General features: G+C 45.9%; 88 protein-coding genes (1 of these 88 running past the window's edge). 60 read left to right on the top strand and 28 right to left on the bottom strand.

Annotated features, from left to right (window positions below):
* Positions 1-653: 653 nt before the first annotated feature.
* Together HGH91_RS24230 and HGH91_RS24225 are read left to right on the top strand one after the other, a co-directional pair.
* On the top strand, positions 654-3,938 hold the full coding sequence (locus tag HGH91_RS24230) for a SusC/RagA family TonB-linked outer membrane protein (protein ID WP_168741452.1): 3,285 nt from the start codon (positions 654-656) through the stop codon (positions 3,936-3,938).
* A gap of 35 nt (positions 3,939-3,973) precedes the next feature.
* Positions 3,974-5,554, top strand: coding sequence for a SusD/RagB family nutrient-binding outer membrane lipoprotein (locus HGH91_RS24225; protein WP_168741450.1), 1,581 nt, complete (start codon positions 3,974-3,976; stop codon positions 5,552-5,554).
* An 83-nt stretch (positions 5,555-5,637) separates the two neighbouring features.
* Here the strand turns inward: HGH91_RS24225 and mutS are convergent, their stop codons facing one another.
* Positions 5,638-8,247: a DNA mismatch repair protein MutS gene (gene mutS / locus HGH91_RS24220; RefSeq protein ID WP_168741448.1), complete on the bottom strand. Its 2,610-nt coding sequence runs from the start codon at positions 8,245-8,247 to the stop codon at positions 5,638-5,640.
* Between the two features lie 46 nt (positions 8,248-8,293).
* Here mutS and HGH91_RS24215 point away from each other — a divergent pair, with 46 nt between their 5' ends.
* The 8 genes from HGH91_RS24215 to HGH91_RS24180 all read left to right on the top strand — a co-directional run bounded on the left by HGH91_RS24215 (position 8,294) and on the right by HGH91_RS24180 (position 14,270).
* Entirely contained in the window at positions 8,294-8,833 is a 540-nt protein-coding gene (locus HGH91_RS24215) for an RNA methyltransferase (protein ID WP_168741446.1), read from the top strand.
* Between the two features lie 82 nt (positions 8,834-8,915).
* Positions 8,916-9,782 carry a UbiA-like polyprenyltransferase gene (locus HGH91_RS24210; protein ID WP_168741497.1) on the top strand — a complete coding sequence of 289 codons (867 nt, stop codon included), beginning with the start codon at positions 8,916-8,918 and terminating at the stop codon, positions 9,780-9,782.
* 25 nt (positions 9,783-9,807) lie between these two features.
* Positions 9,808-10,221, top strand: a complete 414-nt coding sequence (ruvX, locus tag HGH91_RS24205; RefSeq protein WP_168741444.1) for a Holliday junction resolvase RuvX — start codon at positions 9,808-9,810, stop codon at positions 10,219-10,221.
* Positions 10,222-10,305: 84 nt separating this feature from the next.
* Positions 10,306-10,884 (top strand): peptide deformylase, encoded by a 579-nt coding sequence (def, locus tag HGH91_RS24200; RefSeq protein ID WP_168741442.1) that lies wholly within the window; start codon positions 10,306-10,308, stop codon positions 10,882-10,884.
* 71 nt (positions 10,885-10,955) lie between these two features.
* Complete coding sequence (locus tag HGH91_RS24195; protein ID WP_145672089.1) at positions 10,956-11,507, top strand: RNA polymerase sigma factor; 552 nt, start codon at positions 10,956-10,958, stop codon at positions 11,505-11,507.
* A gap of 66 nt (positions 11,508-11,573) precedes the next feature.
* Entirely contained in the window at positions 11,574-12,419 is an 846-nt protein-coding gene (locus HGH91_RS24190) for an anti-sigma factor domain-containing protein (protein WP_168741440.1), read from the top strand.
* A 180-nt stretch (positions 12,420-12,599) separates the two neighbouring features.
* Positions 12,600-13,166, top strand: a complete 567-nt coding sequence (locus HGH91_RS24185; RefSeq protein WP_168741438.1) for an anti-sigma factor — start codon at positions 12,600-12,602, stop codon at positions 13,164-13,166.
* A gap of 150 nt (positions 13,167-13,316) precedes the next feature.
* Entirely contained in the window at positions 13,317-14,270 is a 954-nt protein-coding gene (locus HGH91_RS24180) for a hypothetical protein (RefSeq protein ID WP_168741437.1), read from the top strand.
* Here HGH91_RS24180 and HGH91_RS24175 read toward each other — a convergent pair whose 3' ends face one another.
* Positions 14,271-15,947 carry a gliding motility-associated C-terminal domain-containing protein gene (locus HGH91_RS24175; protein WP_168741435.1) on the bottom strand — a complete coding sequence of 559 codons (1,677 nt, stop codon included), beginning with the start codon at positions 15,945-15,947 and terminating at the stop codon, positions 14,271-14,273.
* A gap of 133 nt (positions 15,948-16,080) precedes the next feature.
* Positions 16,081-17,154: an RluA family pseudouridine synthase gene (locus HGH91_RS24170; RefSeq protein WP_168741433.1), complete on the bottom strand. Its 1,074-nt coding sequence runs from the start codon at positions 17,152-17,154 to the stop codon at positions 16,081-16,083.
* Positions 17,155-17,272: 118 nt separating this feature from the next.
* On the opposite strand from HGH91_RS24170, the gene lipB reads away from it, so the two are divergent.
* The 3 genes from lipB (at position 17,273) to HGH91_RS24155 (ending at position 20,101) form a co-directional block, all read left to right on the top strand.
* Positions 17,273-17,977, top strand: coding sequence for a lipoyl(octanoyl) transferase LipB (gene lipB, locus HGH91_RS24165; RefSeq protein WP_168741432.1), 705 nt, complete (start codon positions 17,273-17,275; stop codon positions 17,975-17,977).
* A gap of 293 nt (positions 17,978-18,270) precedes the next feature.
* Positions 18,271-19,290 (top strand): type IV toxin-antitoxin system AbiEi family antitoxin, encoded by a 1,020-nt coding sequence (locus tag HGH91_RS24160; RefSeq protein WP_168741430.1) that lies wholly within the window; start codon positions 18,271-18,273, stop codon positions 19,288-19,290.
* Complete coding sequence (locus HGH91_RS24155) at positions 19,271-20,101, top strand: nucleotidyl transferase AbiEii/AbiGii toxin family protein (protein ID WP_168741428.1); 831 nt, start codon at positions 19,271-19,273, stop codon at positions 20,099-20,101. Before HGH91_RS24160 ends, HGH91_RS24155 begins: the two co-directional genes overlap by 20 nt.
* A gap of 108 nt (positions 20,102-20,209) precedes the next feature.
* Here HGH91_RS24155 and HGH91_RS24150 read toward each other — a convergent pair whose 3' ends face one another.
* The 3 genes from HGH91_RS24150 to HGH91_RS24140 all read right to left on the bottom strand — a co-directional run bounded on the left by HGH91_RS24150 (position 20,210) and on the right by HGH91_RS24140 (position 23,243).
* Complete coding sequence (locus HGH91_RS24150) at positions 20,210-20,941, bottom strand: hypothetical protein (RefSeq protein ID WP_211092403.1); 732 nt, start codon at positions 20,939-20,941, stop codon at positions 20,210-20,212.
* A gap of 65 nt (positions 20,942-21,006) precedes the next feature.
* On the bottom strand, positions 21,007-21,900 hold the full coding sequence (locus HGH91_RS24145; protein WP_168741424.1) for a 1-aminocyclopropane-1-carboxylate deaminase/D-cysteine desulfhydrase: 894 nt from the start codon (positions 21,898-21,900) through the stop codon (positions 21,007-21,009).
* Between the two features lie 2 nt (positions 21,901-21,902).
* Positions 21,903-23,243 carry an alpha-L-fucosidase gene (locus tag HGH91_RS24140; RefSeq protein ID WP_168741422.1) on the bottom strand — a complete coding sequence of 447 codons (1,341 nt, stop codon included), beginning with the start codon at positions 23,241-23,243 and terminating at the stop codon, positions 21,903-21,905.
* A 130-nt stretch (positions 23,244-23,373) separates the two neighbouring features.
* On the opposite strand from HGH91_RS24140, the gene HGH91_RS24135 reads away from it, so the two are divergent.
* From HGH91_RS24135 to ilvA, 8 genes are all read left to right on the top strand, one after another.
* On the top strand, positions 23,374-24,276 hold the full coding sequence (locus HGH91_RS24135) for a sugar phosphate nucleotidyltransferase (RefSeq protein WP_168741420.1): 903 nt from the start codon (positions 23,374-23,376) through the stop codon (positions 24,274-24,276).
* On the top strand, positions 24,267-25,364 hold the full coding sequence (locus HGH91_RS24130) for a phosphotransferase enzyme family protein (RefSeq protein ID WP_168741418.1): 1,098 nt from the start codon (positions 24,267-24,269) through the stop codon (positions 25,362-25,364). The genes HGH91_RS24135 and HGH91_RS24130 overlap by 10 nt, the downstream gene beginning before the upstream one ends.
* Before the next feature lie 506 nt (positions 25,365-25,870).
* Complete coding sequence (locus tag HGH91_RS24125) at positions 25,871-26,773, top strand: branched-chain amino acid transaminase (RefSeq protein ID WP_168741416.1); 903 nt, start codon at positions 25,871-25,873, stop codon at positions 26,771-26,773.
* Positions 26,774-27,109: 336 nt separating this feature from the next.
* On the top strand, positions 27,110-28,789 hold the full coding sequence (gene ilvD, locus HGH91_RS24120; RefSeq protein WP_168741414.1) for a dihydroxy-acid dehydratase: 1,680 nt from the start codon (positions 27,110-27,112) through the stop codon (positions 28,787-28,789).
* Positions 28,755-30,503, top strand: coding sequence for a biosynthetic-type acetolactate synthase large subunit (gene ilvB / locus HGH91_RS24115; protein WP_317166853.1), 1,749 nt, complete (start codon positions 28,755-28,757; stop codon positions 30,501-30,503). The genes ilvD and ilvB overlap by 35 nt, the downstream gene beginning before the upstream one ends.
* Before the next feature lie 48 nt (positions 30,504-30,551).
* Positions 30,552-31,091: an acetolactate synthase small subunit gene (ilvN, locus tag HGH91_RS24110; protein WP_168741412.1), complete on the top strand. Its 540-nt coding sequence runs from the start codon at positions 30,552-30,554 to the stop codon at positions 31,089-31,091.
* Between the two features lie 99 nt (positions 31,092-31,190).
* Entirely contained in the window at positions 31,191-32,237 is a 1,047-nt protein-coding gene (ilvC, locus tag HGH91_RS24105; protein WP_168741410.1) for a ketol-acid reductoisomerase, read from the top strand.
* Positions 32,238-32,401: 164 nt separating this feature from the next.
* A complete protein-coding gene (gene ilvA / locus HGH91_RS24100; RefSeq protein ID WP_168741408.1) occupies positions 32,402-33,658 on the top strand; it encodes a threonine ammonia-lyase IlvA in 1,257 nt (418 codons plus the stop codon).
* Positions 33,659-33,770: 112 nt separating this feature from the next.
* Here ilvA and HGH91_RS24095 read toward each other — a convergent pair whose 3' ends face one another.
* Positions 33,771-34,820, bottom strand: a complete 1,050-nt coding sequence (locus HGH91_RS24095; RefSeq protein ID WP_168741406.1) for an NAD(P)-dependent alcohol dehydrogenase — start codon at positions 34,818-34,820, stop codon at positions 33,771-33,773.
* Positions 34,821-34,953: 133 nt separating this feature from the next.
* Here HGH91_RS24095 and HGH91_RS24090 point away from each other — a divergent pair, with 133 nt between their 5' ends.
* The 7 genes from HGH91_RS24090 (at position 34,954) to HGH91_RS24060 (ending at position 43,647) form a co-directional block, all read left to right on the top strand.
* Positions 34,954-35,754: an SDR family NAD(P)-dependent oxidoreductase gene (locus HGH91_RS24090; protein WP_168741404.1), complete on the top strand. Its 801-nt coding sequence runs from the start codon at positions 34,954-34,956 to the stop codon at positions 35,752-35,754.
* A gap of 9 nt (positions 35,755-35,763) precedes the next feature.
* Complete coding sequence (locus tag HGH91_RS24085) at positions 35,764-36,906, top strand: NAD(P)/FAD-dependent oxidoreductase (RefSeq protein WP_168741403.1); 1,143 nt, start codon at positions 35,764-35,766, stop codon at positions 36,904-36,906.
* Positions 36,907-37,128: 222 nt separating this feature from the next.
* Positions 37,129-38,814 carry a sodium/sugar symporter gene (locus tag HGH91_RS24080; protein ID WP_168741401.1) on the top strand — a complete coding sequence of 562 codons (1,686 nt, stop codon included), beginning with the start codon at positions 37,129-37,131 and terminating at the stop codon, positions 38,812-38,814.
* Between the two features lie 84 nt (positions 38,815-38,898).
* On the top strand, positions 38,899-40,377 hold the full coding sequence (locus HGH91_RS24075; protein WP_168741399.1) for a xylulokinase: 1,479 nt from the start codon (positions 38,899-38,901) through the stop codon (positions 40,375-40,377).
* A 43-nt stretch (positions 40,378-40,420) separates the two neighbouring features.
* Positions 40,421-41,749 (top strand): xylose isomerase, encoded by a 1,329-nt coding sequence (gene xylA, locus HGH91_RS24070; protein WP_168741397.1) that lies wholly within the window; start codon positions 40,421-40,423, stop codon positions 41,747-41,749.
* Positions 41,750-41,799: 50 nt separating this feature from the next.
* Positions 41,800-42,753, top strand: coding sequence for an aldose 1-epimerase (locus HGH91_RS24065; RefSeq protein ID WP_168741395.1), 954 nt, complete (start codon positions 41,800-41,802; stop codon positions 42,751-42,753).
* A gap of 171 nt (positions 42,754-42,924) precedes the next feature.
* Entirely contained in the window at positions 42,925-43,647 is a 723-nt protein-coding gene (locus HGH91_RS24060; RefSeq protein ID WP_168741393.1) for a carboxypeptidase-like regulatory domain-containing protein, read from the top strand.
* A gap of 108 nt (positions 43,648-43,755) precedes the next feature.
* On the opposite strand, the gene HGH91_RS24055 is transcribed toward HGH91_RS24060, so the two are convergent.
* On the bottom strand, positions 43,756-44,850 hold the full coding sequence (locus HGH91_RS24055) for a serine protease (RefSeq protein ID WP_168741391.1): 1,095 nt from the start codon (positions 44,848-44,850) through the stop codon (positions 43,756-43,758).
* A 13-nt stretch (positions 44,851-44,863) separates the two neighbouring features.
* A complete protein-coding gene (locus HGH91_RS24050) occupies positions 44,864-45,439 on the bottom strand; it encodes an RNA polymerase sigma factor (protein ID WP_168741389.1) in 576 nt (191 codons plus the stop codon).
* A gap of 130 nt (positions 45,440-45,569) precedes the next feature.
* Between HGH91_RS24050 and HGH91_RS24045 the strand changes: the two genes are divergently transcribed.
* The 8 genes from HGH91_RS24045 to HGH91_RS24010 all read left to right on the top strand — a co-directional run bounded on the left by HGH91_RS24045 (position 45,570) and on the right by HGH91_RS24010 (position 53,837).
* Positions 45,570-45,806 (top strand): hypothetical protein, encoded by a 237-nt coding sequence (locus tag HGH91_RS24045; RefSeq protein ID WP_145672035.1) that lies wholly within the window; start codon positions 45,570-45,572, stop codon positions 45,804-45,806.
* 561 nt (positions 45,807-46,367) lie between these two features.
* On the top strand, positions 46,368-47,192 hold the full coding sequence (locus HGH91_RS24040; RefSeq protein WP_168741387.1) for a prephenate dehydratase: 825 nt from the start codon (positions 46,368-46,370) through the stop codon (positions 47,190-47,192).
* Positions 47,193-47,200: 8 nt separating this feature from the next.
* Positions 47,201-48,364 (top strand): pyridoxal phosphate-dependent aminotransferase, encoded by a 1,164-nt coding sequence (locus HGH91_RS24035; protein ID WP_168741385.1) that lies wholly within the window; start codon positions 47,201-47,203, stop codon positions 48,362-48,364.
* Positions 48,361-49,203: a prephenate dehydrogenase gene (locus HGH91_RS24030; RefSeq protein WP_168741384.1), complete on the top strand. Its 843-nt coding sequence runs from the start codon at positions 48,361-48,363 to the stop codon at positions 49,201-49,203. Before HGH91_RS24035 ends, HGH91_RS24030 begins: the two co-directional genes overlap by 4 nt.
* Before the next feature lie 33 nt (positions 49,204-49,236).
* The gene (locus HGH91_RS24025) at positions 49,237-50,340 is read left to right on the top strand and encodes a chorismate mutase (protein ID WP_247651830.1); all 1,104 of its coding nucleotides are present in this window, start codon (positions 49,237-49,239) and stop codon (positions 50,338-50,340) included.
* A gap of 90 nt (positions 50,341-50,430) precedes the next feature.
* Positions 50,431-51,456: a 3-dehydroquinate synthase gene (gene aroB, locus HGH91_RS24020; RefSeq protein WP_168741382.1), complete on the top strand. Its 1,026-nt coding sequence runs from the start codon at positions 50,431-50,433 to the stop codon at positions 51,454-51,456.
* A gap of 40 nt (positions 51,457-51,496) precedes the next feature.
* Entirely contained in the window at positions 51,497-52,759 is a 1,263-nt protein-coding gene (gene aroA / locus HGH91_RS24015; RefSeq protein WP_168741380.1) for a 3-phosphoshikimate 1-carboxyvinyltransferase, read from the top strand.
* Between the two features lie 70 nt (positions 52,760-52,829).
* The gene (locus tag HGH91_RS24010; protein ID WP_168741378.1) at positions 52,830-53,837 is read left to right on the top strand and encodes a chorismate synthase; all 1,008 of its coding nucleotides are present in this window, start codon (positions 52,830-52,832) and stop codon (positions 53,835-53,837) included.
* 45 nt (positions 53,838-53,882) lie between these two features.
* Here the strand turns inward: HGH91_RS24010 and HGH91_RS24005 are convergent, their stop codons facing one another.
* The 5 genes from HGH91_RS24005 to HGH91_RS23985 form a co-directional block, all read right to left on the bottom strand.
* Complete coding sequence (locus HGH91_RS24005) at positions 53,883-54,602, bottom strand: FKBP-type peptidyl-prolyl cis-trans isomerase (protein WP_168741376.1); 720 nt, start codon at positions 54,600-54,602, stop codon at positions 53,883-53,885.
* Positions 54,603-54,837: 235 nt separating this feature from the next.
* Positions 54,838-56,730 carry a CocE/NonD family hydrolase gene (locus HGH91_RS24000; RefSeq protein WP_168741374.1) on the bottom strand — a complete coding sequence of 631 codons (1,893 nt, stop codon included), beginning with the start codon at positions 56,728-56,730 and terminating at the stop codon, positions 54,838-54,840.
* Between the two features lie 77 nt (positions 56,731-56,807).
* Positions 56,808-57,158, bottom strand: a complete 351-nt coding sequence (locus tag HGH91_RS23995) for an MmcQ/YjbR family DNA-binding protein (protein WP_168741372.1) — start codon at positions 57,156-57,158, stop codon at positions 56,808-56,810.
* Between the two features lie 154 nt (positions 57,159-57,312).
* The gene (locus tag HGH91_RS23990; protein WP_168741371.1) at positions 57,313-57,807 is read right to left on the bottom strand and encodes a hypothetical protein; all 495 of its coding nucleotides are present in this window, start codon (positions 57,805-57,807) and stop codon (positions 57,313-57,315) included.
* Positions 57,808-58,304: 497 nt separating this feature from the next.
* Positions 58,305-58,817, bottom strand: a complete 513-nt coding sequence (locus HGH91_RS23985; RefSeq protein WP_168741370.1) for a hypothetical protein — start codon at positions 58,815-58,817, stop codon at positions 58,305-58,307.
* Between the two features lie 313 nt (positions 58,818-59,130).
* On the opposite strand from HGH91_RS23985, the gene HGH91_RS23980 reads away from it, so the two are divergent.
* Positions 59,131-60,384, top strand: coding sequence for an ectonucleotide pyrophosphatase/phosphodiesterase (locus tag HGH91_RS23980; protein WP_168741368.1), 1,254 nt, complete (start codon positions 59,131-59,133; stop codon positions 60,382-60,384).
* A gap of 74 nt (positions 60,385-60,458) precedes the next feature.
* On the opposite strand, the gene gcvP is transcribed toward HGH91_RS23980, so the two are convergent.
* Positions 60,459-63,326: an aminomethyl-transferring glycine dehydrogenase gene (gene gcvP / locus HGH91_RS23975; RefSeq protein ID WP_168741366.1), complete on the bottom strand. Its 2,868-nt coding sequence runs from the start codon at positions 63,324-63,326 to the stop codon at positions 60,459-60,461.
* A gap of 164 nt (positions 63,327-63,490) precedes the next feature.
* Here gcvP and HGH91_RS23970 point away from each other — a divergent pair, with 164 nt between their 5' ends.
* Positions 63,491-63,985, top strand: coding sequence for a YkgJ family cysteine cluster protein (locus tag HGH91_RS23970; protein ID WP_168741364.1), 495 nt, complete (start codon positions 63,491-63,493; stop codon positions 63,983-63,985).
* Between the two features lie 36 nt (positions 63,986-64,021).
* Here the strand turns inward: HGH91_RS23970 and HGH91_RS23965 are convergent, their stop codons facing one another.
* Positions 64,022-65,269, bottom strand: coding sequence for an MFS transporter (locus HGH91_RS23965; RefSeq protein ID WP_168741491.1), 1,248 nt, complete (start codon positions 65,267-65,269; stop codon positions 64,022-64,024).
* Positions 65,270-65,360: 91 nt separating this feature from the next.
* On the opposite strand from HGH91_RS23965, the gene HGH91_RS23960 reads away from it, so the two are divergent.
* Both HGH91_RS23960 and HGH91_RS23955 read left to right on the top strand, forming a co-directional pair.
* Complete coding sequence (locus HGH91_RS23960) at positions 65,361-66,590, top strand: PQQ-dependent sugar dehydrogenase (RefSeq protein ID WP_211092400.1); 1,230 nt, start codon at positions 65,361-65,363, stop codon at positions 66,588-66,590.
* 208 nt (positions 66,591-66,798) lie between these two features.
* Complete coding sequence (locus tag HGH91_RS23955) at positions 66,799-68,919, top strand: carboxy terminal-processing peptidase (protein ID WP_168741362.1); 2,121 nt, start codon at positions 66,799-66,801, stop codon at positions 68,917-68,919.
* A 163-nt stretch (positions 68,920-69,082) separates the two neighbouring features.
* On the opposite strand, the gene HGH91_RS23950 is transcribed toward HGH91_RS23955, so the two are convergent.
* Positions 69,083-70,690 (bottom strand): S41 family peptidase, encoded by a 1,608-nt coding sequence (locus HGH91_RS23950; RefSeq protein WP_247651829.1) that lies wholly within the window; start codon positions 70,688-70,690, stop codon positions 69,083-69,085.
* A gap of 215 nt (positions 70,691-70,905) precedes the next feature.
* On the opposite strand from HGH91_RS23950, the gene HGH91_RS23945 reads away from it, so the two are divergent.
* The 8 genes from HGH91_RS23945 (at position 70,906) to HGH91_RS23910 (ending at position 80,632) form a co-directional block, all read left to right on the top strand.
* Positions 70,906-71,754 carry a BadF/BadG/BcrA/BcrD ATPase family protein gene (locus HGH91_RS23945; RefSeq protein WP_168741360.1) on the top strand — a complete coding sequence of 283 codons (849 nt, stop codon included), beginning with the start codon at positions 70,906-70,908 and terminating at the stop codon, positions 71,752-71,754.
* 19 nt (positions 71,755-71,773) lie between these two features.
* Positions 71,774-72,592 carry an N-acetylmuramic acid 6-phosphate etherase gene (gene murQ / locus HGH91_RS23940; RefSeq protein ID WP_168741358.1) on the top strand — a complete coding sequence of 273 codons (819 nt, stop codon included), beginning with the start codon at positions 71,774-71,776 and terminating at the stop codon, positions 72,590-72,592.
* Between the two features lie 22 nt (positions 72,593-72,614).
* The gene (locus HGH91_RS23935) at positions 72,615-73,178 is read left to right on the top strand and encodes a hypothetical protein (RefSeq protein ID WP_168741357.1); all 564 of its coding nucleotides are present in this window, start codon (positions 72,615-72,617) and stop codon (positions 73,176-73,178) included.
* Between the two features lie 187 nt (positions 73,179-73,365).
* Positions 73,366-74,049, top strand: coding sequence for a succinate dehydrogenase cytochrome b subunit (locus tag HGH91_RS23930; RefSeq protein ID WP_168741356.1), 684 nt, complete (start codon positions 73,366-73,368; stop codon positions 74,047-74,049).
* A 19-nt stretch (positions 74,050-74,068) separates the two neighbouring features.
* Entirely contained in the window at positions 74,069-76,042 is a 1,974-nt protein-coding gene (locus tag HGH91_RS23925) for a fumarate reductase/succinate dehydrogenase flavoprotein subunit (protein ID WP_168741354.1), read from the top strand.
* A gap of 63 nt (positions 76,043-76,105) precedes the next feature.
* Positions 76,106-76,870, top strand: coding sequence for a succinate dehydrogenase/fumarate reductase iron-sulfur subunit (locus HGH91_RS23920; protein WP_168741352.1), 765 nt, complete (start codon positions 76,106-76,108; stop codon positions 76,868-76,870).
* Positions 76,871-77,060: 190 nt separating this feature from the next.
* The gene (locus tag HGH91_RS23915; protein ID WP_168741350.1) at positions 77,061-78,446 is read left to right on the top strand and encodes a Gfo/Idh/MocA family protein; all 1,386 of its coding nucleotides are present in this window, start codon (positions 77,061-77,063) and stop codon (positions 78,444-78,446) included.
* Between the two features lie 137 nt (positions 78,447-78,583).
* The gene (locus tag HGH91_RS23910; protein ID WP_247651828.1) at positions 78,584-80,632 is read left to right on the top strand and encodes a S9 family peptidase; all 2,049 of its coding nucleotides are present in this window, start codon (positions 78,584-78,586) and stop codon (positions 80,630-80,632) included.
* A 52-nt stretch (positions 80,633-80,684) separates the two neighbouring features.
* On the opposite strand, the gene murI is transcribed toward HGH91_RS23910, so the two are convergent.
* Positions 80,685-81,500 carry a glutamate racemase gene (gene murI, locus HGH91_RS23905; protein WP_168741346.1) on the bottom strand — a complete coding sequence of 272 codons (816 nt, stop codon included), beginning with the start codon at positions 81,498-81,500 and terminating at the stop codon, positions 80,685-80,687.
* Between the two features lie 2 nt (positions 81,501-81,502).
* Entirely contained in the window at positions 81,503-82,165 is a 663-nt protein-coding gene (locus HGH91_RS23900) for a carbonic anhydrase (RefSeq protein WP_168741344.1), read from the bottom strand.
* Between the two features lie 274 nt (positions 82,166-82,439).
* On the opposite strand from HGH91_RS23900, the gene HGH91_RS23895 reads away from it, so the two are divergent.
* Positions 82,440-84,083 (top strand): ABC-F family ATP-binding cassette domain-containing protein, encoded by a 1,644-nt coding sequence (locus HGH91_RS23895; protein WP_168741342.1) that lies wholly within the window; start codon positions 82,440-82,442, stop codon positions 84,081-84,083.
* Positions 84,084-84,166: 83 nt separating this feature from the next.
* On the opposite strand, the gene HGH91_RS23890 is transcribed toward HGH91_RS23895, so the two are convergent.
* Together HGH91_RS23890 and HGH91_RS23885 are read right to left on the bottom strand one after the other, a co-directional pair.
* On the bottom strand, positions 84,167-84,562 hold the full coding sequence (locus tag HGH91_RS23890; RefSeq protein WP_168741339.1) for a response regulator: 396 nt from the start codon (positions 84,560-84,562) through the stop codon (positions 84,167-84,169).
* Between the two features lie 550 nt (positions 84,563-85,112).
* Entirely contained in the window at positions 85,113-86,075 is a 963-nt protein-coding gene (locus HGH91_RS23885; RefSeq protein ID WP_168741337.1) for a hypothetical protein, read from the bottom strand.
* A gap of 105 nt (positions 86,076-86,180) precedes the next feature.
* Here HGH91_RS23885 and HGH91_RS23880 point away from each other — a divergent pair, with 105 nt between their 5' ends.
* Genes HGH91_RS23880 through HGH91_RS23870 form a run of 3 tightly spaced genes read left to right on the top strand, consistent with a single transcriptional unit; the run spans position 86,181 to position 88,488 of the window.
* Complete coding sequence (locus HGH91_RS23880) at positions 86,181-86,906, top strand: ribonuclease H-like domain-containing protein (RefSeq protein WP_168741335.1); 726 nt, start codon at positions 86,181-86,183, stop codon at positions 86,904-86,906.
* 12 nt (positions 86,907-86,918) lie between these two features.
* Positions 86,919-87,914 (top strand): DNA polymerase III subunit delta, encoded by a 996-nt coding sequence (gene holA, locus HGH91_RS23875; RefSeq protein WP_168741333.1) that lies wholly within the window; start codon positions 86,919-86,921, stop codon positions 87,912-87,914.
* 31 nt (positions 87,915-87,945) lie between these two features.
* The gene (locus HGH91_RS23870; protein ID WP_168741331.1) at positions 87,946-88,488 is read left to right on the top strand and encodes a hypothetical protein; all 543 of its coding nucleotides are present in this window, start codon (positions 87,946-87,948) and stop codon (positions 88,486-88,488) included.
* On the opposite strand, the gene HGH91_RS23865 is transcribed toward HGH91_RS23870, so the two are convergent.
* Positions 88,485-89,417 carry a bifunctional riboflavin kinase/FAD synthetase gene (locus tag HGH91_RS23865; RefSeq protein ID WP_168741329.1) on the bottom strand — a complete coding sequence of 311 codons (933 nt, stop codon included), beginning with the start codon at positions 89,415-89,417 and terminating at the stop codon, positions 88,485-88,487. The genes HGH91_RS23870 and HGH91_RS23865 overlap by 4 nt on opposite strands.
* 137 nt (positions 89,418-89,554) lie before the next feature.
* Between HGH91_RS23865 and HGH91_RS31545 the strand changes: the two genes are divergently transcribed.
* Positions 89,555-90,733: an AIR synthase related protein gene (locus HGH91_RS31545; RefSeq protein WP_168741327.1), complete on the top strand. Its 1,179-nt coding sequence runs from the start codon at positions 89,555-89,557 to the stop codon at positions 90,731-90,733.
* 80 nt (positions 90,734-90,813) lie between these two features.
* Here the strand turns inward: HGH91_RS31545 and HGH91_RS23855 are convergent, their stop codons facing one another.
* The 3 genes from HGH91_RS23855 to HGH91_RS23845 form a co-directional block, all read right to left on the bottom strand.
* Entirely contained in the window at positions 90,814-91,269 is a 456-nt protein-coding gene (locus tag HGH91_RS23855; RefSeq protein WP_168741326.1) for a TonB family protein, read from the bottom strand.
* Positions 91,270-91,358: 89 nt separating this feature from the next.
* Positions 91,359-93,041, bottom strand: a complete 1,683-nt coding sequence (locus HGH91_RS23850) for a M56 family metallopeptidase (protein ID WP_168741325.1) — start codon at positions 93,039-93,041, stop codon at positions 91,359-91,361.
* Positions 93,038-93,409, bottom strand: a complete 372-nt coding sequence (locus HGH91_RS23845; RefSeq protein WP_145671949.1) for a BlaI/MecI/CopY family transcriptional regulator — start codon at positions 93,407-93,409, stop codon at positions 93,038-93,040. The genes HGH91_RS23850 and HGH91_RS23845 overlap by 4 nt, the downstream gene beginning before the upstream one ends.
* 165 nt (positions 93,410-93,574) lie before the next feature.
* Here HGH91_RS23845 and HGH91_RS23840 point away from each other — a divergent pair, with 165 nt between their 5' ends.
* The 3 genes from HGH91_RS23840 (at position 93,575) to HGH91_RS23830 (ending at position 97,174) form a co-directional block, all read left to right on the top strand.
* Positions 93,575-94,270, top strand: a complete 696-nt coding sequence (locus HGH91_RS23840) for a cell division ATP-binding protein FtsE (protein WP_168741323.1) — start codon at positions 93,575-93,577, stop codon at positions 94,268-94,270.
* A 148-nt stretch (positions 94,271-94,418) separates the two neighbouring features.
* The gene (rpsO, locus tag HGH91_RS23835; RefSeq protein ID WP_145671947.1) at positions 94,419-94,691 is read left to right on the top strand and encodes a 30S ribosomal protein S15; all 273 of its coding nucleotides are present in this window, start codon (positions 94,419-94,421) and stop codon (positions 94,689-94,691) included.
* Positions 94,692-94,816: 125 nt separating this feature from the next.
* Positions 94,817-97,174: a polyribonucleotide nucleotidyltransferase gene (locus HGH91_RS23830; protein WP_168741321.1), complete on the top strand. Its 2,358-nt coding sequence runs from the start codon at positions 94,817-94,819 to the stop codon at positions 97,172-97,174.
* An 86-nt stretch (positions 97,175-97,260) separates the two neighbouring features.
* Here the strand turns inward: HGH91_RS23830 and HGH91_RS23825 are convergent, their stop codons facing one another.
* Entirely contained in the window at positions 97,261-97,830 is a 570-nt protein-coding gene (locus HGH91_RS23825) for a hypothetical protein (RefSeq protein WP_168741320.1), read from the bottom strand.
* A gap of 92 nt (positions 97,831-97,922) precedes the next feature.
* On the opposite strand from HGH91_RS23825, the gene prmA reads away from it, so the two are divergent.
* The 3 genes from prmA (at position 97,923) to HGH91_RS23810 (ending at position 100,416) form a co-directional block, all read left to right on the top strand.
* Positions 97,923-98,741, top strand: a complete 819-nt coding sequence (gene prmA / locus HGH91_RS23820; RefSeq protein ID WP_262888347.1) for a 50S ribosomal protein L11 methyltransferase — start codon at positions 97,923-97,925, stop codon at positions 98,739-98,741.
* A gap of 123 nt (positions 98,742-98,864) precedes the next feature.
* A complete protein-coding gene (plsY, locus tag HGH91_RS23815; RefSeq protein ID WP_145671936.1) occupies positions 98,865-99,506 on the top strand; it encodes a glycerol-3-phosphate 1-O-acyltransferase PlsY in 642 nt (213 codons plus the stop codon).
* A gap of 106 nt (positions 99,507-99,612) precedes the next feature.
* Positions 99,613-100,416: a M48 family metallopeptidase gene (locus tag HGH91_RS23810; protein WP_168741316.1), complete on the top strand. Its 804-nt coding sequence runs from the start codon at positions 99,613-99,615 to the stop codon at positions 100,414-100,416.
* Positions 100,417-100,509: 93 nt separating this feature from the next.
* On the opposite strand, the gene HGH91_RS23805 is transcribed toward HGH91_RS23810, so the two are convergent.
* Positions 100,510-101,454: a hydrogen peroxide-inducible genes activator gene (locus HGH91_RS23805; protein ID WP_145671929.1), complete on the bottom strand. Its 945-nt coding sequence runs from the start codon at positions 101,452-101,454 to the stop codon at positions 100,510-100,512.
* Between the two features lie 107 nt (positions 101,455-101,561).
* The gene (locus HGH91_RS23800) at positions 101,562-102,890 is read right to left on the bottom strand and encodes a hypothetical protein (protein ID WP_168741314.1); all 1,329 of its coding nucleotides are present in this window, start codon (positions 102,888-102,890) and stop codon (positions 101,562-101,564) included.
* A gap of 186 nt (positions 102,891-103,076) precedes the next feature.
* Between HGH91_RS23800 and HGH91_RS23795 the strand changes: the two genes are divergently transcribed.
* Positions 103,077-103,297 carry the 5' portion of a glycosyltransferase family 2 protein gene (locus tag HGH91_RS23795; protein ID WP_145671925.1) on the top strand. It continues 517 nt past the right edge of the window, so only the first 221 of its 738 coding nucleotides appear in the window; its start codon is at positions 103,077-103,079; its stop codon lies beyond the right edge, outside the window.

Below are 103,297 nucleotides of genomic sequence, written 5' to 3'. Positions count from 1 at the left end.
ACTTCATCGATAACCTGAAGCTTAAACGCCAAGCTGTAATCAAGTCGGGTCCTTTTACTTTTGCCCGAAACTCCTGTATTCTTCATAAGTTGACATTTTAAGTGTCAACTTATTTCAGGACGATACAGAAAGCGTAAAGCATAAAGCATAAAGCTATTGTGGAGAATGATCAAAGCGATTTTTAATACTCGCTAAGATCATTCTCCACAATAGCTTTATGCTTTATGCTTTACGCTTTCTGCTCTTCTCCAGTAATGCTATTTTAATTTCAAAGAATATTATTTTCGCATTCTTAACGAGCGGTTAACGATAAATAAAAAAATTGTTAAATCTTTTTTGCACTTCTCATAATTATCCCTAAGTTTGAAATCGATTATTCTGATAGTTATGAAAAACTTGTAGTGAAATGGAAGTGTGAGAGTGGTAAGCAGGTTTTTTTTTATGGGAGGATGCTAAAACGTTTTACTACTGTTTAACTGTCAGAATTACGCTAATGCCAATGGAGTAATTCCATACAATTTTTAGGGACGGAAACTTTCAATTAACCATTAGGATTCCTGTGCAATGCAGGGACCTGGGTAGCAGGATTCTCATGCCTTTTTTGCTTATGTGTCTGATTCACTTGTTATAATTCACTAAACCAAAAGGAAGCTATGCGAAGATCACTTCTTCTCACCACGTTGCTTTTCTTATGCTGCTGTATTTCTGCATGGGCGCAGGGTAAGAAAGCTGTTACGGGTACTGTTAAAGACGTAAAAGGAACGTTTTTACCAGGAGTAACTGTTAAAGAGAAAAACGCATCCAACGGCGCTACTACCGGCCCGGATGGAAAATTTACCATTCAGGTAGCACCAGGTGCTACCCTCGTTTTTTCCTATATAGGATTTATTAACCAGGAGGTGATGGCTGATGGCCAGTCGCCATTGAACATTGTACTAAAAGAAGATAATAAGAATCTGAATGAGGTGGTGGTTACCGCCATGGGTATTAAGAGAGAAGCGAAGGCACTGGGGTATTCTGTAAGTACAGTAAGTTCAAAAGAGATAACAGAAAGCGGAAGCACCAACTTTGCCTCAGCCTTATATGGTAAAGCTGCCGGTGTGAAAATCGTATCTGCTCCAGGTGGGGCTGCCAGCGCCGTTTCCGTGCAGGTGAGAGGTGTTTCCTCCATCGGCCTGAGCACACAACCGTTATATGTGGTAGATGGTGTACCGTTGAGAAACTTTAATGACCTGACCTCCGGAAGCTTCGGTACAAGCAACGGAAGAATTGAAGGTAACGGTGCGCTCGATATCAACCCGGAAGATATCGAAACACTGACTATCCTGAAAGGCGCCAGTGCTTCTGCCCTGTATGGTTCGGAAGCAACTAACGGTGTGGTAGTAATTACTACCAAGAAAGGTGTGAAAGGCCGCGGCTTGAATGTAGATGTTAACTACACTTATAACCAGGAAAAACTGGCCTCTCAACCAGATTACCAGAATGAATATGGCCCGGGTTATGATCCGCAAACCAACATTGTAAATGGTATCGCAGATGCCTCCGGCTGGGTAAAAGATGCCGATGGCTCTATGCACCCATACTACAGAGCTTACAACCAGTTTGGTCCTAAGTTCGATGGTCGCGATGTGAAATACTGGGATGGATCTATCCGTAAGTATGAAGCACAGAAGAACAACTATAAAGACTTCTTCCAAACCGGTTACAACTCAGCTGCTAACGTCGCTATTTCCAATGCCAGCGATAAAGGAAGTTTCCGCTTTTCTTATAACCGCGTAGATTATAAGAGCATCATGCCAGGAAGCAATCTTTATAAGAATAACTTCAACTTCAACGGAACGTTAAAACTGAGCGAGAAAATAAGTGTAGACCTGGTTTCTACTTATAATAATAACTTCGTTCATAACCGTGCCAACGTAATGAGCAACATATTCGGTTCATTTGACGGATTCTTTAGCCGTTTTGATGACATGAGTACGTTCTTCAATAAATATCAGACAACCAATGGTTATAGGTACGTTACCGCCACTAATAACTCGTACGATCAGGATCAGAAAATGACTTATCGTTTCAGAGCTACCAACGTGATGGACTATCTGTGGAATAACCTGCGTAACGCCTACGATGAAAGACAAAACCGTTTCATCAACAGCGCTACACTGAATGTAGGCATCCTCGATAACCTGCGCTTCAGAGGTAGAGTAGGTGGTGACTTTACAAACGTAGCTACCTCCGACGAACAGCACAATACACAACCAGCTGCAGTAGGTTATACCGGTCAATACGATGTAACTACCCGCAACAACAATGTGTTCTACGGCGATGCGATTTTGGTGTACAGTCCTAAAATCACCAAAGATTTTGACCTCTCTGTAACAGGCGGTGTTACCGGTCGTAAACAGACTTACAAAAATCAATATACACAAACCAAAGATGGTTTGGTAGATGAAAACTGGTTTAGCCTGAACAACTCAGCCAGCCCACTCTACGCCACCTCCGCGCGCGCTGAACAGATCGATGTGGCTGCTTTTGGTATGTTGAACCTCAGCTATAAGGGCTTCCTGTTCCTCGAAGGAACTGGCCGTTATGAGTCGACTTCTACTTTACCGGTAGCGAACAACAAATATTTCTATCCTTCTGTGAATGCAGGTTTCCTGCTTTCTGAGGTAGCAAAGCTGCCAGCATTTATTGATTACGCGAAAATCAGGGCGTCTTACGGTTTAGTGGGTAACCACCCGAACCTGTATCAGTCCAATATTGCGTACAATCCATATACCGTTACCATCAGCAAAAACAACATTCCTTACCAGCAATCTAATCCATCTGGTTTCGGTAATGAACTGTTGACTTCTGAGAAAAAGAGGGAAATGGAGTTTGGCTTTGAAACACGTTTGTTCAAAAACAAAATCGGTGTAGATTTCAGTTACTATAATAACAAAATCAGTAACCAGATCCTGACACTGAGCACACCTGCTTCTTCCGGAGCTACTTCTCAGCTGGTGAATGCCGGTGACCTGAGCAACTACGGTTATGAAGCTGCTATCAATGCCACACCTATCACTACCAGGGATTTCCGCTGGACTACCCGTTTCAACTTTGCGGTCAACAGGAATAAACTGACTGCTTTGAAAGATGGCCAGACTACTTTAACTATGCCTGCATACGATGGTGGTTACCTGTTGATCCGCTCCAATGTAGGTGATCCATTAGGTAATATCTATGTTCACCCGGCTAATAAAGATGCCAATGGTAACAAAGTCGTAAATGGCGACGGTATTTATACCGCCAATACAGGTGCATATGAGTATGCAGGAAATATTATGCCTAAGGTAGTAGGTGGTTTCTCCAACTCCGTAAGCTATAAAAACTTTACGTTGGACTTTACCCTGGATTACCGCTTAGGTGGTAACCTGGTTTCCATTCCTTATTATTACCAGATCGGTGCCGGTATGTTTAACAGCACTTTGCAATACAGGGATGCCGCCAATGGTGGTCTTGCCTACGATGCAGTTGACTGGGCTTCTGGTAAACTGGTGGCTAATCCTAACGGAGCATATCATGATGGTGTGATTCTGCCAGGTGTAACCGAAGATGGTAAGAAGAACGAAAAAATAATCACCGCTGGTCAGTACTGGTCTAATATGCATGACTGGGAAACCAACGGTCTGTATGAGAATGCTGTATTTAAAAATAGCTATGTTAAACTTCGCGAAGTAACACTCTCCTACAATATGCCTAAAAACGTGGTGGAGAAACTGCACTTGCAAAACCTGCAGTTTTCATTAATCGGAAGGAACCTGTTCTACATCTGGAAAACCTTACCAAAAGGTTTAGATCCGGAAGTAGCAGTTGGATCTTCCTGGTTGAGTCAAGGTGTTGACGGTGGTACTGTCGGACCTACCAGAAGTCTCGGTGCCAGCATCCGTGCCCGTTTTTAATGGCATTTATTTGTAAACGAACTTAACAGATAATAATGAAACGTCTCTTAATAAATATCTCACTCATCGCCTTATTTGCTGGTACTTTTACCGCTTGTAAGAAGCAGATTGCAGATGATTATAATAACCCGGAGCTGAGCCAGAAGGGCTCAATGAGTAAGTTGCTGAGCGGTATGTTTATCAATAAGCGTATGCGCCCGTCTTACTGGGATTATGCTACCTTTATTTTACCTACTACCGCCGCTTATTCGCAAACCACTGCGTTACAGCCAGGGTCAAAAATGTATATTCCATCTCTGTCTTATACTGAAAATCGTTGGGTAGATTTCTATGCCGGCGCTAAAAGTGATGACAATGATCTGAACTATGTAGGCCCGGGTATTATGGCTAACTTCAGAGAAATGCAGACCACTTATGCTGCACTCACGCCTGCACAACAGGCAGATCAGCTGGTTTTCATGAACTGCGGAAAAGTATTACTCTTTGATCAGACCGCCCAGATGGTGGATCTTTGGGGTGATATTCCTTTCGGTCAGGCAGGATCACTGAATACGCCCGATCGCAACGTAAATCCGGCTGCCTTCCAAGATGCTGCAGCTATTTATGACACACTGATCACTGGCCTGGATAACCTGAATAGCTACTTCGCAGCTGCTCAGCTGAAACCTGAAATACAGGCATCACTGACAAAAGCAGATTTTGTATTAACAGGAAGCCTGGACGCCTGGAGACGCTATGCGAACTCCCTGCGTTTGCGCCTGTTAATGCGCACATCTTTCGTAAACGAAGCTAAGTCGAAAGCTGCTGTTTCGGATATGCTGAATAATCCGGCAAAATATCCGCTGATCGCCTCCAACGATGAAAATGTATTGGTGCCTATGAGCCCCAATGCATTGAAAAGTGACGTGAAGGATGCCCTCACAGGTAGCCCATATGCGCCAGCCTTTATGCTGGATACCATGATGCTGGCTAACAATGATCCCCGTACAGATGTATACTGGGATAAAGGTACCATCCATGGATGGGCAGGCTTCCCCGCCAATGGAGGAGCTTCCGATTATGAAGCGGGTGGCTATGCTACTTACGATTCTGCTACTTTCTTCTATAACTACAATATCCCTGGCGTGATCTTTACCGCATCAGAAGTAAGTTTCCTGAAAGCGGAAGCCGGTGAAAGATGGGGTTTAGGTACACCACAGGCTAGTTATGAAAGTGGTATCACTCAATCAATAGCTTTCTATTACAACATTAATAAAACAGCAGTGCTCAGTTCAGGAAGCTGGAAACCGTTGACCTCTCCTACAGATTCAACTATTAACGCGTTTCTTGGCAAACCGGCGATTGCCTATGCTGGTACACAACAACAGAAACTGGCGAAAATCTGGACACAAAAATGGATGAACTGCTTCATCCTGCAATCCGGAGAGGCTTGGGCTGAACTAAGACGTACCAGTTATCCAAAGCTTACTTTTGCGTTAGCTTCTACCTCCGGAGCCACCACGCCTCCTCAGCGCCTGTTGTATCCTTCTACAGAGCAGGTATACAACCCTGACAACTACGCTAAAGTGGCCGCGAAAGATAAAGCCGACATCAAGATTTTCTGGGACGTACGCTAATCAAGTCTCAAATCATCGTTACAATAAACAAGAACGTCCTGGAGTATTCCAGGACGTTCTTGTTTATTTACTGTTGGATCATTTTATCCAATCATATTCTTGATCTCACTCAGCTTCAGCAGCGCTTCTACCGGTGTTAACCGGTTAATGTCCACATGATCCAGCTTCTGCCGGATGTCCTGGAAAACATCGCTGTGTGCATCAAAGATGTTCAGCTGTAATTTTTGGGAAGGTGTGCTGATATGTTTCACGTTTTTCTGTAATGGTGCTTCAATATGTTTTTCTTCGAGATGAGATAACACTTCGTTGGCACGGTTTATCAGTTCCGGCGGCATACCTGCCATCCGGGCTACGTGAATACCAAAGCTATGGCGACTGCCCCCCGGCGCCAGCTTGCGCAGGAAAATTATTTTATTGCCCGATTCCATATTGGTGATATGGAAGTTCTTTACCCGGGCATGTTTATTTTCCAGCTCATTCAATTCATGATAGTGCGTGGCGAACAATGTTTTCGGGCAGCAGGCGGTCATGTCGTGCAGGTATTCCACGATGCTCCAGGCAATGGAAATACCGTCGTACGTGCTGGTACCGCGACCAATTTCATCGAGGATAACCAGGCTGCGGTCGGTGATATTGTTGATAATGCTGGCGGTTTCATTCATTTCTACCATGAAGGTGGATTCGCCACCACTCAGGTTATCTGAAGCACCTACGCGGGTAAATATTTTGTCAGTTAAGCCGATATCTGCGCTGGTGGCAGGAACAAAGCTGCCCATATGCGCCATGAGGGTAATGAGCGCAGTTTGCCGCAGCAGGGCCGATTTACCGCTCATATTGGGTCCCGTGAGGATAATGATCTGCTGCGATGCCTTGTCCAGCGTAAGGTCGTTGGATACGTACGTTTCGCCGGCAGGCAATCCTCTTTCAATAACCGGGTGCCGCCCTTCTTTGATCACCAGGTCAAAACCTTCGTTGATATTGGGACGGCGGTATTTATATTGAACAGCATTCTGCGCAAAACACAACAGGCAATCCAACCGGGCAAATACTTGTGCATCTTCCTGTACCGGCAAAATGAACGACTGCAAAGCTTGTACTAACTCATCGAACAGCCGGGTTTCCAGCGCCAGGATCTTTTCTTCTGCACCTACAATCTTTTCTTCATATTCTTTCAGCTCCGGTGTGATATAGCGCTCAGCATTGGCCAGCGTTTGTTTACGCATCCAACGTTCCGGCACTTTATTTTTATGGGTGTTGGTCACTTCCAGGTAATAGCCAAACACATTGTTGAAGGCTATTTTCAGGGAAGGGATTCCCGTGGCTTCCGATTCTTTCTGTTGTATCTGTAACAGGTAGTCTTTGCCTTTGCTGGCAATATTGCGCAGTTCATCCAGTTCAGCATTCACGCCTTCCTGGATCACACCTCCTTTATTGACCAATACCGGCGGATTCTCCATGATTTCATTGAGAATACGCTCCAGCAACGGCTTGCAGGGATCGAGCTTTTCGTGCAGCCGCAGGAGGTAGTCGCTGCTGCTGCCGGCCAGCATGGCTTGTACCGCTTCTACCTGTTGCAGGGAGCGGGCCAGCTGCATCACTTCCCGGGGATTGATTTTTTTCAGTGGTATTTTAGAGACTAATCTCTCCAGGTCGCCGGTTTGCTTCAGGTGATGTACCAGGGTTTTGGAAAAATCGGTTTCTTTTATGAGATAAGCTACCGTGTCCAGTCGCTCATTGATGGCTTTGATATCGCGCAGGGGGAATACCATCCAGCGTTTAAGCAGGCGGGCGCCCATGGGAGTGACGGTATTATCCAGCACTTTCAGCAGGGTATGCCCATTTTCTACGCTGCTGTTGAGCAACTCCAGGTTACGCACAGTGAAGCGGTCCATCCACAGGAAATCGTCCTGGCTGATCCGCTGCATACGGGTAATGTGTTGCAGGTTGGGGTGCTCCGTATCTTTCAGGTAGTGGAGCGTAGCGCCGGCTGCAATGAGTGCGGCCGCCAGTCCATCTACACCGAACCCCTTGAAGGAATGGGTCTGGAAATGTTTGAGTAATATTTCTTCGGCATAAGTGGTGGTAAATATCCACTCGTCCATCGTATAAGTATAGAACCGGCTGCCAAAGGTAGCTTTAAAGTGTTTCTGCTGTTGTTTGGCAAAAAGCACTTCTGCCGGGCGGAAACTTTGCAGGAGTTTATCTACATATTCTTCACTGCCCTCTGCTACAAAAAATTCGCCGGTAGAAATATCCAGGAAGGATACGCCGGTGGTATCGGTACCGAAATGCACGGCCGCCAGGAAGTTGTTGCTGGAATTTTCCAGCAGCTTGTCGTTGATGGCTACTCCGGGTGTTACCATTTCAGTTACACCCCGTTTTACAATGCCTTTTACGGTTTTAGGGTCTTCCAGCTGGTCGCATACTGCCACCCGGTGGCCGGCTTTCACCAGCTTATGCAGATAAGTATCTAACGAATGATGGGGAAATCCTGCCAGATCCACGTAAGACGCAGAACCATTGGCCCTTTTGGTTAACACAATGCCCAGTACCCGGGCGGCTATGACCGCATCTTCATTAAATGTTTCATAAAAGTCGCCCACACGGAACAGCAGTACGGCATCAGGGTATTTATCCTTAATAGCCTTATGTTGTTGCATGAGCGGGGTTTCTTCCGATTTACTTTTTGCCATGGCGCAAATATATAAAACTCATCCCATCCTATTATCTTTGCAGGTGATGAGAAAATTAAGCATGGATGAACTGGGCCGGAAAACGGTAGCCGAGTTCAAGGCCGCCGATAAAACGCCTATTGTACTGGTGCTGGATAATATACGCAGCATGCACAACGTAGGCTCCGTATTCCGTACCGCTGATGCTTTCCTGGTACAGGGGATCATACTTTGCGGGTACACCCCGGTGCCTCCTCACCGCGATATTAATAAAACAGCCCTGGGCGCTACCGAAACGGTAGAGTGGCAGTACTTCGATACTACCATGACGGCAGTGCAGGAGCTGAAAGCCGCAGGTTACCAGGTGATGGCAATAGAACAGGCGGTCAACAGCCATATGCTGGACCAGTTTACGCCACCCACTGATCAGCCATTGGCACTGGTTTTCGGGAACGAAGTGAGCGGGGTAGACGCAGAAGTGATGAAAGTGGTAGATGGTTGTATCGAAATCCCCCAGTTAGGTATGAAACATTCTTTGAATATTTCTGTGAGCACTGGTATCGTGGTTTGGGATATCTTTGTAAAACTGGCGACCTTCAACCGCTAGGGATAACGGGAGGGTGTAAACTATTTTTTAATAAATAGCGAATGGTATGGAACAGTACCGGCAGCTAAAACCTAAGCACTGTATGATTTCTACGGTTAACAAATATCTTTCACTGGTAAAGTTCAGTCATACCATTTTTGCCATGCCTTTTGCATTGACGGGCTTCTTCATGGCTACTACCAAGGGTGGCGGCAGTTTTAGCTGGGCTACTTTCGGGCTGGTGGTATTGTGCATGGTATTTGCCCGCAGTGCGGCCATGGCCTTCAACCGCTGGCTGGATGTGGATATCGATAAGCTCAATCCACGTACTGCAAAAAGAGAAATACCGGCTGGTATCATATCTCCCAATAATGCTTTATTTTTTATCATAGCCAATGTGGTACTGTTTATCGTTACTACCTGGTTTATCAACAGAATTTGTTTTTACCTGTCGCCGGTGGCATTGCTGGTGGTGCTGGGATACAGTTATACCAAGCGTTTTACCGCGCTTTGCCATATGGTGCTGGGCGTAGGGCTGGCATTGGCGCCTATTGGCGCTTACCTGGCGGTAACCGGTGAGTTTGCATTGTTGCCGGTGCTGGTGTCTTTCCTGGTGCTGTGTTGGGTGGCCGGCTTCGATATTATTTATTCTTTGCAGGATGAAGATTTTGATAAGTCACAACAACTGAATTCAATCCCTGCCTGGCTGGGACTTTCCGGCGCCCTGCGCTTTTCGGAGTTGCTGCACGTGGTGGCAGCTGCCTTAGTGATAACAATCGGCCTCACCGGGCATTTTCACTGGCTGTTCTGGATAGGCGCCGCAGTATTTATTGTAATGCTGGTATCCCAGCATTTGCTGGTAAAGCCCAATGACCTGAGCCGCATCAACGTGATGTTTATGACCACCAATGGTATTGCCAGTGTGGTATTTGCTGTATTTGCCATTGCAGATATGCTGATAATGGGATAATATATTCACCTCAAAAGATATTCACATGCCTCGTTTAATGGCCATTGACTATGGGAAGAAGAGAACCGGACTGGCCGTAACAGATCCGCTGCAACTGATTGCCAGTGGATTAACTACCATCCCTACCCATGAACTGATTCCTTTCCTGAAGAAATATTTTGCCGCCGAACCGGTGGAAACGATCGTAATAGGGGAGCCTAAAAACCTGGATGGAACGGCTACCGATGCCACAGCCCTGGTAGCGGAATGTATCCGGGTGATAAAGAAAAATTTCCCCGATATCCCTATCGTCAGGGTAGATGAGCGGTTTACATCAAAAATGGCCTTCCAGACAATGATCGACAGCGGGCTGAAGAAGAAAGACCGCCGGGACAAAGCCCTGGTCGATGAAATCAGCGCTACTATTATGCTCCAGGAATACCTGAGAAATAAAATATAAAATAAAGTTATTATAATGAACTGCAACACAGGAGCTACAAGCCTGAAATTGCCTATCTTTGCGGATTAAACCAAGAATTTGAACATGATTTTGCCAATAGTAGCATATGGGCACCCGGTATTAAGAAAAGTAGCGGAAGACATTACGCCCGATTATCCTGGTCTGAAGGAATTGATTGAAAATATGTGGTCTACCATGTACGGTTCCAATGGCGTAGGCATTGCAGCACCACAGGTAAATAAAGCAATACGGTTGTTTGTAGTGGATAGTGAACAGATTATTAATAACCTGGAAGAAGATGAGAAAAACGACTATCCCGGCGATAACGGTGTAAAAGGAGTATTTATCAATGCACATATAGTGGAAACCGGTGGAAAAGAATGGGCCTATAACGAAGGTTGCCTGAGCATCCCCAAAGTACGCGAAGATGTAAACCGTGCGGAAACAGTGACATTAAGCTATGTAGATGAAAACTTTACACCACATGTGAAAACATTTACGGGTGTTACCGCCAGGGTAATCCTTCACGAATACGACCACATTGACGGGGTGTTATTTATCGATCACCTGAAACCCCTGAAACGCAGAATGCTGAAAAGTAAACTGGACGATATCTCCAAAGGCAAAATCAGGGTGGATTACAAGATGACTTTCCCTAAATAGGAAATAATTTTGTAATGTAAAGAAAACCTGTTATTTTGGTATTATAAAGTATAACATCCATATCCTCAAACTTGGGAGCTACCTTAACATACACTGAAGTAGAGCTGATTCAGGGCCTTTTGGCCAGGGAGGAAAAGATATTTACCTACCTATACGACCACTATTCACCTGCTTTATACGGTGTAGCCCTCAAGGTAGTAGGCGAAGAAGCTGCCGCAGGGGATGTACTGCAGGAGGTGTTCGTAAAAATATGGCGTAACATAGATCGTTATGATCCCTCAAAAGGCCGTTTGTTCACCTGGATGCTGAACATAACACGCAATACAGCGATAGATAGTCTCCGATCCAAAAATCACAAGTTAGACCAGCGGATACAGGATGTTAACAGCGCATCACTGGTATACGAGCCACAACTGGCAGTACATTTATCTGTAGATCACCTCGGACTGAGTAAGGTGATAGAACAGTTACAAAAAGATCAGCGCATTATTATTGATATGGCTTATTTTAAGGGTCATACACAGGAAGAAATAGCCAAATCTCTTGAAATACCTTTAGGAACTGTGAAGACCCGCATGCGCAACGCTATTATCCAATTGAGAACGCTCTTAAAACAGTTGTAATACTGAAACATAGTGGATGTACAACGTTACATATCATCTGGAATTCTTGAAAGCTACGTTTTTGGCATGTTGCCAGAAGCTGAACGCAGCGAAGTAGAAGCTATCGTAGGACAATATCCTGATGTAAAAGCCGCTGTAAACTCGTTACAGCTGGACAAGGAAAGGTTTGTTCAGTTGTATGCCGTTTCACCTCCATCTGCCATTAAAGACAAGTTAACGGAAATCATCCGCCAGGAGAACACCCTGGAAGGCAATGAAAAATTACCGGAAGACTTACGTATCCCCAGCCACCAGTCTGCTGGCGAAAAAAAAAAGCCAGTAAAGGAAGCAGTAATTAAACAACTGCCGGTCGCCAGGAAAAAGGACGACCGCAAGTGGAAAATAATGACCGCAGCTATCGTGATTTTATTGTTAGGTAGTGTGCTCCTGAATTTTTTCTTCTTCCAGAAATCCACTGACTATAAAAGCCGTTACAAATCATTGATTGCGACCAAAGAAAAACTGGAAGCAGAAAAACAGCGCGAAGCCTTAACCAGCGTCCATTCTCCGGCAGCCCCGGTGATAGATCCGCTGAGCGATCCCGCTTTTAAATGGACTACCATCCAGGGTGCAGGCTTGTTTAAGGGAAAGACCGTAGCGGTGGGCTGGAATGCAGGCACACAAACAGTTTACCTCCAGGCCAGGTCGATGCCGGTGCCTCCCACTGGTAAGCAATTCCAATTGTGGGCCATCATCAATAAGAAGCTGGTGGATGAAGGCGTTTTTGAAACCGGTGCAGAAGCCGCCCAGGTATTGCAACAAATGAAACCACTGGCAGCTGCTCAAGGTTTTGCTGTAACGCTGGAAAAAGCAGGAGGTAGCCCCGAGCCCTCTATGGACCAGGTATGTATGTCGGCGAAGATTGCGATGTAAAAAATGTAAGAGAAGCCCCTGTTGTTTAGGATCGAATGAAGAAGGTGGCTAGATGTGCAGAGATAAGTGGGAATAATTCCATATCCGTCAATTTTTATTCTCTAACATCAATAATGAACCAAATCCGCAGGAGGGTGACCCTGTACCCGATCAAGACCTGCAACCACCAAAAGTATGTCCATGCAAGAAGAAACAACCAAAAGCCTATCCTGGAAATGGATTGCCGCCGCAGCTGCCATACTGCTGATCGGTAGCCTCATTCTCAACTATGTGTTCTTTAACCGGTACAGCGAATTCAAAGAGTACAAAGATAAATACGAATCTTTGCTCCTCTCCCAGAACTCCATTTTGTCAAAGAGCAATCTTTACAAAACCCGCTTAGAGCAAATGGAAGAATCGATGGACATTATCCAGGATCCTAAAGTATTGAAGGTGCCAATGCCGGGAACCAAAGCATTCCCTGAGGCATTAGCTACCGTATTCTGGAATCCGCAGAGCCAGCAGGTTTACCTGAAAGTGAACAAACTGCCGGAACCAGCCGCCGACAAACAGTACCAGCTCTGGGCTATCGTAGACGGTAAGCCGGTAGATATGGGTGTGTTCGAAATGGGCGATACTGTGAAACTCCTCCAGAAAATGAAAGTAACCGGCAAAGCACAAATGTTCGCCGTTACCCTGGAGAAAAAAGGTGGCGCCGCATCTCCAACAATGGAACAAATGTATGTGGCCGGAAAAATTCCGGGATAATCCTGGAAAGCTGAAAGCCTAAAACAAAAAAAGCAAAAAGCTATTGTAGCGAATGATCTAAGCGCGTATATCTTACCCGCCCCGGTCACTCGCTATAATAGCTTTTTGCTTTCCGCTTTCTGCTTATCGCTTTTTCCTTAAATTGCAGGCATGTCACATATTTGGAAAAGTATAGCCGGAACCGTAGCCGGCTGCCTGCTACTGTTTACACAACTCAATGCCCAGGATACAGCCCGCTATAAAGGCATGACAGTTAACCTGGACGAAGTAATTGTGGAAGCAAAACGTATAGGCTTCGACGTTAACAGCTTTATTAAAAGGGTAGAAGAAGACACTACCTTTTACCGTGCATTCAAAAATTTACATATCGTAGGATTTGATGCCGTTAACGATATCCAGATACTGGACAAAGGCGGTACCCAGGTAAAAGCCTCCCTCTTTAACCGCACCCATCAGGACATGAAAGGCAGATGCCGTACCATGCAGACGACCGACGAAAAAATAACCGGCGATTTTTATACCCGCAAAGGAAATTATAACTACTATACCGCTGAACTATATGCTAACCTGTTTTTTACCAAAGGCACCGTTTGTGTAGATGAAACCGGTGAATCGCCCGAACGCTCCAGCGGAAGCCTCGCCCGGCATAAATCACAGCTGAAACAACTCATCTTCAATCCCGGTAAGCCCGTACATGGCGTGCCCATCGTAGGACAAAAAGTAGCCATCTTCAATTATGAAGTAATGCGCTTCTACGATTTTTCTATTTCTGCCCAAAATTATGTAGATGGAACCCCCTGTTATGTATTTACAGCGAAAGCCAAACCAGACCTCAACCGTATCGACAGGGCCGATATTGTTATAGATGAACTGATCACCTGGTTTAATAAAGACAATTTTGAAATCGTGGGTCGTAAATATGCCCTGTCTTACAAAACAATGCTGTTCGACTTTAACGTGAAGATGGATGTACAGATGACGAAATACAATGGTCTGCTGATCCCTTCCCTGGTTTCTTACAGCGGAACCTGGAATGTACCCTTCAAAAAGCGTGAAACTGCCGTTTTTGCCGCAAAATTCATGAATTTTACCACTGCTCAGTAGCTAGTTCAGCAGCGTAATAGTACCGGTTTTATGCACTGGTAATCGCGTATCCGTTTCTTTGTAGTCCACAATCCATACATAGGTGGCTACGTCTGCTGTTTTCCCGTTGATCTTCCCGTTCCAGCCCACCTGGGGATCGGTGGTATAAAATATCCGTTCCCCCCAGCGGTTGTAAATGCTGATGGTATAATCGTAGATAGGACAACGGTAAAGAGGCCGGAAAAAGTCATTCCTGCCATCGCCGTTAGGTGTGAAGGCGGTAGGGAAAAATAACTGGCAGACGCAATCGTGATACGTGACTGTTACAGAATCGACTGATTTGCCACAGCTGTTATATGCTACCATGGCATATATACCCGGCCTGGTCACAGTGTACATCGGAGTGCTGGTACTGTCCTGCCACTTAAAAATGCTGCCGCCGGCACCGGTAGCGCGCAACTGGTACACTTCATTTTTACAAAGCAATGTATCCGGACCCAGGTTTACCCGCAAGGTATCGTCGAACGCTACTGAAATACTGTCGAACGACTCACAGCGGCCTATCTTGGCATGCACATAGTAAAAGCCCGGTTTGGTCACAAAATAGGTGGCCTGGTCTGATCCATCCTGCCAACGATAAACCCCATTGCCGAAATCGGCTGTCAACACCAGGAAATTTCCTTTACAAATGGTAGTATCGTTGCCCAGGTTCAGCTTCTTCAGGCGATTGTAGTTGATGAAAATAGTATCTATCACGCTACAGGTATGATTTATTTCTACCAGCGCCCATAGATTGGTGGTTTGATTAATCGTAACAGACGGCGTAGTGGCGCCGGTGCTCCATTCCCATTTGGTAGCTTCGGGGATCTTTGGTGCTATCGTAATAGATTCGCCCGGGCATAATAACGTATCGGGCCCCAGCGAAAAAGGGTAGGGGGCGCCGGTAAAGGTAATGGTTACCTGGGCCGACATCATAGCGCAACCTTTCGGAAATACATCTACATGATAAGTACCGGAAGTGGTTACAGGCTGCGTAGGCTCTGTATTACCGGTATTCCACAGGTAGGTACAGTTTTGGGCGGTGGCGTCCAGGGTAATGTTTTCACCGGTGCAAAGCACCAGGTCTTTGCCCAGGTTGATTTTAGGAATGGGCGTATAAAAAATATTTACCGAATCCGGGTTCGGACATCCGTTGATTTTTACTTTATAGGTAGCGGAAGTGTCTACAAGAATGCTGCTGCCGGTAGAGCCATCCTGCCACAGATAGGAGGCGCCGGGTATTACCGGTGCGCTGAGCGTCATGGTGGAGCCTTCACATAAGGTGATATCTTGCGGCCCCAGGTCAAAAATCACCGGTGTTACGATGGTAATAGGTTGTATGGTGGTATCAGGTATGCCCTGCCGCCATGCAATGAGCGTATCGTTGTAAGTGCCAATAGCAGTATAAATATGGAAAGCTCCACGGATATTAACAGCGGAATCTTTTGGTCCGGATGCCGGATCACCGAAATACCATTTTACGGAATCAATTCCTGCCGGGGTATTGATCTGGAAAAAGGAGGTATCATTTACGCAGGTAGAAGATACGGTAAATGGGGTTTTACCCTGTGCGGCGGTAGTTTCGGGGAGCAGGCAACAGGCAGCTAGCACAAGCACCAGGTATAAGATACGAACGGAAATGGATCTTTGGCTTCTCATGTATTGACATGGGTAATTACCGCTAAGATAATATAAAACATGTAGAATATTTTTAATAATAAAATTGGGAGAAGAAAATGATTACGCCATTTTCTTCTCCCAAATCATATTTATTCCTGAGTTATTAGTCCGCTCAGCTTTCTTCATCTTTCAGAGGCCTGGCAGAGATATATCTTTTCCATTTCTCCAGCACGCTGGTGAAGTCGGCTGGCAATGGGCTTTCGAAATGCATTTGCTGGCGGGTACGTGGGTGTATGAATCCCAGTTGTTGCGCATGCAGGGCATGGCGGGGCATAATATCGAAGCAGTTATCGATAAACTGCTTATACTTCGTATATATGGTGCCTTTTACAATACGATTGCCGCCGTAGGTTTCATCGTTGAAGAGTGAATGGCCGATATGTTGCATGTGTACACGGATCTGGTGGGTGCGGCCTGTTTCCAGCCGGCATTCTACCAGGCTTACATAATTGAAGCGTTCCAGCACCCGGTAGTGGGTAATGGCTTCTTTACCATATTCACCATCGGGATATGCATCCATGATTTTCCGTAACCGTTGGTGGCGGCCTACGTGGGCTACTACGGTTCCTTCGTCCTCTTCAAAATCGCCCCATACCAGCGCTATATATCGGCGATGTACGCTATGGTCAAAGAATTGCTTGGCCAGGTCATTCATGGCTTTCGACGATTTGGCGATGACCAGTAACCCGCTGGTATTTTTATCGATCCGATGCACCAGTCCGAAGCGTGGAATTTCTGGCTCTGTCACCTGTGTTTTATCGCCCAGGTACCACGACAAGCCGTTTACCAGGGTGCCATCACGGTTACCACAGCCGGGATGCACTACCAGGCCGGCCGGTTTATCAATCACCATCACATCTTCATCTTCGTATACTATGTTCAGTGGTAACTCTTGCGGAATAATGTCGTTGTTCTCCGGATTCCGGTTGGAAAACACTACAATCCTGTCCAGTGGCCGAATTTTGTAATTGGCTTTAACGGGTTTATCGTTTACCAATACCATCTCACCATCCAGGGCTTGTTGTACCTTGTTGCGGGTAGCGCCTTCAATGCGGTTTGTAAGGAATTTATCAATACGGAGGGGTTCCTGACCTTTGTCCACCACCATATTAATTTTCTCATATAATTCCTCACTGCCATCACCATTATCCAGCTCATCTTCCAATTCCAGCAGTTCTTCAGCCATTAATATTATTTTTTTGCAAAGGTAAAGTTTAGTTGCCAGTTTAGCAGCCCCTGGTCAAATGTTCGGGATCACGGCGAATTGGCGTACCTTTGCGCAGCGAAAAAGAACCAGTACGATCATGGAAAAAGTAAAACAACAGATTGTAGTAAAAGACCTTGGTACCATCGGTTACCGGGCTGCCTGGGACTACCAGGAGCAGCTATTGAAAGAAAATGTGCAGTTGAAATCAGCTACCCCCGCCGGACAGCCAGCGCCTACTACTCACTACCTGCTGTTTTGCGAACATCCACCGGTATATACCATCGGTAAAAGCGGGCATATAGAAAACCTGCTGATCTCCGAACAACAATTGCAGGAAGAAGGTATCGACTTCGTGCCTACCAACCGGGGCGGCGACATTACCTTCCACGGGCCAGGCCAGGTGGTAGGTTATCCCATACTGGACCTGGAACATTTTTTTACCGATATCGGCAAATACCTGCGTTGCCTGGAAGAGGTGATTATCCGTACCCTGGCAGAATACGGGGTTACCGGCGATCGCTCCAAGGGAGAAACCGGCGTATGGCTGGATCCACAGGATAAAGCCAACGCCCGTAAAATATGCGCGATGGGCGTACGTTGCAGCCGCTGGGTAACCATGCATGGCTTTGCACTCAACGTTAATACCCTCATGGATTATTTCAATAATATCATTGCCTGTGGCATCGCCGATAAACAAGTAGCTTCACTCGACAAAGAAGTAGGACATGCAGTGAGTATGGAAGAGGTGAAAGCTAAGCTGAGCAAGCATTTTGGAGAAGTGTTTGAAGCGGAGATGGTGTAGGAACGAAAGAATAAGTATAAACTAATCAGGGCCGTATTCATCGCAGGATGGATGCGGCTTTTTGTTTGTGCTCATATCGGGTGTTTTGCCGATAATTCAAAATATCGGTTATTTAGCCGATAATTATATTGTTTATATTTATTAACTATTGATTTTAAATAACTTTATGTTCACTATTTTATATTGTTTACAGATAGTGAACGTATATTAAAAAGTGAACCTGTCTTGGTAAACATAAAAATGTTCATTAAATTTGAATGTTCACTGCCCGTAAATAGGTGAAATAAATGAACATGATACAAGAAGTTAACGTAATAGAGAGCATACTTGCACGGCTAAATGAAGTTGCCGGAATAGAGGGGCGTTATAAAGCCTGTAAATCGGGTAAGAAAGAGATTGATGGTGAAATAGACTTTCGTTTCAGAAACGGTGGCTATCACGCATTTGTTGAGATCAAAAGAGAGTTTAAAGCTTACCACTTACCAGATATTATAAATTATTCGAAGAAATACAGACCCCTCATGGTTGTAGCCGAACATATTTATCCTGCTCAAAAGGAAATATTGAAAAACAATGGTATTGGCTACCTGGACGGCGCCGGAAATATTTTTTTAGAACAAGGTAACAATATACTGTGGCTGGAAGGACATAAACCAATTAATACTAAAAAACGAGTCACTAACAGAGCTTTTACAAAGACAGGGCTTAAGTTGGTTTTTTATTTTCTGATAAATGAAGAATCAATTAATCTACCCTACCGTGCCTTAGCGGAGGCGGCTGGTGTATCATTAGGTAACATTAAAAATGTGATTGAAGGGCTGAACGAAGCTGGCTTTATTCTACAAATCGGGAAAGAAAGAAAAGTTCTTCAAAATAAAAAAGCTCTTTTAGAAAGGTGGATCACAGGATACCAGGAAACATTAAGACCTTCTCTACACCTGGGTGATTTTAATTTTGCAGGTCAGGAGAAAGCTACAAATTGGAAACAACTACCGGATGCGGACATGCCAATGGTGTGGGGAGGAGAAGCGGCAGCAGAATTACTGATTGATTTTCTGAAGCCCGAACAACTCATACTGTACACCGAAAAGGAAAAATTAGCAGTGACACGTGAATGGAGGTTAATACCTCATAAAGATGGACAGTTAAGACTCTACAGAAAATTTTGGAATAGCTTAAATTGGGATAAAAAGAAATTGGCGCCACCAATACTAGTCTACGCTGATCTCATGATTACTGGGGATCCAAGGTGTATCGATGCGGGAGTTATTGTTTACAATAAATTTTTAAAGGATGAATTTGAACGGCGTTAGAGAGGAAGTACTAAAAGATTTATTTGATACATTGGAAGAGGTATTTAGAGAATTGGAAATTGATTATTATTTGATTGGCGCCGTTGCCCGTGATATATGGTATGCCAGGTATAATAAACAGTTTAGGAGAACCAAGGACGTTGATTTTGCCGTACTGGTAGGCAACGGTCAGGAGTATGATGTATTACGGGAATATATGAAACAGCACAAGGGCTTCACTTCTATAAGAGAAAATTCATTTGTACTCATCTCTCCGGATGGGATTCAGGTGGATATCTTACCCTTTAGTGAAATTTCTCATACCAATGTTACGGGGACTAGTTTTACCAATATTTCTGTGGAAGGATTTCCCGAAGTTTATAGATTCGGTCTGGAGAAAATAAATCTTAACACTGGTCACCATTTCAAAGTGGCTACTTTACCTGCTATTGTATTATTAAAGTTGATCGCTTTTGATGATCGCCCTGAGAAAAGGCTAAAAGATGCGCGGGATATTGCCAATATCCTCGCGCATTATTTTGAGCTACAAACGGATCTTATTTATGAAAAGCATGTAGATCTTTTTCGTGAAGATTTCCCCGGCTACCGGGACCTGGATGTGGCTACAATTGGAGCGATTGTAGTTGGAAGAGAGATAAAGCAGATGGTAGCAACTAATCGTCAGCTACAGGCGCGAGTGCTTTATATCTTACAAAACCATATCAAAGAAGCAGAAAACAGTATGTTCGTAAGGAATATGGTAATTGAAAGCGCAGGTAGTGTTAACGAAATGCTACAATGGCTGAACGGCATACTGATTGGTATGTCATGAAAAACAAAAAAACTGTTCCGGATAAGAGGTCCGCTGGAGCGGGACTGACCGGACTAGAAAACCGTCTGAACCAGCCTTTGTATATTCCTGTATACAAAGTTTTTCCTCCTACATCTTATAATTCAACGGAATAAACAAATTCCACTTCTCCAGCACTTTCCCATTCTCAAATATTTCAAAATTGAACCAGCCTGCGTGCAGGAAAATCGCTTTTTCCAAAATCAGGAAAGGTCCTTTTACCTCTGGTATATCAAAGAGGAAGGCTCCGTTTGGCTCGTAAAATTTTACGGCATATTTTTTCTCCGGAGCATCTGGTAATTTGATATTCACATTACCATCTGCGGTGGTATAAATATAGTTTGACGGGTGCCACTGCACTCTTTCGGGCTCTTTGTTTTCCTGCTCTTTGCCTCTGAGGCCTTTGGCGGCATCCTTGATATCGGCATATTGGAGTTTCTGGTCTGCGCGGATACTGCTATCGGATAAGGCCAGTACCGTTTTACTATACATATAATGCCCATTGGTGAATAAAATAAACAGGCGGTAATAGTTACTACCGGGCAGGGGCTTATTATCGAGGTAAGCATTCCTTGTTTGGGTAGGATAGCTGGCATACCCGATGGTATTAAAATTCAGTACGCTGTCGAGCGACCGCTGGACACCGATTTCTTTGACTTGCGTAAAGCCGGAGATCCAGTCCAGTTGTATTTTACCGGTTTTAATGGTAGCCACGAAGTTGGGCAGTACGGGCGGAACATAGGTTTGTTCCTGCGCTTTCCCTGTAAATGCCGTCAATAAAAATATTCCAATAACAAAAGTTATACGCACAATTTGCTTCATACTGATTATTCCGAGCTCTTTAAGTTGGCAAAAATACACTACCGTTCAAATATAATGAACAGTTTTTAAAAGGTTAAAACGCCGGGAGGGAGGGAAAGATTGCCTTGCAGCCCGCCGGTATGTATCAGCAATACCTGGCTGTTGTCCGGGAAATAGCCTTGCAGGGCCAATTGATGAAATGCTTTTACCAGTTTGCCTGTATAAATAATATCTGTTGGAATGCCTGTTTGAACATAAAAGCTATTGATAAAATCTATGAGTGCGGGTGTTTTCCTGGCATAACCGCCTTCGTGGAAATCGTGTAACAGGGTCCAGACCGGTCGGGGCCCGGGTTTTAGCAGGTCGTTCACCTCGCTTTCCAGGTATTGGGCGCCTTTCAGTACAGGGATCCCGATCACCTGCTGTTGCCCGGTAGCGCTGTTGATCAGTCCGGCCAGCGTGGTGCCGGTGCCTACGGCGCAAAGTATATGTGTATAGTGGGTGGTAGGGAGAATAGACAGGATTTCTTCACAACCCTTGGCGCCCAACGGGTTGTGCCCGCCTTCTGGAACCAGGTGATAATCGGGAAACAGGGAAGTATAAGTATCTAATGCGGTCCCCTTCCGGTAATCTTCCCGGCTTACAAAGATCAGCTCCATACCATTAGCAGTAGCCGTTCGCAGGGTATGGTTCCCGGAGACATGATGCTCTTCCCCGCGTATAATGCCAATGCCCGTAATACCGGCTTCTTTGCAGGCTACCGCCGTAGCTGCAATATGATTGGAGTATGCACCTCCAAAAGTGAGTATACCACTGCAGCGATCGGCCAGTGCAGCCTGTATATTATATTTTAATTTAAACCATTTGTTGCCGGATATCTCCGGGTGAAGCTGATCTAAACGCAGCATGGCTGCGGAGATATGCTCCGGCAGCCATGCGGTGTGTATAGATGTTAAGCTGATGTCGCTATAATGCAGCATAGTTATTCGTTGGTAAGGAAACCACCTTTTCCCCTGTATAGCTTCACGGCCTTGTCCAGCTTCACTTTCAGTACAGTCACGTATTTATCCTGCACCTGTTCCGGTACATCAATGTATACCAGCCCTGGTACCGGGCTCCAGGAGATCTTACCTACTACCTTATGCGACAGCGGGGTATTATTGCCCAATACGGTGATGCTTTCAATTTTATTGGACAATCCTTTCACCATGATCGGACCACTGGTTTTAGCAGCGAGGAACAGGTAAAGGGTGGTAGAATCTTTCGACAGGGTGGTAGGACCATAGAAATGCCCTTGTGGAATACCGCCAATGGTGTTGAAAATAGCCTCGCCATTGCGTTTATTCCAGGCGCCCAGTTCTTTGAGCAGGTGTACTTCTTCATCGGGGATGCTGCCGTCTGCACGGGGGCCTATGTCCAGCAGCAGGTTGCCACCATTGGCCACGGCATCCGCGAAGATGGTGATGATTTCGTAGGGTGTTTTCCAGTTGGTGTCCTGTGGCTGCCATCCCCAGTTATTGTTGATGGTCATACAAAGCTCCCACCAGTGGAAATGCGGACGGGTAACGGGGAAGTTCTGTTCGGGGGTGTCGTAGTCGCCATACCCTTGTAAACGCCCGTTGATAATGGTATTAGGATTATGATCGGTGAGCATTTTTCGCATTTTAGGGGCTTCCCACTCTTCGGCAGAATGTTCCCAATCACCGTCAAACCACCATAGGTCGGGGTTGAACTTGTTCATTACTTCCGCCATCTGGCCCTCGTAAAACCCGAGGAATTTCTTCCATCTTTCGGGCTGTGCTTTGATATCATAGCGGTTGCTGTCTTTCAAAAACTGTGGATAATCCGGGTAGCTCCAGTCGATCAGGGAGAAATAGGCCCCACATTTGATACTATCGCGCCGCAGGGCTGCAAAAAAGGGGGTAAGCACATCTCTTTTGGCTGGCGTGCTCTTAGCAACATTCAGTTTGCTGTATTTGCTGTCCCAAAGGGCCACTCCGTCGTGGTGTTTGGTGGTCATCACCGCATAGCGGGCGCCAGACTCCTTGATAAGGTCGGCCCAGGCCTGTGGATCGTAGTTACTGGCGGTAAAGCCTTTCAGCTGCCGCATGTAATCAGGATAAGAGATTTTTTTGTTGTGGAATGACCAGGATTCATCGATTCCGTTTACAGAATAGATGCCCCAGTGGATGAAAATGCCCAGTTTGGCATCAGCAAACCACTGCATTTTTTCTTTGATCTCTTCAGGATTTGTTTTTTCCTGCGCACTGGCAGCGGTAAAAAGTTGCGTGGCAAGGACTCCCAGCACTAGTAATCTCTTCATTGTTCGGTTTAATTAATCTTTAAAATACGTGTTCTACACAAAAAGAAAGTGTGAAAATAGTTTTAATGATTAAATTTAACGCCGTTATTTTAGGTAAATAGTTGTCAATTATAAAACTAATATCAGCAAAATGCAACCGACTTTATTGATTTTGGCGGCCGGAATGGCCAGTCGTTATGGCAGTTTGAAGCAAATCCAGCAATTTGGCCCCAGCGGAGAAACTATCATTGATTATTCTATTTACGACGCTATCAGCGCCGGTTTTGGAAAAATTGTGTTCATTATCCGCGAAAACTTTGCAGCAGAGTTCAAAGAAATCTTTGAACCTAAGCTGAAAGGCCGTGTAGAGGTGGATTATGTATTCCAGGAAATGGATGCATTTGTAGGTAGCCACACCATTCCTGCCGACAGGACCAAGCCATGGGGTACCGCTCATGCGATCCTTTGTGCGAAGAATGCCATCAATGAGCCATTTGCCGTAATCAACGCGGATGACTTCTATGGTACCGACTCTTTTGTGAAAATGGCGGCTTTCCTGAAAAATGACTGTAAGCCAGATGTATACAGTGTGGTAGGTTATGAACTGGGCAAAACCATCAGTGAACATGGCTCTGTATCCCGCGGCGTTTGCGAAGTGGGCGCTACGCAGAACCTCACGGCTATCAACGAAAGAACTAAAATATATAAAGACGGCGATCAAATCGTGTACGAAGACGCAGACGGTGGCAAGCACCCGCTGTCAGCCAATACACCGGTATCTATGAACTTCTGGGGATTCCATCCCAGCGTGTTCCAATTGAGCCAGGATCTATTCACCGAATTCCTGGATAAGAACATCAGCAATCCTAAGTCTGAATTCTTTATTCCGATTGTAGCTGATGAATTTATCCGTCGCGGTAAAGGCGAAGTAAAAGTATTACCTACCAGTGCAAAATGGTTTGGTGTTACTTACAAAGAGGATGCACCTGGCGTGCAGGCCAGCTTGTCCGAGCTGGTTAAGAAGGGAGAATATCCAGACAATTTATGGAAATAAAACCCAACACAAAAATCCTTCAGGCTTTCGGATTGGAGCCTGAAGGATTAAATGTCCGAAGATTTGGATCAGGACACATCAACAACACTTTTTTGCTGGAAAAAAAGCAGGACGGCAGTAAGTATGTTTTACAGAAAATCAATGTAAACGTATTTAAGGAACCAGGAGTGATCGCCGCCAACCAGAGAATGGCAGCAGATTTCCTGGCAGTTCATCATCCCGGCTATCTGTTTATTACGCCGATCCCCACGGTTAACGGGGAAGAGCTCTTTGTAATTGACAACGAATACTGGAGAATGATCCCTTTTATTGCGGATTCCGTAACGGTAGACCAGGCCGACAACCCAAAGCAGGCGTATGAAGCAGCCAAACAGTTTGGCCGCCTCGCCAGTTACCTTTCGGGAATTGACCTGAAGCCGTTTAAAGCTTCTATTCCAAACTTTCACAACCTTACCTTGCGGTACAGCGCCTTCCAGGAGGCTATCCGCACCGCTAAGGAAGACAGGAAAGCTGCAGCAGAAGAGATGATTGAAGAATTCCTCCGCTATTCTGACATCGCTGTAACGTATGAACAACTGAAAACAAATCCCGATTTCAGGGACCATCTGATGCACCACGATACCAAAATCAATAACGTATTGCTCAACAAGGATACTTATGAAGGTATTTGTGTGTGTGACCTGGATACCCTGATGCCCGGAAAAATCATCTCAGACCTCGGCGACATGGTACGTACCTATGTTTGCCCTGTTTCTGAAGAAGAAAAAGATTTCAGCCAGATCGTTATCCGCGAAGAATACTACGAGGCCCTTATGCAGGGGTATCTCGAAGAGATTGGCGGTACTTTAACCAAAGTAGAAAAAGAACAACTGTTCTTTGCCGGGAAGTTCATGATCTACATGCAGGGAATCAGATTCCTCACCGATTACCTGAACGGTGATGTATACTATCCCATTAAACATCCGACACACAACTATGAACGCGCTAAAAACCAACTGGTACTATTGCAGCGGCTCATGGAAAAAGAAGCGATACTGCAGGAAATTATCGACAAATGCCTGCTTATCAGCGTAACAAGTGAACAGTAAAATGAAATCATTTTTAGAACGTGAACAGTAAATGAAATGAAATCATTTAGATCCCGGTGCACTCCGCACCGGGATTTTTTTTGCGCTTCCCCGTGTTTTGTACACAAAATTGGTAGATTAATTTATAAGGAACTATTGAATTGTTTAGAAAATGAACAAGTATTGATCTCTTTTTTTAAATATTTTCAAAAACATCTAATGTGATTAATTTTTTACGAAATATTGGGAAGGTTATTGTTTTTTATTTTTTTCGCGAATACTTTTGTAGAAACACAGTCAATAACAAGCACCTCCATGTGGGTAAATAAAGACAATATAAAACTTAATCACATCGTACCTCAGCTCAATTGGGCTATCACGAAGGTCGTGATTATCGTCGTTGTCATTATTAGCCACCAGTTCGGAGGATAGGTAAACGTGCATATAATCACAAGATATAGAGCCTTCCTCCGCAAAGAGGAAGGCTTTTTTTTTGGACGATAGATTCCTGGTATAATTTCAATTTTATGTATAGCTATTACAACGACAACACCATTCTTTACATCAACGGGGAGTACACCAAAGCGAACACCGCTACAACTGACCTGTTTGGCCAATCGCTCCACTACGGTTACGCAGTATTTGAAGGCATCCGTGCCTACAAGACCGCTAACGGAGAAGTGAAAATTTTTAAAGCAAAAGAACACTTCGACCGCCTCCAGCGCTCTTGTGAACTGATCCACATCCCTTACAAATTTGATAACGAAGCGTTGATCGCCGCCTGTTACAAAGTACTGGAGATGAATAACATGGAAGAAGCTTACATCCGACCGCTGGTTTTCTGTCCGCCTAACATGACCCTCAAAGCAGCATCGGAATCAAATATCCTGATCTGCGCATGGGAATGGGGAGCGTACCTGGGAGAAAAACTGTTGCGCGTAATGACTTCCTCCTACGAGCGACCTAATCCTAAAGCCTTTAAGATAGAATCCAAATCCGCCGGTCTCTACGTAAACTCAATACTGGCCTCACAGGAAGCAAAGGAAAAAGGCTACGATGAAGCACTCCTCCTCGATATGAATGGTTACGTTGCAGAAGGCCCCGGTGCCAACATCTTCTTCGAAAAAGACGGCAAAATCTACACTCCTCCTGCCGGTAACATCCTCCCAGGCATCACCCGCGCCACCGTTATCGAACTTTGCCAGGAACTGAATATCCCACTGGAAGAAAAATTATTTACCATCGCTGAACTGAAAGAAGCCGAATGCGCCTTCTTCTGCGGTACCGCCGCTGAAGTAATTGGCCTCGACTCCCTCGACGGACAATCATTCGGTAAACCATGGGCACAGTCACTCGGAAAAGTACTGCAACAGGCCTACAAAGCCAGAGTACTGGAAAAATCCTTCCAGCGCGAAGCTCAACTGGCCTAAATGATATACAGCTGAAAGCTGAAAGCCGGAAGCACAAAGCTATTGAAGTGGATATCTACCATCCATTATGTATGGGGTTTTTACCAGATATCTGTAAATGGGCTTCAGCAAACATAGGTAGCTTTATGCTTTCCGCTTTCCGCTCAACGCTTTCTGCCTTGAAGGTCGTAAATCGAAAAATCCACAAACCTTTACTGTAAAGGGTTTGGACAACTGAAAGGCAGATTTGAATACCGGTAATTTGGAAATTGTTGGTTTGACTATGAGGCAACTACCGGGTAATTTGTGGTGAAGTTTTAAAATAGGGTTACTATAACTCCGGTAATAACTAAAGCAATGGAATTAAATAAATACAGCAAGACGATTACGCAGGATCCTACGCAACCAGCCGCACAGGCACAGTTGTATGGAATTGGCTTGACAGAGGAAGACTTGAAAAAAGCACAGGTGGGTATTGTTAGCATGGGCTACGATGGTAATACCTGCAACATGCACCTGAACGACCTGGCACAGGACGTGAAAAAAGGCGTCTGGGCCAATGACCTGGTGGGACTCATTTTTAATACCATTGGCGTCAGCGATGGTATGAGCAATGGTACCCCCGGTATGCGCTACTCTCTCGTAAGCCGCGATCTGATTGCTGATTCCATTGAAACTGTAGCCGGAGCGCAGTATTATGATGCCCTCATTACTGTTCCAGGCTGCGATAAAAACATGCCCGGTTCCCTGATGGCCATGGGTCGACTCAATCGCCCGTCTATCATGGTTTACGGCGGTACCATCGCCCCCGGAAAATATAAAGGCCAGGATCTTAACATCATCTCCGCTTTCGAAGCACTGGGTCAGAAAATGGCCGGTAAACTCGATGAAGGCGATTTTAAAGGCATCGTACAAAACTCCTGCCCCGGCGCCGGCGCCTGCGGAGGTATGTACACCGCTAATACCATGTCTTCTGCTATTGAAGCACTCGGTATGAGCCTGCCCTATAGCTCATCCAACCCCGCCCTGAGCAAGGAAAAAAAGGATGAATGCCTCGCCGCAGGTAAATACATCCGCCTGCTCCTGGAAAAAGATATTAAACCCAGGGACATCATGACGAAAGACGCATTTGAAAACGCGCTCACCATCATCATGGCCACTGGTGGCAGCACCAATGCCGTACTGCATTTCATCGCTATCGCAAAATCCGTAGGCGTTGATATTACCATTGATGATTTCCAGCGCATCAGCGATAAAACACCGCTGATCGCCGACCTCAAACCAAGTGGTAAATACCTCATGGAAGACCTCCACAACATCGGCGGTATTCCCCTGGTAATGAAATACCTCCTGCAAAAAGGATTCCTTCACGGTCACTGTCTCACCGTTACCGGTAAAACAATTGCCGAAAACCTGGAAAGTGTACCAGACCTGGATTTCAACGCACAGGATATCATTGTACCGCTGGAAAAACCATTGAAATCATCCGCACATATTCAAATCCTCTACGGTAACCTGGCCACCCAGGGATCTGTAGCCAAAATAACTGGTAAGGAAGGCGAACGATTTAAAGGACCTGCCCGTGTATTCGATGGCGAATTTGAATTGATTGCCGGTATTACCTCCGGTAAAGTGAAACAGGGAGATGTCGTCGTCATCCGCCACGTAGGTCCTAAAGGCGCACCAGGTATGCCGGAAATGCTCAAACCTACCAGCGCTATCATGGGCGTGGGCTTAGGTAAAAGCGTTGCCCTCATCACTGATGGCCGCTTCTCCGGTGGTACCCACGGATTCGTGGTAGGCCACATTACCCCCGAAGCTTTTGAAGGTGGTAATATAGCCCTGGTACAAGATGATGATATCATCGAAATCGATGCAAAAAAGAACTTTATCAATGTGGAACTGAGTGATGAAGAACTGGCTGCCCGCAGGGCAAAATGGGTACAACCCGCATTGAAAGTATCCAATGGAATCTTATTTAAGTACGCAAAACTTGTAAAAAATGCAACAGAAGGATGTGTTACCGATGAAGCCTGAGATAGCTGATAAGCAGTTGACTGTAAAGCCCGTTATTACTGGCTCCGAAGCAGTGATCCGCTCCCTGATAGCAGAAGGAGTCGACACTATCTTCGGTTATCCCGGCGGGGCGATCATGCCTATTTATGATGCCCTCTATGATTTCCAGGATCAGGTACACCATATTCTCGTCCGTCATGAACAAGGTGCTACACATGCTGCCCAGGGATACGCCCGCAGCTCCGGTAAGGTAGGTGTGGCTTTTGCTACTTCTGGTCCCGGCGCTACCAACCTGGTAACAGGTTTGGCAGATGCTTATATGGATAGTACGCCTATGGTATGCGTTACCGGCCAGGTAGCCGCTGCCCTGCTGGGTACAGACGCTTTCCAGGAAACAGATGTGATCGGTATCACCATGCCTATCACCAAATGGAATATACAGGTAACCCGCGCAGAGGATATTCCTGCTGCCATGGCCAAAGCATTTTATATTGCCCGTAGCGGCCGCCCAGGCCCGGTACTGGTAGATATCACCAAAAATGCACAGTTCGGGGAGTTTGAATACGAGTACAAAAAATGTGAATATATCCGCAGCTACCGCCCTATTCCTGAATTAAGTATGGAAGCAGTGGCAGATGCAGCAGCCCTGATCAACAGCGCCCAAAAACCATTCATCCTTTGTGGTCACGGAGTATTGTTATCCGGTGCAGAAAAAGCATTGATTGCACTGGCAGAAAAAGCACAGATCCCGGTAGGATCCACCTTGCTGGGCCTTTCTGCAGTACCAGTGGATCACCCGCTGTACGTAGGTATGCTGGGTATGCATGGTAACTACGGTCCTAATATGCTCACCGGCGAAGCCGATGTGGTAATTGCGGTAGGTATGCGCTTCGATGACCGGGTAACGGGCGACGTAGGTACGTATGTGCCCAACGCCAAAGTTATTCACATCGAAATTGATGCCGCTGAAATCAATAAGATCGTGAAAGCGGATGTAGCAGTGCACGCCGATGCCAAACCCGCGCTGGAAGCGCTGTTGGAACTGGTGAAACCTGCGCAGCACAGCGAATGGCTGGAAGAATTCAGGGCAGCCGATAAGAAAGAATACGAAAAAGTACAGCATAGAGAATTATATCCCGAAGCTGGTGAACTGAAAATGGCAGAGACCATCCGCCTCATCTCAGAAAAAACCAAGGGAGAAGCCGTACTGGTAACAGACGTAGGACAACACCAGATGGTAGCTTCCCGCTACTATCGGTTCAAAAATCCTAATACCAATGTTACCTCCGGTGGTATGGGTACAATGGGCTTTTCATTGCCGGCAGCCATGGGCGCCAAAATGGGTACCCCGGAAAAAGAAGTAGTGGCTATCATTGGTGATGGCTGCTTCCAGATGACCCTCCAGGAACTGGGCACTATTTACCAGTCACAGATCGGTGTGAAAATAGTGATCCTCAACAACAACTTCCTCGGAATGGTAAGACAATGGCAACAGTTGTTTTTCGACAAACGCTATTCTTCAACTGAAATGGTCAATCCCGATTTTGTACAGATTGCCAAAGGGTTCTTTATCCCCGGCAAGAAAGTAACAGCAAGGGAAGATATATCTGCCGCCATTGATGAAATGCTGGCACACAAGGGCGCTTACCTGCTCGAAGTAGTGGTGGAAAAAGAAGACAACGTATTCCCCATGGTGCCGGCCGGCGCTCCTATATCTTCCATCAGACTGGAGTAGCAGTACAGGAAGGATTCATTTTGATCATTTGTAATTCACAACAGGTATATGCAAAAAGAATATACAGTAACGGTATATACGGAAGACCGTATAGGTATCACCAACCGTATCACGATTATATTTACCCGCAGGGGCATTAATATTACCAGTTTAACCACAGCTGAAACAGAGATACCCGGTGTATATAAATTCATTATAACGGTGTTGTCTACACGTGAAAAGCTGGATAAAGTGGTAGGCCAGATAGAAAGACTCATTGAAATACACCGCGCCTTTGTACACGAGGAAGAAGAAGTCGTATACCAGGAGCTGGCTTTGTACAAAATATCTACCCGGTCGTTACACACCGGCGATATCGAAAGATTGATCCGCGAAAACAATGCGCGTATCCTCACCATTACTGCCGAGTATTTCGTGATCGAGAAAACAGGCCACCAGCAGGAGTTGATCGACTTCATTAAAAAACTGGAACCATACGGTTTGATCGAGTATTCAAAAAGCGGTCGCGTAGCCATCGTAAAATGGAGCCGCCGTTTCCATGAACACCTGAAAGAACTGCAGACACAAGAAGCAGAACACGGCCTTTAGCAGATCGCTGAAAGCTGTTAAACGATACATTATTATTCATTCAAATCACACGTCAGCTAATAGCTAACCGCTAATAGCTAAAAGCTAAAAAAACAACACATGGCAACCATCAATTTTGGAGGGGTACTCGAGCAAGTAGTAACCAGAGAAGAATTCCCTATGGAAAAAGCAAGGGAAGTGCTGAAGAACGAAGTGATTGCAGTAATTGGTTACGGCGTACAAGGTCCTGGCCAGGCACTGAACCTGAAAGACAATGGCTTCAATGTTATTGTAGGCCAACGTAAGAATTCTAAAACCTGGGATAAAGCGGTAGCTGATGGCTGGGTTCCTGGTGAAACTTTATTCGACATCGAAGAAGCAGCTCAAAAAGGTACTATCATCCAGTTCCTGCTGTCTGATGCCGGTCAGATCACCCTGTGGCCTACACTGAAACAACACCTGACTCCTGGTAAAGCACTCTACTTCTCCCACGGATTTGGTATCACCTATAAAGATCAAACCGGTATTATTCCTCCGGCTGATGTAGACGTAATCCTGGTAGCCCCTAAAGGTTCCGGTACTTCCCTGCGTCGCCTGTTCCTGGCTGGTCAGGGGCTGAACTCCAGCTTCGCTATCTTCCAGGATGCTACCGGTCGCGCTAAAGAACGCGTAGTAGCACTGGGTATCGGCGTTGGTTCCGGTTACCTGTTCGAAACAGATTTCAAAAAAGAAGTATACTCCGACCTCACCGGCGAACGCGGTTCCCTGATGGGTTGTATCCAGGGTATCTTCGCAGCACAATACGAAACCCTGCGTAAAAACGGTCACTCTCCTTCTGAAGCGTTCAACGAAACTGTAGAAGAACTGACTCAGTCTCTGATGCCACTGGTAGCAGAAAATGGTATGGACTGGATGTATGCTAACTGCTCTACTACTGCTCAACGCGGTGCGCTCGACTGGTGGAAGAAATTCAAAACAGCTACTCAGCCTGTATTTGATGAACTGTACGCCAGCGTAGCTGCAGGTAAAGAAGCTGCCCGCTCTATTGCTTCCAACAGCACGCCTGATTATCGCGAAAAACTGAACGAAGAACTGAAAGAACTGCGCGAAAGCGAAATGTGGCAGGCAGGTGCAGCAGTACGTAAGTTGCGTCCTAACAACGCTTAATTTTTTTAAAATTATAGTGACGGATGGCAAACCATTTTGGAATTTTGATTATTAGCATTCCCGCTGTTTAGTTTCCCGGAGATTTTTTTCCACGAAACTTTATAGCTGAATCGCCGATTCCCAGAATTCCGGAATGGTTTGCCATTTGTATTTAAATAGATCATATGTCTGAAGTAATGAGCAGTGTCAATTCATTGAATATCCTCGATGCAGCGGTGAAACTGAAATCAGTGGTGGCCCGCACCCCACTTACCTATAACGCCAACCTTTCCCGGCGCTACCAATGCGATGTGTATCTGAAAAGAGAGGATATGCAAATTGTACGCTCCTATAAATTACGCGGCGCTTATAACCTCATCAGCAGCCTCCCTGCTGAAATATTGGCTAAAGGCGTTACCTGCGCCAGCGCCGGCAACCATGCCCAGGGCTTCGCCTATGCCTGCAAAGCCATGAACATTAAAGGCGTGGTGTTTATGCCCGTAATTACACCAAAACAGAAAGTAAACCAGGTAAACATGTTCGGAGGCGATAATATCGAAATCCGGCTCATTGGCGATACCTTCGACGATTGCTCCGCCGAAGCCCAGGCATTTACCGCCGTTAACGATATGACTTTCATCCCGCCCTTCGACAATGCAAAAATTATTGAAGGCCAGGGCACCGTGGCCGTGGAAATATTGGAAGATCAATCCGGCATCGATTTCCTCTTTGTGCCGGTAGGCGGCGGGGGACTGGCAGCCGGACTAGGCACCTACTTCAAAACATATAGCCCTAAAACCCGCATCATCGGCGTAGAGCCGGAAGGCGCCCCTTCCATGCTCAAAGCGCTCGAACAGGGCGGCCCCGTTACCCTCAACGAAATTGAACGATTTGTAGATGGCGCCGCGGTGAAAAGGGTAGGTACACTCAACTATGAAATCTGTAAAGACGTATTGGAAAAGATGCACCTGGTGCCCGAAGGAAAGGTATGCTCTACCATCCTGCGCCTTTATAACGAAGATGCCATCGTGGTGGAACCCGCAGGCGCCTTATCCATTGCGGCACTCGACGGCTTTGCAGAAGAAATAAAAGGAAAGAAAGTAGTATGCGTAATCAGTGGCAGCAACAACGACATTGACCGCATGCAGGAAATAAAAGAACGTTCCCTGCTCTACGAAGGTTTAAAACATTACTTTATTGTACGTTTTGCACAACGCCCCGGTGCATTAAGAGAATTCGTGAATCATATTCTCGGTCCCAACGACGATATCACCCGCTTTGAATATATCCAGAAACACAACAAAGAAATAGGCCCGGCATTGGTAGGTGTTGAACTGAAGTACCGGGAAGACTACGATAAACTGATCGCCAATTTCCAGAAATATAATTTCCAGTTCACCGAGCTGAATAAAGACGACAGCTTATTTGGATATTTGGTTTAGCTTAAAGCATAAAGCGGAAAGCAAAAAGCTATTGTGGAGAATACCCAAAGCGATTTTTAAATATTCGCTAAGATCATTCTCCACAATAGCTTTTTGCTTTCCGCTTTATGCTTTAAGCTTTTAAACTGGCAATATCAATCACGAAACGGTATTTTACATCTCCCTTCAACATCCGTTCATAAGCCGTATTGATATCTTTAATGTCAATCACTTCCACATCGCTGGTAATATTATGCTCCGCACAGTAGTCCAGCATCTCCTGGGTTTCACGGATACCGCCAATCAATGAGCCGGCAATGCTCCTTCTGCCCATAATCAGGTTAAACGCCGGCACTGCTGATGGCTCCGGAGGTACGCCCAAACAGATCATCACGCCATCAAGGTTTAGCATATTGAGGTAGTTGCTGTAGTCGTGCGGCGCGGAAATGGTATTGATAATAAAATCGAATTGGTTGCGTAGTTGCTTTAGCTGTTCCTTGCTGGTGGTCAGCGCAAAATGATGCGCGCCCAGTTTTTTGGCATCCGCTTCTTTAGATGGTGAGGTACTGAGCATGGTGACTTCCGCCCCCATGGAAGCAGCCAGTTTTACGGCCATATGTCCGAGTCCTCCCAAGCCTACTACGCCAACTTTATGTCCCTTGCCTACTTTCCAGTGACGCAGGGGAGAATAGGTGGTAATACCGGCACAGAGCAACGGAGCCACACCTGATAGTGGTAACTTATCAGATATTTTCAGGGTATATTGTTCATCGGTAACAATGTGCGTAGAATAACCACCATAGGTAAGCGTTTTCCGGTCCATCTCATATCCATTGTAAGTACTGGCGCCGCCGGTAGCACAATACTGCTCTTCTCCGGCCTTGCACGGTGCACATTCGCGGCAGGAATCTACAAAACATCCGATCCCCGCCAGATCGCCTACTTTAAAACGGGTAACATGATCTCCTATTTTGGTCACACGCCCTACTATTTCATGACCTGGCACCATCGGGTAGATGGAGTTGCCCCATTCGTTACGCACCTGGTGTATATCAGAATGACATACGCCACAATATAAAATTTCAATCTGTACGTCATGAGGACCTGGTTCCCGGCGTTCAAAATTCCATGGCCCCAGCGGGGAAGTGGCATCCTGCACTGCATATGCTTTTGTTGCAATCATGGTGTATGTGTTTAGGCACCGAATCTACGCGTAATTTGTGAACAAAAAATGACGGCCTCAGAAGTAGGGCCATTTACTTTTTTCGATAACTTATATCCGGATAGCGTAAAAGTCCGTTTTAAATCATATTGTTATGGAACTTAATCTGAAAGGAAAAGTGGCCATCGTTACCGGTGGCAGCAAAGGCATTGGTAAAGGCATTGCCGCCGTTCTGCTGGCGGAAGGCGCCACCGTGGTCATTACGGCCCGCAACGCGGATGAACTGGAAGATACCGCCGCCATGTTCCGCCTGCAAGGCCATGATGTGCTGGCCGTAGTAGCAGATATGGCAAAAGAAGCCGACCTGGAGCAACTGGTTACCAGCACTGTTCAACGTTTGGGACATATAGATATCCTCGTCAACAATGCCGGTGGAATAGATGCCTTCGGCCCACTGGATACCATCAGCATGGCGCAATGGCGAAATATCTTCGACATTAACTTCTTCGGACTGGTAGCACTCACCCAGTTGGTTATTCCTCATATGAAGAAGCAGGGAGGTGGCCGCATTATTAATATCTCCTCGGAAAACGGGGAACAACCCGATCCCAACATGGGGCATTACAATGCTACCAAAGCGGCCCTGAATAATTATTCCAAAACACTTTCCATGAACTATGGAAAGGACAATATCCTGGTGAATACCGTATCTCCGGCATTTATCAAAACCCCGCTGGTAGATGATATGCTGGCTGCGCGGGCAAAGGAAAAAGGTATTTCGGAAGAAGAGGCTGCCAGGGACTTCCTCAAAGAAAATCGCCCGTACCAGGTACTCGGAAGGCCTGGTCTTCCCGAAGAAACCGGCGCCATGGTCGCTTTCCTGGCGTCGGACCAGGCATCATTTATTACCGGTGGGGTATTCAGGGTGGATGGTGGCGCTGTTGGATCTGTTTAAATAAATATTATGCTCAGTTATTGGGAAAAGCAAAGCCTCCTGCAATACGACTACATCATTGTAGGCAGTGGAATTGTAGGCCTCTCTACCGCCATTAGCCTGAAGGAAAGAGCCCCGCAAAGCCGCATCATGGTGCTGGAACGAGAAGTGCTGCCTACTGGCGCCAGTACAAAAAATGCGGGCTTCGCCTGTCTCGGCAGTCTCACAGAAATACTGGCCGACCTGCAAACCATGCCGGTAGAAGCAGTGCTGAACCTGGTCAACCTACGCTATGCGGGCCTGCGCCTCCTGCGCCAACGCCTGGGCGATAAGGCGATCAATTATCAGGAAAACGGAAGTTTTGAACTAATTGGCCCCCGCCAGGAATGGGCTCTGGAACAATTGAACGAGGTAAACCACATGCTAGGCAGCCTTTTCAATAACCAACGGGCCTTTGAACGGGCTAACGATCAACTGGGCCCTTTTGGCTTCGAACGCAAATATGTGAAAGCCCTGGTACGTAATAATTTTGAAGGGGAGCTGCATACCGGCAAAATGATGCGCGCCCTGATCGACACCGCCATCGCAGCAGGTATCGAAATTAAAACCGGTTGCACGGTTACCCATATCGATGATTTTCATGCAGGAGTCAACGTGGTGGTACCTCATCATACGCTGAAGGAAGATATTATTTTCTCCGCCCGTAAAGTGCTGGTATGTACCAACGCCTTTACAAAAAAGCTGCTGCCGGAAGAGGAAATTACGCCCGGCAGGGGACAGGTGCTGATCACGGAGCCGGTAAAAGACCTGCCCTTTAAAGGCATTTTCCATTTTGAAGAAGGCTACTACTATTTCCGGGAACTGGACGGCCGCGTGCTCCTGGGAGGTGGCCGTCAGCTGGATTTTGCTGGTGAAACGTCTACCGATTTTCATTTCAACGACCGTATACAGCATGAACTGGAAGTATTGTTACGAACTACCATTCTCCCTGGCAGGGAAGTGGCTATTGCCGACCGGTGGACTGGCATCATGGCCTTTGGCAGTACCCGGCAACCTATCGTAAAGGCACACACGAAAAATGTGATCATCGGCGTACGCATGGGAGGTATGGGAGTGGCCATTGGATCTATCATCGGCGATAGGCTGGCAATCATGGCTTTAGAGGAAGCATAGTACTTCCGGCGGCACTTTTTGTGTACGTAAGGGGTATCAATTGTTTCTTTTTTAGAAAGAAACTAGGAGAAGAAATTAAAATGTATAGTTTTAATGCCAGAAAAACCGCGACGGCTGTCGCGGTTTTATTTTTCATTGTTAAAAAAAGCATGAGTAAGCGTATTTTTTACATTTATTATGTATATTGATCCGCTAAATTTTTTATAACCACGTTTGAACGTTATGCAAACAAAATCCTTACACATCTTTGACTACCTGGTATTCCTGGTGTATTTCGTAATAGTGGCCGGTTATGGTTACTACATCTATCGCAAGAAAAAGAAGGCTACCACGGATTCGAAAGACTTTTTCCTGGCCGAAGGTTCACTGACCTGGTGGGCTATTGGTGCGTCCCTGATTGCTTCCAACATTTCCGCGGAACAATTTATCGGGATGTCCGGAAACGGTTTTAATATCGGGTTGGCTATTTCTACCTATGAATGGATGGCAGCAGCCACATTGATTGTTGTAGCGGTATTTTTCCTGCCTATTTACCTGAAGAATAAGATTTATACCATGCCCCAGTTTCTGGAACGCAGGTATAATCAAACGGTAAGTACCATTATGGCGGTGTTTTGGTTATTGCTGTATGTAGTAGTAAACCTCACGTCCATCCTTTACCTGGGAGCCCTGGCGGTATCTACTATTTCAGGTATCAACTTCTACGTGTGTATGGTGGCACTGGCCTTCTTCGCCATTCTCATTACCCTGGGAGGTATGAAGGTAATTGGCTACACCGATGTTATCCAGGTATTCTTCCTGATATTGGGCGGTTTGGCTACTACCTACCTGGCCCTGCAACTGGTGTCTGCGCACTTTGGTACCACCGGTGTGCTGAAAGGCTTCTCCCTGATGACACAACATGCCAGCGAGCATTTCCACATGATCCTGCATAAAGAGAATCCTAAATACCTCGACCTGCCTGGTTTGAGTGTACTGATTGGCGGTATGTGGATCGTAAACCTGAACTATTGGGGTTGTAACCAATATATTACGCAACGCGCCCTGGGCGCCGATTTGAAGACAGCCCGCAGCGGCTTGCTCTTTGCCGGCTTCCTCAAACTCCTGATGCCTGTTATCGTGGTATTACCCGGTATTGCGGCGTATGTGCTGTATTCCCAGAACCATGGCGACTTTGCGCAGTCTATGATGAAAGATGGCTCCCTGAATGCAGATAACGCTTACCCCGTGTTGCTCAACCTCCTGCCGGTAGGACTGAAAGGGCTGGCATTTGCGGCATTAACAGCAGCGGTAGTAGCTTCCCTGGCAGGTAAAGCCAATAGTATTTCTACCATTTTCTCCCTGGATATCTATAAGAAGATATATAACAAAGACGCAGATGAAAAGAAGGTTGTAGGCGTAGGACGTATGGTGGTAATTATTACCATGATTATCGCGATCGTTATCTCCAACTTCCTGGGTATCGACAAGAAGGGTGGCTTCCAGTTTATCCAGGAGTATACCGGCTTCGTATCTCCGGGCGTATTTGCCATGTTTGCCCTGGGTTTCTTCTGGAAACGGACTACTTCCAACGCAGCTATGTTTGCTATGATCGGTGGCTTACTGCTTTCCTTCATCCTCAAATTCCTGCCGGCATGGGTAAACCTGGAGCCACTGCACCAGATTGGTTTTGCAGCCCTGAACCCGGACAGCGGCTTGTGGGAAATGGCCTTCATCGATCGTATGGGACTGGTATTTGTGGTGTGTGTAGCAGGCATGATCATTATTACCCTGACTGATAAATCCAGCGTCAATAATCCAAAAGGACTGGCGATCGACAGCAGCATGTTCAAACCCAACATGGGATTCACTGTGGGCGCATTGCTGATTGTGGGAATATTAATAGCATTGTATACTGTTTTCTGGTAAGAATATTTTATTTTGTTACCCGGATATTTCATAGCGGCCTGCTGTTGCCATGAAATATCCGGTCTTATTGCTAATCTTCACGTTATGTACTTTATAGGATATGATATTGGGTCATCCTCTATCAAGGCAGCTTTATTGAATGCCGATACGGGTATTTGTGTAGCCTCTGCTACCTGCCCTGAAAAAGAAATGGCCATAGATGTGCCGCATCCCAGCTGGGCCGAGCAAGACCCGGAAAGCTGGTGGCAGGAAATCATCCGGGCAACAGGTTTGTTGCTGAGTCGCTTTGCCGTAGATCCGGCACAGATCAAGGGTATTGGCATCGCCTACCAGATGCATGGACTGGTATGTGTGGATAAAAACCAGCAGGTGTTAAGACCCGCTATCATCTGGTGCGACAGCCGCGCCGTTGACATTGGTAATACCGCCTTTAAAAACATGGGCGAAACCTATTGCCTTTCTCACTTGCTCAATTCCCCCGGTAACTTCACCGCTTCTAAACTGCGTTGGATACAGGAAAACGAACCTCACCTTTACGAACGTATTCATAAAGTAATGCTGCCCGGCGACTTCATTGCCATGAAACTCACCGGCGAAGCCGCTACTACGATATCCGGTTTATCAGAAGGTACTTTCTGGGACTTTACCGAAAACAGGGTTGATGCTGCATTGCTGAAATATTACAATATCGATGAGCAGCTGTTATCTGCTATTGTACCTACTTTCGGCGTACAGGGACAGCTGACTGCCGCCGCCGCCGCCACACTGGGCCTCGCTCCCGGTACCCCGGTCACTTATCGCGCCGGCGACCAACCTAATAACGCTTTTTCCCTGAATGTACTGCAACCCGGAGAAGCTGCTACCACCGCGGGTACTTCTGGTGTGGTATACGCTGTACACGATAAAAACAGTTTTGATAAAAAGAGCCGTGTCAACACATTTGTACACGTCAATAACGATCCTGCTCATACCAGGAATGGCGTGCTCATGTGCCTCAATGGTACCGGCATTGCCAACAGCTGGCTCAAAAACCTGGTAGGAGATATTACCTATCCTGAAATGAACCAGCTCGCCGCCCAGGCGCCTATAGGCGCCGCCGGCTTACAGGTGTTTCCTTTCGGCAACGGGGCAGAGCGTATACTGGAAAACAAGAGTATAGGCGCCACCGTTAGCCATCTGAACTTCAACCGCCACCAACGCGCGCATTTGATGCGGGCCGTGCAGGAAGGCATTGTATTCGGACTCAACTACGGTATGGACATCATGGCGGAAATGGACCTGAATATCCACCGCGTAAGGGCCGGACATGCCAACATGTTCCTCAGTCCCCTCTTCCGGGAAGCCTTTGCCAACACCGCCAATGTAGTAATAGAATTATATAATACAGACGGCGCCGCCGGGGCCGCCCGTGGAGCTGCTATCGGCGCCGGGTATGTAAATGCTGCCGATGCCTTCCGTGGTATGGAATGCCTTTCTGTAATAGAACCAAATGCTGCCCTTCAAACCCAATACCGCGATGTATACGGCGATTGGCTAAATGGACTTCGTACTTTACTGCAATAAACGGAAACATATAAGTACATGCATTTTAAAAACCACATTAGTTATGAGTATTACATTAGGAAACACGGAGTACTTTAAAGGGATTGGTAAAATAAAATTTGAAGGACCACAGTCAGACAATCCGCTGGCTTATAAGTGGTACGATGAAAACCGCCTTATTGCCGGTAAATCCATGAAGGAACTGTTTCGTTTTGCAGTATCCTACTGGCATACCTTCTGCGGCACTGGTGGAGATCCTTTTGGCCCCGGTACCAAACATTTCCCCTGGCTTACCGCTACCGATGCCAACCAGAGCGCCAAAGATAAAATGGACGCCGCTTTTGAATTCATCACCAAAATGGGACTGCCATATTATTGCTTCCATGATATAGACCTGGTGGATGAAGGCGCTAACATAGCAGAATATGAAAGCCGTATACAGCAGATTGTTGCCTACGCCAAACAAAAACAACAAGCCAGCGGCGTAAAGCTGTTATGGGGTACTGCCAATGTTTTCAGCAATCCCCGCTACATGAACGGTGCTGCCACTAACCCCGATTTCGCCGTACTGGCCTATGCCGGCACCCAGGTGAAAAATTCCCTGGATGCTACTATTGCACTGGGTGGTGAAAACTATGTATTCTGGGGTGGTCGCGAAGGATATATGACCCTGCTGAATACCGACATGAAACGGGAACAAGAACACCTGGGTCGCTTCCTGGGCATGGCCCGCGACTACGCACGGGCACAGGGCTTTAAAGGCACCTTTTTCATTGAGCCTAAACCCTGCGAACCAACCAAGCACCAGTACGACTACGATGCCGCTACAGTGATAGGTTTCCTCCGCCAATACGGACTCGATAAAGATTTTAAACTGAACCTGGAAGTAAACCACGCTACCCTGGCAGGTCATACCTTCCAGCACGAATTACAGGTGGCCGCTAATGCAGGTATGCTGGGCAGCATTGATGCCAACCGCGGCGATGCACAGAACGGCTGGGATACCGACCAGTTCCCCACTAATCTCAACGATCTCATTGAAAGTATGCTGGTGATCCTGGAAGCAGGCGGATTTGCAGGTGGTGGCGTAAACTTCGATGCCAAAACCCGTCGCAACTCCACCGACCTGGAAGATATCTTCCACGCACATATAGGTGGTATCGATACATTTGCCCGCGCAGCCATTGTAGCGGAAAAAGTACTGAATGCCACGCCTTATAAGCAATTCCGCCACGACCGCTATGCATCTTTCAACAGCGGTAAAGGCCAGGAATTCGAGGCCGGTAAGTTAACCCTGGAAGACCTTCGCAATTTTGCTGTAGCAAACGGAGAACCTAAACAAATCAGCGGTAAACAGGAGTGGCTGGAAAACCTGATCAATGCAAGCATCTAATCTTCTCCATAAAATTTTACTATTTTGTCCGGAACTCAAAATATTGAACAATGAAATTTGGCATCCATTCCTTTCAAGAGGCAGGATTTGATATCATAGCGCTCCAGGATCATATTACCGGAACGCAGGTAGAGATAATTCCTTCCTGCGGTGCACTGTTGCACGCGTTTAAGGTGAAGCACTCCCAGGGCACACTCAACCTGATAGATAGTTATAAAGATGTTGCTGACCTGGAGGCAAATCTGCGTACCAGTTTTAAAAGCGTGAAATTAAGCCCTTACGCTTGCCGCATGAAAGATGCCGAATATACCTGGGAAGGCCAATCTTACAGCATCCAGAAAACACTGGCGCCCGGGAATGCGATCCACGGCTTGTTGTACGATGCGCCTTTTACCATTACTGCGCAGGTTACCGACGATCAACATGCAGCGGTTACCCTCACCCATCATTTTAAACAAACAGATGATGCAGGATATCCATTTGCATATGATTGCATCGCTAAATATACTTTGCGTGCCAACAATGAGTTGCAGGTAACAACTACTATTGTGAATAAAAACGGGCACACCATTCCTGTTGTCGATGGGTGGCATCCCTACTTTAGCACCGGTACGCATGTAGATGAACTGGAACTGACTTTCGCTTCCAAAGAAATCGTGGAATTCAATGATAAACTGCTGCCTACCGGGAAGCTGTTACCTTATACTGAATTCGCACAGGGTAAGTTGCTGAAAGGAGTGGAACTGGATAATTCCTTTGTGCTGGATAATGGCCAATCCCAGCCGCTGGCTACTATCCGCGATCCAAAGAAAAACATCCGCATCGCTTTTTACCCGGGCAATAGTTACCCGATTTTACAGATCTATATTCCGCCTCACCGCACCAGTATTGCGGTGGAAAACCTCAGCGGTGCACCCGATGCCTTTAATAATGGCCTGGGACTGGTTCAGCTGGCTGCCGGCGAAAGTAAAGTCTTTGATACGCGTATACAAGTGTCACTATAACAAGTATCATCAAAAATATTCGAATCCTTCTGTTAACAGGCAGAAGGATTTTTCTTTTTTAACACGGCCGCATTTCGTTTAATTTGTACTTTCATAAAGGATATGAACAATGTCTATAGAGATATGTTTGTAAGAGAGGAGAGGGTTCAGCAGTCAAATTATTATACTTATATGAAGGTTCTATTACGCGCCATAGCGCTAGGCGGTATACTCAGCATGGCATTTGCTCCACTGGTACAGGCACAGGTAACTGTTACCGGGATGATTTCAGACAGTAATAAACTGGTGTTGCCTTATGCTACGATCAGCAATATCAGTTCAGGAAAACGTTCCTTGTCTGATCAGGGCGGTTTCTATAAGATATCCGCTTCCCGCAATGATCGCCTGGTATTCACTTTTGTGGGCTATAAACCCGATACCCTGATTGTGGGCCAGTCTTCCGGTACGCAAACCACCAATATTATCATGGAACCTGCAGGAAAGTTCCTGAAAGGCGTAGAGGTAACCTCTCAATACACCCCTTACCAGCGCGATTCTATGGAAAGACGCCAGCAATACGGTTATATACTGGATGTACCCGATCAGCCGCTGGCTGGTGGCAGTACCCCGGTAGGGGCAGGTATTGTAGTAAGTCCCATTACCCGTTTTTCCAAGAAGGAAAAGCAAAAACGGCAGTTTAAAAAGAATTACGAAGAGATGGAGAAACAAAAATTCATCGATTCCCGTTTCACACCGTTATTGGTTAACAAGGTAACCGGGCTGACAGGCGATTCTTTACATTTATTTATGAGAGATAATTACCCGGATTATGGTACCATGAGGGCACTCGCCAACAACGATCTGCTTTACTGGATCACAGATAAGTACAAAGCCTGGGTGAAGCAGGGACACTGATAAAATTCAAAATACGTATAAAAGCCACTGAGGCGAATGAACAATGCGGGAGTTATCCGCTAAGTTCATTCGCCTCAATAGCTTTATGCCGAATACTAATTAATTCGCTCAGTTATACACCTTTACCATGTATACAAAGTCTTCCAGCTTTTTGATCTGGTCAACCCTGTTCATGCCGTCCAGGTGGCTTTTATGATTCCACTCCTTACGGGGTTGTTTGTCTTTAGGCATTTCATCGAGCAGGTGTTTCAGGTGGGCCGATTTTACAGCAAAGGCAATACCGTCTGAAGTAGTTTGCTTGCCGGTAACGATACCCACTACGTCTCCCTTACTGTCGAGCAGCGGAGCGCCGCTGTTGCCCGGATTTACCGGGATAGACACCTGGTAGGCGGTAGTATCTCCGTTAAAACCTGTTTTAGCACTGATATACCCTTTGCCATATACAATTTCATCCCTTGGGAAGCCCATGGTAAATACCTCTTCCCCGATTTTTACGCTTTGTGGTTTCAAAGCATAGGGGAGTGGCTGGCTTTTAAAAGTGGAATCTGCAATTTTCAGTATGGCCAGATCACTGGAAATATCTTCAAATATGCTGACTGCTTTAAACGCTTCACCCTTGGTATTTTGTACATATACAGAGTCGGCGCCGGCAACTACGTGGTAGTTGGTAACAATATAGCCGTTGCCGGATACGGCAAAGCCGGTGCCTCCGTAGGTGCCTGGGTTTAACGGTGCTTTACTCTTGCTGTTGATATCATTGATGAGTGCATTCTGGGAACGTTGAATGTTATTCAACACCCGTCTTACATCTTCATATTGTGCGGTAGACTTGTTCCGGGTTACATTTTGTATCACGGCAATGGTCGACAGGGATGTAACGAGGGCAATACAGGCGGCAGCGGCCAGGTTGGTAATGGTTCTGCGGCGTATAGACAGTCGTTTGGCGGCCTGGTTGCTTTCCTGGGCTTGTTGGCGCAGGGCAGGCATATCCAGCTGTTGGTGGATCCGGTTCAGTTTAGCTTGTAACTGTTGCCGTTGTCCATAGTTACCCAAATGCAGGAGAAATAATTGGTGTTCTTCTACCTGTTTGTTAATCAGGGGATTAGTACGGCGTAATTCTTCGAAAGCAGTTTTTTCCTGTTCGCTCATTTCCCCTTCCAGGTAACGCTCAATGTCACGTAATAAACTCATTTCCTCTTTCATGGCTGCTTTCTACTTATAATGATGTGTTGTACTGATCAAAAAATAACTTCTTCAAACGCATGAGGCATTTGTACTTCTGATTTTTGGCATTTTCGGCGTTGGTATATCCAAACTTCTCCGCTATTTCCTGCATTGATCTTTTATGCAGGTAATAATCTTCCAGGATTGCCTGGCAGGGCTGACCAATATTACTCATGGCCCCTTCCATAATCCGGAATTCCTGATCCCTGGCCTGATGCGCTTCCAGTTCTTCCGTGGCAGGAATCACTTCCTCCAGTTCGGGCGATAAGCTGTATAATCCGTAGGTACGTTGTACTTTTTTTAACCAGAGATGGCGACAAACCGAATAAAGAAAGGTTTTAAGCCGGCTGCTTAACGTAAAGTCATTGTTTTGCACCTTTTCATATAAGACTATAATGGCTTCCTGGAAAATATCCTTGGCATCATCTTCGGAGCCGTTGTGTTGCAGGATCATTCTTAATACCACCGGAAAATTCTCAGAATAGATGATTTCCAATGACTTATCCTCACCTTTTGCCAGTCCCAGCAATAATTCCCTGTCTCTTGTTATGTCTTGATGTTGCTTCACTCTTAATACAGTTATTAGGCATTTGGTAACCCAAAGTACCGAAAAAAAATATTTTTAAAAGTTGGGTTACCTTTTAGGTGACCCTGGTATAAAGGTTAAATCATTCAAAAACAACTTAAATAATTGTATCATGAAGAACGTAATTAAAATCGGTTTCTTAGCTCTGTCTTTCGGTATCTTCGCTGTAGCTTGCGGTGGTGGTGCTAAAACTGAAAACGCTACTGACTCAACTGCAACTGCTGCAGGTAACACTATCGATTCTGCTGCTAAAGCTGCTACTAACGTAGTTGATTCTGCTGCTAAAGCTGCTACTGCTGTTGTTGATTCTGCTGCTAAGAAAGTAGATTCAGTTGCTGCTCACAAATAATTAAACCTTTAGGTTTTAATAAATGACCGTCCCGGCTTAGCCAGGACGGTTTTTTTGTGTCCGCTTGACTACGAAAATATGTTTTTTTGAAAGTTATTCAATAAATGGTCTTTATTATTGAAAAAAGTATATTTTTTGATATTACCCCTTGGATAATTAAAATCGTGCCGTATTTTTGTTCTACACTCATAGAGAATAACAATTCAGATGAAACTACAAGCGACTTTCGGTTTTTATGGCTTTTATTATTTCTGGCACCAGAAGTAGGAAGGTCGTTTGTATAAAAATAAAAGATACTACAAGAGGCCTTCCGGTAAACGGGAGGCCTTTTTTAATCGCATTAACACACAGACAGTATAGTATATGTTATCAACTTCAAACAATAACTTTTTTTATTACTTCTCTTACTTCTTTTATGCGAAGAAGCAGGGGACTCGTTTGCAATAACATACTTACTCATAAAAAGTACAGCGCAAAGGGTCCCACGGATGGGGCCCTTTCTGTTTTAAATAGCTAGTTGCTACAGCAACTATAAATAAATCAAAAATCAATCACATACAGATGAAAATTGCCATACAGGGATTTGAAGGATGTTTTCACCAGGTTGCCGCCCAGGGATATTTCGGTAAGCAGATAGAGATCGAATGCTGTGCGTCCTTTGCTGAGCTGGTGAAGAAAACAAAACAACAGCCCGATGTAGATGCAGGTATCATGGCCATCGAAAATTCTATCGCCGGCAGTATCCTCCCTAACTACAGTCTCATCAAAAACTCCGGTCTGCACATCATCGGTGAAACTTACCTGCAGATCAACCAGCACCTGATGGTATTACCCGGTCAGACGATGGAAGATCTCCGGGAAGTACATTCCCATCCCATGGCCTTATTACAGTGTATGGATTTCCTGGAAAAATACCCGCATATCAAGCTGGTAGAAACAGAAGATACGGCCCTCAGCGCCAAACATGTACGCCAGAAAAAGCTGAAAAGCACCGCCGCTATTGCTGGTAAACTGGCCGCAGAAATCTTCGAACTCGACATCATCGCGCCTAATATCCATACCAATAAAAATAACTATACCCGCTTCCTCGCGGTATCACGTACACCGGTTGCCACAGCGGAAGATGCCAATAAAGCTTCGGTATATTTTCAAACCAGCCACGATCGCGGTAGCCTTGCCAAGGTATTAACACAAATCGCCGTTGCCGGTATTAACCTGTCTAAACTGCAGTCTTTCCCTATCCCTGCCAAAGAATGGAACTATTATTTCCACGCAGATATGGAATTCGACAATGCCGCACATTTCGAAAAAGCATTGGAGAAAATTGCGCCGCTGACAGAACACCTGAAAGTATTGGGCATTTACAAAAAAGGAAAAACACATTAATCAGTTTTATGCAGATACAGGTTGCTAAAAGATTACAAGGCACAGAAGAATACTACTTCTCCAAAAAGCTCAGGGAAATTGAGGAAATGAACCAAACAGGTACCAGGGTAATAAATCTCGGTATCGGTAGCCCGGATCTGCCTCCTCATCCTGCAGTGGTGGCTGCATTAAACGAAAATGCTGCTTTGCCTAATACGCATAACTACCAGGGGTACAAAGGTATTCCGGCACTCCGCAAGGCCATGGCCGACTGGTACCAGCAATACTACCAGGTAGCACTGAACCCGGATACGGAAGTATTGCCGCTGATAGGTTCTAAGGAAGGTATTATGCACATTTGCATGACCTACCTGCAGGAAGGTGATGAAGCATTGATCCCTAACCCGGGCTACCCTACTTACCGTTCTGCTGTAAGCCTGAGTGGTGCTACCGTAGTGGATTACGACCTGGTGGCAGAAAATAGCTGGTTACCGGACCTGGATGCCCTGGAGCAAACAGACCTGAGCCGTGTAAAACTGATGTGGGTAAACTATCCGCATATGCCTACCGGCGCTAAATTTAACCGGGAGTTTGCCGCTAAACTGATCGCATTTGCCAAACGTCACCAGATCCTGATCTGCCACGACAATCCCTATAGCTTTATCCTGAATGAGCAACCAGAAAGCCTGTTGCAGTTTGAAGGAGCTAAAGACGTAGTGCTGGAATTGAACTCGCTCAGTAAATCATCCAACATGGCAGGCTGGCGTATAGGCATGCTCGTTGGAAAGGCTGAATGGATTGCACAGGTATTGCGCTTTAAAAGTAATATGGACTCCGGCATGTTCCAGCCTATGCAGATGGCCGCAGTGAAGGCTTTGCAGTTGGGGAAAGACTGGTACGATAACCTGAACAGCATTTACCGCGCCCGCAGGGAAAAAGTATTTGCATTGCTGGAGCTGCTGCATTGCACCTTCGATAAAAACCAGGTAGGAATGTTTGTATGGGCAAAAATTCCGGCTACTATCGATAACGGCTATACGCTTACCGATGAAATATTGCAAAAGGCCCGTGTATTTATTACACCAGGCGGTATATTCGGCAGTAATGGCAACGGCTATATCCGGGTGAGCCTGTGCCAGGAGGAAAAAGTTTTCCAGGAAGCGATAGATCGCATCAAAACAAACGTAAAATGATCGCAACAATAATAGGAACCGGTTTAATAGGTGGGTCGCTCGCCATCACGCTGAAAGAAAAAGGCGTGGCAGAGCGGATCATCGGGGTAGATCAGAATGCAGCGCATTTGCAAAAAGCGCTGGATCTGAATATCATCGATGAAAAAGCGACCCTGGATGAAGCCATGCTTCGTTCCGACCTCGTGATACTGGCTATCCCGGTAGATGCCGTGCTGAAAGCACTGCCAGGGATTATGGATAAAGTACGTCCCAACCAGGTAGTTATGGACGTAGGTTCTACTAAAGAAAAAATACTGCAACTCGTTGCCGGTCATCCAAACAGAGGTCGCTTCGTGGCGGCTCACCCGATGGCCGGCACCGAGTATTCCGGCCCTGATGCTGCTGTGCGCAACTTGTTCGTACATAAAACCATGGTGTTGTGCGATGTGAAAAACAGCGATGAAGATGCCCTGGAACTCGTGGAAAATATGGTAGATCAGCTGCAGATGCGCACCGTATATATGAATGGAGAAGAGCATGACCTGCACACCGCATATGTATCTCACATTTCCCACATCACATCTTTCGCACTGGCATTGACGGTGTTGAAAAAAGAAAAAGAATCGGGCCGCATTTTCGAGCTGGCCAGTGGTGGTTTCGAATCTACCGTGCGCCTGGCCAAAAGCTCTCCCGATATGTGGGTGCCTATTTTCAAGCACAACCGCAACAATGTACTCGATGTACTGGATGAGCATATCAGCCAGTTACAACAGATGAAATCGTTGCTGGAAGAAGAAGACTACGACGCGTTTTATAAATTGATTCAAAAATCCAATAAAATCAGGAAGATCCTGAAATAACTAAATTCTGATAATCTACTTAACTTCAATACTATGGTACAGACAATGGAACAAATATTATCCAAAACCAAATTCTCTGATCCGTCTTCCGATAAAAAGCCGCTGATCATTTCCGGACCCTGCAGTGCAGAAACCGAAGAGCAGGTATTAGCCACCGCGTTGGCCCTGCAAAAAACAGGTAAAGTAGACGTATTACGCGCCGGTATCTGGAAACCACGCACCCGTCCCGGTTCTTTCGAAGGTATCGGCACCAAGGGGCTGGCATGGCTGCAGAAAGCCCGTGAGCTGACCGGTTTACCTTTAGCGGTAGAAGTAGCTACTGCCAAACAGGTAGAAGACGCGCTGCACTTTGGCGTGGATATTTTGTGGGTAGGCGCACGTACTACCGTAAACCCATTCTCTGTACAGGAAGTAGCGGATGCCCTGAGAGGTGTGGATACTACTGTATTGATTAAGAATCCTATCAATCCGGATCTCGAACTGTGGATTGGTGCAGTTGAAAGAATCCAGAAAGCGGGTATCTCTAAAGTAGGTTTAATCCACCGCGGATTCTCCAGCTACGGTAATACACAATACCGTAATGCACCAATGTGGCACCTGGCTATTGAGCTGAAACGCCGCATGCCTGAGCTGCCTATGATCTGTGATCCTTCCCATATCTCCGGCCGCCGCGATATCCTGCAGGAAGTGTCCCAGGAAGCGATCGACCTGGATTACGATGGTCTGATGCTGGAAACACACGTAGATCCTGATAACGCATGGAGCGATGCCAAACAACAGGTAACCCCTGAAAAACTGGCTGAACTCCTGGACGGTATTACCTGGAGAAGAGAACACTCTGATAAGAAAGATTTCAACTCCGCCCTGGAAAAACTGCGCGCGCAGATCAACCAGGTAGATGATGAAATCATGCTGTTATTAGGTAATCGTATGAAGATTGCAGAAAAGATCGGTATGTACAAAAAGGAAAATAACATTACCATCCTGCAAACAAACCGCTGGAATGAAATCCTGGACCGCAATATCGCGAAAGGTGAAAAGTTGGGCCTGACCAAGGAATTCATCCTGAAATATTTCGATGCTGTGCACCTGGAGTCCATCAACCGCCAGAACAAGGTGATGAACGAAGAAAAATAGCTATACAGCTGTTAGCCTCTTGCTACCGGCCTTTACCACCGGTAGCCGGAGGCGCAGCCATTTTCCTGAATGCTAAAAGCAAATTGCTCCATGCAAAAACAAACCCACCAGTTTCAACAACAGGAAACTACCTACTTCTTAGGCGGAAGCCTGTTGCAACTGGGCAACCACGTAGACCCGAACAGGGCAGTACTGGTCATAGATGAAAATGTGGAACGACATCACGGTCATCATCTCCATAACTGGAAAAAAATCGTGGTACCGGCAGGCGAAGAAGTGAAGAACATAGCCACAGTAGAAAGGATCATCGACGGACTCACTGCATACGAAGCCGACCGCAAAACTACGCTGGTAGGCATCGGTGGCGGTATGATCACAGACGTGGCCGGATTTGCAGCCAGCATTTATATGCGGGGCATTCCCTTTGGCTTTGTACCGACTACTTTACTGGCCCAGGTAGATGCGTCTATTGGCGGTAAAAACGGGGTGAGCCACGGTAAACATAAAAATCTGCTGGGTATTATCCGTCAACCGGCTTTTATCCTGTTCGATTATACGTTGCCGCTAACCATGCCTGCAGAAGAATGGCATAACGGTTTTGCTGAAATCATCAAATATGCCTGTATCATGGATGCAGCCCTGTTTGATTATCTCGAAAATAATAAAGATAAAGCACTGGCACGTGATGTAGCCGTACTGGAGTACCTGGTGGAAAAATCAGTGGCTGCAAAAACAAAGGTGGTACTGGAAGATGAGCTGGAAAACGGTCCCCGTCGCTGGCTGAACTTCGGTCATACCCTTGGACATGCAGTGGAAAAACTGGAACATATTGGACATGGCAAAGCAGTAGCTATTGGCATGGTGGCAGCCACCCGTTTTTCTGAAAAACTGATGAACCTGCCCGCAGATCAGACGACACGCCTGATCCGGTTAATCAACGACTACCAATTGCCTGTTGCATTTACGTCAGATAAAGAAGCGGTATTTGATATTTTCAAACTGGACAAAAAGCGGGAGAAAGACGTGATACATTTTGTATTACTGGAAGAGATAGGAAAGGCGACTACGATGCCAATACCCATTGCAGAACTGAAACAGTTACTGCAGGAGTTGTAAAAAATTTTCTAATTCATTTAAAGGCGGACGAAATATACATATGCAAGTTACTGTATCACCAGCTATCATTAAAGGCACCGTTACGGCCAATCCCTCCAAGAGCGCTATGCAACGCGCAGTAGCTGCGGCTTTGCTGGCTAAAGGGACCTCTATCATCCGTAACCCGGGCCTGAGCAATGACTGCCTGGCAGCCCTGGAAGTAGCCGAAAATCTGGGCGCTAAAATTAAAAGAGAGCACGATTATTTTGAAATCACCAGCAACGGCGTACAACCGTTTTATGATGAAATCAATTGCGGCGAATCAGGGTTAGGTATCCGTATGTTTACCCCCATCGCAGCGCTTTCTTCCCTGGCTATCACCATTGAAGGACATGGCAGTTTAACCACCCGCCCGATGAACTTCTTCGAAGAAGTGTTGCCGCAGCTGGACGTAAAATGCAGTACCCGGGAAGGTAAATTACCCCTGCATATACAAGGTCCACTGCAACCTAAAGATATTACCATCGATGGTTCCCTGAGCTCCCAGTTCCTGACCGGCTTGCTCATGGCCTATGGAGCAGCGGCAGAAAATGCCACCATCACTGTAAAAGACCTGAAAAGTAAACCATACATTGCGTTAACCCTGCAACTGATGGCACATTTTGGTGTAAAGGTGGAAGAAAAGAATTTTGAAACATTCCATTTTGGAAAGAAGCAAGCCTATAACCCTTGCGACTATACAGTGGAAGGCGACTGGAGCGGCGCCGCATTCCTGCTGGTAGCAGCGGCGGTAGCTGGTAAGGCAGAAGTGCAGCACCTTAACGTAGCCTCTGCGCAGTCTGACAAAGCTATCCTGGAAGCACTGGAAAAAGCAGGCGCTCACATCATGTCTGGCGTATTTACCGTAAATATTGAAAAAGGTGGCCTCAAGGCTTTTGAAATAGATGCCACTGATTGCCCGGATCTGTTCCCTCCTTTAGTAGCGCTGGCAGCTAACTGTAACGGCATTACGAAAATAAAGGGAGTAAGCCGCCTGGCACATAAAGAAAGTGACCGTGGTATAACATTGCAGGAAGAGTTTGGCAAGATGGGCATCCAGATCGACCTGCAGGGCGATATCATGCTCGTACATGGTGGCACTGGTATTAAAGGCGCTACGGTACATTCCCACAATGATCACCGTATTGCCATGGCTTGCGCTGTTGCTGCCCTTACGGCAGATGGACCGGTAGTCATTGAAAATGCAGAAGCGATCAATAAATCTTACCCGGAATTTTATGATCACCTTGCATTATTAGGCGGTGAAGTAGCTATCCTGGCGTAATTTAGCAGCAGGCACCCTGTTTTGACAGCTCAAAGCAGGATGCAGTTTTTTCACTTTAAATCATCAGCGTGTGAACAGTTTTGGCAGATTATTCAGGGTCAACGTTTTTGGAGAATCGCATGGCGCCAGCGTAGGCGTAAATATAGATGGGATACCAGCAGGTATACCTTTGAAGCAGGAGGACTTTTTAGCCGACCTGGAACGCCGTAAAGGAGGATCCAGGGGAACCACTCCCCGTAAAGAGGAAGATCTTCCCTTTATCAAATCCGGTGTATTTAACGATCATACTACTGGCGCCCCGGTAACGATACTTTTTGAAAATAACAATACACGTAGCGCAGATTATGAAAAGCTGCGTGAATTTCCCCGCCCCGGCCATGCCGACTTTGTAGCCACCGAAAAATTCGGCGGCTTCGAAGATTACCGTGGCGGTGGGCATTTCAGTGGCCGCCTTACCTTAAACCTGGTAGCGGCAGGTGTGATTGCCAAGAAAATTTTAGGCAGCAATATCCAGGTAAATGCCACCATTACAGAAGTAGGGGGATATGCCAATGCGGAAGAGGGATTGGAAGCTGCTATTGCCGCTAAAGATTCAGTAGGTGGTATCGTGGAATGTGTGGTAGATGGACTGCCTATCGGTTTGGGAGAGCCTTTCTTTGACTCGTTGGAATCAGCCCTCGCGCATGCAGTGTTTGCAATCCCGGCAATTAAAGGCATTGAATTCGGCGCAGGCTTCGCTGCCGCAAAGATGAAAGGCCTGGAACATAACGATGCTATCCTTGATAAAACCGGTAAAACAGCTACCAACCATGCCGGTGGTGTAGTAGGAGGAATTTCTAATGGTAATCCACTGGTGTTCAGGATTGCGGTTAAACCTACCTCCAGCACACCCAAGGAACAACAGACACTGAATATAAAAAGTGGAGAAGTGGAAACATTCAGCGTAAAAGGTCGCCATGATCTTTGTATCGCGCTCCGCGTACCCGTTGTACTGGAAGCGGTGACCGCCATGGTGCTGGCAGATTTTATACTGCTGGAACAGCGCAGGCCCCGCGTATGGCCAGCTACAGGCTTTTAAATATAAATATCCGGCTTTCTGTACCCAGAAAGCCGGATATTATTACTATTGTTCGATCGCGAGCAATTCTACATCAAAAACCAATGCCGCTCCCGGGCCAATTTTAGGACCAGCGCCACGGTCGCCGTACGCCAGCTCAGAAGGAATAAACAGGCGCCATTTGGAACCTACCGGCATTAATTGCAGTGCTTCTGTCCAACCCTTGATCACGCCGCTCACAGGGAAAGAAATAGGTTGACCTCTCTCTACAGAACTATCGAATACAGTACCATCAATTAAAGTACCATGATAATGTGTTTTTACTTTATCATTGATGGTAGGTTTAGGACCATTACCTTCTTTCAGGATCTGGTACTGTAAGCCATCAGGAAGCGTTACCACACCCGGTTTCACTTTATTTTCCGCCAGGAATTTCAGTCCTGCTTCGCGGTTTTTGCTTGCTTTCTCAGCTTTCAGCTGTTGCAGATAGTTACTAATGCTCATATCTATTTGATCTTTTGGCAGTAATGATGTTTGATTTTTCAGGGCCCCCTGTATGGCTTGTGCCAATATAGCGGTATTGATATTCTCCAATCCCTGTGCTTTCAGGTTTTCGGCGATACTGACACCTATACCATAGCTCACGGTATCCAGGCGCGTTTTCAATACCGGCGCTTTAATGGCTGCAGGTTTGGCCACAGGTTTCTTTGGTGTAGGTTTGGTTTGACTGAAACCTTGAACAGACAAGCATCCCAGCGCACCTATAAACAGGTATTTTTTGTACATAAATGAATAATTATCGAAATAATAAGTAAAATAAGGGTTTTTAAGAAAGTGCAAGTTAATATTTTACCCGATACGCTGGGGTGGCCAGAACATTTAGGGTTAAGTGGTTTGTGTTCCTGGTGCAAAAGATATGTCTGTATGAGGCCGGTATACCTGGAAAGAGCGAGAGGAAACGGGGGAGAAGGTCTTTTAGCATGCTACGGTAGATAACAGCAGCATGCTAAAAGATCTATTATTATTTTACTACAGGAAGCATCACGTTGGATGGATGCTGTGCATCGTGGTAGATGCGGATCGTAGCTTTTTTAAAGTCTTTGTCAGTGGCTTTATAGATATCCATGAACTGTTGCGGGTTGCGGTCGGCCAGCGGGAACCAGCTGCTTTGCACCTGTATCATAATGCGGTGTCCCTTCTGGAAAGTATGGGCTACATCCGGCATGGTGAACTTAACAGTGGTAGGCTGATCGGGAACAAATGCTTCTGGCGATTCATAGCTGTTGCGGAATTTGCCTCTCATGATATCGCCCCGTACCAGCATCTGGTAACCGCCCATAGGGTAAGTAGCGGAAGGTACCCGGCGATGCTCGGTGGCTTCATTTTCTTCATATTTAAAATCGTCCGGGAATACATCAATCACTTTTACCACGAAGTCGGCGTCCGTTGTGCTGGTGCTGGCAATCAGGTCGGCCACCACCGGGCCTGCCAGTGTAAGATCCTGGTCCAGTACTTCGCTTTCAAAAACGGCTACATCGGGTCTGCGGGCAGCAAAGCGCTGATCATCGGTCATGTAGTTGATAGTCCGGTTAAAATGCACATCTTCGGTATAAGGTACTGGTTTAGCCGGATCACTCACGTATTCGCTGAAGCTATTGCTGGCAAATGGTTTGCTGAAAGAGAGCTTGCCATTTTCCTGTAAATAAACAGGCGCTTCCTGCATAGCTGCCGGAGGCCATTTAGGCAGCTGCTTCCAGTTGTTTTCGCCGGTGAAGAACACAGTAGCTTCTGCAATAGCGGGGGCTTGTCCTTTACCTTTCAGGTAGTAGTTAAAGAAAGGAATCTCGATATTATTAGCGTAGTATTCAGATGTATTGCTGCCAAAACGAACATTACCCAGGTGGGTACCATCGTTGGATGCCCATTGTCCGTGATACCAGGGACCCATCACGATACGGTTGTTGGTATTCGGATTTCTCTCTTCTATTGTTTTGTAAGTATTCCAGGCGCCAAAGCAATCTTCTGCATCAAACAGGCCCCCTACCTCCAGCATAGCGGGTTTTACATTTTGGAGGAAGTTACGCACGTTGCGGTCTTTCCACCAGCTGTCGTAAGTAGGGTGGGCATACATTTCATTCCAGAAAGGAACGCTGTCACCAATAATTTTGGAGAAATTGGGTAGTGCGCCGGTTTCGAGATAGTACTTATAGTTGTCGTGTGTATAATAGCTGATGCCTGCGGGACCTTCTGTGGTAGGCTTCGGATGCGGATGGTCGAAAACCGTGTAAAAAGAGAAGGCATCCGTGAGCATGAAGGCGCCGTTGTGGTGAAAGTCATCGCCTATAAACCAGTCGGTCACAGGCGCCTGCGGGCTCACCGCTTTCAGTGCCGGATGTCCACTCAATGCCGCCATGGTAGAATAAAAGCCTGGATAGGAAATTCCAAAAACGCCCACGTTGCCATTGTTGCCGGTAACATTCTTTACCAGCCAGTCGATGGTGTCATAGGTATCGCTGGCTTCATCGATATCTTTCTTCCCTTTTTTAGCGGGATTAAAAGGGCGGATGTTCACAAATTTCCCTTCACTCATCCAGGTACCTCTCACATCCTGGACCACCATGATATAGCCTTCTTTCAGGTATTCTTTATAGTGATTTTTGTATAAAGGACGAAAGGCATTTTCCCCATAAGGTGCGCAGGAGTAGGGCGTACGCGTCATTAAGATCGGGTGCTTTTCAGATTGATCCTTAGGTACGTAAATGGAGGTGAATAATTTTACTCCATCGCGCATAGTGATGTACACTTCTTTCTTGGTGTAATGTTCGTACATCCAGAGGGAGTCCTGGTTAACGGCTTTACACGCAACCGGTAACAGGAACATTACGGCGCAGGCCAGCAGCAGCCATTTTCTCATAAACAGTAATTTTGGATTTAGATGGTGGCTAATGTAGTAAAAAAAACGGGGACAGCCCCCGTCTATGTGGGGAATGGTTATTGCCCCAGCTTCTCCCGGTCTTTTTTCGGCAAGCTGGCCACTACCAGGTTATACGAGTTTTTGATCCACTCCAGCAGCAGTTTGTTGGGGATGCCGGAATGTACATCTACTGTGTTCCAGTGTTTTTTATTCATGTGATAACCAGGAATCACGCCTTCATATCGCTCCCGTAATTCAATGGCTTCTTCGGGATCGCATTTCAGGTTAACAGATCCGAAGTCCTCGATATTAGCGAGGGCAAATACTTTTCCTTTTACTTTATACACAAGGGTTTCCTCTCCGAAGGGAAATTCTTCTGTTACGCCGGGAAGGGCCAGGCAATATTCCTGAAATTGTGCCAGGTTCATAATGGATGCAGTTTACAGATTTTTGTATGCAGATGTTTGCATACAAAAATCTGTAAAATTTGGGAGATCTGGGAAGGTCCGTCATAAACAAAAGCCCTGATTCTTTGATAGCGAAGAATCAGGGCTTTTGTTTATGATATGATTACGGGGTCTGTTATTGCACTTTAGTATACGTAAAGACGGTACTTGATCGTACAGAGTCTCTGGTTGAAGGTTTATATTTCACAATTTGCTCTTCCAGCAAGTGGGTAGTAGTGTTGTATTTATTTTCAAAGAGTATTCCAGTGATATAAGAAGGGTCTCCTCCGGAGAGGTAGTTGATTGTTATTTTATTGATATTATGTTTGCTGGGTAACATTAAAAAGGTGGCGCGTTCTGAAAGTTCGCTAATGTATGGGTTATTCAGAAATAGCCAATAGAAAGGATTAGGCATGGAGTCATATTCGAAAGTTGCTTCCGACTTGGAAAAAATATTTTTCCCGCCGGCAAACGTTGTAGTAATCCGCTTCACCAGGTCACCATTTTGATAGATATACTCAATGTAAATGATGGGACGACTCCAAGAAATTGGCAGCCCCGCATTATTGTACTCATAATGGGCGGTATCGTCAATCGTTGGGCCATACGAAACCCAGCGGGTATAGCGCATTGCATTTTGGCCAACCCATACAATAGAGTCATAAGAAAGTGGTGTGATGTTATCCCCACGAAATCCGCTGTTGTAGATAATTCTACCCTTCTCATCATAATGTGTATGTGAGATTCGTAGAGCCCTTTTTCGTTGCCCATTCCGACAGATGCCAGTTGGTACTTGTCGTTATAGTTAAAGGTCATACTGAGAATATATGGCGAGTTGGATGTGAAAGTCGCGGTCTTTATCAGGTAGCCGTCATTTGGAACTTCTGGTTTAACGGTATTGTCTTTTTTTCGACAGCTGATCATGGCCAACAGCGATACAATTGCCAAACATTTTAAGGCACCATTTTTTTTAAATACAAACATAGGTCTACTTTGCAAAAGTATTATTTGGGATATAAAAGTCAGTCTTATACAAGATACAGGGATAGGCAGAGATTAACAAAAAATAAAATAGTCCTGTACGTTAGTATACCAACGCACAGGACCCGGCACGTGAAAAACGATCAATTATTTCTTATTAATGCTGATGATAACACGGGAATATCTTGCATAAGTAATTTCTACTTCCTGGCCGGCACGATAACCTTCCAATGCGCCACGCATCCAGTAAAACAAACGTTTTTTCTTATTCTCCAGCAGGATCATAATATTGGTTTGTGTGTCATTGTTTTCCAGGTAAACAGCTTCCATAGGCGCCTGCACGATACCTTTCTGTAATGCGGTAAGATCTTTTTTAATAGCCCAGTAACGAATATCTGTCACTTTGATCAGGGCAAATATCAATGCTATTACAAAACTCAGCAACCATATCCAGAACCAGAAATTCTTAAACGACAGTAGCGAGTCGTCTGCATCGCCCAGTTTGTTATGTGTGTATAGATAGATTTGAGGAATGATAGCCGCTACCATTAATAAACCAAAACCAATTAAAGCAAACTTGGTTAACTGTTGCTTGTTCTTTTTCAGCGCATCCTGTAATAAAAAATGTTCCTCTGTGGTGATAAAGGTATAGTCAGACATAGTTTTGAAATGGTTTTTCAGTTGGCTAATATATAGATAAACAATTAATTAATATAATTTATATATATAAATTTTTATTCAGTGATTATGATTTTGCTTGATTATTGCTATTTTGTGATAAATTGTGTTAAAATATTATTATATATGAGAGAAATGGAAACCAATAGATGTTAGGACCGCTGCAAGCCTGTTAACGTATATATAATTTCTCCATGTCATTATGAGTGAAAATAGTTTTCTAATTTGCGATCCATCTGACCCATCATTTGTTATACCTCCCCAGCTTAAACCTGTTAATAATAAAACGACAATAGTGAAAAGGATTTTTTTATTCGCCGCCGCCCTGTTGCTGATCAACATAGGCAGCCAGGCGCAGGATACCACCCAGTTAACGGTACCGGAACGGAAAAACAGCGCTACGCAACAAACCCGGCCTTATGTTATCATGATATCTATTGACGGATTTCGCTATGACTACGCTGAAAAATATAACGCTACGCAACTGCTGCAGCTCTCCGGCAATGGAGTACGGGCTACTGCCATGCAGCCCTCTTTTCCTTCTCTCACTTTCCCTAATCACTATTCCCTCGTCACCGGCCTGTATCCGGCACATCACGGACTGGTAGATAATCTTTTCTACGACCGTAAAAGAGATGCTATCTATAAAGTAGGCAACCGCGATGCGGTAGAAGATGGCACCTGGTATAATGGCATCCCATTGTGGGTGCTGGCAGAAAAACAACAAATGCTTAGCGCCAGCTACTTCTGGGTAGGATCGGAAGGCGCCATACAAAATGTTAGGCCCACCTACTATTTCAAATACCAGGAAAAAACAGGTATCGACCAACGTATTCAAACAGTAGTGAACTGGCTGCAACTGCCCGAAGAACAACGCCCCCACCTCATTACCTTCTACTTCCCCGAAGTAGATCATATGGGCCATAAATACGGTCCCGATTCCGACAGCACCCGCAACGCGGTGCAGTTTGTAGACGCCGCCATCGGCAAAATGGTGGCCGCCGTGAATCAACTTCATCTTCCGGTCAACTTTATCGTGGTATCCGATCACGGCATGCTGGAAGTAGATACGGTGCATACCATCAGCATACCCGATGCCCCACAATTGGAGCCATTAAAGAAAATGCCGGGCAATGAAAAGGTCATGTATTACGGGAAGAACGAAGCCGAAATAAAAGCAGCATATGATTATCTGAAGAAAAATGAAAACCATTATACGGCGTATCTGAAGCAGGAAACACCCGCCAGGTGGCACTATGGACAAGAAGATATCTACAACCGTATTGGCGACATCGTGCTGGTAGCGGAAGCGAATTATGTATTTGGTGAGCCAGGCAAAATGCAACATCCCGGACATCACGGGTATGATAATAATCTCACCAACATGAATGCCATATTCATGGCCTGGGGACCCGCCTTCAAGAACAATACCCGCATCGCTACTTTCGAAAACGTACAGGTGTACCCGTTAGTCGCCCGGATCCTGGGCCTGGAGATTACCCAGCCTATCGATGGAAAGCTGGAGGTACTGGAACCTATTCTAAAGTAACAGGAAAGTATACACATAAAAAGGGCGAATCACCATGATTCGCCCTTTTTATATATGTTTAATGGCCGCAGCGCTTAGATGCTCACTGCTTCTTCTGCATAAGCACTGGCAGGTTCGCAGGTGCATATCAGGTTTCTGTCGCCGAAGGTGTTGTTGATACGGCTTACAGATGGCCAGAATTTATTGGCTTTTACATAGTCCAGCGGGAAGGCTGCCTGTTGACGGCTGTATGGACGTGTCCACTCATCGGCAGTGATCAGGAGCTGTGTATGTGGCGCATTTTTCAATACGTTGTTTTGTTTATCCACACTACCGTTTTCTACGGCACGAATTTCTTCGCGGATAGATAACAGCGCATCACAGAAACGATCCAGTTCACCTTTATCTTCACTTTCGGTAGGCTCAATCATAATAGTGCCCGGAACCGGGAAGCTCATGGTAGGAGCGTGGAAACCATAGTCCATCAAACGTTTGGCTACGTCTTCTGCTTCTATGCCGGCGGAGGCTTTAAACGGACGGAGGTCTACGATAAACTCGTGCGCACAGGTACCGTTAACGCCTGTATACAGGATATCATAAGCTTTTTCCAGTCTTGCCTTCATATAGTTGGCATTCAGGATAGCATATTCAGACGCTTGTTTAACACCGTTGGATCCGAGCATACGAATGTAGGCGTAAGAAATCAACAGGATGCTGGCAGAACCAAATGGTGCAGCAGATACCGCGTTGGATTTTTGACCATCGTTCAGGCTAACGTGACCAGGCAGGAACGGAGTCAGGTGTTTGGCCACACAGATTGGACCCATGCCAGGCCCACCACCACCGTGAGGTATAGCAAATGTTTTGTGCAGGTTCAGGTGACATACGTCCGCACCAATCAGGCCGGGAGCAGTTAAACCTACCTGCGCATTCATATTGGCGCCATCCATGTATACTTGTCCGCCATGTTCGTGGATGGTAGCACAGATATCTTTTACGCTTTCTTCATATACACCGTAAGTAGAGGGGTAAGTGATCATGATACCCGCCAGGTCTTTGCTGTAAGTAGCTGCTTTCGCTTTCAGGTCTTCTACATCGATATAACCGTTTTCCAGCGCTTTTACAATCACTACCTTGAATCCTGCCATTACCGCAGATGCAGGGTTGGTACCGTGTGCACTGATAGGGATCAGCATCACATTGCGGTGTCCCTGGCCAATGCTTTGTTGGTATGCACGGATCACCAGCAAACCAGCATACTCGCCTTGCGCACCACTATTAGGTTGCAGGCTGCAGGCATCAAAGCCGGTAATCTTGCTCAGGTATTCACCCAGTTCGGTAGCCATCTGTAAATAACCACCTACCTGGTTTTTAGGCGCAAATGGGTGCATTTTGCTCCAGTGTGCCCAGCTTAAAGGAATCATCTCTGTAGCTGCATTCAGTTTCATGGTGCAGGAACCGAGCGATATCATGGAAGTATTCAGGGAAAGATCTTTATTTTCCAGCATTTTCAGGTAGCGCATCATCAATGACTCGCTATGATAGCTGTTAAATACAGGGTGCGTGAGGTAAGCAGAAGTACGTTGTAAGTCGGCTTGAATACCAATGGCGCCTGTTGTTATTTCAGCAGCATCTGTTTTTCCTGCGCCAAACAAGTGCAGGATATCGTTTACATCTGCAATGGTGGCTGTTTCATCCAGGGAGATACCTACGCTGCCGTTAGCAAAATAACGGAAGTTAATACCAGCCGCTTCTGCGGCAGATTTCACATCTGCGTTTTCCACTACAATGGTATCAAAGAAGTTGTCAGCAGCCAGTTTCAGTCCTTTCGCTTTCAGTTTCTGCGCCAATATATTGGTGAGCAGGGAAATGCGGGTAGCAATATTTTTCAGTCCTGCCGGGCCATGGTATACGGCGTACATAGCAGCCATATTAGCCAGTAATGCCTGGGCAGTACAGATATTGGAAGTAGCTTTTTCACGTTTAATATGCTGTTCACGGGTTTGCAGTGCCATACGCAGTGCGCGGTTGCCCTGTGCATCGATGCTCACACCAATGATACGGCCGGGAATGGAACGTTTAAACTCGTCTTTCACGGCAAAGAAAGCAGCGTGCGGCCCCCCAAAACCCAATGGAACGCCAAAACGTTGAGCAGAACCAAAGGCGGCATCAGCACCCATTTCGCCCGGAGAGGCGAGCAGGGTCAGTGCCAGCAGGTCGGTAGCTACACCAACAAAAGCGCCGGTAGTGTGTACACGCTCAATAAACGCACGGTAATCGGCAGTAGCGCCTACGTTATCAGGATACTGCACTAATGCGCCGAAATAAGTAGCGTCAAATTCGGCTGTTTTATAATCGCCTACTACCACTTCAATTTGCAGTGGTGTAGCGCGGGTATAAATTACATCCAGTGTTTGAGGATATACGTTGTTATCTACAAAAAACTTAGGTCTGGTAACATGATCATGATCTTTGTTCAACGCATTGAAGAACATGGTCATTGCTTCAGCCGCTGCAGTGGCTTCATCCAGCAGGGAGGCGTTGGCAATTGGCAGACCGGTCAGGTCAGCTACCATCGTCTGGTAATTTAGTAAGCTCTCCAGGCGGCCTTGAGAAATTTCTGCCTGGTAAGGAGTATACTGGGTATACCATCCTGGATTTTCAAATACATTACGCAGGATAACACTCGGGGTAATGGTATCAAAGTAACCCTGGCCAATATAGTTGCGATATACCTTGTTCTTCAGCGAAACTTCTTTCAGGTGACGGAGGTAATCACTCTCACTCATTGCAGCAGGAATCGCCAGCGGCTGTTGCATACGGATGGCGCCCGGAACGGTTTTGCTGATCAGCTGGTCCAGGTTGGAGGCCCCAATGGTTTCCAGCATCTGGTTGGTCTCCTCTTCATTCGGCCCTATGTGACGGTGCACGAATTCATTTTGTTGAATATCAAAAAGATTCATGATGTAAGCAGGTAATTTGAAATAGAATGCGCAAAGCTATGCAGATTTTGTACAACGGCCAAACAATCAGCAGGGGCGGGGTAAAACGGTGATAAAAGCCACCCCGTCGGACGTAGACTATGTCATAATTTTGTCCATCTGTTAATTACTTATCTTTGCGGCAAATGAGCAAAATACTAGAAGACTGGGAACAGAAAGCCCGGGATAAGCAAAAGGTAAATAAACAGTTTCTGGCCAAACTGCAAACCCGCCGTGGAAAAGGAGTAGAGAAGATGCTCCCCGAACTGCATGACGAAGCATTCAGTAAAATTGATTGCCTTCAATGCGGCAACTGCTGTAAAACCATCAGCCCCCGCTTTAAAGGGCCCGATATCCGCCGCATTTCCAAGCACTTAGGAATGAAAGAAGGCGAATTTATCGATACTTATCTCCGGATCGACAGCGATGAAGATTATGTGGTGAAATTTACACCCTGTCCCTTCCTGGGCGCCGATAACTATTGCAGCATCTACGAGGTACGCCCCGGCGATTGTGGCAACTATCCCTATACAGATAGCTATGACTTCTTCAAACGTCCTAAAATTACTTACGAAAACAGCACGGTGTGCCCGGCCGTTTACTACGTGTTGGAAAAGTTGAAAGAAAAAATGAATTTATAAAATGCCAGCTTTCAGTAATACACTGAAAGCTGCCTGTTATGCTTTTAAGTCCAGCTTACGCATAGCCGGCGATATCACGTAAGTGGTGAGCACCACACCCAGTGTAACACAGCCCCCAAATACTACAGAAGGCACCAATCCCATAGCTCTGGCCATAAAGCCGCTTTCAAAAGCGCCCAGTTCGTTCGAGGAGCCCACAAACATGGAACTCACGGAGGCCACCCGCCCACGCATGTCATCCGGCGTTTTTAATTGCAGGATCGTTTGACGGATAATGACACTGATGCCATCCAGCGAACCGCTGATCAGCAAAGCAAATATAGACAGGTAGAAATTTTTCGATAAACCAAAGAGTATGATGGTAAGCCCAAAGCCGAAAACTGCCGCCAGCAGCTTAATACCCGGCTTATACACCAATGGCCGGTGTGCCAGGATAAACATGGTCACCAGCGCACCTACGGCCGGCGCCGAACGCAATAATCCATACCCGAAAGAACCTACATGCAGTACATCTGTAGCAAATGCCGGCAACATGGCCACTGCCCCTCCAAACAATACGGCAAACATGTCCAATGCCATGGCATTCAATACCACCTTGGTTTTCCACACGAACCGCATTCCCTTCGTCAATCCGTCCAGGAAACCCTCGCCCTTGGCCTGGTAGTAAACCGGCTTGGGCGCTATTTTTATGATGCTGAATAAAGGCGGAAACAACATGAAAACGACGATCAGCATCGACCAGTGTACGCCAAACCAGTGTATGAAAAGTCCACCCAGCGCAGGCCCCAGCACACCGCCGATCTGCCAGGCCGAGCTGCTCCAGGTAGAAGCATTAGCGTATAGTTCACGCGGTACCAGCAAAGAAAGTAAAGTGAAATTGGCCGGACTTGTAAAAGCCCTGATAATACCACCGAGGAAAACCAGTGCATAAATCAGATTCAGTACCCATTCTTTGGAAATGCCGGCTACGGCACGATCCCAGGTGAGGAGGAACAACCCGGAACTAATAAACACATAGGCAATGATACATTTCATCAACATTCCCCGCTTCTCCCGCTTATCTACCAGGTGACCGGCAAAAGGTGCCAGCAGCACAGCGGGTATCACTTCCGACAAACCAATCAATCCCAATGAAAAAGGATCTTTGGAAATCTCATATACTTTCCACTCTATAATGGCAAATTGCATGGCTAATGCAAATACAATTGCAAAGCGGATAACAAGATAATAATTGAATTCAGGGAACCGCAACGATGCGTAAGGGTCATTCTTTTTCGGTGCCATCGTGTCCAAGCTGTCGTATTTTGCCTGCGAAGATACACATAAAGCTTTCTGCTTTCTTCACTATATTTATTCTGCACTAATACGGCATGCTATGAAGCTATTTCCCCGGATGTTACGGACATTATTGCCGGTATTGCTTGTCCAGGCGGCTTGCGCAAACAACGCCCCCAACGAAAAGGCGGGTAAACACACCGATGCCCCGGTATATAAAGCGAAACTCCAGCTGGTCACCGATGCTTTTATATCTCCCGTAAACATGGCAGTACCGGGAGATGGCTCTGGAAGGCTATTCTTTTGTCAGAAAGAAGGAAAAGTGTGGATTGTACAGCAAAACAAGCTGCTACCGGCTCCTTTTCTCGATGTAAGCCGGGAACTGGTAAATATCAACCCGGGGTATGATGAAAGAGGGCTGCTGGGAATGGCCTTCCATCCTGAATTCCGCACTAACCATAAGTTTTATGTGTATTACAGTGCGCCGTCGGCGAAAAGGGGATATAATCATACCAGCCGCCTGGTGGAATTCACCGCCAGTGCTACCAATCCCAATGTGGCCGACCCGGCTTCCCGGCGGATAGTGATGGAGATAGATGAACCGGAATCCAACCACAATGGTGGTCAGCTCCAGTTTGGTCCCGATGGTTATCTCTATATCGGCCTGGGCGACGGCGGAGGTGGCGGAGATAGGCATGGTACTACAGGCAATGGCCAGGACCTGTCGACTTTACTGGGAAAGATATTACGGATTAATGTAAATGGTAAGCCCTACGCGGTCCCACCCGATAACCCTTTTGTGAATCATCCGGGCGCCAGGGGTGAGATATGGGCCTACGGGTTACGCAATCCCTGGCGTTTTTCGTTCGACAGGAAAAGTAAAATGCTCTTCGTTGCAGATGTAGGACAAGATAAGTATGAAGAGGTGGACATCATTATCCGGGGAGGTAACTATGGCTGGCGCATCATGGAAGGCCTACACGATTACCAGGTGCCTGCCGGCGCCAATAAATCCGGTCTGATAGCGCCTATTCATGAATATAGCCACGATCTGGGGATAAGTGTCACCGGTGGCTACGTATACCGGGGCAATATGATCCCGGCACTGAAAGGAGCCTACGTTTTTGGCGATTACAACGGGAAATCCTTTGTATTGGTTCCCCAGGGGAAAAGCTGGCAACGTGCTAACCTCGACCTGGTAGGCCGTCCGGCCGAAAATATGCAGATCCTCAGCTGGGGAGAGGATGAACAGGGAGAATTGTATATGCTGACCAGTATTTCGGGGAGAAATGGTTTCCAGGGCGCCATCTATAAGTTGGTAAAAGCCTAGGGACTGCCCAACATTTCAGGTACCTTTATCGTTCAATACCCGGCGTAGGCGTAGTTTAAACCCGCCACCAGCAGGCCGCGGAGAGCCGCATATCTGGCCCCGCGCCCGTTTGGCCCAATTTTTTGTTAAAAGGAAATAAATTACTCAGGCAAAGGGTGATTTTATTTTATATTTGATTTGACAACATTTAAGTTCAATTGAGATACATATGAGACTGAAAGTGATTATACCGGTTGTGCTGCTTAGCATCTCCGCAGGGGTGTTGGCCTTTAATAAGCTCGGACATACTGACGATCCCCCCGGACGTTATGAAGTGATTATGAACCTGGTAGGCCAGATGCTGAAAGAAGGGCACTACCAACCGAAAGCAATAGATGATAAATTCTCCACCGAAGTTTTTAATAAATACCTGCGTAGCCTGGACACGGAAAAGAAGTTTTTCCTCAAATCAGATGTGGAAAAACTGTTGCCCTTATCCACGCATATCGACGATGAGCTCAAAGGAGCCCCCATCGATTGTTTCCGCAGTATCAATACATTAATTAAACAACGCGTGGCAGAAGCAGCCGCTATCTACCCGGAAATTCTTGCCCAACCCTTCGATTTTACAGTGGATGAGAAAGTAACCCTCGACCCCGATAAAATCGACTACCCGGCCGACGAAAAAGCACGGAAGGAAGCCTGGCGCAAAGTGCTGAAATATCGTACCCTCGAAAAACTCACCGACCTCCAGGAAATGAGGGAGAAAGATAAAGGGAAAGACAGCGTTAAAGTAAAAACAGATACAGAACTGGAAGCAGAAGCACGCGTAAAAGTGAAACAACTGTATGATCGCTACTTCGACCGTTTAAAGACCCGGCAGAACGATAACGATCGCTTCAACCTGTACGTAAATGCGATCACTACTACGATGGACCCGCATACCGACTACTTCCCGCCCGATGAAAAACGCGCGTTCGAAGAACAAATGGCCGGTAAATTCTTTGGTATCGGTGCACAACTGAAAGAAGAAGGTGATAAAATCAGGGTAGTAAGCATCGTAACCGGTAGTCCCAGCTGGAAGCAGGGACAACTGAAAGCCAACGATGTGATCCAGAAAGTAGCCCAGGGAAATGCAGAACCAGTAGACATTACCGGTTATCCTGTGGAAGACGCTGTAAAACTGATCCGCGGTAAAAAAGGTACGCCGGTAAAACTCACTGTGAAAAGTGCCGATGGTACCGTAAAAGACATTACCATCATCCGGGATGAAATTGTTACAGAGGAAACTTTTGCCAAATCCGCTATCATCAACGGTCAGCATAAAATCGGTTATATCTACCTGCCGGAATTCTATGCCGACTTCAACGACCGCAACGGCGCCCGCAGTGCCGATGACGTAGCGAAAGAAGTGGCTAAACTGAAAGCAGAAAAAGTAGAAGGTATCATCCTCGACCTCCGTTTCAATGGCGGTGGATCTTTACAGGACGTGGTACAAATGGCCGGTCTCTTCATCCCCGAAGGCCCGGTAGTACAGGTGCGTTCCCGTGGCGGTGATGCAGTGGTACTGCGCGACCGCGATAAAAACGTACAATACGATGGCCCGCTGGCTATTATGGTAAACGAATACAGCGCCTCTGCCTCCGAAATTATGGCCGCTGCAATGCAGGACTATAAACGCGCGGTGATCATTGGCAGTACCCAAACCTTTGGTAAGGGCACCGTACAGCGCCTCTTCAACCTGGATGATTTCTATCCGGTGAAAGACGGTGGCAGCCTGGGCGCCCTGAAGCTCACCCAGCAGAAGTTCTACCGTGCCAACGGTGGTTCTACCCAGCTGAAAGGCGTTGCTTCTGATATCGTGTTACCAGATCCTTACTACGAAATTGCAGAACGCAAAGATTCTGATGCCCTGGTTTGGGACGAAATTCCCCGCGCTAATTTCAACGCCTGGTACAACCCGGTGAATGCAGAATCTCTGAAAAGAAACAGTGAAAAAAGAATGGCCACCAGCCCTGCCTTTAAGCTGCTCAACGAAAACCTGAACACACTGAAGAAACTGGAAAAACAGGAGACTTATTCACTGAATCTGCAGACCTATAAATCAGAACAGAAGTCTAACACTGCCGCACTGAAAAAATACGATGCGGTAAACGATAAAGTGAAAGAACTGAACATCATCAATATCAAATCTGATATGGAGAAATTTGGTAGCGACTCTTCCAAGATAGCCCGTAACAAAGACTGGCTCAAGGTAAGAACCAAAGATATCTATCTCGATGAAGCAGTAAATGTAATGAACGACCTGATTGTACAATCGCTGCCAAAAATGCAACGTAAGAATCAGTAAGCATTCCTTCAACAGTAAGTATAAAACAACATAAAAGTGAGCCCGTCTACGGACGGGCTTATTTTTTATACCGGGTAGCCATTATGTAGCCGGCTGGCCTGGCATAAAAAAGCCCCCGTTCTGATTAACAGAACGGGGGCTTTTTTTATCTTTCTGAACCAGGTTAATCTTTCTCTTTTTCTACTACTTCCAGCGCCTTTTTCATCATCGGATCGTCTGCATTGATCGCTTCATAGAAGCCTTCCGTTCTGTATAGCTGACGGGCCAGCATGGCTTTTAATCGCTGGTGAATTTCTTTTTCATCGCGGGGGCCGAGATGGTCCATACCCGGAACGCTGTCTTTCTTCGCATATTCCCTGAACTCATTGAATAAATCGGCACCTGGTTGGTAGGATTTGATGAAATCTTCCGCATTCTTATAAGATTTAAATGCGTCTCTATGTGAAGTGTAGTACTGGTAAGCAAAATTGCTGAAGGTGTTACGGGTATAGATAGCCGTTAAAGTGGGAGTAAAGCGGGAGGTGTCAAACGGAATAAAGATATCCGGAGTAATACCACCACCACCATATACTGTGCGACCGGCTGCCGTTTTGTATATCACAGTATCTGTGATTTTGATACTGTCTTTATTCACCAGTTCTCCATGATGATAACGTTCGGCGATATCTTCATCATAATCATCATGTCCCTTACCATAAGGTTTTTGTATGCTTCTGCCGGAAGGAATATAATAGCGGGCCACGGTAAGGCGCAGGGCGCCGCCGTTGTCGAGGTCATATTGTTCCTGTACCAGGCCTTTACCAAAGGTGCGGCGACCGATAATAGTGCCACGGTCCCAGTCCTGTATGGCACCGGAAAGGATTTCGCTGGCGGAGGCAGAGCCTTCATCGGTTAACACAGCCAGGGAGCCTTTTTCAAACATACCAGGGCGTTTGGTTTTATAGTCGGTACGTGGAAAATCTTTCCCCTTGGTGTATACAATGAGTTTATCATCTCCCAGTAACTCATCGGCAATGCGGGTAGCTGCATCCAGGTAACCGCCCGGGTTTTGCCGGAGGTCGATGATCAGTTTTTTCATGCCCTGTTTATCCAGTACGCGGATCGCTTTCATGAATTCGTCGTAGGTAGTGGCGGAAAACTTACTGATCTTGATGTAGCCCACACCCGGAGCCGCCATGTAACTGGCGTCTACACTATATAAAGGAATAACGCCTCTTTTGATAGGAACCTGGATTTTCTTTTGCTGGCGCAGGATCACGGTATTTACCAGGGAACCGGCCGGTCCGCGCAGGAGCTTGCGGATTCTGTCTGGCGTAATATTGTTACCCGCTACCAGGCTGTCATTTACCTTGAGGATCTTATCGCCGGTTTGTACGCCTGCGGTTTCAGAAGGACCACCACTCAATACGCTTACTACGTTTACCGTATCGGCGGTGATGTTGAATTCTACCCCTATGCCTTCGAAATTGCCCTCCATGTCTTCATTAACCCGTTGCAGTTCTGAAGGCGGAATATAAATCGAGTGGGGATCGAGGTGGCTCAACAGGCCGTCGATAGCTTCCTGTTGCAAGTCATCGGTATTGAGTGAATCAACATATTTGGCTTTGATCAGATCCATTACCTCCTGCAGGGGCCCTTTACTGGGCTTGGCAAAGAATACGGTGGCTCCTCCATTGTTCGATCCCGGCATTTTATGCCCGAGAAACATTCCCAGGGCTAGTACAACCGCAAAGAGCAGAGGTAAAAAAACATTCAACTTCCTGTTAGACATAATCAGATTATTATCCCGCTAATTTTATATGACCAATCTTTAGACATGTGGTGTAAAGACCTGGCGGAAAGCCGCCTGCCGCACACATGAATCATCATCATTTAAACTTAAAAGGCCTATTTGCTTATATGATGCCCTTTTGTTTAAATTGTGACAAAAATAGCATAAATCAGGTGCAAACTTTTAGGATTCTTTAATTTCATAAATTACCAGATATGGGCACTGGAATAAAGCTGATAGCAGATAGTGGATCTACGAAGACGGAATGGGGCGTTTTGGGCGCCGGTGAACCAATTATATTGAAAACGCAGGGGGTAAGCCCCTATTTTCAGTCAGCAGAGCAAATCAGGGCTATCCTGGCAACAGAGCTGCAGCCGCAATTGCCCGCCAATAGCCAGGTAACAGCCGTTTATTTTTATGGCACCGGTCTATCCCAGCCAAAGAATCTGCAATTGGTCACCGATGCTATCAGGGCCGTTTGGCCACAGGCCGAAGCAGAGGTACAGCACGATCTGATGGGGGCTGCCCGCTCACTTTGCGGACGGGAAGAAGGCGTAGTCAGTATTTTGGGTACTGGTTCCAATTCCTGTTATTATGATGGTAAGGAGATTGTAAAGAATAATCCCGGCCTGGGATACATCCTGGGCGACGAAGGCAGCGGAGCTTACCTGGGCAGAAAAGTGTTGCAGTACTACCTCTACAACAGTTTTGATGAAGACCTGCACGCCCGCTTTGAATATAAATACAATACCAATAAAGATGAAATATTGGAAAACGTATATCGTAAACCGTTAGCCAACCGCTACCTGGCCGGGTTTACGACGTTTCTCTCGGAAAACCGCCAGCATTTCATGATTGAAAATATCCTGGAAGATGGTTTAAACGACTTCTTCTTTAATCATATTTATAAATACCGGGAAAGCTGGACCACCTCCCTGCATTTTACCGGTGGGGTAGCCTGGACTTTCCGCGACATCCTGACAGAGTTATGCGAACTATATGAATTGCCCATGGGCAAGGTATTGCGTACGCCTATGGACGGATTGCTGGAGTATCATCGTTAATCATTTTCAAGTTATCAATATGTCATTTATTAAAGTAACGGAACAGGCTTCCCATTACCGCCACCTCGAGAAAATGAGCGTGACCGAATTGCTGGTGAATATGAACAAGGAAGATCAGACCGTTCCGTTGGCAGTGGAGAAGTGTATTCCCCAGATTGAAAAGCTGGTCACTGCCATTGCCGATAAAATGCTGGCCGGTGGCCGTTTGTTTTATTTAGGCGCAGGTACCAGCGGCCGCCTGGGAGTAGTAGATGCGTCGGAATGCCCGCCTACCTTTGGCGTGCCCCAGGGACTGGTAGTAGGGCTCATTGCAGGCGGCGACAGTGCCATCCGCAAGGCAGTGGAATTTGCAGAAGACGACAGGCAGCAGGGTTGGGCTGACTTACAAGCGTATAATATTACTGACAAAGATGTGGTGGTAGGTATTGCAGCCAGTGGTACTACGCCTTATGTGATTGGCGCGCTGGATGAATGCCGCGGCCATGGTATTGTAACCGGCAGCATCAGCTGTAACCCCGATACGCCGGTTTCAGCGGCAGCAGACTTCCCGGTGGAAGTAGTGGTGGGCCCTGAGTTTGTAACCGGTAGTACCCGCCTGAAAAGCGGTACGGCGCAAAAACTGGTATTGAATATGATTTCTACTGCCGTGATGATACAATTGGGCAGGGTTGAAGATAACAAGATGGTGAATATGCAGCTCAGCAACGAAAAGCTGGTAGACCGTGGCGTAAAAATGCTGATGGAACAGCTATCACTCACCGACTATAACCAGGCCCAGGAGCTGTTACTCAAGGCTGGCAGCGTGAAAAAAGCAGTAGATGATTTTGTGAAAAAATGACCTTTATACAGATAACCCAGGTATGCACGACATAGAACCATACTATAATTGGCGGCATTTGTACACCGCGGAAGAAGATGAGTATTCGCCTTTCTATGGGCGGGAGTATAGCGAGTTTGAATATTCCAATGCAGTATATAATTATTATATACACCCGCAATGGGATGAATTTGGCTCCCGGAATCTCTATATGAAAATCCTGTTTACCGATTACCAGTTCAATTTTACCATCATAGAATTATTGGGAGAATGGAATGATGCGGTAGACAATGATATTATGACCATGAAGCGCAATATTATTGATACGCTTATTGCACAAGGGATAACCAAGTTTATACTCATTACTGAAAACGTGATGAACTTCCATTCTTCCGATGATTGTTACTACGAAGAATGGTGGGAAGACATCCGTGACGAGGGGGGCTGGATCGTAAGCCTGAACATGCCATCGCAGACCCGTGCTGAGTTTGAACAGGCACACCTGGATCATTACGTCCACCTGATCGACGACGATAAATGGCGAACCTATCAGCCAATGCACCTGTTTAATATGGTGGACAATATCATGTTGAAACGCCTGGAATAATATTAATTTTCATTACAAAATGAAAGATATTATGCGTGAATATATGTAAATCATCTTGTTATGCATATTAACATTAGTTTATTCGTATGAAAACCTGATAAATATCATTTGGTTTTTATTTTTCCTGCGTTAAATTTGCCCGACATTTCAATCATCTTTTTATACTAGGAAGCTTAGAATTTTACTTATGAAGTGGTCACAGTTCTTTAATACCTCTATCGGTAAGAAGTTATTGGTAGGTGCTACCGGCTTGTTTCTTTGCAGTTTTGTTATCGTACACCTGGCTGGAAATTTCCAGTTATTGTACAATGACGAGGGCAAGGCCTTCAACGCATACGCCGCGTTTATGGGACACAATAGCCTGATTCAGTTTATTGCCTGGGGGCTGAAAATTGTGATTCTGTTACACGCATTTATTGCGATACAGCTTACATTCAGCAACAGAGCTGCCCGTCCGGTGAAATATGCCGTTAATCCGGGTAATCAAACATCTTCCTGGTTCAGCCGCCAGATGGCCATCATGGGAAGCATTCTCTTCATCTTTATCGTTATCCACCTGGCTAACTTCTGGGCAAAATTTCACTACGGTGAAATGCCGCTCCACACTTATCCCGGCCAGGAAGAACCACTGAAGGATCTGTACCTGGTATCCCAGGAAACTTTTAAAACCGGCTGGTTAGTGGTATTGTATGTGATCGGCATGATCGGCTTATCTTTCCACCTGATCCATGGTTTCAAAAGCGCCTGCCAGACCTTCGGTTTAAATCATAAAAAATACAATGGCTTACTCAGCTTCATTGGTATATGGCTGTTTGGAATAGCGATCCCTGTTGGCTTTGCTATTATCCCTGTTGTAATCTATTTCAAATAATTCTGTAAAGTAAGGATATATGTTGGACTCAAAGATTCCTAAAGGCTCATTAAATTCCAAGTGGGAAGACTATAAAGGACATTGTAAATTGGTAAACCCTGCCAATAAACGTAGTCTGGAAGTAATTGTGGTAGGTACAGGTTTGGCCGGCGCTTCTGCAGCTGCGTCATTAGGTGAGTTAGGATACAAAGTAAAAGCATTCTGCTTTCAGGATAGTCCGCGTCGCGCCCACAGTATTGCTGCACAGGGCGGTATCAACGCGGCCAAGAATTATCAGAACGATGGTGACTCCGTTTTCCGTTTGTTCTACGATACAGTAAAAGGTGGTGACTATCGCGCCCGCGAAGCTAACGTACACCGTTTGGCGGAAGTGAGCGGTAACATTATAGATCAATGCGTGGCACAGGGTGTTCCCTTTGCACGTGAATACGGCGGCCTGCTGAGTAACCGTTCTTTCGGTGGTACACAGGTACAACGTACTTTTTATGCCGCTGGTCAAACCGGTCAGCAGCTGCTCCTCGGCGCCTACTCCGCACTGGAACGCCAGGTAGCTTTAGGGAATGTGAAAATGTATAACCGCCATGAAATGCTCGACATCGTGAAAATAGATGGAAAAGCACGCGGTATCATTGCACGTAACCTGATCAATGGTGAGCTGGAACGCCACTTCGGCCATGCAGTACTGATCTGTAGTGGCGGTTATGGTAACGTATTCTTCCTGTCTACCAACGCCATGGGTTCTAACGTAACAGCCGCCTGGAAAGCCACCAAGAACGGCGCTTACTTCGCTAATCCCTGCTTCACACAGATCCACCCGACCTGTATCCCGGTTTCCGGCGATCACCAGTCTAAACTGACCCTCATGTCAGAATCTCTGCGTAATGATGGTCGTATCTGGGTGCCTAAAAAACAAAACGATACCCGCAAAGCCGGCGATATTCCTGAAGAAGAAAGGGACTATTACCTGGAAAGAAGATATCCTGCCTTCGGTAACCTCGTACCCCGTGACGTGGCTTCCCGTGCAGCAAAAGAAAGATGCGATGCCGGCTATGGCGTAGGTACCTCCAAACAGGCGGTATTCCTCGACTTCGCCGCAGCGATCGAACGCTATGGTAACATTGAAGTGGGTAAACGCCAGATGAGCAATGTTTCCAAAGAAGAAATCATTAAACTGGGTAAAGAAGTAGTAGCCGAAAAATATGGTAACCTGTTCGACATGTACGCCAAAATTACCGGTGAAAATCCTTACGAAACCCCTATGCGTATTTACCCTGCAGTACACTACACCATGGGTGGCCTGTGGGTAGATTACGAACTGGGTACTACCGTTCCTGGTCTGTATTCCCTGGGTGAAGCCAACTTCTCTGACCACGGCGCTAACCGCCTCGGTGCATCTGCACTGATGCAGGGACTGGCCGATGGTTACTTCGTTATCCCTTACACCGTAGGTAACTACCTGGCAGATGAAATCCGCACGAAAGCTATTCCAACCGACCACCCTGCGTTCGTAGAAGCAGAGAAGAAAGTTAGAGATACTATCAATAAATTCTTTGCCATCAAGGGAACCAAATCCGTTGATTTCTACCACAAAAAATTGGGTAAGATCATGTGGGATAAATGCGGTATGGCACGTAATGAGCAGGGCCTGAAAGAAGCGATCCAGGAAATCAAAGCACTGCGCGCCGAGTTCTGGAGCAACGTAAGAGTACCAGGCGAAGCCAACGAATTTAACCCTGAGCTGGAAAAAGCCGGCCGCGTAGCCGACTTCCTCGAACTGGGTGAACTGATGTGTCTTGATGCCTTGAATCGCCGTGAATCCTGTGGTGGTCACTTCCGTGAAGAATCACAAACAGAAGATGGTGAAGCAAAACGCGACGACGAAAACTTCAGCTATGTGGCTGCATGGGAATACAAAGGCGAAGGCCAGTACGAACTGCACAAAGAACCACTGGTATTCGAAGAATGTAAACCTACACAACGTAGCTACAAATAATGGTTATTGGCTGACTGTTTAACGGTTAACCAGGATTATAAATCAAATAATTGTCCAAGGTATATGGAACATTATAACATGAACCTCACATTAAAAGTGTGGAGGCAGAAAAACAAAAACGATCAGGGTAAATTTGAAACTTTACAGGCTAAAAACATTTCTTCTGAAATGTCTTTCCTGGAAATGTTCGATGTGGTGAATGAAGAGTTGATCAACGAAGGAAAAGATCCCATCGCATTCGACCACGATTGCCGCGAAGGTATCTGCGGTATGTGCTCCATGCACATCAATGGCCGCGCTCACGGTCCATGGGATGGCACTACTACCTGCCAGCTGCATATGCGCGCTTTCAAAGATGGCGATACTATCACAGTAGAACCCTGGAGAGCTGGTGCATTCCCGGTGGTAAAAGACTTAACAGTAGACAGATCTGCTTTTGATCGTATCATCGAAGCAGGTGGTTATATTTCTGTAAATACAGGTAACGCACAGGATGCCAACTGTATCCCGGTAGATAAAACCAAAGCAGACCTGGCGTTTGCAGCAGCTGCCTGTATCGGTTGCGGCGCCTGTGTAGCAGCTTGTAAAAACTCATCTGCTATGTTGTTTGTGTCTGCAAAGGTATCCCAGCTGGCCTTGCTGCCACAGGGACATCCTGAAAAACACAGCCGTGCACTCAACATGGTAGCTCAAATGGACAAGGAAGGCTTTGGTAGCTGTACCAACACCGGCGCCTGCGAAGCAGAATGTCCGAAAGAAATTTCCCTCACGAATATCGCCCGCCTCAACCGCGAGTTTATCGGTGCAGGTTTATCTTCTGAGAAATAAGCAAATAATAAGTTATAAAGAAAGCCGTCTCTATTTAACAGAGACGGCTTTCTTGTTTTACAAACGCTATATTCTTGTCACTAACACTACACTCATCCCGCTCATTGCTCGTTCATAATTTGAAATTTAACTTTCTAAATTTTTTTATTATCATGTGTTTTTTCCACGTCACCCTATTAAATAAAAGCATATGTCAGAACAATCACGGAGAAAGTTTATCAAGCATATAGGCAGTACTGCAGCACTGCTTGGTATAGGCCAGCTGGCCGCCATGGCCAAAGAACAAGAAACAGTACACCTGTTGCAACCCGAAAAAAGAATAGCTGCCAACGATAAAATACGCCTGGCCTGCGTAGGCATGGGTATCATGGGCTTTGGAGATGTACACACTGCTATTAAAGTGCCGGGAGTAGAATTTGTAGCCGCTGCCGATCTCTATGAGGGGCACCTTACCCGTATTAAAGAAGAATTCGGTCCCCAGGTATACACCACCCGCGATTACCGCGAAATCCTGAAACGGAAAGATATTGACGCTGTGATTGTGGCTACGCCCGACCATTGGCACGATACCATTGCCATTGCCGCTATGGAAGCAGGAAAAGCAGTTTACTGCGAAAAGCCAATGGTACAACAGATTGAAGAAGGACATAAAGTAATTGCGGCACAACAGCGTACCAAGGCGGTATTCCAGGTAGGCAGCCAGCGGGTGAGCAGCATCGCATTAGCGGAGGCGCGTAAACGTTACCAAGCAGGCGAAATAGGTCAACTTAATGTAGTAGAAGCCCGGATGGATCGCCACAGTGCGCTCGGCGCCTGGCAATATTCCATTCCACCGGATGCTTCACCAGCTACGATCGACTTCGACACCTTCCTGAAAGACACCGCCAAAATGCCTTTCGACCCGGTACGCTTCTTCCGCTGGCGCAATTACCAGGCCTACGGAACCGGTATCCCCGGCGATCTGTTCGTACACCTCATCTCCGGTCTGCACTTCATTACCGGCTCCCTCGGACCTACCTCCATCTATGCCAGCGGCAACCTGGTACAATGGAAAGACGGCAGAGATGTACCAGATACCGTGGTAGCCATCTTCAACTACCCTGAAACAAAAGAACATCCTGCCTTCCAGATGACGCTCCGCGTGAACTTTGCCGATGGCAGCGGCGGCGGCGAATATACCCGATTGATTGGTACTGATGGTGTACTGGAACTGGGCTGGAATGATTTTAAAATCAAGAAACACAAACTCCCCGAAGCACCCGGCTATGGCGGATGGGATACCTATAATACCTTCCCCAAAGCGCAGCAGGACCTGTTTGTGAAAAATTATAACACCAAATACGCCGGCAATAAAGGAGATGCCATCGAAACCTCCAGCGCCTACGCCGCACCAAAAGGATACGACGACCGCCTGGAGCATTTTACCAACTTCTTCGAATCTATGCGTACCGGCAAACCCGTGGTGGAAGACGCCGTATTCGGTCTCCGCGCCGCAGGCCCCGCATTGCTCACCAATGAAAGCTATTTCAGTAAGAAGGTCATGAACTGGGACCCGGTGAAGATGAAAATAGTATAAAGAGAATGCGTAATTTGTAATTCTTTATTACATTTAACTATACTATTAAATCACCACCTATGTTTAAAAACTTCCAGGGTAATTTTTGGTTGCTTTTGGGAACAGTACTTTTGTCTTGTAATGAAAAGAAACATACTATGAATGATCAGGCAGATATCAAACCTCCTGTGGCAGAAAAGATAGCAAAAGAACTCAGTATCCACGGCGACAAACGTATCGATAATTATTACTGGATGAACGACCGCGAAGACCCGAAAGTAATATCGTGGCTGAAAGCGGAAAACGCATACCTCGACACCATCCTGGCGCCGGAAAAGAAATTGCGGGAAAAACTCTTCGATGAAATGAAATCCCGTATCAAGGAAACAGATATGAGCGTACCCTATCTCAAAAACGGTTATTACTACTATACCCGCTTTGAGCAAGGGAAAGAATATCCTGTTTACTGCCGCAAAAAAGGTAGCCTGGAAGCTACGGAACAAATCATACTTAATGTAAATGAACTGGCCGCCGGACATGCCTATTGCCATGTAGGCGGACTAAGCGTAAGTACTGATGCTAAACTGCTGGCTTACGGTATCGACACCGTAAGCCGCAGGCGCTATACTATTCACATCAAAAACCTGGAAACAAATGAACTGTTGCCCGATGTGATTACCGAAACAACCGCCACCAGCTGCTGGGCCAACGACAATAAAACCCTGTTCTATGCCCGCAAAGATACCGTTACTCTCCGGGCTGACCGTATCATGCGCCATACCCTGGGAACAGCCACCGACAAGGAAATATATCATGAAGCAGATGAAACGTATGATGTAGCCATATCTAAAGCCAAGTCCGGAAAATACATCATTATCAACAGTGAAAGCACGCTCTCTTCTGAAAGCAGGATACTGGATGCCGATAAGCCCAATGAGGCTTTTCACGTTTTCCAGCCTCGTGAAAAAGACATGCTCTACACCATCGATCATCGCGATGATAAATTCTACATTGTTACCAACTGGGAGGCACTTAACTTCCGCCTGATGGAAACATCACTGGACAAGACTTCCAGACAGAACTGGAAAGAACTTATTCCCCATCGCGCGGATGTATTGCTGGAAGGAGTGGAATTGTTCAAAGATTTCACGGTACTGGAAGAACGAAAAGGCGGACTCACGCAAATCCGGGTCATCAATGATAAAGCCCATACTGATAAATACCTGGCATTTTCAGAAGCCGCCTATACCGCATCAGTAGGCAACAACCCGGAAATGGATAGTAAAGAACTACGCTATCATTATACCTCCATGATCACGCCCAACTCGGTGTATGATTATAACATGGAAACCGGTAAAAGTGAACTGAAACGCCAGCAGGAAGTACTGGGCGGCTATGATCCCAAAGACTATGCTTCCGAAAGACTGTTTGCCACTGCTACAGATGGTACTAAAATCCCGATCTCGATTGTGTATAAGAGAACTTTTGAGAAAAACGGCAAAAATCCGCTATTGCTCTATGGCTACGGGTCATACGGACATAGTTTAAATGCTTCTTTCGATGGCGATCTGTTAAGCTTGCTGGACAGGGGTTTTGCCTTTGCAGTAGCCCATGTACGGGGCGGACAGGAAATGGGAAGACAATGGTATGAAGATGGTAAAATGATGAAGAAGAAAAACACTTTCACCGATTTTATCGCCTGCGCCAATTACCTGGTACAGCAACACTACACCGATTCTGCCCATCTGTATGCCATGGGCGGCAGTGCCGGTGGCTTATTGATGGGTGCGGTGGCTAATATGGCGCCCGCTTTATTCAACGGCATTGTTGCCCAGGTGCCGTTTGTAGATGTGGTAACCACCATGCTGGATGAAAGCATTCCATTAACCACTGGTGAGTTTGATGAGTGGGGCAATCCCAAGAATAAAGAAGCTTATGACTACATGAAATCATATTCTCCTTATGATAATGTAGTACATACGGCCTATCCTAATATGCTGGTCACTACAGGGCTGCACGATTCACAGGTACAATACTGGGAACCGGCCAAATGGGTGGCTAAATTAAGGGACATGAAAACAGACCATCACCTGTTGCTGCTGCACACCAATATGGAAGCGGGGCATGGAGGGGCTTCCGGGCGCTTTAAGGCATTGGAAGAAGTGGCGCTGGAATATGCTTTTCTATTAAAGTTGGAAGGAAAATAACCGTAATCGGGGAGATGGATAATTTTTGAGTTATTCATCTCCCCCGGTTTTATTATAAAACTAACTTCTTGGACGTAACGCTTTTACCAAAAAATATTTCTGCCATTTTATCGAAAATAGCCGGATCATCGGTGGTGTAGAAGGTGCGATGCTGGCCTTTGTGCAGGCGGCTTTCCATCTCAGGATGGCGTTTCAGGTAATCTTTCAGGCTATGCGCCACAATCTTTCCCTGCGATAATACAGTGACGCCCCCTGGCAAAAACTGTTTAATTTTCTTCATCAGCAACGGGTAATGCGTACAGCCCAATACCAACGTATCAATATCTGAAGAAAGCGACAAGATCTTACCCAGGTATTCTTTCACGAAATAATCTGCTCCTTCACTTTCATGCTCATCGTTTTCAATCAGTGGAACCCACATGGGGCAGGCCAGTTGATAGGTTTTCACATGTGGAAAGAACTTGTGAATTTCTATCGGGTAGGATTCGGAATTAACGGTACCGTTGGTCGCGAGTATGCCCACTTCCCCTGTTTGCGTGATTGTGCCTACCATTTCCGTAGTAGGACGAATAACGCCCAGCACCCGGTTGTTGGGAGCTATGTTGGGAAGGTCTTTTTGCTGGATGGTGCGCAGGGCCTTTGCGGATGCTGTATTGCAGGCTAATATCACCAGGGGGCAACCCATGTTGAACAACTGTTGTACGCACTCCAGCGTATAGGCGTGTATGGTATCAAAGCCGCGGTTGCCATAGGGCGCGCGGGCATTATCTCCCAGGTAGATGTAATCATAATCCGGAAGTTCTGCTACGATCTCTTTGAGTACGGTTAATCCGCCGTAGCCGGAATCGAATATGCCGATAGGACCCATGACTATTCGTTGTCTTTTTGCATCAGGCCGGAACCTGTTAAGTCGTAAATCTTTTGAATTTCATGCAGTACGCCTTCAAAGTCGATCTCCAGATCTTTCAGGGCGCCATTTTTCAGGTCGTATACCCAGCCATGTACAGTGGGGTAGCCCCTGGCTACATATGATTTCTGTACAGCGGCGGTTTTGATCACATTGATGCACTGCTCTTGTGTGTTGAGCTCTACCAGGCGGTTATAACGGTCGTGCTCATCAGCGATGGCGTTGAGTTCGTCCATATGCAGGCGGTATACATCGCGGATATTCCGCAACCAGGGATTGAGGATACCCAGGTCTTTTGCTTGCATGGCAGCTTTTACGCCTCCGCAATTGTAGTGCCCGCACACAATGATATGTTTTACCTGCAGGTGTACTACTGCATAATTGATAACACCCATCACATTAAGATCAGTATTGGGAACCAGGTTGGCGATGTTGCGATGTACAAATACTTCCCCTGCTTCCAGCCCCATAATTTCATTGGTAGGAACGCGGCTGTCGCTACAACCAATGTACAAGTAATCAGGAGTTTGTGTATCGGCCATTTTTTCGAAGAACTCGGCATCTGTAGCCAGCTTGGTGGCTACCCAACGTCTGTTATTCTCAAATATCTGGTTATATGCTGTCATGCGATAGATGTGTTTATGGGATAAAGATACGCACGAATGACTATATGTGCAGATAAAGTATGTATTATGAAATTGATTATCAGGAAGTGAGGAGGCCAACCCCCTACATTAAATAATCATGAAATAGCGGAACGACCGGGAGGGGTTTGGGATTCAATAAATAGAGAAATGCATGATTATCAAGATAGTATACTTTACAGGTAAGAGGCTGATCCTGCTTGGAAAGCCGGCATAAAACCTGTACCTTTGCAGCTTCAAAATTTACATAGCCAGCATGATCAGTGTTAAAAACGTAACGCTCTCTTTTGGAAAGAGAGTATTGTTTGACGAAGTAAACCTCAATTTCACAAAAGGGAACTGTTATGGTGTGATTGGGGCCAATGGAGCAGGGAAGTCTACTTTTCTGAAGATATTGTCCGGTGAAATAGAACCGAATAAAGGTACTGTGGAAATCACTCCCGGAGAGCGTATGAGTGTGCTCTCTCAGAACCACTTTGGGTTTGACGAGGTGACTGTGCTGAATGCCGTATTGATGGGTAATAAGAAGCTTTGGGAGATAGCCCATGAAAGGGATGCTATTTATGCCAAGGAAGATTTTACCGAGGAAGATGGTATGCGTGCAGGGGAACTGGAAGCCGAATATGGAGAAATGGGTGGTTATACCGCAGAAAGCGACGCAGGGGTACTGTTGAGCGACCTGGGTGTAAGAGAGGATATGCAGCAGATGCTGATGAAAGATATTGCCGGTAGCATGAAGGTGCGCGTTTTGCTGGCGCAGGCCCTGTTTGGTAACCCGGATATCCTGTTGCTCGATGAGCCCACGAATGACCTCGATGTAGAAACCATTGGCTGGCTGGAAAATTTCCTGGCCGACTACGAAAATATTGTGATTGTGGTATCGCACGACCGTCACTTCCTCGATGCGGTTTGTACGCATGTGGCCGATGTGGATCGCGCTAAGATCCAGATCTTCAGCGGTAACTATACTTTCTGGTATGAGTCTTCTCAATTGATGGCCCGCCAGATTGCAGATAAGAACAAAAAGATGGAAGATAAGCGTAAAGACCTCATGGACTTTATTGCCCGTTTTAGCGCCAACGCATCTAAAAGTAAGCAGGCTACTTCCCGTAAGAAAGCCCTGGAGAAACTGGTGATCGAAGATATCCAACCTTCCAACCGTAAGTATCCTGGTATCATCTTCAAGCAACAGCGTGAAGTAGGTAACCAGATCCTGAACGTAGAGAAACTGGAAAAATTGATAGATGGCCGCAAGCTCTTTACAGACGTAACTTTCTCTGTTAATAAAGGCGATAAAATTGCCTTCCTGTCTAAAGATCACCTGGCGCTGACTACCTTCTTTGAAATTATCAACAACGAGGCACAGCCCGACGGTGGCAAGTTTGAATGGGGTACTACTGTTACCAGCGCTTACCTGCCCAACGATAACGCCGTGTTTTTCACCAATAAGGACCTGAACCTGATGGATTGGTTACGCCAGTATGTTCCGGCTCATGTAACCGATGTGGACGAACCGTTCCTGCGTGGATTCCTGGGTAAAATGTTGTTTGGTGGAGATGAGATTATGAAGAAAACTTCCGTTTTGAGCGGTGGTGAAAAAGTACGTTGCATGACCAGCCGCATGATGCTGCAGGACCCCAACGTGTTAATCCTGGATGAACCTACCAACCACCTGGACCTGGAATCTATCCAGTCTTTCAACGAAAGTATGATCAACTATAAAGGTATCGTGTTGTTTACTACGCATGACCATACGTTCATGCAGTCGGTAGCTAACCGTATCATCGAACTTACGCCTAAAGGCATTATCGATCGCCTGATGACCTTCGATGAATACCTGGCAGATGAGCGCGTAAAAGCATTGCGCGAAGAAATGTACAGCAATGCTGTATTGGCCTAAGTCATAGCAATAGCTATAAAAGGAATGACCAGAGCAAGGAGTAATATCCGCTCTGGTCATTCCTTTTTACAGGGTTATGCTGCCTATAAATATTCTTCTATTACTTTCAGTTTATTCTTATCCAGTGGTTTGGTGATATACGCCATCAGCTCCGGAGTATGTTGTACTTTCTGCATGTCCCGGACATCCACAGACGAGGAGCACATGATAATCGGAATGTTATTTTTGAGGGAGGTTTTCAGACCTCTGTAAGCTTCAATAAAATCCCATCCGTTCATTCGTTGCATATTCATATCAAGAATAATAAGGGAGGGTAGTGTGGATGGAGGGTTGTTGGAAAGCTGTTCCAGGGCTTCTTCTGCACAAAGAAAAGAAGTAACTACCAGGTGATCGCTTTGCTGCCCCAACATCTTTTTGATAATGAAATGAAAAATTTCATCATCATCTACGACGTACACTATTTTATTCATGTCTTCCATGCTTCAATTTTAATTGGGCTTCTGATCTTTTCCGTTAATAGCAAAGGCGCACAGAAAGACGATGTTGAAGGAAGAATTACACTACATAGGGTACCATGCCGGGAAACATACCTGATAAACGATTACAGCATATTTTCAGCTACTGCAAACAGTCACAGTATATTGTGAAACATGGGTTAATACTGGCAGGTTTTATCTGCCCGGTCACATTCTTCTTCTCAAGCATTGGTCTGGGAACTCAGTGGCCTCCGGCTAATTATGAAAGCAAAGAACGTTAATTTAATTTTATTTTTATATATATCTTTTTGTCAATAACTAATCATTAACAAATTAGATAAGTGAAAAAAACATCAAGGAGAAAGTTATTCGACGGCGAAAAGGAGTAACAATATAGAAAAACGGAATAGTATCTACGTAAATATAAGTTAAAAAGCTATCAGGCGAACAACCGTAGGAAAATATAACATAACCTGGAAAGATGATTAAAAGTAAATGCCCAGGGAGCCATTAGCTCCCTGGGCATTTACTTTTAACGGAATAAGATATAGACTTAAAACAGGCCACCTTTTCTGAGGGTAACCTTACCCTGACCTATTTTGAAGCCGTTGTGATAGATTTCTACAGCGTAGTCGCCTGGTTTGAAATCAGAATTTTGTTTCCAGTCCATGCTTACAGATTGTTTCTGACCGGTAACATAAGCAACTGTTTTCTTGGCGGTATACAGTTTTTCGGTACCATCTTCCAGTGTGAAACGACCGGATCCCAGTGCTTCTACTGCCAGTGGTGAACCATCAGGTGACGTAATCGCTACAAAGATTTCTTTGTCGCCGGTAGGAGCAATGCGGTTGTCGTCCAGGTCAAAAGTAACACGCATCATGTCGGCACGTTTGGCTTTAGTGGTTTCTATTTCCTTGCCATTGTGTTTTACATGTACCGGTTGTAGTTTGATGTTGGAAGCGTGTAATACAGAACCCAGATCCACTTTCTTGTTAAGACTATCCTTTACCGTGGATACTGAGTCACGCTCTTTTCGGGCTACATCCCTCTCTCCGGCCAATACGATCTTTTCACCTTCGAGGCGCTCAATAGTTTGCTGATAGCCTTCAATATTGGTTTTCAGCTGCTCGATCAGGCGACGGGCTTCAGCCAGTTGGGCCTGTGTGGCGTTTTTGTTAGACAGGATGCTGGAGATCCTGGCTTTCATATCCTGTATTTCCTTATCTTTTGTTTTAACAAGGCTATCCATCCGGGTATTCTGAGAAATCAGGTCATCCAGACGGGCGTTAGCTGCGTTATATTCCTGCTGTAAAGCGTCACGGGAAGAAGAGATAGAATCTATCTGCGTGTTTTTTTGAACGATTTGCTCGCTGGATTTATTCTTGTCGTATAACATATATATCCAGGTACCGGCCAGTGCTGCAATTAAAATACCGTAAATTAGCCCATTGCGGCTTTTCGGTTTTTCTGGTCCGGGTGAACCCGGTGCAGGGGTGTTAAAAGTGTTCTCCGTCATAAGTTGCGAGTTTTATGTTTAATTGTTATATGGTTAAAAATCGTCATTCAAAAATAGCTATTATATTCCTATTTATTAATAACAGATATAAAACAGTTTTTCATCGTGCTTCCCAATATTGCGTTAGACCAGCTATTACTGTTAGATATAGAAACAACACCCGCTGTATCCGCTATGGAACAACTATCGGATGAGATGCAACAGCTGTGGCGTGAGAAAATTGCAAAAACTGCGCCAGAATCCGCAAGTCCGGAAACAGCATACGCGGACCGGGCAGGCATCTACGCCGAATTTGGGAAAATTGTCTGCATTTCGGTAGGCTTCTTCAGCGTGGAAAATAATCAGTACCAGTTACGCCTGAAATCGTTTTATAATGACGATGAAGCAGTTGTACTCAGCGGATTTTTAGAATTGATCAATAAATTCTATGCAAAACACCCCCGCTTCCAGTTTGCCGGGCATAACATCAAAGAATTTGATATTCCTTTTATTTGCAGGAGGAGTGTTATTCATCAGTTATCTTTGCCCCAGCCTTTACAACTGCACGGGTTCAAACCCTGGGAAGTTCCCATGCTGGATACCCTGCAACTGTGGCGGTTTGGCGACTTTAAGCACTATATTTCCCTGAAACTCCTCACGGCCGTTATGGGGATTGAAACACCGAAAGACGATATAGACGGCAGCATGGTCGGAAAGGTATACTGGGAGCAGAAAGATCTTGAACGCATTGCCGCCTATTGTCAGAAGGATGTACTGGCTGTTGCCCGGCTGCTGCTCAAGTTTAAACGCCTGCCGGCATTGTCGCCCGAAAACATAGTGATCGTAAAATAGCAACTAAAGCAAATGGATTACCAGGATATCATCAAAGATTGGAAACAACAGAAGTTTAAATCACTTTACTGGCTGGAAGGAGAGGAAGATTTTTTTATCGACCAGGTAACGGCATATGCTGAACATGAATTGTTGCCCGAATCAGAACAGGGATTTAACCTTACTGTGCTCTATGGAAAAGATACCGATTGGACCACCGTTATAAATGCCTGTCGCCGGTATCCGATGTTTGCTGAACGCCAGGTGGTATTGCTGAAAGAAGCCCAGGCCATGCGTGATTTACTCAAACTGGAAGCCTATATAGATAATCCCCTGTCATCCACCATATTCGTGGTGGCGCATAAGCAAGGCAAAATCGATGGCCGTAGCAAAATGGCCAAACTCATAAAAGAAAAAGGTGTACTCCTGTCTACCAAAAAATTATATGATAACCAGCTTCCCACCTGGGTCGAATCCTATGTAAGCAGCCGGGGACTGGCTATTTCCCAGAAAGCAGCCATCCTGCTGGTAGATCATATTGGCAACGACTTATCCCGTATTGCCAATGAAATCGATAAGCTGCTGGTAAACTTGCCCTCCCAGAAAAAAATCGATGAAAGCGATATCGAGAAATACGTGGGGATCAGCAAAGAGTACAACGTATTTGAATTACAGAACGCCCTGGGGCAAAAGAATACCGCCAAAGTATTCCGGATTATCGCGTACTTCGCCGCCAATCCCAAAGCTGCCCCCATTCAAATGACCCTGCCGGCACTCTATAATTTCTTTGCCAAAGTAAACCTGATATTCAGTGTAAAAGGAGGCGAAAAAGAAATAGCAGCCGCACTGGGTGTACATCCCTTCTTCGTAAAAGATTACCTGAATGCGGCCAGGCAGTATGGGCCCGATGGTACCGAAAAAGCTATATTACTGCTGCATCAGTATAACCTGCGGAGTATAGGCATTAACGATAGTGGGGTAGAAGATGGAGAGCTGATGAAGGAATTGATGTACAAAATGATGAGTTGATATAATATCGCCATTATATAACCTATACTGTATGAACCATCGTCTAAAAGCTGTATTGAAAACAATACTGGCCATCATTTGCCTGTTATTAGGATTGTTGCTCACCGCCAGTATCGTGAGTGTGCTCGTTAGCCGTTTATTATATCAACAATTCGATGCAGTTACCGCTGTAGGCTTTGGTATTGCAGGTACTATTTTCCTGGGTGTATCGGGATTACTTTTTGTGGCTGCCTGGCGCTTGCAAAAAGCGGCCAAAAAACACTGGGCCTTACTACCAGCAGGTAACTTGTCATTTCCTGTCAGGGTTATATTGGCCGTTGCCTGTTTTTTGGTGGCAGCGTTTTTAGTACTGGTAGAAATTGAATCCATTAATGATGCGACAAATATTAACAGTACATTCAACATGGCTCCCGGCGAAACAGGAGATTATAACCGGGGCAACGTAGTCGGATCCTGGATGGTAGTACTATTAGCACTACTGATCATTTTCTGGCTGGTCAGAACAGGTTATCGCCTGCTCCGCCATTCCCGGAAGAAAAAAGAAGTAATAGAATTGTTGGGAGAAGAATTTTAAAGCGTTGCCAATATTTCCCGGGCCTGCTCAGAATCCCTGTTCATCTGCACAATCAAGGCATCAATGTTATCAAACTTCAGGTTAGAACGGATATAATCCACAAAATATACGGTGAGTTCCTGATCGTAAATATCTTCGTGGAAATCAAAAATGTGGACTTCCAGTCGCAGATCGGTGCCATTGAAAGTAGGGCGGAAACCAATACTCATCACCGCCGGGAATACGCGTGTTCCCAGCTGGGCCTGTACCGCGTAAATGCCCTCTGCCGGAATCAGTTTCCTTTCATCGTTGAGATGCAGATTGGCGGTAGGATAACCCAGTTGCCGGCCCATTTTATCGCCATGTACCACTTTGCCGGTCAGGAAATAGGTATAGCAAAGCAGTTCATTGGCCAGCCGGATATTGCCTTCCTGTAAGTTTCTCCGGATTTTGGTAGAACTAACCGTGAGATCATGTACCACCTGTTGTGGAATTTCTATCAGCTTAAAGCCATATTGCAGCTGTTCAGCTTCCAGGAGTTCCAGGCCGCCTTCCCGGTTGTGGCCAAAGCGGTGGTCGTATCCGATGATAATGGTATGTGGTTTAAAACGGGCTACCAGGAAGTCTTCCAGGTAACTGCGGGCCGACATTTCTGAAAATGACCTGGTAAAGGGGACTACTACCAGGTGATCGATACCGGCGCGTTCCAATAAGGCAATTTTTTCCCGTAAAGTGGTCAGTAAGCGGATGTTGCCGGGTTTGGGTAACAATACTTCCCTGGGATGTGGGTCGAAGGTGATAATCACGGTTTCTCCCTCACAATCCCTGGCCGCCTGCTCCAATTGCTGGATAATGAAGCGGTGTCCTGCATGTACTCCGTCGAAAGTGCCTATTGTAATAACAGCATTGCGGAATTCCGGTAAGTGGTCTAAGTCCCTGTGAACCTGCATATAATTCAATAACTATCAAAAACGCCGTGCAAATCTAACACATTCGGAGGGCATTCTGCATGGAATCTGTTACTTTTGCAGCCTGAATAGTATCTTAATTCAGATTATTTTTTATTTACATACTTATTTATTTCCCGGTGGATAATAATATTTACGCCAAGCGAGGTGTTTCAGCAGGTAAAGAAGATGTGCATAATGCCATTAAAAACATTGATAAGGGTTTATTCCCGAAAGCATTCTGCAAAATAGTACCCGATATTCTCGGGGGCGATGAGGCATACTGCAATATCATGCATGCAGATGGCGCTGGCACCAAATCTTCCCTGGCTTACATTTACTGGAAAGAAACCGGCGACCTGGGCGTATGGAAAGGTATTGCCCAGGATGCAATTATTATGAACATGGACGACCTGCTCTGTGTAGGCGCTACCGATAACATTCTTCTGTCGTCTACCATAGGCCGTAATAAGCAACTGCTTCCCGGTGAAGTGATTGCCGCTATCATCAATGGCACAGAAGAAATCCTGGCCGAACTCCGCCATCATGGTATCAGTATTTATTCTACCGGTGGTGAAACCGCCGATGTAGGCGACCTGGTACGTACCATCATCGTAGATTCTACCGTTACCTGCCGTATGAAACGTGCAGACGTAATTTCCAACGACCGTATCCAGGCCGGCGATGTAGTAGTGGGATTGGCCTCCTACGGACAGGCTACCTACGAAACGGAATACAACGGCGGTATGGGCAGCAATGGCCTGACCAGCGCCCGCCATGACGTATTTAATAAAGACATTGCCGCAAAATACCCGGAAAGTTTCGACCCGAATATTCCGTTTGAACTGGTATTCAGCGGTAAAAAATCATTGACAGATAAAATAGAGGTGCCCGGTTTCGGCGCTATCGATGCTGGTAAACTGGTGTTATCACCTACCCGCACCTATGCCCCGGTTATCAAGAAAATACTCGAGCAGTTCCGCCCGCAAATCCACGGTATGGTACATTGCAGTGGTGGAGCACAGACCAAAGTACTGCATTTTATAGAGCAACTGCACGTGATCAAGGATAATCTTTTCCCCGTGCCCCCGTTGTTCAGCCTGATCCAGGAACAATCCGGCACGCCCTGGAAAGAAATGTACCAGGTGTTTAACATGGGCCACCGCATGGAGCTCTATGTACCGGAAGCCATTGCAGCCGATATTATCGCTATTTCAAAAAGCTTTAACATCGACGCACAGATTGTAGGAAGGGTAGAAGCAGCACCGCAAAAGAAAGTAACGGTGAAAGCTCCAGCTGGTACTTTTATATACGAATAAAGAGATGGATAAAATAGGAAGTCCCGTTGCGCCGCATGGCGCAACGGGACTTTTAATTAGTATTTTTCTATCGGCCTTTTTTATTTCTTCGGCTCGGGCAAAGTAAACGTGACCGGCAGGTCAAACTTTACATTCAGCGACTTCCCTTTCTCTTTCCCGGGTTCCCACCGGGGCATACTACTTACTACCCGTACGGCTTCTTCTTCCAACCCATATCCTTTGTAGGGCCCGGAAACATTGGGATACAGGAGATTCCCTTTTTTATCTACGACAAACTGTACATACACTGTACCGGCAACTTTAGCCGCTACGGCTGCTTTAGGAATCCGGAGGTTTTTATCAAGATAATTTTGCAGGGCGGAATCTCCACCCGGAAAGTGCGGGGGATCTGCTACCAGCGTAAATACCTGCTCCATGTCGGGTTGCCGCGTGGTATCTGCTTCGTAATGATGTAAAACTGCCTGCTGATGGGTAGTGGAGGAAAAAGATAGCCCCATGATAATAGGGATCGCCAGGTGACAATAGGATAGTGGCATAGGATTTTTTTATAAAGATGGGTAAAATGAAGCAAAATAAAAAGCCCCCTGCCTTAGCAGAGGGCGATGTTATATGAATAATAGTTGTGTTACTCCTGCAAGGTAAACCGGATGGGCAGATTAAATTCGGTATTGACTGCATGCTTGTTCTGGATGCCGGGATTCCATTTGGGCATGGCTTTCACTACCCTGATGGCTTCATCATCGAGCCCACCACCTTTTTGGGTGCCAACGATATGAATATCCCTGAGATTACCATCATCCATCACAATGAACTGAACGAAAACGGTACCCGAAATGCCCTGTTCCTGGGCACCCCGTGGATATTTAATGTTGGAAGACAGGTATTTGGTCAGTGCTGCCTCGCCGCCACGGAAAGTAGGAGGTTGTTCTACAAATGTAAATATCTCGGTGGGCCCTGGGGAAGGTGGTGGAGGCGGAGGCGGCGTAAATTCAATGTGTTGCTTCCCTGTGGCAGACTTGCTGTCACCCAATGAAAAGCGGATAGGGAGATTGAACTGCACCGATACTGGTTTACCATCTTGTTTGCCGGGTACCCAACGGGGCATCGCATTTACTACGCGCAGGGCCTCTTGTGCTATACCCGCGCCGGGATCTCTGCCTACTAGTTTTGCATTGGAGATGTTCCCTTTTTTATCCACCACAAATTGTACGAAAACGGCGCCCGATATTTTTTTTGCCACGGCCTCCTTGGGATATTTGAGGGTTCGGGTCAGGTAGCTGTTCAAAGAATCCTCTCCTCCTTTAAACACAGGTGGTTGTTCTACAAAAGTAAATACCGGTTCGGATGCAGTTTCTTTTTTGGGCGTTATTTTACGGGGAGTAGTATCCATCACTGCTGCTTCGCTGATAGTGGTGTTAAGCGTCCGAATGGCGGAAGGACGCTTATCAGCCACAAAAGCAAGCGAGCAGAAAATACCGGTTGCTACGGGCAATACCAGGATACGCCGCAGGTAGCTGAATCGGGGCGTATGAAATTGTGTAAGCATAAGTATTCTTCTTTTTATAGGCGGGTGAAAAAAATCGTTGGTAAAACTGAATTGTTTGCTGTGGAAAGCCATTTGCAGGATTGTTTGGGCATAACCGGCTACTTCTTCCCCGGCGGCTTTTTTATCAGCCATAAACTCATGTACCAGCGCCAGCTCCCGTTTAATGATATGGAAGATGGGGTTAATCCAGTATATAGCCGTAACAATTTCCATGAAAAGCTTGTCGGCACTGTGTTTTTCCTGCAAATGCACCAGTTCATGTTTTAGTATTTGCTGGCCTTCTGCTGTCTGCAGGGAGGTGTGCTGATCCCAGAAAATATAGGAAAAGAAAGAAAAGGGCGCTTTGATCTCCTGGTTTTCCACAAACTTATAAGGTGGTACTTCCTGCACCTGGCTGCGGCGTATCAGTTGACGAATATTGAAAATACTCACGAGTATACGTAAGAGTAATAACGCCATCACCAGTGTATACACGGCGTTCATGATGGTCCCTGTGGTAATGGCCGGGTTAGCGGGTGGTATCACCGACTCCCGGAGCGTGATCATGCGACTGGTATACGACATCATGGTCGATGGTTCTTCCTGCGGTATGGGCAACGGGATACGCAACAGGGGCGTGAGCAGCGATATCACTGTAATTAATACCAGGTAATACCGGTTCCATTGGTGAAAACGATTATTGCGCAGTGCTATATAGTAATAACCATACAATACAGCCGAGCAGATGATCACTTTAGCGATATAGGTGAGCAGCAGGTTCATTGTTTGGGTTTTTGGGATTCCTTAATCTGGGTAATCAGTTTTTCCAATTCAGAGATGCTTAATTCCTTTTCTTTCACAAAAAAAGAAACCATGTTGCTGAAAGAGCCGTTGAAATAGCCCTTTACAATGTTATTCACCGTTTTATGGCTGTAGGCATCTTTGGTAACCAGGGCAAAATATTGATGTGATTTACCGAAGGCTTTAAAGTCAACAAAGCCTTTCTCTATCAGGATTTTGATGAGCGTAGACACCGTGTTGTAATGCGGTTTGGGTTCGGGCATTACTTCAATAATGTCTTTCACAAAAGCAGGACCCGTTTCCCACAGGGCTTGCATAATTTGTTCTTCTGCTTTGGTAAGTTGTTTCATCCCTTTTTCGGTTTATGATGTTAAGTTAAAACTAATTATTTAGTTTAAAAACTATTTTTTTAGTTTTTGAGAGAAATAAATCTGGGGAGATTGACATATTAGCACAACGAGTTATTTTTTAATTAGTTATTTTTGCCCGCAACAGATCGTAAAACAGAAAAGGACATGACGGCTGAACAACCTATTATCCAGTTAACAAATGCCAGCATTTACCAGGGGCAATCATTGATTTTGTCTGATGTGAACATCACGGTGAACAAGGGGGAGTTTGTATATCTGATTGGCAAAACCGGTACAGGTAAATCCAGTTTACTGAAGACATTATATGGTGACTTGCCGTTGAACGATGGTACAGGGCAGGTCGTAGGTTTTGATCTGAAGAAGATGGATTGGAAAAAAGTGCCGTATCTTCGCCGGAATCTGGGAGTGGTATTCCAGGATTTCCAGCTGTTGACCGACCGGAATGTGCATGATAACCTGAAGTTTGCCCTGCGGGCTACAGGTTGGCAGGATGTCAAGGAAATGGAGGCTAAGATCACAGATGTACTGGAAAAAGTGGGATTGGGCACCAAGGGATTTAAGATGCCTTATGAGTTGTCGGGAGGAGAACAGCAACGTGTGGATATTGCCCGTGCTATGCTGAACTCACCTAAGCTGATCCTGGCAGATGAGCCTACCGGTAACCTGGATCCGGAAACTTCCGATGGTATTATGCAGTTATTGTTCCGTATCTGCCGGGAGGGAACCGCCATTGTAATGGCCACACATGATTATATTGTATTACAGAAATTTCCGTCGAGGGTGTTAAGAACCGAAAACGGACATGTAACAGATAACGCCGCTGTGAATTTTTCTTCTTAGGAGTTGTTGAGAAGGAGAGATTTACAAATAGTGGTTATCATTCATTTATTATAAATTTCGGGTTAATTGGTAATTCCTATTTTTTAAATTACCTTTGCACCGGAAAAATAGCGACAAAAAACATTATTATTACTTATTATTTTTAAAGATGTCTTACTTAACTGTTGAAAAGAAAGCCAATATTTTTAAGGAATTTGGTGGAAGCGAAAAAAATACCGGCTCTGTAGAAGCACAAATCGCGCTGCTGACTGAGCGTATCAACAGCATTTCCGGTCACCTGAAAGAAAACAAAAAAGATTTCTCTACCCACCGTGGTTTGATGAAGATGGTTGGCCAGAGAAAGCGTTTACTTTCCTACTTATCTAAAACCAACCTCACAGGCTATCGTGCCCTTATCGAGAAGTTAGGTATCAGGAAATAACCATGACTTAATTATAGCGCTATTCCCAACTTTTATGGTTGGGAATAGTTTTTTTGTATGTATACGTTTTGTTATCCTTGTGATTGTAAAATGGATAACGTTATCTCATTAATCCTCACTTTATTATGAATCTGACACCTATTTCAGTGAAGTTCGATATAGGAGACGGTCGTATGGTGACCATCGAAACCGGCAAGTTGGCCCGTCAGGCCGACGGTGCGGTAACGGTGCGTTTAGGGAATTCAATTTTGCTGGCCACTGTGGTAGCAAATAAAGAACCCAAACCAGGTCAGTCTTTCTTCCCCCTTACAGTTGATTACCAGGAAAAATTTGCATCCGCCGGCCGCATACCCGGTTCATTTTTCAAGCGTGAAGGTCGGTTGTCTGATTCCGAGGTATTGATTTCCCGCCTGATTGACCGCGCGCTGCGCCCCCTGTTCCCCGATAACTATTTATGTGAAGTACAGGTACTCGTTACCCTGATATCTTCCGATCCGGAAGTAATGCCGGACGCACTGGCCTGCCTGGCTGCATCTGCTGCGCTGGCTGTTTCTGATGTGCCCATCCAGGAAATTATTTCCGAAGTACGTGTTGCCCGCATTGATGGCAAATACGTGATCAACCCTAACCGCACAGAACTGGCTAAAGCCGACATGGACTTCATCATTGGTGCTACCGACAAGAACATCATGATGGTGGAAGGTGAAAGTAAGGAATGCCAGGAAGAAGACCTGATCCTGGCCATCGAGGCAGCACATGCTGCTATCCGTGTACAGGTGAAGGCACAGGAAGAACTGCGTGACCTGAAAGGTGTGAAAGGCAAACGTGAGTACGCACAACCTCACCAGAACGAAGAACTGGAAGCAAAAGTAGCAGCCTTTGCTACTGAAAAAATATATAAGGTGGCTAAATCCGCCTCCGCCAAGCACGATCGCAGTGATGCTTTTGCTGCTATCGGCGAAGAGCTGAAAGAACACCTGGGCGAATTGCCCGAAGAGGATCAGCCGCTGGTAAAAGAATACCTGCACGACCTGGAAAAAGAAGTGATCCGTAACATGATCCTGGATGAATCTGTTCGCCTGGATGGACGTTCACTGGACCAGGTGCGCCCACTGGCAATGGAAACTGATATCCTGCCTTCTCCTCACGGTTCTGCCCTGTTTACCCGTGGTGAAACACAGTCCCTGACTACTGTTACCCTCGGTACTCCAGAAGATGAACTGCTGATAGAAACTGCTGCTGTTTCCAACTATTCCAAATTCATCCTGCATTACAACTTCCCTCCATTCTCTACCGGGGAAGTAAAAATGATGCGCGGTCCCGGCCGTCGCGAAGTAGGACACGGTAACCTGGCGATGCGCTCCCTGAAGCAAATGATGCCGGGAAGCGACTATGCTTACACGGTAAGGGTAGTTTCCGATATCCTCGAATCCAATGGTTCTTCCTCCATGGCTACTGTATGTGCCGGTTCACTGGCACTGATGGACGCAGGCGTACCTTTGCCTAAACACGTTTCCGGTGTGGCAATGGGACTGATCTCCCGCGCTTCCGATGGTAAATGGGCGGTATTAACCGATATCCTCGGTGATGAAGATCACCTGGGTGACATGGACTTTAAAGTTACCGGTACCCGCGATGGTATCGTTGGTATACAGATGGACATTAAAGTAGATGGTTTAAGCATGGATGTAATGCGCTCTGCACTGGCTCAGGCCAGGAAAGGTCGCCTGCATATCATTGAGGCCATGTACGAAGCAGTACCTGCTGCCCGTCCTGAACCTAAACCACACGCTCCACGCATGGAGAAGATTATTATCGACCGTGAATTTATCGGCGCTGTAATCGGACCCGGTGGTAAGATTATACAGGAAATTCAACGTGAAACCGGTACTACCATCAACATTGAAGAAGTGGGTGAAACCGGTGAAGTAAGCATCTTCTCTGCACAGAAAGATGGCCTGGATAAAGCGGTTGCATGGGTGAAAGGAATCATTGCGGTACCTGAAGTAGGTGAAGTATATGAATCCGTAGTAAAATCCATCATGCCTTATGGTGCTTTCGTTGAGTTCATGCCTGGTAAACAAGGCTTACTCCATATCTCTGAAGTTTCCTGGAAACGCCTGGAAACGATGGAAGGTGTGCTGTCTGAAGGTGAAAAAGTGAAAGTGAAACTGACTGGTACCGATCCTAAAACCGGTAAGTTTAAGCTGAGCCGCAAAGTGCTGATGCCTAAACCAGAAGGTTATGTAGAAAGACCAGAACGTGAAGAACGCGGCGACAGACCAGAAAGAGGCGAGTTCCGTGACCGTGGTGATCGTGGCGACAGACGTGGTCCCCGTGACGACAGACGCGGTGGCGATGACAGACGTGGCGGTGGCGACAGACGTGATTTCAACCGTGGCGACCGTGACCACAACCGTGGTGGCGGCGATTACAACAGCCGCAACGAAAAACCACAGGAGCCTACCTTTGATGCAGAATAAGCATCGTAATAGCTAGCGATAACTGGAATTAAATAAAAAGAAAGCAGTCACCCCCGGTGGCTGCTTTCCCATTTTAAGTAAACTTACTACCGCCTGGTGAGCTGCTCTACCCGGAAAGTACTCTCCCGGAAAATCTCTTTCCCACTGTTTAACCGGAATACCCGGTAGTTTTTTCCATCTACTGGTTCTGCAATCATTTTATACGCAGGTTGGGCTGCTTTGGTGCTCCTGTCGATCACCCGCACGGTGCCTGCTGCCAACAGGTCTGGCAATAGTTCTTCCACATAAGGCAGCATAATGCCTCCATCTTCGGCCCACAGCATATTCATTTTACTGGTGCTATAGCTGAAGTCCTTATTGGTGCTGTCTTCCAGGTAGCAATAGGCTTTACGGAAATGATTACCCATATCGATCGCATTCATCCGGGAAAATTGTACGCTATTAAATACTTTATTATCGTACTTATGACCGCGTAGCGTAGTATCCATAGATACCATATAATCATAGAGGGTTTTACGATCGAAGATCATGGTCACATTTTCGGTCTGGTACACGATAGAATCAGTGATAGGTTCAGCAGGTTTTACTTTAATCACCTGGGCCATGCCGGCAAACGACACGGTGATACCGGCCAGCAGCAAGAACAGTGCTTTCATAGGATATTTTATATTATTTATAAATCAAATATAAATAAAAAGCATCAAGCGGAGAGAAGAAAGCTTTGGGCTTTACGTTATCTTTGCGCTCTATGTCTTACATTGCTATAACTATGCGTACAGGCGCGGAGCAGTCTGACCTGTTGGTGGCCCAGCTATCGTTGCTGGGTTATGAAGGATTTGAGGAGCAAACCGATGCACTGGTCGCCTATATCCCGGAAGCTGATTTTGATGAGGCTTTACTGAAGGAAACACTGGCTCCTCACGGTGTTAGCTATACGAAAGAAACAATTTTGCCGGAGAACTGGAATGCGGTGTGGGAAAGCAATTTTGAGCCAGTGCAGGTGGACGATTTTTGTGGTATCCGGGCAGATTTCCATCGCCCATTTGATCCGCAGCCTGCCTATGAAATTGTGATTACGCCTAAGATGTCGTTCGGAACAGGGCATCATGCTACTACTTCTTCCATGATAAAGCTGATGGAATCGCTCGTTTTTTCCGGAAAACGCGTATTTGATTTCGGTACCGGCACTGGTATCCTGGCTATCCTGGCAGAAATGATGGGTGCTGCTGTAGTAGATGCCATTGATTACGATGAATGGGCTGTTAATAACACGATAGAAAATATCGCTGCCAATAATATGAAAAAGATAAAGATCTGGCAGGCGGATAATCTTGATGCTATTACCGAAAAATATGATATATTGCTGGCAAATATCAACTGTAACATTTTACTACAATTTATGGGAGATATGCGCAGACTGTTACAACCAGGGGGAATACTGCTGTTGAGTGGGATCCTGCCATCGGATGAGGCGCAAATCACCGAATCTGCTGTTAGTCAGGGATTTGTAAAGGAAAAGAAGATAGAAAAGAACAACTGGCTGGCAATGCAGTTTATGGCTGTCTGACAAAATTTATTAAAAGTTACATATAAAAAGTGTTGATAATCCAACTTTTGTGTTACAATCTTTTCTAATATTCTCTCTATTTTAACACAGAATTTGTTATCTTAGCATTCCTAACTTGTAGTGATGATAGAAGTTTTATTGCTTTTTTGTGCTTATCTGATAGGATCTGTTCCTACAGCTGTCTGGGTGAGTAAAGGCGTTTTCGGTATGGACATCAGGGAGTACGGTAGCGGCAATGCCGGTGCTACCAATACTTTCCGGGTACTGGGGCCTAAAGCCGGTACTTTTGTAATGGTGGTAGATATGCTGAAAGGTGTATTAGCAGTACGATTGGCTTATCTGGCGCCCTATTACCTCGATCCCGAACACCTTACTCAACTTGTGAACCTGCAGATAGGTTTAGGCCTGGCTGCTGTGGTAGGTCATATATTTCCTATTTGGGCAAACTTTAAAGGCGGAAAGGGAATTGCCACCCTGTTCGGGTTGGTACTGGCTATTCAGCCATTGGTAGCTCTTTGCTGTGTGGGGGTGTTTTTAATGATCCTGTTCCTGACCAGGTATGTATCGCTCAGCTCTATCATTGCCAGTATTGCTTTCCCGATATTGATCCTGTACATTTTTAATGAGCCCGAGATATTTTATCGCATTTTTGCTATTGCTGTGGCACTCATGGTGGTACTCACGCATCAGAAGAATATTACGCGGTTGTTGAAAGGTGTGGAAAGTAAAGTACCCCTCTTTAAGAACAAAAAAGACAAAAACTAGTTATAGTTATAATACTAAAGCATGAAGCAAAGAGCTATGGCCACAAAATGTGCATGCTTTTTGCTTTGTGCTTTTTGCGTTGTACGCATTTCTAAATAATATTCCCATGAAAAAGTATTTCTTACTCTTTACAGCTAGCCTGGGATTGGCAGCATGTTCGCGTGTACCTATTACTGGTCGTAGCCAGTTAAATCTTGTTCCTGAAAGCACTATGGAATCAATGGCCTTACAGGAATACCAGTCATTCCTGTCGTCTAATAAGGTAGTATCACAAACTACCAGCAAAGACGCTGAAATGGTAAGAAGGGTAGGGCAGCGTATCGCGGCGGCGGTGACCCGGTACATGAACCAGAATAATATGGGAAATGAAATCGCCAATTATAAATGGGAATTCAACCTGGTAGACAGTAAAGAAGTGAATGCCTGGTGTATGCCCGGTGGAAAAGTGGTAGTATATACCGGACTGTTGCCTGTCACTCAAAATGAAACTGCACTGGCCTGTGTAATGGGGCATGAAATTGCGCACGCTATTGCCCGTCACGGTAACGAACGTATGAGCCAGGGATTGGTAATGCAGGGAATACAGGTAGCTGGCGCTGTGGCATTGAACAAGAACCCAACGGCAGTAAATATATTTAACCAGGCATTTGGTGTAGGTGGTAATATGGGGATGCTGGCATTTTCCCGTGGTAATGAACTGGAAGCAGATCACCTGGGTGTGATATTCATGGCCATGGCCGGATACAATCCACAGGAAGCTATTCCATTCTGGCAGCGTATGGCCAATATGAGCAACGGACAAAAGCCACCTGAGTTCTTAAGTACTCACCCCAGCGATGCTACCCGTGTACAGAAATTACAACAGCTGATGCCGGAAGCAATGAAATATTATACGCCAGGAAGGGGGTAAAGGCATAAAGCATAAAGCTATTGAGGCGAATGATCAATGCGATTTTACATATTCGCTAAGATCATTCGCCTCAATAGCTTTTATACTTTCAGTTTATTCTGTAAGAATATCTATTACCTTTTTATTCTTCTGGGCCTTCATCTTATCTGGTATATGAGCCAGGATCTCTTTCTTGAAGGCCTCTATGAGTGCCTGCTTAATAAAATGGCGGTGAGTGACCAGGCTGATTTCCCTCACCGGTTCCGGAGCTTTGAAATAGCGGACCATATTGAGTTGCCGGGTATTCAGATCCTGCAGCGACAGCTCTGGTAAAATCGTATAGCCTTCATTAAGGTCTACCATCCTTTTCAAGGTTTCAACACTGCCGGTATTATATTCCAGGTTTTTGTTATCACCCATGGTGAATTTATCCTTACAGATATTCAGTACCTGGTTGCGCATACAGTGTCCCTCATTCAGCAGCCATACCTCTTTGATGTCCAGCTCTTCAGCCTTCACTATCTTTTTGTCGTAGAGGGGATTGCTTTTAGCCGTGTATACCACGAACGATTCGTAAAACAGCGGATGCTCTTCCAGGTGTGGATTGTGCAGGGGAGTAGCCAGCAGGCCGCAATCCAGCAGTTCCTGCTTCAGCTGTTGCATGATCTGCTCTGTAGGATATTCCCATATCTCCAGCTTTACCTTCGGATACTTTTTCATAAAGCCGGTAAGGATACGGGGAAGCAGATAGGGTGCCAGCGTAGGGATAATGCCCACTTTCAGGTTCCCCTGTATTTCTTTTTTCTGATCGGCAATGATTTCACGGATGCGGGCATTTTCCTTGATAATGATCCTGGCCTGAGCTACCACGGAAACGCCTATTTCAGTAGGGACTACGGGTAGTTTGCTACGATCAAACAGTTTAATCCCTAATTCATCTTCCAGTTTTTGTATCTGCATACTCAGTGTTGGCTGGGTCACAAAACACTTTTCTGCTGCTAATACAAAGCTCCTGTAGGTATCCACTGCCACGATGTATTCCAATTGAACTGTCGTCATTTCCTCTAAATTGATAGCGTAAAGGTATCAATAAAATCTATAGGGTAGCACATAAAAAAAGCAGAAAGCACGATGCTTTCTGCCGGGTATCTTTTGAATTTATACTATTAGAATATCCTGTAACGGTATTTGATTTTTTCTGTATTGCTATAGAGCTCACGAATATTGATAGATGCCTGGATTTCGCCCACCGCTTCTGTTTTCAGGTTTCTAAACTCTGCCTGTTTGGTATCGATAATGCTTTTATCGGCCAGCCCGTTGTCCTGGGCTATTTTCAGTGAATTGTTCACCTTGGTGTAATAAGAGTCCAGCAGGGTAAAGTATTCGTTGTAAAGGTTTTCGAAACGTTTGGTTTGAAGTACCAGGTCTTCCAGCTGGTTATTCACCTCTTTCAGGGAAGAATTTTCCCGGAGCAGGGATTCGTAGTCGATACGTTTATTCTTGGTATACTTTGCTTCCAGCTGGTTGAAGTAATCAACTACCTTTTCTTTCTTGAAGTCAAAAAAGTATTCATTCATGGTCTGGCTCAGGCCCTGGTTACCCTTTTGAGGCGCAGGGAATCTCAGCGAGGTAGCTGTAAACGACAGGTGATCGAACAGGTTATCCTGCAGCAGGCTTAACTGATCTTTATTGAAGTTGAGGCCATATTCAAATTTCTGATTGGCATCGTTCAATGCGGTGTAATAAACAACATATTTATTGAGTTCCTTCTCAAATTCCTGCAGCGATTTCTGGTTGATCTGTTTGTTATTCACACTTACGCTATGCAGGAAATTCATCACTGAATTGGCAATGGCCAAAGGTGGTGTTAATGAAGTGAAGCTCTGGAAAATGGGGCTGTTGATAATGGATTTGGTCGATTCAACAATTTTTGAATTCTTTTCTCCCTTATCACTTTTATTCTTCAGGATGATTTTTTCTACCAGCTCCACAATACGATCACTTAGCGAAAAGCCCAGGGCTTTACTTTCCGGGTTATTCAGCGAGGTGATAAATACATCCAGGTTATTGGTAGTAGTACGTGATTTAAGGTCAATAATCTTTTTGTTGAGTAAATAATAAGTCTCACTGGCGTTAATGATATTGTTTTTAATCAATTCATATTTAGTGATATTATCGATTTCTTTACCCTGTAATAAAGCCTGGATGGCATTGGAGTTTTGCTTATCGTTATCGGTGATCCGCTGTACTTCTTCCATAAGTTTACGGATGGTAGTATCCTGGGTTTTGATAACAGGAGCAACAGTGCTTTTTAGTTCAGGATCTTGTGCCTGTGCAGTATGGAAGGTTAAAAGAAGAACAAGCGGAGCCGGTATAACTTTCACCCATCCTGATGACAGGAACCTTTGAGCCATTTGTACTAACGGTAATGAACCATAACACTTGTCAGTCAAGAGGTTATCATGCTTCATTTCCGTTGGTAGGTGTTTTAACATGTGATTGTTACTTTTTGTTAACAAAAATTTAAGAAAATATGATGCCAAAAACATCATCAGGCAAAGATAAATAATTAATAACAGTTAAAATTAAATCATGATAGGTGGTGAAATGAGGCTTTTCTGTGAGATATTTTGAATTATCAACAGGTGACTTACCTTTGCAGCCAAATTTGATCCACTTTCATGCTTAATAACAAAAAGATTGTGGTTGTATTACCGGCCTACAACGCAGCGTTAACGCTGGAAAAGACCTTCCGGGAGATCCCTTTTGAGATCGTAGATGATGTAGTATTGGTAGACGACGCCAGTAAAGACGATACCCTGGAAGTAGGGCGTAAGCTGGGTATCCAGCACCTGATCCGCCATGATAAGAACAAAGGTTATGGCGGCAACCAGAAATCCTG

Source organism: Chitinophaga eiseniae (genome assembly GCF_012641265.1).
In the GTDB taxonomy this organism is placed as follows: Bacteria; Bacteroidota; Bacteroidia; order Chitinophagales; family Chitinophagaceae; genus Chitinophaga; species Chitinophaga eiseniae_A.
The sequence above is the reverse complement of the archived record's forward strand: the minus strand, read 5'-3'. Positions and strand labels throughout refer to the sequence as shown.

Excerpts from the sequence above, each read along its gene's own strand:
- def (WP_168741442.1), top strand. The coding sequence starts at position 10,306 with ATGATTTTGCCAATAGTAGCATATGGGCACCCGGTATTAAGAAAAGTA.
- HGH91_RS24025 (WP_247651830.1), top strand. The coding sequence starts at position 49,237 with ATGGTACAGACAATGGAACAAATATTATCCAAAACCAAATTCTCTGAT.
- HGH91_RS24140 (WP_168741422.1), bottom strand. The coding sequence starts at position 23,243 with ATGAAGAGATTACTAGTGCTGGGAGTCCTTGCCACGCAACTTTTTACC.
- HGH91_RS24005 (WP_168741376.1), bottom strand. The coding sequence starts at position 54,602 with ATGTACAAAAAATACCTGTTTATAGGTGCGCTGGGATGCTTGTCTGTT.
- HGH91_RS24030 (WP_168741384.1), top strand. The coding sequence starts at position 48,361 with ATGATCGCAACAATAATAGGAACCGGTTTAATAGGTGGGTCGCTCGCC.
- ilvN (WP_168741412.1), top strand. The coding sequence starts at position 30,552 with ATGCAAAAAGAATATACAGTAACGGTATATACGGAAGACCGTATAGGT.
- HGH91_RS23845 (WP_145671949.1), bottom strand. The coding sequence starts at position 93,409 with ATGAAACAACTTACCAAAGCAGAAGAACAAATTATGCAAGCCCTGTGG.
- aroA (WP_168741380.1), top strand. The coding sequence starts at position 51,497 with ATGCAAGTTACTGTATCACCAGCTATCATTAAAGGCACCGTTACGGCC.
- rpsO (WP_145671947.1), top strand. The coding sequence starts at position 94,419 with ATGTCTTACTTAACTGTTGAAAAGAAAGCCAATATTTTTAAGGAATTT.
- holA (WP_168741333.1), top strand. The coding sequence starts at position 86,919 with ATGGATTACCAGGATATCATCAAAGATTGGAAACAACAGAAGTTTAAA.
- HGH91_RS24000 (WP_168741374.1), bottom strand. The coding sequence starts at position 56,730 with ATGAGAAAATGGCTGCTGCTGGCCTGCGCCGTAATGTTCCTGTTACCG.
- HGH91_RS23915 (WP_168741350.1), top strand. The coding sequence starts at position 77,061 with ATGTCAGAACAATCACGGAGAAAGTTTATCAAGCATATAGGCAGTACT.
- HGH91_RS23850 (WP_168741325.1), bottom strand. The coding sequence starts at position 93,041 with ATGAACCTGCTGCTCACCTATATCGCTAAAGTGATCATCTGCTCGGCT.
- HGH91_RS23960 (WP_211092400.1), top strand. The coding sequence starts at position 65,361 with ATGAAGCTATTTCCCCGGATGTTACGGACATTATTGCCGGTATTGCTT.
- HGH91_RS24230 (WP_168741452.1), top strand. The coding sequence starts at position 654 with ATGCGAAGATCACTTCTTCTCACCACGTTGCTTTTCTTATGCTGCTGT.
- HGH91_RS23870 (WP_168741331.1), top strand. The coding sequence starts at position 87,946 with ATGAACCATCGTCTAAAAGCTGTATTGAAAACAATACTGGCCATCATT.
- HGH91_RS23800 (WP_168741314.1), bottom strand. The coding sequence starts at position 102,890 with ATGTTAAAACACCTACCAACGGAAATGAAGCATGATAACCTCTTGACT.
- HGH91_RS24135 (WP_168741420.1), top strand. The coding sequence starts at position 23,374 with ATGCAACCGACTTTATTGATTTTGGCGGCCGGAATGGCCAGTCGTTAT.
- HGH91_RS24085 (WP_168741403.1), top strand. The coding sequence starts at position 35,764 with ATGCTCAGTTATTGGGAAAAGCAAAGCCTCCTGCAATACGACTACATC.
- HGH91_RS24210 (WP_168741497.1), top strand. The coding sequence starts at position 8,916 with ATGATTTCTACGGTTAACAAATATCTTTCACTGGTAAAGTTCAGTCAT.
- HGH91_RS23965 (WP_168741491.1), bottom strand. The coding sequence starts at position 65,269 with ATGGCACCGAAAAAGAATGACCCTTACGCATCGTTGCGGTTCCCTGAA.
- gcvP (WP_168741366.1), bottom strand. The coding sequence starts at position 63,326 with ATGAATCTTTTTGATATTCAACAAAATGAATTCGTGCACCGTCACATA.
- HGH91_RS23950 (WP_247651829.1), bottom strand. The coding sequence starts at position 70,690 with ATGTCTAACAGGAAGTTGAATGTTTTTTTACCTCTGCTCTTTGCGGTT.
- HGH91_RS23855 (WP_168741326.1), bottom strand. The coding sequence starts at position 91,269 with ATGCCACTATCCTATTGTCACCTGGCGATCCCTATTATCATGGGGCTA.
- HGH91_RS24215 (WP_168741446.1), top strand. The coding sequence starts at position 8,294 with ATGAGAAAATTAAGCATGGATGAACTGGGCCGGAAAACGGTAGCCGAG.
- HGH91_RS24060 (WP_168741393.1), top strand. The coding sequence starts at position 42,925 with ATGAAGGTTCTATTACGCGCCATAGCGCTAGGCGGTATACTCAGCATG.
- HGH91_RS24065 (WP_168741395.1), top strand. The coding sequence starts at position 41,800 with ATGAAATTTGGCATCCATTCCTTTCAAGAGGCAGGATTTGATATCATA.
- murI (WP_168741346.1), bottom strand. The coding sequence starts at position 81,500 with ATGGGTCCTATCGGCATATTCGATTCCGGCTACGGCGGATTAACCGTA.
- HGH91_RS23840 (WP_168741323.1), top strand. The coding sequence starts at position 93,575 with ATGACGGCTGAACAACCTATTATCCAGTTAACAAATGCCAGCATTTAC.
- HGH91_RS23895 (WP_168741342.1), top strand. The coding sequence starts at position 82,440 with ATGATCAGTGTTAAAAACGTAACGCTCTCTTTTGGAAAGAGAGTATTG.
- HGH91_RS23985 (WP_168741370.1), bottom strand. The coding sequence starts at position 58,817 with ATGTCTGACTATACCTTTATCACCACAGAGGAACATTTTTTATTACAG.
- HGH91_RS23910 (WP_247651828.1), top strand. The coding sequence starts at position 78,584 with ATGAATGATCAGGCAGATATCAAACCTCCTGTGGCAGAAAAGATAGCA.
- HGH91_RS24170 (WP_168741433.1), bottom strand. The coding sequence starts at position 17,154 with ATGGCTGAAGAACTGCTGGAATTGGAAGATGAGCTGGATAATGGTGAT.
- HGH91_RS23925 (WP_168741354.1), top strand. The coding sequence starts at position 74,069 with ATGTTGGACTCAAAGATTCCTAAAGGCTCATTAAATTCCAAGTGGGAA.
- xylA (WP_168741397.1), top strand. The coding sequence starts at position 40,421 with ATGAGTATTACATTAGGAAACACGGAGTACTTTAAAGGGATTGGTAAA.
- HGH91_RS23945 (WP_168741360.1), top strand. The coding sequence starts at position 70,906 with ATGGGCACTGGAATAAAGCTGATAGCAGATAGTGGATCTACGAAGACG.
- HGH91_RS23825 (WP_168741320.1), bottom strand. The coding sequence starts at position 97,830 with ATGAAAGCACTGTTCTTGCTGCTGGCCGGTATCACCGTGTCGTTTGCC.
- ilvC (WP_168741410.1), top strand. The coding sequence starts at position 31,191 with ATGGCAACCATCAATTTTGGAGGGGTACTCGAGCAAGTAGTAACCAGA.
- HGH91_RS24145 (WP_168741424.1), bottom strand. The coding sequence starts at position 21,900 with ATGCTGCATTATAGCGACATCAGCTTAACATCTATACACACCGCATGG.
- HGH91_RS23900 (WP_168741344.1), bottom strand. The coding sequence starts at position 82,165 with ATGACAGCATATAACCAGATATTTGAGAATAACAGACGTTGGGTAGCC.
- ilvB (WP_317166853.1), top strand. The coding sequence starts at position 28,755 with ATGCAACAGAAGGATGTGTTACCGATGAAGCCTGAGATAGCTGATAAG.
- HGH91_RS23935 (WP_168741357.1), top strand. The coding sequence starts at position 72,615 with ATGCACGACATAGAACCATACTATAATTGGCGGCATTTGTACACCGCG.
- lipB (WP_168741432.1), top strand. The coding sequence starts at position 17,273 with ATGGAAAAAGTAAAACAACAGATTGTAGTAAAAGACCTTGGTACCATC.
- HGH91_RS24175 (WP_168741435.1), bottom strand. The coding sequence starts at position 15,947 with ATGAGAAGCCAAAGATCCATTTCCGTTCGTATCTTATACCTGGTGCTT.
- HGH91_RS23885 (WP_168741337.1), bottom strand. The coding sequence starts at position 86,075 with ATGACGGAGAACACTTTTAACACCCCTGCACCGGGTTCACCCGGACCA.
- HGH91_RS24055 (WP_168741391.1), bottom strand. The coding sequence starts at position 44,850 with ATGAAAGAGGAAATGAGTTTATTACGTGACATTGAGCGTTACCTGGAA.
- HGH91_RS24155 (WP_168741428.1), top strand. The coding sequence starts at position 19,271 with ATGAATTTGAACGGCGTTAGAGAGGAAGTACTAAAAGATTTATTTGAT.
- HGH91_RS23810 (WP_168741316.1), top strand. The coding sequence starts at position 99,613 with ATGAAAAAGTATTTCTTACTCTTTACAGCTAGCCTGGGATTGGCAGCA.
- HGH91_RS24190 (WP_168741440.1), top strand. The coding sequence starts at position 11,574 with ATGTTGCCAGAAGCTGAACGCAGCGAAGTAGAAGCTATCGTAGGACAA.
- HGH91_RS23805 (WP_145671929.1), bottom strand. The coding sequence starts at position 101,454 with ATGACGACAGTTCAATTGGAATACATCGTGGCAGTGGATACCTACAGG.
- HGH91_RS24160 (WP_168741430.1), top strand. The coding sequence starts at position 18,271 with ATGATACAAGAAGTTAACGTAATAGAGAGCATACTTGCACGGCTAAAT.
- HGH91_RS23955 (WP_168741362.1), top strand. The coding sequence starts at position 66,799 with ATGAGACTGAAAGTGATTATACCGGTTGTGCTGCTTAGCATCTCCGCA.
- HGH91_RS24185 (WP_168741438.1), top strand. The coding sequence starts at position 12,600 with ATGCAAGAAGAAACAACCAAAAGCCTATCCTGGAAATGGATTGCCGCC.
- HGH91_RS24130 (WP_168741418.1), top strand. The coding sequence starts at position 24,267 with ATGGAAATAAAACCCAACACAAAAATCCTTCAGGCTTTCGGATTGGAG.
- HGH91_RS24035 (WP_168741385.1), top strand. The coding sequence starts at position 47,201 with ATGCAGATACAGGTTGCTAAAAGATTACAAGGCACAGAAGAATACTAC.
- HGH91_RS23930 (WP_168741356.1), top strand. The coding sequence starts at position 73,366 with ATGAAGTGGTCACAGTTCTTTAATACCTCTATCGGTAAGAAGTTATTG.
- ilvD (WP_168741414.1), top strand. The coding sequence starts at position 27,110 with ATGGAATTAAATAAATACAGCAAGACGATTACGCAGGATCCTACGCAA.
- HGH91_RS24090 (WP_168741404.1), top strand. The coding sequence starts at position 34,954 with ATGGAACTTAATCTGAAAGGAAAAGTGGCCATCGTTACCGGTGGCAGC.
- HGH91_RS24075 (WP_168741399.1), top strand. The coding sequence starts at position 38,899 with ATGTACTTTATAGGATATGATATTGGGTCATCCTCTATCAAGGCAGCT.
- prmA (WP_262888347.1), top strand. The coding sequence starts at position 97,923 with ATGTCTTACATTGCTATAACTATGCGTACAGGCGCGGAGCAGTCTGAC.
- HGH91_RS24040 (WP_168741387.1), top strand. The coding sequence starts at position 46,368 with ATGAAAATTGCCATACAGGGATTTGAAGGATGTTTTCACCAGGTTGCC.
- mutS (WP_168741448.1), bottom strand. The coding sequence starts at position 8,247 with ATGGCAAAAAGTAAATCGGAAGAAACCCCGCTCATGCAACAACATAAG.
- HGH91_RS23865 (WP_168741329.1), bottom strand. The coding sequence starts at position 89,417 with ATGCAGGTTCACAGGGACTTAGACCACTTACCGGAATTCCGCAATGCT.
- HGH91_RS24125 (WP_168741416.1), top strand. The coding sequence starts at position 25,871 with ATGTATAGCTATTACAACGACAACACCATTCTTTACATCAACGGGGAG.
- HGH91_RS24045 (WP_145672035.1), top strand. The coding sequence starts at position 45,570 with ATGAAGAACGTAATTAAAATCGGTTTCTTAGCTCTGTCTTTCGGTATC.
- HGH91_RS23990 (WP_168741371.1), bottom strand. The coding sequence starts at position 57,807 with ATGCGCTATACCCGCTGGGTTTCGTATGGCCCAACGATTGACGATACC.
- HGH91_RS24180 (WP_168741437.1), top strand. The coding sequence starts at position 13,317 with ATGTCACATATTTGGAAAAGTATAGCCGGAACCGTAGCCGGCTGCCTG.
- murQ (WP_168741358.1), top strand. The coding sequence starts at position 71,774 with ATGTCATTTATTAAAGTAACGGAACAGGCTTCCCATTACCGCCACCTC.
- HGH91_RS23970 (WP_168741364.1), top strand. The coding sequence starts at position 63,491 with ATGAGCAAAATACTAGAAGACTGGGAACAGAAAGCCCGGGATAAGCAA.
- HGH91_RS23890 (WP_168741339.1), bottom strand. The coding sequence starts at position 84,562 with ATGGAAGACATGAATAAAATAGTGTACGTCGTAGATGATGATGAAATT.
- HGH91_RS24080 (WP_168741401.1), top strand. The coding sequence starts at position 37,129 with ATGCAAACAAAATCCTTACACATCTTTGACTACCTGGTATTCCTGGTG.
- HGH91_RS23995 (WP_168741372.1), bottom strand. The coding sequence starts at position 57,158 with ATGAACCTGGCACAATTTCAGGAATATTGCCTGGCCCTTCCCGGCGTA.
- HGH91_RS24095 (WP_168741406.1), bottom strand. The coding sequence starts at position 34,820 with ATGATTGCAACAAAAGCATATGCAGTGCAGGATGCCACTTCCCCGCTG.
- HGH91_RS24150 (WP_211092403.1), bottom strand. The coding sequence starts at position 20,941 with ATGAAGCAAATTGTGCGTATAACTTTTGTTATTGGAATATTTTTATTG.
- HGH91_RS24225 (WP_168741450.1), top strand. The coding sequence starts at position 3,974 with ATGAAACGTCTCTTAATAAATATCTCACTCATCGCCTTATTTGCTGGT.
- aroB (WP_168741382.1), top strand. The coding sequence starts at position 50,431 with ATGCAAAAACAAACCCACCAGTTTCAACAACAGGAAACTACCTACTTC.
- ilvA (WP_168741408.1), top strand. The coding sequence starts at position 32,402 with ATGTCTGAAGTAATGAGCAGTGTCAATTCATTGAATATCCTCGATGCA.
- HGH91_RS23830 (WP_168741321.1), top strand. The coding sequence starts at position 94,817 with ATGAATCTGACACCTATTTCAGTGAAGTTCGATATAGGAGACGGTCGT.
- HGH91_RS23920 (WP_168741352.1), top strand. The coding sequence starts at position 76,106 with ATGGAACATTATAACATGAACCTCACATTAAAAGTGTGGAGGCAGAAA.
- ruvX (WP_168741444.1), top strand. The coding sequence starts at position 9,808 with ATGCCTCGTTTAATGGCCATTGACTATGGGAAGAAGAGAACCGGACTG.
- plsY (WP_145671936.1), top strand. The coding sequence starts at position 98,865 with ATGATAGAAGTTTTATTGCTTTTTTGTGCTTATCTGATAGGATCTGTT.